Consider the following 111,782-nt stretch of genomic DNA (forward strand, 5'->3'; position numbering starts at 1 on the left):
GTATCCAGCAAGGCATGAATCTCGGCCAGTCGGAACTGTTCCTGACGGCGGTGGTATTCGGGCATCTCAAGCCCGCCTTTGGCTGGATCGCCGGGCTTGCCCAGATAGGCGGCGACAGGTGTCAGGTTCTCGAATGAGATGTTTGAGCCGATATAGATCGAATCCGACAAAAGCAGGTCGCGCAGAAACGGCACCTTCATCGCCTCGGCCTTGGCATTGTCGGTGATGTATTCGCCCATGTAGCGCGTGCCGATCCTGTAATCGATCGAGTAATGGAACCAATCGCCCGAATCCCGCAGGATGTTCGACACATAGGTTTTGCCCAGGCCCGACATGCCGAAAAACAGCACTTTCTTCCGCGCAGCGCTGCGCCAATCCTTTGCCGAGCCGTAGATCATGTTCCGCTGTCCCTTAGTTTTGCCTTTGCTAGAACGGGCAGGGGACCGCGTCAATCGCGCTTGCCCGAGCGGTTCAGGATTACCAGCCCAAAGGCAAGGATTGCAAAACCGACATAGGCATTGGGCGGCAGCGCTTCGTCCCTTAGCCCCGCGCCAAGGACAATGGCGACGGGCGGGATGACCAAAGTGACCAGCATCAGGTTGCCGCTGCCAGCCATTGCCAGCACCCGGTAATACAGAAGATAGGCCCCCGCCGTTGCAATGATGGCATAGTATCCAATGGCCGCCCATGTTGCCGCCGGAAGGCGCAGGGTTGGCACGCCATCAACCATCAGCGTGATCGGCAGGATCAAGAGCGTCGCGCCGGTCAGCATACCCGCCGCTGCGACGACAGGGGACATGCCGGACAGGTGTTTTCGGCCCCACACGCTGGCGAAGGCATAAGACACCGTTCCCGCCAAAACGGCGAGCTGAGCCAGGCTTTGCAGGTTGAAACCTGCAAAGTTGCCAAGGCCAATGGCGACCGAGACGCCCGCAAACCCAAGAACGACTCCAGTCAGGCGCGATTTTGTCAGCCGTTCATCCACGAAGAATAAGGCCGCAACCAGCACGCCAAAGATCGCCGTTGCCGCATTCAAAATAGCCACAAGCCCGGTGTCGATGTGCAACTGTCCCCACGCCATCAGCGAGAAGGGAACGGCATTGTTCAAAAGACCCATGATCAAGAAGGCCAGCCAGGTTCGTGGGTCCCTGGGCAGCTCAAGGCGCTTGATCCAAACGACCAGCCACAGCGCGGCCATGGCCCAGAACGTGCGGTGCAGGACCGAGGTCATCACCGGTATCGTATCCAGAGCTATGCGAATCGACACAAAGGACGCGCCCCAGATCAGGCCAAGCAGCAACAGTTCGGCCCAGGCGCGGGATGAGAGATGTTTCTGAGGCTCCATAGCGCCAACCTGTCACCACGCGAACGCCGAAGCGACCCGAAACATGCGACAAAAAAAAGACCCCACCGGATTGGCGGGGCCTTGTGTTTGTTTGATTGGTTAGATCAGTCCAGCGCGTAGGTGATCTGGAAACCAACGCTCCATGCGCTGTTGCCCGAGAAGTCGCCACGGGCACCTGGGCCTGCGCCGTCTGCAATTGCATCACCAATGTCGGTATAGCGAACACCGCCCGAAATTTTAGCTTTTTCCAGCGAGTAAGTCCCGCCAAGGCCGATGCTCCAGAAGCCGTCGGTTGGTGCCAGGTTAGACACAGGGATGCCTTCGTCCGTTTCGTAGCCCAGTGTTACTGCACCCGCAAATTCGTCCGTAAACTGGTAGCCCAGACCAAGCGAATACGTAAACGTCGAGTTGTCGTAATCCACGAGCGGATTCAGCGGATAGTTTGGTGGCGAAAAGTTCAGCTGAGGCCAGTCAACCCAGCGGATCGATCCGAAAAGCAGGGTTTTCGGAGCAACGCCGGTCTGAAAGTCCAGATTGACCGATTGCGGTGTTTCGATCTCGGTTCCCGAACTGATCGGGCCGGTAGAATCAAGTGTCTCAGTCTGCGAGAGGTTATGGCTGATCTTGGAGTTGTAGGTCAGCGAAACACGCGCTGCAATTTCAGGTTTTTCCCACGCCACACCGACGACATAGCCGAACGAAATGTCCGCGTCCGTGTTGACTTCGTACCCCTGCACAACCGGTACACTTACTGCAGCGGTAACCCGCTGCGCGCGAACGCCGCCGATTGCGCTGAAACCGTTGTCAAATTTGTAACGCAACAGCGCGGTGATAGCATCCGTTTCAGCGGTTGCATTCAGAGTATCCTGGCGACCGGCGGGATTCGGGTTGATCGACAGCGGGTAGTCGTCGGCATATTCCAGATCTGCCCCAAACGGCTGATCATACATGATCGCAAAGTCCAACTGCTCGGTCAGCGAAGTCTTGTAACCCAGATGCGGTGTGAAAAAAGAGTTTGCAACATCGCCTGAGTCGACCGGCTCACCAGCATTTGGGCCAAACAAAGCGGGCATCGTCCCGGTGACGCTTGGATCGGTATACCCAAGACGGAATTGAACAACCGATCCCTCCTCAAAGATCAGGTTGATGCCTTGCCCGCTTCGATCCAGGCCACCTGCATGACCAACTGTCGCCCCAAAGCAAAGCGCACATGTCGTCAGTAGCGCTTTTTTCATTTTGAACCTCCCTTTACAGTCCCTCGCAGGTGCTTTCGGCTACGCGTTGAGTGTGAGATGCGCACCAACCTGCAAAAATGTGCCCGATACTTTCTTTCCGGTTAGTTTAAGGTCAAGTCGTGACCGTGCGTTACTAGTTACGACTAGAGTCGCGGACTGTTGCCAAACTGTTACGATTCTCGGACCACACGTTCAGGAAAATCCCCGAGAAGATCACGGCGGCCCCCAGCATTGTCCAATGATCGATGGGCTCGTTGTAAAGAAGCATTCCGACAACGGCGATTGTGGGGAGACGTGCGAAGTCAAAGGGGATGACCACAGTGGCCGGAGCGATGGCTAACGCGTTGGTAATACAGAAATGTGCCAGCAACCCGGCCAACCCGACCAACAGCAAGTAGGGTGCGGTTTGCAGGGTGGGAAGGGCGATCTGACCGTCCAGACCTGCGGCCGCAGCCCCCAGAACGGCCTGCATAACGGCAAGCCAGAACATGATGCATCCGATGCTTGCAAACCGCGTCAGCTTTTTGGTGGTTATCGTTGTAAACGCGAAGAAAATCGCCGAGGCGGCAGCCATCATCAAGCCGGGGCTTAGCGGGGCGGTGCCGGGACGCGTTACGATGAGGATACCTGCAAAACCGATCAGGGCCGCAGTGACCTTGAGTGTTGTCAGACGCTCATTCAAAAACAACGGCGATAGCAGGATGACCCACAGCGGCTGCGTGAACTCCAGCGCGAAGACCTGTGCCAAAGGAATCACCCCGACCGCGTAGAACCACAGATTCTGTCCGGTGAAATGCAGCGCGTTCCGGATCGCATGAAGGCTCAGGCGTTCGGTGGTGACCTGATGCCACCCGCGAATTGCGCTTAGCACAGTCGCGACGACAATGATGCCCACGATGCTGCGATACATCATGATTTCGAACGTGTCGTGATGCAGGCTCAGTTCGCGCCCGGCGACAGCCATCGAGGAAAACGACAGGATCGCGCCGATCATCCAGAAACCGGCCTTGAAGACCTGGACCGATCCTTTCTCCACCCCGCATCCTCCGCGCTTTGTTCCTGTGTCTTACAGGGCTTAAACGGATTCGGGCGGATCGGGCACCCTGAATCCGGTTTTGACGGATCTGCGCTGAATCGCGCAATGGGTCACGCCTGAGTTCAGCAGGGTCCTAAGAACCTAAGGTCGGCGCAGAAGCAGCGCCAGTAAACAAAAAAGCCGGGATGGTGATCACCAATCCCGGCTTTTGCGATGCTTTATCATTCCCACTCGATCGTTCCGGGGGGTTTTGATGTGATGTCATAGGTGCAGCGATTGATGCCCTTGACCTCGTTGATGATTCGCGTGGCGGTTTCGCCCAGGAATTCGTGGCTGAACGGATAGTAATCGGCGGTCATACCATCGACCGAGGTCACAGCGCGCAAGGCACAGGCATAGTCATAGGTGCGGCCATCACCCATCACGCCAACGGTGCGCACGGGCAGAATGGCAACGAAGGCCTGCCAGATGTCGTCGTAAAGACCGTGTTTGCGGATCTGGTCGATGTAGATGGCATCGGCCTCGCGCAGAATCTCCAGCTTTTCGCGGGTGATCTCGCCCGGGCAGCGGATGGCCAGCCCCGGTCCGGGGAAGGGGTGGCGACCGATGAAGCTGGCTGGCAGGCCCAGTTCGCGGCCCAGTGCCCGGACTTCGTCCTTGAACAATTCGCGCAGGGGTTCGACCAGTTTCAGGCCCATCTTTTCTGGCAGGCCGCCGACATTGTGGTGCGACTTGATCGTCACCGATGGCCCGCCCGAGAACGAGACGGATTCGATCACGTCGGGATACAGTGTCCCTTGCGCCAGGAACTCGGCCCCATCGATGGTGTCGGCGTGTTTCTGGAACACGTCGATGAACAGTTTGCCGATGATCTTGCGTTTGGTTTCCGGGTCGCTCTGACCGTCCAACTCGCCAAGGAACAGCTCGCTTTCATCCGCGTGGATCAGCTGAATGTTGTAGTTGTCGCGGAACATGCCCACGACCTCGGCGGCTTCGTTCTTGCGCAGCAGGCCGTGATCGACAAAGACACAGGTCAGCTGGTCGCCGATAGCCTCGTGGATCAGGATCGCCGCGACCGAGCTATCCACTCCGCCGGACAGACCGCAGATGACCTTTTTGTCGCCAACCTGTTCACGGATCTTGCGGATCATCTCTTCGCGATAGGCACCCATGGTCCAATCGCCCTTGAACCCGGCCAGCTTGACGAAGTTTTCGTACAGCTTTGCGCCTTTGGGCGTGTGGTGCACCTCGGGGTGGAATTGCACCGCATAGAAGTGGCGCGCGGGGTCTGCCGTGATTGCGTAGGGCGCGTTGGGCGAGGTGCCGTAGACCTCAAAACCCGGGGCGATTTCGCTGACATGGTCGCCGTGGCTCATCCAGACCTGTTCGTCGCCGTCAGCGAACCAGCCGTCCAGAATGTCCAGCTGTTCCTTCGGGGTGACAAAGGCGCGACCGAACTCGGCAGTGCCATGGCCGCTTTCGACCTTGCCGCCAAGCTGGTGCATCATCACCTGCTGACCGTAGCAAATACCAAGGATCGGCACGCCATAGTCGAAAATCTCTTGCGGGGCGCGGGGCGAGCCATCGCGCGTGACGCTGTCCGGGCCGCCCGAAAAGATCACGGCGCGCGGCGCCATCTGGCGCACCACATCCATCGTGATATTTTGGTAGGGGTGGATTTCGCAATAGACGTTCAGTTCACGCAGGCGACGGGCAATCAGCTGCGTCACCTGGCTGCCGAAGTCGATGATCAGAAGGCGGTCATGGGTGTCTTGGGTCATATCCGCGCCTTAGGCCAAGCGCACCTGTTTCGCAAGAGCAACCTCTGATTCTCAAAGGGGGTCAGCGATTCAAAAAAAAAGGAATTGTAAAAGTTTTGTAACGAAAATATGACAACTCGGCTGGGTCGATGTATATACAAATAGAACAAGGGACCGAAATTGCCGATTTCCATCGAGATTGCCGCACTGAATCTGGCTTTGGCGCTGTTTTGCGGCGCGCTAATCGGGTCCGAGCGTCAGGTCCGCCAAAGAATGGCCGGGCTGCGGACAAATGCGCTGGTCGCGCTGAGTGCCGCTGCGTTTGTTGTATTCTCGGCGCTGTTTCCGGATGAGGTGAGCCCGACGCGCGTTGCGGCGCAGGTCGTTTCGGGAATCGGCTTTCTGGGGGCCGGTATCATTTTCCGGCACGGATTCACCATTCATGGCCTGAATACGGCTGCTACCCTGTGGTGCTCGGCTGCCGTCGGAATGATGGCGGGGGCAGGGGCCTGGGTGTTTGCCGTCATGATGACGGGTTTCGTGATTTTTGTAAATCTCGGGCTCAGGCCGTTGGTGAAATGGCTCAAGCGCACCACACGTGCCGGGGTGCCGCTGACGCAAGAGTTCAAGATCCTTCTTCAATGCTCGGAAGAAGCGCAGGCAGATGCGCGTGTCGCTGTTCTCAAGGCGTTGGCGCAAAACGATGTTCGAATCGTTGGCTTTGAAAAGGGCGATGCGGTGGAAGGCAAACGAACAATCGCTGTTCTGGTCTCGATGGAAGATCACCCCGAGGAACTGCAGCACAAGGTTGTCGCTCCTCTGATGCTTGAGCCGAGCATCGACAGCATTGAATGGGATATGGTTTCCGAAGCGTAACGCCGCGGTGCAGATCTACGCCAACGTGAAGCGCAATGTCGCTTTTCCCCCCAGAGCGCCGTAAACCATATGCTCGATGACGCTCAATCCTGTAACTAAACGGTCAATCTAACCATTCAGACGGGATTTTCTCATGGCAGAGGCAAACACCCGGCGCAGGGCGAGAGGCGGCGGTGGCGCTGCCCGCCGGGCCGAGCGCACCGCGGTTCGCATCGAAACTGCAAAGTATATCGAACGCAATATTCCGAATTTCGAAGTTCTCAACGAAGAAGCGTTGGAGATCATCGAATACAACGCGGAAACAGTGCTGGAAGAGATCGGCGTCAACTTCGTCGACAACCCGGCGGCGCTGGAACGCTGGCGCGATGCGGGCGCGGATATCGATGGTGAGCGTGTGCGCATCCCACGCGGTCTAGCGCGAGAGTTGATCAAGACCGCCCCCAGCCAATTCACGCAACACGCCCGCGACCCCGAGAAATCGGTCGAAATTGGCGGCCGCAATCTGGTGCTTGCCCCGGTCTATGGCCCGCCATTCGTGCGTGACGCGCAGGGCGGTCGCCGTTATGCGACCATGGATGACTTCAACAAATTCGTGAAACTGGCCTATATGTCCAAGTGGCTGCACCACTCGGGCGGGACAGTGTGCGAACCGACCGATATTCCGGTGAACAAGCGTCACCTGGATATGCTCTTGGCGCATATGACCCTGTCGGACAAACCCTTTATGGGATCCGTGACCGACCCCAGTCGCGCGCAGGATTCGGTTGAGATGTGCGAGATCCTGTTCGGCAAAGAGTTCGTGCAGGAAAACACGGTGATGACCTCGCTGACCAACATCAACTCGCCGATGACCTTCGACGATGTGATGATGGGGTCCCTGGAGGTCTATGCACGCAACAATCAGGCCTGCATCATCTCTCCGTTCATCGTCGGCGGCGCGATGGCTCCGGTGTCGGTCGCCGGGACGCTGACGCAGGTTCTGGCCGAGGTTCTGGCCGGTGTCGCCTATAGCCAGATTATTCGCCCCGGCGCACCTGCGATTTTCGGCGCGATGGTGACCTCGATCGACATGAACTCGGGTGCGCCGACATTCGGAACGCCCGAGGCTTCGCACATCACCTATGGCGCGGGCCAGTTGGCGCGGCGTCTGAACCTGCCTTACCGTTCGGCCGGCTCGTTCTGCGGGTCGAAACTGCCGGACGCGCAGGCGGCGTATGAAACAGCCAACTCGTTGAACATGGGTCTGCTGTCGGGTGTGAACTTCATGCTGCATGCCTGCGGCTGGCTTGAAGGCGGTCTGGTCGCTGATTTCGAGAAATTCGTCATGGATGCCGATCAACTGGGCATTCTGCACGGCTTGGCCAAAGGCGTGACCTATGACGAAAACGCGCTGGCCATGGACGCGATCCGCGAAGTCGGGCCGGGCGGTCACTATCTGGGTTGCGCGCATACGCAGGCCAATTTCAAGGACGCGTTCTGGAAAACCGAAATGCTGGACTACAAGCCGTTCGAGACCTGGCAGGAAGAAGGCGCCCGCGATACGCGCGCCCTGGCAACTGCGCGGGTCGAGCATCTGCTGGCAAACTATCAGCAGCCGCAGATGGACCCGGACAAAGCCGCCGCGCTTGAGGCTTATGTAGCGGAAAAGAAAGCCTCTATGCCGGACGCTTTCATCTGATCAAGTAGTGTACGAGGCGCGGCTGGCCTGATACAGCTGCGCCTCGCCCAACAGGGCAATCAGAAGATCCAGATGCCGGACCAGAGAATAGGCAGCATCTTCTTCTTTTCGTTGCTCATTTACCTCTCTCTCAAGCTCTAGCAACCGCATCAGGGCCGCGCCTGTGCCGGGCAGCGAACCATATCCCAGAATGCGTTGCAGGTGCCGGTCCCGATTGTAATCCTGCGCCCCGTGTTTGGCCGCCCGTGCCAGCAGTCGGGGGCGGCGAAGCGTTGTGATCATGGTCATCAGGTCCTGCATGTTCGTGTTCCCTTGTACGAGCTTTGACGGCCTGTTTGTCACACAACCTAAGCGGGTGTTGCCTTAGTTCGGCTCCCCCCGAACGATGGTTTCACGACTGTTTATCTTTTTGAATCAAATCTGGTTCCAGGCCGTTGGGGTTAACGAACGAGTAACGAAAGCACCTCTAGTTAGATTTGGTTAACTCAAATTCCGAGGGCGAAAAGTGGCAGTCTGTTTTGTCGACGAGGGCAAATGAATATGGAAAACAACGTGGCTTTCACCATCCCGGCATGGGTGCCCGAAGGGGCGCAAAGATACCTTGCTCATACCGAGACCGGCCGATCGATACGGGATATCGCGCGATCGGCAGGGTGCCATGCGTCGACCATTCTTCGGCAGATCAGACGCATTGAAATGCGCCGTGACGATCCGCTTGTGGATGCAGCCCTGCAATCGCTGGCCGAAACCCATTTTTCGATTTCCGAAAACCACCGTGCCCTGCAGGACGACGGGGAAGAGGACGTTTTCGATCAGGAAGCCATGCGCGTTCTGCGCCGTTTGTGCGAAACCGGGTCGGTGCTTGCCGTGGCCGAAGATATGGACAAGGCAGTTGTGGTTCGGGATACGGGCGAGGCCGGTGCGACCCGAACCGCCGTGGTCGAGTGCAGGATTGCACAGGCGCTGGCCTTGCAGGACTGGATCACCTGCGACAATCCCGGGCGGATTTCGCGTTACCGGATATCGGCATCAGGTCGCACCGCGCTGAGCCGTCTTGTGGCTGAGGCCGAGAACAAAGCCCGCGCGCGCAATGAATTTGGTATGGCCGAGGCGCAAACACCGTTTCAGGCCAAAGCCGCCTCGGACCAGGGCGAACGGGCGCGGCGCATCCGCTATAGCGCTGCAGAAAGCCCGCTGATCGCGCTGGCGCGGCGTCGGGATCGGGACGGTAAACCCTTTCTGGACGAGACCCTTGTCAGTGCAGGAGAGCGCCTGCGCGAAGATTTTGAACTGGCGCAGATCGGCCCTCAGGTGGCGCAGAATTGGGACCGGTTTCTGACAAGCGGTGGCCGGGGCAGTTTTGGCAGCGAGTCGCATGGCGGACGCGGGTCCTCTGATGCGCGCGACCGGGTGGCGCGGGCCTTGTCTGATCTGGGCCCGGGTCTCAGCGATGTTGCCTTGCGGTGTTGCTGCTATCTGGAAGGGCTGGAATTGGCGGAAAAGCGCATGGGATGGTCGGCGCGGTCCGGTAAAATCGTCCTGCGCATCGCTTTGCAGCGCCTGAAACGCCACTATGAAGATCAGGCTGAACGGGATCGGATGATCGGTTAGAAGCCATACATAACCCTTGCAGATCACTTGGGTAGTGATAAGCAGGGGTTATGAATTTCACACTCAGACAGCTACAGTATTTTCAGGCCGTGGCCGAGCAGCGCAACTTTGGGCGCGCGGCGCAGGTCTGTAACGTATCGCAGCCCGCTTTGTCCGTTCAGATCAAAGCGCTTGAGGAAACCATGGGCGGGGTGCTGTTCGAACGGCAGGCGCGCGATATTCTTCTGACACCGCTTGGCCGGGATGTTCTGGACCGCGCGCGGTTGATCCTTGGTGCCGCAGACCGTTTGGATCAGTTTGCGCGCGACCATTCAGGCGGGCATCGGTCGCTGTCTATCGGGATCATCCCGACCATTGCGCCGTATCTGCTGCCCGGCGTTCTGGCCGGGTTAAGGGCGGGCGATGTCTCGCTGCGGGTGCAGATCCGCGAGGCCAGAACCGAACACCTACTGACCCTGCTGCGTACCGGAGAGATTGACGCCGCTGTTCTGGCCCTGCCTGTCGCGGGGTCGGAGTTCAGGGAGACGCCCTTGTTTAAGGATCAGTTCCTGTTGGCAGGCAGCGCCGCGCGGTTGGAAAAAGTATCCGCAACCCCGGACATGCTGCGCCCGCTGGACCTGCAATCTGCGCAATTGATGCTGTTGGAAGACGGTCATTGCCTGACGGATCAGGCGCTTGAGGTATGTGGTCAGGATCGGGGCAGCGGCCAGATCAACATGGGCGCATCCTCGCTGGCGACCCTGTCGCGGTTGGTGGCCGAAGGGTTTGGCCTGACCCTGATCCCGGAACTTGCCGCACGGGCCGAGGGTGAAGCGGTTCCCGGCCTGAAACTGCTCCGCTTTGGCGCGCCACAACCGGCCCGTACTGTGGGTCTGGTCCGCCGCGCGTCCAGCGGGGATGAAGACTGGTCTGACCGGCTGGCCGAGGTTATCCGCGAGGTCGGAGAATCCATCGTGTCCGCCACCCGAAACTGAAAAGGCCCGCCGAAGGGGCGGGCCAATCCGATAAAGACGGATCGTGCCTCAGGCCAGTTCAGGCTCGGCCGCCTGTTGCAGGTGCTGCATCAGGTTTTCCGGCGAGGACACGCCATAGGGATCTTCAGGGCAGTTATCCATCAGGCCGGGCTCTTCGAACCATGCCTCGACCACGCCGTCATTGATGATCGCAGCATAGCGCCACGAGCGCATTCCAAAGCCCAGATTGTCCTTGTCGACCAGCATGCCCATCTTGCGGGTGAACTCGCCGGATCCGTCGGGGATGACCTTGACGTTTTTCAGGCCCTGATCCTGCGCCCATTTGTTCATGACAAAGCTGTCATTGACCGACATGCAGTAAATCTCGTCCACGCCCTTGGCGACGAAATCTGCGTGACCTTTTTCGAAACCGGGCAGTTGATAGGTCGAGCAGGTCGGCGTGAACGCGCCAGGAAGCGAGAACAGGATGACCCGCTTGCCCGCAAAGTAATCTGCGGTTGTCATGTCCTGCCAGCGATAGGGGTTGGGGCCTTCGACAGCCTCGTCGCGGACGCGGGTGTGGAAGGTAACCTGCGGCAGTTTGGTTCCGGTTTTCACGTTCAAGCTCCTGTGATTCACATGTGATCCGGGCGTGATTTAAAACAGGTCTAAACTGCCTTCAATCCAAGAAATGCTGCGGGCGCAAAGCGTCGCGTTTGGGTTTGTCTATTGAAATGTATGGCAAAGATGTAGTTTAAGGTTAAACTAAATTGCACTATTGGGATGGCTTGCATGGCGGCTATGCGTCGCTGGCGTAACACCTATGACTGCTTTATGTTATGAGAACAGAAAGTTGACCCAAAGTCAGGAAAACAGCCCGTGCGAGATCTGAAAATCCCCGAGCAACGTCACCCCGAAAAGGCGCATCGCCCGGACAATGCACAGCCCAAGAAACCGAAATGGATCCGGGTCAAGGCCCCCGGTGGGAAAGGCTATGCCGACACCCATAAGATAATGCGTGAAAACAATCTGGTCACCGTCTGCGAAGAGGCCGGGTGCCCGAATGTAGGCGAATGCTGGAGCCAGGGCCACGCCACCATGATGATCATGGGCGAGATCTGTACGCGCGGCTGCACCTTCTGCAACATCGCCACCGGGCGCCCCGATGCGCTGGACGTGTTCGAGCCCGGCCGCGTGGCACATGCGGTTGAAAAACTGGGTCTGAACCACGTGGTGATTACCTCGGTGGATCGCGATGACCTGACCGATGGCGGGGCCGAGCATTTTGCGCAGACCATCCGCGCGGTCCGTCATCGCTCGCCCAAAACGACGATTGAGATTCTGACGCCGGATTTCCTGAAATGCGCGCCCGAAGTGCTCGAAACCGTGGTCGAAGCGAAACCGGACGTGTTCAACCACAATCTTGAGACCGTACCGGGCCTTTATCCCGAGGTCCGCCCCGGCGCACGGTATTTCCACTCGCTGCGCCTGTTGCAGCGCGTGAAAGAACTGGACCCGTCGATCTTCACCAAATCCGGCATCATGGTGGGTCTGGGTGAAGATAAACAATCGGTCGGTCAGGTGATGGACGACATGCGCGCAGCCGATATCGATTTCCTGACCATCGGGCAGTATCTGCAACCGACGCCCAAGCACCACGCGGTAGATCGGTTTGTCACGCCTGAAGAGTTCGAGTCGTACGAAAAAGCGGCCTATGGCAAAGGGTTCCTGATGGTCTCGGCCACGCCGCTGACCCGGTCGTCCTATCACGCAGGCGATGATTTCGCCCGCCTGCGCGCCGCCCGGCAAGAGAAGCTGGGGCAGGCGTGACACCTGACACGCTGGCGCGGCTGATCCGGCTGCGCCACGACTTGCACAAACAGCCCGAACTGTCCGGAGCCGAGCACGAGACCGCCGCCCGGATTGCGGATGAGTTGCGCGGCATCGGCGCGGATAGCGTATTGACCGGGCTTGGTGGGCACGGCGTCGCCGCTGTGTTCGACGGCGGTCGGGACGGGCCATGCGTTGGTATTCGGTGTGAGCTGGATGGGTTGCCGATTCAGGAACTCTCGGATGTGCCTTACGTCTCGCAGAGACCGGGCCGGGGGCATCTGTGCGGGCATGACGGCCATATGTCGATGGTGTTGGGCGTGGCGCTGGCGTTGCAGGAACAGCGCCCCGAACGCGGTCGCGTTGTTCTGATCTTCCAGCCTGCCGAAGAAACCGGGCAGGGGGCCGAAGCCTTCCGGGTTGATCCGCAATTTGCTGAAATCGCGCCTGATTTCGTGTTTTCGCTGCATAATCTTCCGGGTTTGCAGCTTGGCGCGGTCGAGCTGTGTAAAGGCCCCGCCAATTGCGCGTCACGCGGGATGCGTATTGCGCTGACCGGCAAAACTTCGCACGCAGCGGCGCCTCAGGACGGCGTATCTCCGGCCGGCGCATTGGCGGCTTTGATCCCGGCTTTGACAGCGCTTGGTGGCGGTGGCGTGCTGAACGCGGATTACGCGCTGACCACGATCACCCATGCCAGCTTGGGAGAGCAAACATTCGGCGTCGCCCCCGGACAGGCCGAGCTTTGGGTAACGCTGCGAACGGTATCCGACGACCGGATGTCCAAACTGATTGCGGATGTCGAGACCCTGGTGCAGCAGGTCTCGCAGTCCGATGGGCTGGGTGCCACGATAACTTACGAAGACGTTTTCGACGCCTGCACCAATCATTCGGATGCGGTAGAGATTTTGGCCCAAGCCTGCGCCGCCCAAAACGTTGCGTGCAAACGGACCAACACACCGCAACGGTTTTCCGAGGATTTCGGCCAATTCAGCAAAGGCGCGAAGACCGCGATGTTCTGGCTTGGGGCCGGGCGCGATCATCCGCAGTTGCACAACCCGGATTACGATTTTCCCGATGTGTTGATCCCGATCGGAACCGGAATCTTTCTGAATGCGGTCCGTCAGGTTTTGGGTTAAGCCAGCCGCTTACGTGTCTTCGGTAAAGCGCACCTTGCCAATAAAGGGCAAATTGCGATTGCGCTGTGCGTAATCAATTCCGTAACCGACAACAAACTCATCCGGGATCTCAAACCCGATCCAGTCCGAGCGGAAATCAACCTCGCGTCGGCTGGGTTTGTCCAGCAGGGCGATGGATTTCAAACGCTTCGGATTGCGGCTGTGCAGCAGGTTGGTGACGTGGTTCAGCGTGTGACCGGTGTCGACAATATCCTCGACCACCAGCACGTCGCGCCCTTCAATTGCGCCGCGCAAGTCTTTGAGAATGCGCACTTCCCGGCTACTTTCCATCGAATCGCCGTAAGACGACGCCTCAAGAAAATCGACCTCGATGGGCAGGTCCAGCTCGCGCACCAGATCGGCGATGAAGACGAAACTGCCTCGCAACAGGCCCACCACAACCAGCTTGTCGGTATTGCCGAACTCCTCGGAAATCTTGCGGCAAAGCTCCTCAATCCGCGCCGCGATGGCCTTGGCCGAGATCATCTCATCTATCACATAAGCGCGGTCAGTCATCGCAGCCCCCTTGATCTTTGGCGCGCAACATACGACATGACGCGCCATTGTCACCTTTAAATGCCTGAATGCCATGCCCATCCACTCGGAAACCCGCCACCTGCCATACACCGCCCAGCAGATGTATGATCTGGTCGCGGATGTGGCGAAATACCCGCAGTTTCTGCCCTGGTGCGCAGCGGCCCGTATCCGCAAGACCTATGCGGCAGGCGAGGCCGAGGTGATGGAGGCCGATCTGGTCATCTCATTCAAAGTGTTTCGCGAACGGTTCGGCAGCCGGGTGACGCTGTTCGCGGATCAGAAGAAGATCGACACCGAATATCTGGACGGTCCGTTCAAATACATGAAATCCGACTGGCAGTTCGAAGACGCGCCGGACGGGGGCTGCAACGTGTCGTTCCATGTGGATTTCGAATTCAAGAACGCCATCCTGCAGGGCATCATTGGCGTGGTCTTCAACGAGGCCATGCAGCGCATCGTTCGCGCGTTTGAGGCTCGTGCCGCCGAGCTTTACAGCTAAGGCTTTACCAACGAACGGCGCACGTTAGACTGCGCCTCATGTCAGATTTCACATCAGCATTGGCGGCTTTTGCCGCGGGCCCGATCTCGACCACTGCGCAGGCACGGATTGTCACGTCGCTATCTGTTCTGGATTGGGTCGCCGTTGGCCGCGCCGGGGCGGATGAACCAGTATCCAATACCGTTCGGGATATGGTGCTAGAGGAGGGGGGCACCGCCCAGGCGCATATATTCGGCGGGGCGCGCGCGCCCCTTCGCGCGGCGGCTCTGGTCAATGGTACGGTGTCCCATGCCTTGGATTATGACGACACCCATTTCGCCCATATCGGCCACCCTTCGGTCGCGGTTCTGCCTGCAGCGCTGGCGGTGTCGGAATGGGATGATCGTATTCTTGTGGACTTCCTCGAAGCGGCCCTGATCGGGATGGAGGTCTCGATCCGCATCGGCCTGTGGCTGGGGCGCGGCCACTATCAGGCCGGGTTTCACCAAACGGCAACGGCCGGGGCCTTTGGGGCGGCGGTGGCGGTGGGGCGTCTGTTACAGTTCGACGCCGATCAGATGCGTCAGGTGCTGGGCCTGACGGCGACCCGTTCGGCGGGTCTGAAGGCTCAGTTCGGCACGATGGGCAAGCCTTACAACGCGGGTTTGGCAGCCTCGAATGGGGTTGAGGCGGCGCTGCTGGTCAAGCGCGGATTTGAACCCAACGCGGACGCGCTGGAAGGGCCCTATGGCTTTGGCGCGACGCATCAGGGGGCTGCGGATGCTGCGGCCGCTCTGGATGGGTTGGGCGACGAATGGCTGTTCGAATCCGTCAGCCACAAGTTCCACGCCTGCTGCCATGGGTTGCACGCGGCGCTAGAGGCGGCGCTTTCTTTGGATATCGCCGAACCCGAAGTGGCCGAGATCAAGGTAATAACCCACCCGCGCTGGATGAGCGTGTGTAACCAGATATCTCCGACCACCGGATTGGGCGCGAAATTCTCGTATCGCACGGTGATTGCAATGCAGGCGTTGGGATATGACACCGCGTTACCGGGCAGCTACTCTGAGAAGGTCTGTGCCGACCCGCGCATCCGGTCGCTGCAAGATCGTATCACTGTCGAAGCGGATGACTCCCTTTCCGAAACTGAGGCTCGCCTGACCTTGCTGCGGCGCGACGGGGCGCGGCGCGAGGCAACCTATGACCTCATGACCCCAATGTCTCTGTCCGACCGGGAAGACCGGGTACGTGCCAAAGCCTCGAAACTGATCGGAGGGATTGAGGCGGACGCGATCTGGTCGATGCTGCGCACCGGTGGTCGCGCCCGCGATCTGGCTGCAAAACTGGCGGGTTAGTCCACGCGCCAGTGCAGGGGAAAACCGGGGTCGAACACGGTTACCGGGCCATCTCCGGTTTCGATCTTGTCGGGGTATTCGACCGGTTCGCCTTTGGTCAGCGTGATCGAACCTTCGTTCACAGGCAGGCCATAGAAGGCAGGCCCGTTCAGGGAAACGAACCCTTCCAGCTTGTCCAACGCCCCTTCGCGGTCGAACATCTCGGCCACCAGCGACATGGTGTTGGTCGCCGTGAAGCACCCCGCGCACCCACAGGCCATTTCCTTGTTGTCATCGGTATGAGGCGCGCTGTCGGTGCCCAGGAAATAGCGTGGATCACCCGAGGTCGCGGCTTTCAGCAGCTCTAACCGATGCTCCTCGCGCTTGGCGACGGGCAGGCAGTAGTAATGCGGTTTGATCCCGCCAACCAGAATGTGGTTGCGGTTGATGATCAGGTGATGCGCCGTGATTGTTGCGCCCAGATCGGTGTCGTTGGCTTTGACGTACTGAACACCGTCACGGGTCGTAATATGCTCCATCACCACCCGCAGGCCCGGCGTGGACTTGCGGATCGGGTCCAGAACGCGGTCGATGAACACCGCCTCGCGGTCGAAAATGTCGATCTCGGCATCTGTCACTTCACCATGCACACACAGGGGCAGGCCAATCTCGGCCATGCGTTCCAGCACAGGGCGCACATTGTCGAAATTCCGCACGCCGGAATGCGAATTCGTCGTGGCCCCCGCCGGATACAACTTGACCGCCTTGACCAGCCCGCTTGCATGGGCAGCGGCCAGATCGTCCGGGTCCGTATCCTCGGTCAGGTACAGGGTCATCAGTGGTTCAAAGGATATCCCCTCGGGCAGCGCGGCCATGATGCGCTCGCGATAGGCGGCGGCATGGGCACCGGTCACCACCGGGGGCACCAGATTGGGCATGATGATCGCACGGCCAAAATGGCGTGCGGTTTCGGGCAGAACGGCCTGCAGCATCGCGCCATCGCGCAGATGCAGGTGCCAGTCGTCGGGGCGGCGGATCGTGATGCTATCGGTCATGACGCACCCGCTAGCACAGACCCCGCCGCCGGAAAAGACCTTGTCAGCGCGCAGGATCGCCGTACCTCTTCCCCCACCGCAGGCTTGACGAAGACCCCGGCCCATGACCTGTTAGGCCGCAAGGAGAACATGCATGACCCAACCAAGTTCCATTGATGCCGTTCAGCAAACACTGGGCGCGCAAGGTTACGTGTGCGGCCGGGCATTGGCGACGGTGGTTTTTCTGGCGCTCAAGCTGGGCCGCCCGCTGTTTCTGGAAGGTGAGGCAGGCGTTGGAAAGACCGAAATCGCAAAGGCACTGGCCGCGGGTTTGGGGCGCCGCCTGATCCGCCTGCAGTGTTATGAAGGGCTGGATGCCTCCTCAGCCGTCTATGAATGGAACTTCCCGGCGCAAATGGTTGCCATCCGCACGGCTGAGGCCGCTGGCGGTGCGGACCGAACAGCCCTGCAAACCGAGCTGTTCTCGGACGATTACCTGATCGAACGCCCTTTGCTGCAAGCCATGCGACCTGATGAGCACGGCGCGCCGGTGCTGCTCATTGACGAACTCGACCGCACCGATGAACCTTTTGAGGCGTTCCTGCTGGAAGCGCTCAGCGATTTTCAGGTCACAATCCCGGAACTCGGCACCGTCCATGCGCCCGAGCCACCCATCGTCATCGTCACCTCGAACCGCACGCGCGAGGTGCATGACGCCCTCAAACGCCGCTGCCTCTACCACTGGGTCGACTACCCCGATTTCAACCGCGAAATCGAAATCCTGCACGCCCGCGCCCCCGAAGCCGCCGAGACACTCAGCCGCGAGGTTGTCGCCTTTGTTCAACGCCTGCGCACAGAAGACCTGTTCAAAAAGCCCGGCGTGGCCGAAACCATCGACTGGGCCAAATGCCTGCTGGCGCTGGACGTTATCAACCTCAGCCCCGAGGTCATCGGCGACACGCTCGGCGCGATCCTGAAATACCAGGACGACATCCAGAAACTGCAAGGCTCTGAAGCCAAACGCATTCTGGATGAGGCAAAAGCCGACCTCGAACCCGCCTGATGCTTCTTCTGTTCAAAAATACCTCGGGGGTATGGGGGCAGAGCCCCCATGAAAGGTAATGGCCGAACACCTTACGCTCGACACCCCCGCAGATCCGAAACTGGCGCAAAACATCACCCATTTCGCCCGCGCGCTGCGCAAGGCGGGACTGCCCATCGGGACAGGTCGGGTGGTGGATGCCATACGCGCCGTGCAGGCGGCGGGTTTCACGCAAAGGCAGGATTTCTACTGGACCCTGCACGCCTGTTTCGTGAACCGACCTGAACATCGCACCGTCTTTGCACAGGTTTTCCGCCTCTACTGGCGCGACCCGCGTTATCTGGAACACATGATGTCCATGATGCTGCCCGCCATTCGGGGCGTGCAGGAAGAACGTAAAGCAGACGCTGCCGAAAAGCGCGCAGCCGAGGCGCTGCTGGACGGGGTTGAACGTGATCTGCCCGAGCCTGCGGAAGATGAAGGCGAGACCGAGCTCGACATTGACGCCTCGCAAACCGCGTCTTCCGAAGAACGCCTGCGCAGTCTGGATTTTGAGCAGATGAGCACGGATGAAATCGCACAGGCCAAACGCCTTCTGGCGCGTCTTACCTTGCCGGTTCATCCGATTGCCAGCAGGCGGGCGCAGGCCAACCCTCTGGGCCACCGCATCGACCGCGCCAAAACCCTGCGCGCAGCCATGCGTCAGGGTGGTGAGATACGGGACATTGCGCTGCAAAAACCTAGGCCACGCTGGCCCAATCTTGTGGTTCTTTGCGACATCTCGGGTTCAATGAGCCAATACAGCCGCCTGATCCTGCATTTCCTGCACACCGTCTCGAACGCCAAGGGCGCCGGATGGGCCAAGGTCCACGCTTTCACCTTCGGCACACGACTGACCAATATTACTCGCCATCTGCATCAACGCGATGTGGATGCCGCTTTGGCCGCTGCTGGGGCCGAGGCGCAGGATTGGGAGGGCGGCACACGGATCGGTGACTGTCTGCACGCGTTCAATCGTGACTGGTCACGACGGGTGATGGGGCAGGGTGCCGTTGTTCTGTTGATCTCGGACGGGCTGGATCGTGGCGACCCGGACGCCTTGGCGAAGGAAACCGAACGTCTGCACCTGTCGGCGCGCCGTCTGATCTGGCTCAATCCGTTGCTGCGATGGGATGGGTTCGCGCCCAAGGCGCAGGGCGTGGCTGCCATGCTGCCGCATGTGGACAGCTTCCGCGCCGGTCACTCGATTGCATCGCTCGAAGATCTCGCGACCGTCATTTCGGAACCACAGGATGTGGGAGAGAAAGCGCGGCTGATCTCCGCGCTTTCCGGCTAAGCGTCAGTCCAGCTGTTTTTCATTGCACTCGCGCGCCATTTCGATGGCTTTGTAAGTGCCGGTCAAATCGACGGTGAATCCAAAGGATTTTTCCGGGAACACGATCATGACCTTCTGTTTGGCCAGATCTTCCGCGAATTGCGGATCGTCCGACAGCACGTAGCCGCCTGAATACCCCTTGGTGATGTTTCCCTTCATCCCTGTGGCCTCACCCAGATACAGGTTGTCGCCCAGAATGATTGCCACCTCTTCCTTCTCACCGCGTTTGATGTCCGTTTCGGCCTTGGTGAAAACGCCGACATAGCCCACGCCGCGATCCTCTGTCAGGCCCATCTGAACCACGTTCTCCGAGTCATCAATCGCCTCGATCAGGCAGGATTTCTTTTCATTGTCGATGAAAACCTTCCAGCCTTCGACCTCGCCATAGCGTTCAAATGTATCAGCCCAGGCTGCGGTTGACGCCAACAGCCCAATGGCTGCGCCGAGTGTAAGAATGCGTTTCAACTCTCTGTCTCCGTTTTGAAAATGGGGGCACGTCCGGGATAGGCCCCGAAGGTAGCTGCAGGCTAAAAGCACGGGCGCAGACAATCAATGCTTTGCTTATGTGAATACGAAGGAACCTTTGCCCCAAAGCGACCTCGTCCTTGAGCGGGGACCGCCCCCACATGCTTTTCTTCCCGCTTTTCCTGACTATGTTGAGTCCGATGACCTCAGGAGGCTTCGATGGAGCGATTCGACAACAGCCCGGAAACCGCTTTGGACTGGCACCGCAAAGGGCGTGGTGCGGCCCTGGCGACGGTGGTCGAGACCTGGGGCAGTGCACCGCGCCGGGTGGGCGCTCAGTTGGTGATTGGCGGTGAGGGGCGGATCGAAGGGTCCGTGTCCGGCGGGTGCGTCGAAGGCGCGGTGATTGTCGAGGCGCTGGAAGCCATTGATGAGGGCGAGGCGCGATTGCTGGAGTTTGGTGTCAGCGACGAAGACGCCTTTGCCGTGGGTCTGGCCTGTGGTGGAACAATTCGGGTTTTGGTTGAACCGGTTGGCCGCGTCCTGCCTGAATCGATGCTGGCCGAACTGGTCGCCGCGCGGGCGGCGCGCGAGCCGCTGGCTTATGAGGTCAATATCAACAGCGGCCACCGCGCCCTGAGGCGCAACAAATACCCCGACCGACTGCGCATGGACCGGTCAGGGTTTGAAGAGGATGGAGAGACCTTTGTCGCCGTCCATAACCCGCCCTTGCGCCTGATCGTCGTCGGTGCGGTTCACATCGCGCAGGCTTTGGTGCCTATGGCGCGGATTGCGGGATATGACCCGGCCATTGTGGACCCGCGCGATGCCTTTGCGTCAGATGCGCGTTTTCCCGGTGAAAAGATTCTCACCGATTGGCCGGACGAAGCCGTTTTGAAACTGGGACTGGACACGCGCACAGCGGTTGTTCTGCTGACCCATGACCCCAAGTTGGACGACCCTGCGCTGCAAGCCGCGTTGGAGGCGGACGTGTTCTACATCGGCGCGCTGGGGTCAAAGCGAACCCATGCCAAACGGGTCGAGCGTATGATAGCTGCCGGGTTTACCGACGCGCAGATCGGCAGAATACACGGGCCAATTGGTCTGGACATCGGGGCCACTGACCCGTCGGAAATTGCCGTTGCGATCCTGGCTCAGATGACGGCTGTTCTGCGAGGCAAGGCATGAAGTTTGGCCCGGTGCCCGTAGCTGATGCAAGCGGGGCGATTCTGGCGCATTCGGTCATGGCGGCGCGTCGCAAACTGCGCAAGGGTCTGAGACTGACCGAAGATCACATCACACAACTGACACAGGCCGGTTTGACCGAAATTGTCGTGGCCCGTCTGGAACCCGGCGACTGTCATGAGGACGAGGCGGCTACGCTGTTGGCCAAGGCTTTGGTACCTGACCTGTCGGCGGCGAACCTGCGCGTGACCGAAGCATTTACGGGGCGCGTCAACCTGCTGGCCAACGGGCCGGGCGTCGTGGCGCTGGACGTGGCCGCGCTGGAGCAATTTAATCAGGTCAACCCAATGATCACCGTCGCCACAGTTCCGCAGCATCAGCAGATGAGCGACGGCGGAATGGTCGCGACGATCAAGGTGATTTCCTACGCCGTGCCCGAGGCGGACGTTCAGCGCGCAGCAAGCCTTGCGCAAAGCTCAGTTCAACTGATTGCGCCGGTTCACAAAACCGCTGGTCTGATCGTGACGGATATTCCCGGTGGACCACCGAACGAAAAAGGCATCGCGGCCATGCGGGGGCGGGTCGAACTGTTGGGGATGGAGTTGTGCGATGTGCAGATCGTCGCGCATGACACCGATCCCCTTGCGAAGGCCATTGCCGGAACGCAGGGCGACGTTCTGATGATTCTGACCGCTTCGGCCACCTCGGATGTGGATGATGTGGCACCTTCGGCTGTGCGCGCGGCAGGTGGGGCGGTCGATCGGTTCGGCATGCCGGTCGATCCCGGTAATCTGCTGTTTCTGGGTGCGATGGGGGATCGGCCCGTGATTGGCCTGCCGGGTTGCGCACGCTCGCCTGCTTTGAACGGCGCGGATTGGGTTCTGTCCCGCGTTGCCTGCGGTGTTGAGACCACAGGCGCGGATATTGCGGCCATGGGTGTGGGCGGATTGCTCAAGGAAATCCCGACACGACCTCAGCCGCGCGCCCAGCGCAGGCCGTGACGCTACGGCATTTTGACCTCTATCCCCGCCACTTTAGGTTATGAGTGTTAAGCGACGCTCGGGGTGTTGAACGCGACAAGATTTTTGTTCTCAAACGAAAATTCCCGTGTTTAACTCGGTCGCAAGGGAGAAAATCAAAACTGGGAGGAACTCATGACACAGGTCTCAATGACCGTGAACGGTAAATCCGTTAGCGGTGACGTCGAAGGCCGGACCCTGCTGTCCAGCTTTCTGCGCGACCACCTGTCGCTGACGGGCACACATGTAGGCTGCGATACGGCCCAATGCGGCGCCTGTGTGGTGCATGTGAATGGTGAGGCGGTCAAATCCTGCAACATGCTGGCGCTTGAGGCTGATGGGGCCGACGTGGGTACCATCGAAGGGCAAGCCAATCCGGACGGGTCGCTGAATGTCATTCAGCAGGCATTTCAGGATCACCACGGGCTGCAATGCGGGTTCTGCACGCCGGGTATGGTGATGAGTGCCGCGGCCCTGCTGAAAGACAATCCGCGCCCGACCGAGGCCGAGATCCGCAAGTATCTGGAAGGCAACCTGTGCCGTTGCACCGGATACCACAATATCGTCAAGGCGATCATGGCCGCTTCGGGTCAGGACGCCGGCAGCATCGCTGCCGAATGATGCCACTGCGGGCGTAAGGGAGACGCCCGTGGGATGACAGAGGATGCATCCGCATCCGTTTATGGGAGGAGAACAAGCAATGCCCAAAGACAGTGGCATCGGAGCCAGTTCCAAGCGCCGCGAGGACGTGCGCTTTCTGACCGGAGCAGGCAATTACACCGACGACATCAACGTACATAACCAGGCCTATGTGCATTTCCTGCGATCCGACATCGCGCATGGGCGGATCAAATCCGTCGATACGTCGGCGGCCGAGGGGATGCCGGGTGTGGTCAAGGTTTTCACCGGCAAGGATTTCGAAGGCGTGGGCGGGATGCCTTGCGGCTGGGAAGTGACCGACAAGCACGGCGCGCCCATGCAGGAACCTCCGCATCCGATTCTGGCCCAGGGCAAGGTGCGCCATGTGGGCGATCCGATTGCCGCCGTTGTGGCCGACAGTTTGGAACAGGCCCGCGACGCCGCCGAGGCGATTGAGGTCGATATCGAAGAACTGCCCGCCGTGATCGACATGAAGGCCGCCGCACAGGATGGCGCGACGCTGGTCCATGACGATCTGAAAAACAACATCTGCTATGACTGGCAGTTGGGTGAGGCCGACGATGCCAAGGTCAATGAGGTGTTTGCCAACGCGGCGCATGTGACCACTCTGGATCTGGTGAACAACCGATTGGTTGCTAACCCGATGGAGCCGCGCGTTGCCGTCGCTGAATACGCTCGGGCGACCGAGGAATATACGCTTTATACCACCTCGCAGAACCCGCATGTGATCCGCCTGCTGATGTGCGCCTTTGTTCTGGGCCTGCCTGAACACAAGGTCCGCGTGGTCGCGCCGGATGTGGGCGGTGGTTTCGGCACCAAGATCTTCCACTATGCGGAAGAGGCATTCGTGACCTTTGCCGCCAAAGCTTGCGGCCGTCCGGTCAAATGGTCGTCCAGCCGGTCCGAGGCGTTCATGTCGGATGCTCATGGTCGCGATCATGTGAGCACCATCGAACTGGCGCTGGATGCCGATAATAACTTCATCGGTTTGCGCACCAATACCTTCGCGAATCTGGGGGCCTATCTGTCGACCTTCTCGAGTTCTGTGCCCACATGGCTGCACGGCACGCTGATGGCGGGCAACTACAAGACGCCGGTCATTCAGGTGAACGTGAAGGCGATGTTCACCAATACGGTTCCGGTGGATGCCTATCGCGGTGCGGGCCGACCCGAGGCGACGTTCCAGTTGGAACGCGTGGTGGACAAGGCCGCGCGCGAATTGGGGGTCGATCCGATTGCGCTGCGCCGCCAGAACTTTGTCACTCAGTTCCCCTATGACACGCCGGTGGCGTTGACCTATGACACCGGCAACTACAACGGGACGATGGACAAGTTGGAGGCCGCCGCCGATCTGGCAGGCTTTGCCGCCCGCCGGTCGGCCAGTGAAGCCAATGGCAAGCTTCGGGGCCTTGGTATCAACTGTTATATTGAGGCGTGCGGGATTGCACCGTCGAACATCGTTGGCATACTGGGCGCGCGCGCGGGCCTTTATGATGCTGCGACGGTGCGGGTGAATGCCACCGGGTCGATCAGCGTCATGGTCGGCGCACATAGCCACGGGCAGGGGCACGAGACCGCCTTTCCGCAGGTAGTGGCCGACATGATCGGCATCGACGAGTCGATGGTCGAAATCGTGCATGGGGATACGTCCAAGATTCCGTTTGGGATGGGGACCTATGGGTCTCGGTCTCTGGCGGTCTGTGGCTCGGCCATGGTGAAAGCGACCGAGAAGGTGATCGAGAAGGCCAAGAAGATCGCCGCCCATCTGCTGGAAGCGTCTGAGGCTGATATTGAGCTGAAGGACGGTCAATTCAGTGTCGCAGGCACCGACAAGTCGGTGGCCTGGGGTGATGTGACCCTGACCGCCTATGTGCCGCATAACTACCCGCTGGAGGTGGAGCCCGGGCTGGAAGAGACTGCGTTCTACGATCCGGCCAACTTCACCTTCCCGGCGGGGGCCTATGCGTGTGAGGTTGAGGTCGATCCTGAAACCGGTCAGGTCAGCATCGAAAAGTTCACCGCTGCGGATGACTTCGGCAACATCATCAATCCGATGATTGTGGATGGTCAGGTTCATGGCGGGATCGGGCAGGGGATCGGTCAGGCCCTGCTAGAGAACTGCGCCTATGACGAAAACGGGCAACTGCTGAGCGCGTCTTTCATGGATTACGCCATGCCCCGCGCCGATGACGTGCCGTTCTATGGCGTGGATCATTCCAGCCAGACGCCGTGCACGCATAACCCACTGGGGGTGAAAGGCTGCGGTGAGGCAGGGGCGATTGGCTCTCCGCCTGCGGTGGTCAATGCGGTGCTGGATGCGCTGAATTCGGGCGGCAAGGCGGTCGATCACATCGACATGCCGGTGAGCCCGTCGCGCGTTTGGGCGGCGATGAACAGCTGAGAGGTTGGGGTGCGAGGGGCCAGCCCCTCGCGCTCCCCGGGATATTTATAGCCAGATGAAGGGCGGATCCGCGCCTTTCGGAAAGGAAGACGAAATGTACAATTTCGAGTTTGAGAAGCCCTCGACCATCGCTGATGCGGTGGCTGCGTTAGGGTCTGAAGATGCGCAGGCGCTGGGGGGTGGGCAGACGCTGATTCCGACCCTCAAACAGCGGTTGGCTGCGCCGTCCAAACTGGTGTCGATGAGCGGGATTGCCGAGATGCAGGGGGTTTGCATCGAGGATGACGGCTCGGTCGCTATTGGCGGGGCGACACCGCATGCGGTGGTGGCGCGCGAGGCTGCGGGAAACTATCCGGCGTTGGCGGCGCTGGCGGGTCAGATCGGTGATCCGGCGGTGCGAAATCGTGGCACGCTTGGAGGATCGATTGCAAATAACGACCCGGCGGCGTGTTATCCGGCTGGTGTATTGGGATCGGGTGCAACGGTTGTGACCAATACGCGCCAGATCGCGGCGGATGATTTCTTTGACGGTATGTTCAGCACGGCGCTGGATGAGGGTGAGATCATCACATCGGTCCGGTTCCCGGTGCCACAGGCGGCGAGTTATCAGAAGTTCCTGCAACCTGCCTCGCGCTTTGCTCTGGTCGGTGTGTTTGTGGCGCGGTTCTCGGATGGTGTCCGTGTTGCCATAACTGGGGCCAGCGAGGATGGTGTGTTCCGGTGGTACGAGGCCGAGGCGGCACTGAACACTGCATTCCGTCCGGATGCGTTGATGGATCTGAAGGTCAATCCGATGAACATGATTGCCGATCTGCATGGCAGCAAGGAATACCGGGCGCATCTGGTTGGGGTGATGACAAAGCGGGCCGTTGAAGCCTGTATGTGAAGCGGGCAGATTTTTCTGGAAAGCCCCGGCCTGTGCGCCGGGGCTTTTTATGTGCTGCGTATTCTGGGCAGTTTCGGGGCCTGCCAATAGGCGCCTGTATCCTCGCGAGCCTTTTCATAGGCTTCGACCCGGCGGCGGGCGTCCTCGCCACCTGCGGCGAAGAGATGGCTGAGAAGGCATTCCAGCACGGCCATGGCCCCGGAAAAGCTGGAGAAATGGTGCATGGACCGCGTGCTGATCTGTAAGCTGACATCGGGTCGCAATCCCGGCGCGATCACGTCGCTGTCCGAGATCAGGATGATCCGGACCCCTTTGTCTGCCGCAAAGCGCATGGTGCGGATGGTTTCTGCCGAATAGGGCCGCACGGTCATGGCCAGCAGGCAATCGTTGCTGTCCGCGTCCAGCAGATCGTCAGTGGCAGAGCCCATGTGCCGTGGCACCAGTTGCAGGCCGGGATGCGCCATGCGGCCCGCGTAGTGGAAATAGTAAGCCAGGGCGTAACTGGCCCGCGTCGCGGTGATGAAACAGCGCTGCGCGTTCAGAATAAGGTTGGTCGCGTCCTTGACGTCTCCGGGGTCCATCAACCGCAGTGATCTTGTAGCCACATTTAACTCGTTGCGGGCGAAATCGGCCTGGGCTGCGCTGAACGGTCCGTCTGCCCCTTGGCGTGACAGCCAGTCCTGATGCAGGCGGTCCTCTCCGTCCGTGACCAGAGCTTGCCGGAACGGGTGGCGGAAGGCGTCGTAGCCGTCAAACCCCATACGCTGGGCAAGGCGCACAAGGACGTTTGAACTGACGCCGATCTTCTCGGCTGTGACGCGGATCGGGTCGAGGCCAAAGTCGCCGGGATGGTCGATCACGTATTTGGCCGCCGCCTGCAATTGCGCCGGCATGTGGTCGATCTCGTGTCTGAGAGCGTTGGTCAATTGGTTGAGGGTGTCGGTCATGGTGTGAAAGAAAACATATGTTTTTAAATTTTCCAATTGAAAACGTCCGGGGCATGGATAGATCGGCTTTGTGTTTAACGGAGCAACCGATGACCGACCTGCCTGACAAACCTTACATCCTCGTCGCACCCAATGGCGCGCGGCGCGGGCATGTGGATCACCCGCACCTGCCAGTTACCCTGAAAGAGACGGTCCAAACCGCGCGGGCGTGTCGTGAGGCTGGGGCAGATGGCTTGCATCTTCATATTCGGGATGCGCACGGGCAACATTCGCTGGATGCAGGGCGGTATCTCGAAGCCGTCGCGGAACTGAAAAAGCAGGTGCCCGATCTTGACATTCAGATCACGACCGAGGCTGCGGGCATTTATGGCGTCGATGCCCAGTATGGGTGTTTGCGACAGGTGCGGCCCGGTTGGGCATCGGTCTCGGTGCGTGAGATCGCGCGGGCGCCCGAGATGGCGGATCGTGTCTATGGGCTGTGTCAAGATCAGGGGACGCGCGTTCAGCATATTCTGTATGATGCTGAGGATGCGGCATTGCTGACCGAATGGCAGCGCGCAGGCATTGTCCGGGACGGGCAGGAGGTTCGCCTTTTGGTGCTGGGACGCTATTCGACCGGTCAGGTGTCGTCGCCCGAGGATCTGGATCAGTTCCCGCAGGATCGCTCACCTTGGATGGTGTGCGCCTTTGGGCCGCGTGAACATGCGTGCTTGCATAATGCCGCGCAGCGCGGCGGAGACCTGCGGGTCGGGTTCGAAAACAGCCTGACGAATTCTGACGGACAGCCATGGGCTGACAATGCGGCGTCGGTTGCGGCGCTGGTGTCTTTGATCAAGGGAGTTTCGAAATGAGCCATGTTTTTCCGCGCCACACCAAGGCTGCTTTGCCTGTCGCCGCCGGGGGCGAGGGGTGTTACCTGATTGATGCCGATGGCAAGCGTTATCTGGATTGTGGCGATGCGGCGGTGTCCTGTCTGGGGCATTCCAATCCTGCCGTTATCGAAGCGGTTCAAAAGCAGGTCGAACAGATCGCTTTTGCTCATAGCGGGTTCATGACCTCGGAACCTGCCGAGGCGCTGGCGGATTTGCTGATCGAGCATGCTCCGGGCGATCTGGATCGGGTGTATTTTGTCTCGGGCGGGTCCGAGGCGACCGAGGCCGCGATCAAGCTGGCGCGGCAGTATTATCTTGAGATCGGCCAGCCCGAGCGCCGCCACGTGATCGCACGGCGACAAAGCTATCACGGCAATACGCTGGGGGCTTTGTCGGCGGGCGGCAATGCCTGGCGGCGCGCGCAATTTGCGCCGATGCTGATCGAAATGACTCATATCGCGCCCTGCTATGAATATGCCGAGAAGCCCGAGGGTGAGAGCAGTTTTGACTACGGCCAACGTGTCGCCAATGAGTTGGAGGCCGAAATTCTGCGGCTTGGTCCTGAAACGGTTATGACATTCATGGCCGAGCCGGTTATCGGGGCGACGCTGGGCGCTGTTCCGGCGGTGGACGGGTATTTCAAGCGGATTCGCGAAATCTGCGATCAGTATGGCGTGCTGTTGATCCTGGATGAAGTCATGTGCGGCATGGGGCGGACCGGGCATCTGTTTGCCTGCGATCATGACGGGATCGCTCCGGATATTCTGTGTATCGCCAAGGGGTTAGGGGCTGGTTATCAACCGATTGGTGCAATGCTGTGCGCGGGCAGGATCTATGAGGCTATTCAGAACGGCTCTGGCTTCTTTCAGCACGGGCATACCTATATCGGCCATCCGGTGGCCACGGCAGCGGCTTTGGCGGTGGTTAGCGAACTGACCGGGCGTGATCTGCCCACGCGCGCCGGTGTGATGGGTGAGAAACTGCAATCGGCGCTGGAAGCTGCCTTTGGCCAGCACCCGAATGTAGGCGATATTCGCGGGCGCGGTTTGTTTCGGGGGATCGAACTGGTTGCTGATCGGGACAGCAAAACCCCGTTCGATCCGGCGCATGGTGTGGCCGGGAAGATCAAGAAGGCGGCAATGGCCGAGGGGCTGATCTGCTACCCGATGTCGGGAACCCGCGACGGCAAGAACGGCGATCACATCCTGCTGGCACCGCCCTTCATCATCGAAGAGGCGCAGATTGACGAGTTGGTTTCAAAACTGGCGAAAGCCATCGACGCGACGCTTCCGGTCTGAAAAAGCGGTCAGAGGGCCGTGTTCTGCATGGCCTTCTGATAATGCGCGTTGAATGCCATGATCGGATGCTCTGACTGGGAAGAGCAGGCATTGTCCACGACCAGTGCACCATGACCAATGGCACCGCTTTCCAATCCGCGCTGTACTGAATCCACAATCGGGCCGTCCTCGGCAAAGGTGGTGGTGCGGTGTTGCAGGATGATCTCGCGCTCGACCGTGTTGGGGGTGGCGTCGGGCAGCCACCAGTCTACCTCGATCTTGGTGGAGTTCACGCTCAGCGGTTTCCAGCGATAGGTGTTCACGATGCCACCGGGATAGACTTGAAGCGCGAACAGGGGAAAGAACCACCAGGTCAAGAATTTGTCCGTGCGCGCAGCGGGGTCCGCCACATACTCATAGGATTTCTGGGAATCCGGCCGGGCCGGGCTGGCGTGGCGAATGCCGTAATCGTGACCGCGCGTCTGGTATTGATCCGGGTCGACAACGCCTGTGGTCAGGGTCTTGTGCACCACAGCGCAGTGGTAGCATTCGTTGAAATTCTCGGCCACGACCTTCCAGTTCGCACTGGCCAAGCGTTCCGTGCGGTCGGCGCGCTGGTAGGTGGGCAGGTTGGGGGCATAGTCCGAAATCTCGCCAAGCGCCTCCTGTGCCAGTTCGGCCATCGGGCGAGCATCCGCATCCAGATTGACCAGGATCAGCCCAAAAAAGACCTCAATCCGCACCGGGCGCAGTTTGTACTGGCTTTTGTCGAACCCGGGAAAGGCAGTGGCATTTGGGGCGGCGCGCAGCTGACCGGTCGTGTCATAGGTCCAGGCGTGATAGGGGCAGGTCATCTTTTTGGCGCAGCCCTTGCCATTCAGCAGCTCATGCCCGCGATGCACGCAGACATTGTAGAAAGCGCGGATTTCACCATCCTGACCCCGGATCACAATCACCGAGATACCGCTGATATCTTCGACAACATAGTCTCCGAGGTCGGGCAGGTCGGTTACATGGCCAACCAGTTGCCACGCGCGTCTGAATATGCGGCTGCGTTCGGTGGCAAACACGGCCTCGTCGCAATAGGCCTGCGACGGAAGCGACTGATAAACGCCGCCGGCAAAAGACATTTCACCCATCGTAGCCTCCCAAGGATCCGTGGCATTCGGATTGATCCAAACCCCGATCCACATCTTTCCGGATTGCGCCAAGGCGGCGTCGAAATCAGAGCGTCTGAAATCGACCTGTTGTCGCTTTCCGGCCTTCAGGATGTGCGGATTATCTCGATGGGATGCAAATCGCGATCAATGACGTTCAGGTGAACGAAAAAACCCTGCCAGATCGTCTCTGACAGGGTTCGAATTGGGATTGCTTGCCGGGATTATTTCTGCGGCAGCGGGCCGATCATCATGATCATCTGACGGCCTTCCATCTTCGGCATGTTCTCGACCTTGCCGATATCCTTGATGTCTTCGGCAACGCGTTCCAGCAGTTCACGCCCCAGGTTCTGGTGCGCCATCTCACGACCGCGGAACCGCAGGGTGACTTTGACCTTGTCGCCCTTTTCCAGAAACTTGAAGACGTTCTTCATCTTGACGTCATAATCATGCGTGTCGGTGTTGGGCCGGAACTTGACCTCTTTCACCTCGATGATCTTTTGTTTCTTGCGGGCCTCGGCTTCGCGCTTTTGCGTTTCGTACTTGTACTTGCCAAAGTCCATAATCTTGCAGACCGGCGGATTCGCGTTGGGCGAGATCTCGACCAGATCGAGGCCGGCATCGGCGGCAAGTTGCATGGCTTTGGCGGGATGAACCACCCCGACATTTTCACCTTCAGCACCAATCAGGCGGATTTCGGGGGCACGGATTTTGTCGTTGACGCGCGGTCCGGTATCTCTCTGCGGCGGCGCGTTGTGGGGTCTGCGAGCTATGGGTTCATTCCTTTGATGATTGCAGAATTTCGAGCCCGGAATTTAGACCGGGCCGGGCAGCGTTTCAAGCAGCATAAACGCCTGTAAGTCGGAAATTCCCGTGAATTATCGCGGGAATCGGCTGGCCGGGTCAGGAAAGGCCCAGCCAGCCGTGTCGATCAGCCGACAAATGCCTTTTCGATCACGAATTCCTTGGGTTCCGAGTTTGCGCCCTCGCGCAGGCCGAACTCTTCCAGGATTTCCTTGATGTCCAGGTTGAAGGCCAGCGAGCCGCAGACCATCGCGCGGTCGGTTTCGGGCTTGATGCCGCCTTCGATGCCCAGATCGGCAAACACGGTGCCGTCTTTCAGCAGTTCCGTAATGCGGCCCATCTTGGGGCTCTCTTCCCGCGTTGTTGTCGGGTAGTAGCGGATCTTGTCGGCAAAGCCTTCGCCCATCAGTTCGGCCAGCAACTCGTCCTGACGAATGCTTTCAATCAGCTGGCGGCCATATTCCAACTCGGCCACTTCGCGGCAGGTGTGGGTGATGATGACCTCATCATAATCCTCATAGGTCTGCGGCTCGCGCAGCAGCGAGGCAAATGGCGCAAAGCCGGTGCCGGTGGCAAAGAACCACAGACGTTTGCCGGGCAGCAGGGCATCATGCACCAGCGTGCCGACGGGCTTGGGCCGCAGGATGATCTGATCGCCGGGTTTGATATGCTGCAGCTTCGAGGTCAGCGGGCCGTCCTGCACCTTGATCGAGTAAAACTCCAGCTCTTCATCCCACGAAGGCGAAGCAATCGAATAGGCGCGCAGCAGAGGTTTCTGACGCCCGGTTTTGGGGTCGGGGTCGCCCATCAGGCCGATCATCACAAACTCGCCCGAGCGGAACCGCAGCGTCGCAGGGCGCGACACTTTGAACGAGAACAGGCTGTCGGTCCAATGCTTCACATCGGTCACAGTCTGCGCGTCGGGCAGTACGGGGGCCTTTACGGCGGTTGCTTCACTCACGGGTTTCATCTCTGTCATCGTTTCACTGCCGGTGAGGTAAACCGACATCTCCGTTTAATCTTTGATCCAAGTCAGGAAAAGGGGACAGTTTGCCCCCTTCCTTCACAAGCTGGCGATGGCGGTCTTAACCGCGCAGGCGGGCCTGGTAGTTGTTCTCTTTCCAGTCGGCGCGGGCCAGCCACTGATCTTCGGGCTGACGGGTCGCCAGGGCGTTGTCGATTTCAACCTCGTCAAACCCGCTGCGGCGGGCCATGGCGTATTGGTCGGCCAGAACGTGCCCCTTGGCGCGCAGACGTCCGGTAAAGCCTTTCAGGCGCAGCACGCGCGCGATGGTGAACCCACGCCCATCCGCCGAGGACGGAAAGTCCACGCGTACCATTTTTGCGCTGCCCAGACGGTCAATCAGCTCATCCGGGTCGGTGTCCGAGGCCACATCCAGCGCCACAACATCATTCGCGGCGTCTTCCAGGGTCACAAAGCCGTCGGTCCAGTCATCGGGGGCGAACCCCTCATCCGTTACGATTACGTTCATGTTTTCTCTCCGGCGCGCACCATCTTGCCATCGACAAAATGGATGCCGCATTCTTCCTTGTTCTGGTCGCGCCAGCGCCCGGCGCGGGGGTCTTCGCCCTCTTTGACCGGCGAGGTGCAGGGCGCACAGCCGATCGATGGGTATCCTTTGGCCACCAGCGGATGCCGGGGCAGGTTGTTTTCTTCCATATAGGCGCGCACATCTTCGGGCGCCCAATGGGCCAGCGGGTTCACCTTGATCCGGCCTGTTCCGTCCTCGACCTCGAAGAAGTCAAGCGCGGCGCGGGTGCCGGACTGGAATCTCTTGCGCCCGGTAATCCAGCCGCAATACCCGGTCAATGCCTGTTGCAGCGGGAAGGTCTTGCGCAGGTTGCAGCACGCATCCGTATCCCGCAGGCGCAGCGCGCCATAGGGGTCTTCCCGCTGAATGTCCTGATCATCCGCGCGGATGATCTGAACGTTTTTCAGGCCCAGGCGCTCGCTGACCTCCTGCTGGTATTCCAGCGTTTCGGTGAACAGCATCTGCGTGTCCACAAACAGCACCGGGGTCATTTTGTCGACCACCGCCGCCATATGCAGCAACACCACCGATTCCGCCCCAAAGCTTGAGACCAAAGCAAGCTCGTCGATCTCTTCGATTGCGCCATGCATAACGTCATGGGCGCTGTGGTGGCGGAACCGGTTGTTCAGCGCGTCAACCTTGTCGGTCAGCTCGCGCCGGTCTGCACCCAGTTCCGTCTGGATAAGGTCAAGCGGCATTCGCCTGAGCCTCGGGGTAGAGGGCCGCCTTGAACGGAGCCATACCGACGCGGCGATATGTTTCCAGGAAGGTTTCTTCGGCGCTCTCACGCTGGTTCAGGTAGGTGTCCACGATACGTTCGACGGCTGGCACGATCTCGTCATAGGCAAAGCCCGGACCAATGCGGTCGCCAACGGCGGCTGTTTCGGTCGCGTCACCACCCAACGTGATCTGGTAGTTTTCGACGCCTGCGCGATCCAGACCCAGAATGCCGATATGGCCTACATGGTGGTGACCACATGCGTTGATGCAGCCTGAGATCTTGATCTTCAGGTGACCGATATCATGCTCCAGCTTCAGCTCGTCAAACCGGGTCGCGATTTCCTGCGCAACCGGGATCGAGCGGGCCGTCGCCAGCGCGCAGTAATCCATGCCGGGGCAGGCGATGATGTCGCTGATCAGGCCGATATTGGCTGTGGCCAGTTCGTGTTCTTTCAGCTTGGCATGGATCGCGGGCAGGTCCGACTTGTGGACATGGGGCAGGATCACGTTCTGCTCATGGCTGATACGCAGCTCGTCATAGGCGAAGGTTTCGGCCAGATCGGCCATTACGCGCATCTGCTCAGCCGTTGCATCACCGGGCGTTGCGCCATGCTTTTTGATCGAGATCGTGACAATCGCGTGGTCCGCGTTCTTGTGCGGTGCGATGTTGGTATCGACCCACGAGCGGAAAACCGGATCGTTGGTATAGGCGCTTTCAAACGACGCAACCGAACCTTCGCGGAAGGCGGGGGCAGCAAAGTGGCCCTTGATTTCTTCCAGCAGCGCCATGTCGGCACCTTTGAACTGCGGGCGAACCTGCAGGAAGCGCTCGTTGACCTTGGCGCGGATGGCGTCGATGCCGTGTTCATGCACGGTGATCTTGATACGCGCCTTGTATTTGTTGTCGCGGCGGCCGATCTGGTTCCACACGGAAACGGTGGCCTCGAGATAGGCCAGCAGGTCGTCAAAGGCGACGAATTCGGACAGTTCCTTGCCGATCATCGGGGTCCGGCCCAGGCCGCCGCCCACGATGACGCGGGCACCCAGAACGCCGTCACGCTCGACCAGTTGCAGGCCGATGTCATGCGCCTTGATCACGGCGCGGTCATTTTCGCTGCCGGTGATGGCGATCTTGAACTTGCGCGGCATGAACTGGAACTCGGGGTGGTCGGTGGACCACTGGCGCAGCAGTTCGGCATAGGGGCGCGGGTCGGCGATCTCGTCCGCGGCGGCACCGGCGAAATGGTCGGCGGTCACGTTGCGGATCGTGTTGCCTGAGGTCTGGATGGCGTGCATCCCAACTTCGGCCAGCGCGTCCAGCATATCCGGCACGTCATTCAGTTTCGGCCAGTTATACTGGATGTTCTGACGGGTGGTGAAATGGCCATAGCCCTTGTCCCACTTCTCGGCCAACAGGGCCAGTTGGCGCATCTGCGCGCTGTTCAGCGTGCCGTAGGGAATGGCGACCCGCAGCATATACGCGTGCAGCTGTAGATACAGGCCGTTCATCAGGCGCAGGGGTTTGAATTCATCTTCGGTCAGCGAGCCGTCAATACGACGCTCGACCTGCGCGCGGAACTGTTTGTTGCGCTCTGCCAGGAATGCTGTGTCGAACTCGGAGTAGCGATACATATCTAGCTGTCCTTAGTTGCAGCCCCGAACTTTGGGGCCTTTGGGGAGAGGAAGAGGGGCCGGAAGTCAGGCCCGGGGCTGCGTTTCAGTTTCCTGCTTGCCATGGGCATAGTTCGAGGGCCCGGTGCGGCGGAACTCCTCGCGGAAATGGGTGGTTTCGGGGCCGTTTGCGCCAGCGGCTGCATCGGCAAGATAGGCACCAACGATCTTGTTGGCCTGTCGGGCGGCGTCCAGCAGACGGACCTGCGCGTGGGCTTCATCAGTGATCAGCTCGGCCTCGGACAGATCGCGCGACCAGCGGTCATCCTCGGTCTGGTAGATCACGTCGCCTTCCAGCAGGTCATTTGCAGTGACAACTTTAGGGGTAAAAGCGCGGGCCATCAGGCAAGCTCCTTATTGAATTCGGTCAGGGCCTCGGCCGCTTGGCGCGGGGCAAGGCCATAGAATGTCAGAACCGGGCCGTCCATTTCGGCGGCGCTCAGGTCGGTGGGCAGTTGATCGAGTGTGCTTGCCACAACGCGCTGATCCGGGCGCGAGGCATTTTCGATCAGTGTTACAGGTGTGGCGCGATCAGCACCGTGCATGATCAGGCGACCCTGGATGAAACGGGCGGATTTCTTGCCCATGTAAATCGCGGCAACCGATCCCTCGCGCGCCAGAGCGGTCCAGTCGTGATCGGCGAAACCCTTCATGTCATGCCCTGTCAGAAACCGGACCGAGGAATTGCGCCCACGCCGGGTCAGGCTTTGACCGATGCCCGCAACGGCTGCAGAGGCCACAGTGATGCCGGGAACGATGCGCCACGAGATACCAGCAGCCTCAACCGCTTCGATTTCCTCGTCCAGCCGCCCAAACACGGTGGGGTCGCCGGATTTCAGACGCACAACGCGGTTGCCTTTCAGGGCATAATCGACCAGCAGTGCGTCAATATCGGCTTGCTTCCATGACGGGCCGAACCCAGCCTTGCCAACATCCACCAGATGCGCGCTTTGCCCGGCAAGGGTCAGGACGTCTTCGCCGATGAGACGGTCATGCAGAACGACATCCGCGCGCTCAAAGGCTTTCAGGGCCTTGAGCGTCAGCAATTCCGGATCACCGGGACCAGCGCCGACAAAGTCGACATGTCCTGTGCGTCCTGTTTCGTTCGTAAGCTGCATCAGATCGTCCAGAGCTTGGTTTGACTTGCCCTACAATATAGGAAATATTCCCACCAAACCGCCATATCGCGGAATAAATAAGAACGTGCGTCTTATTAAGCGACCTGTTTGGGACGAGCGTTTCGAAACTGAAGGAAAAATGGAATGTCGGTGCGGATAGACGATACGGATCGGAAAATTCTGGCTGAGCTGCAGCGCGATGCCAGCCAGTCGCTGGACGAAATAGCAGCCCGGGTCGGCAGTTCCAAGACCCCGGTTTGGAATCGAATCCGCAAGCTCAAAAGCGCCGGAATCATTGGTCAGCAAACGGTATTGCTGGACGCCGAAGCGCTGGGGTTCGAGGCCACTTTTTTTGTTCTGATCCGCACATCCGAGCACGAAGCCGACTGGCAGCGTAAGTTCCTGAAAGCCCTTCGGGATCAACCCGAAGTGCAAGAGGCACACCGACTGGCAGGGGACATCGACTATATTCTGAAAGTACGGGTTAAAAATGCCCGCGCCTATGATCAATTTTACCAGTCTCTGATATCAGAGGTTCGTGTCCACAACGTCACCGCATTGCTGTCAATGGAAGAGATCAAGTCCACGACCATGCTTCCCTTGAACGCCTTGGCCAGCACCTAAGGGGGTTGGGGGCGCTGCCCCCGCCGCCCCTGTCGGGGCGACTCCCCCGGGATATTTCCAGCCAGATGAACAGGGGATCCAGACTTCATCTGGCTAAAAATATCCCCGCCGGAGGCATCGCGCGGAACGCGCGATTTGATTTTAGGCTTCAGGCCAGAACCATTAGGTGTTCAAGGCCGTGAAAATGGTAGCTGTCCGAGTATGTTGGCGGCTCGGTCAGGTGCAGATTGGGGCATCTGTCGAACAGGATGGGCAGAGCGATGCGCATCTCGAGCCGGGCCAGGGGCGCGCCAACGCAAAAGTGCAGGCCGCCGCCAAAGCTTGAGTTTGTTTTGACCGGACGCTTTGGATTGAAGATATGCGGGTCCGGCCATGCCTCGGGGTCCCGGTTGGCGGCACCCAGCAACAGCGCAACCTGATCGCCGCGTTTGAAGGAATGGCCAAAAACCTCAACCTCTTCATAGGCATAGCGGGTGAACATATGCAGGGGCGGATCGAAGCGCAGGATCTCCTCCACAGTGCCATCGATTGCATCCGGCCCGAGGGTACTGCTGCCCAGACCGCATTGAAGAAGGGTTTTTACACCATTCCCAAGTGAGTGGACCGTCGCCTCATGCCCTGCATTGAGCAGTAAGATGCAGGTGGCGATCAGTTCATCGGTTGACAGCCTGTCGCCTTCTTCTTCTGCCGCAATCAGGCGGGTGATCAGGTCGTCACGCGGGTCGGTGCGTCGTTGTTGGATGTAACCGTCTAGAAAGGCGGTGAAATCCTGTGCGGATTGCGCTGCGTTCTGTTCAGTCTCTGACGTGCGGCTTGCCTGATACATCGCGACCATGTCGTGGGACCATCTGAGCAGGTCGGGGGACATGCTTTCGGGCACCCCCAGCAGGCGGCAGATCGTTATGACAGGAACTTGCGTGCAATAGGCATCCAGTAAGTCGAAGGGCCGGTCCGGAAACTGATCAATCAAGTCATGGCACAGGGTTTCGATCGACGGGGCCAAGGCGGCAATGGCGCGCGAGGTGAAGGCCCGTGTGACCAAAGCCCTCAGCCGCGTGTGGCGGGGTGGTTCAGTCTCAAGCAGCGAATGAGCCTCGACCGCCAGCCACGGGGCCAGGTGATCCGGGCCGGGTTTTGCAAGCTCAGCAGGGATTTCGCGACCAAAGCGGCGGTCGCGCAACAGCGCGTGGACCGCCTTGTGCGAAACGGCGGCGACCATGTTGTAGTCGCTCCAATAAACCAGATCTCCATGCGCGCGGGCTGTGTCATAGAACGGATAGGGGTCCTGAACGAAACCCGGATCGGTCGGAGATTGAGAGACGGTCTTCATGCGGCGCAGACTTGCCATCAGGCGGCGTGAATGCAAGACCCTATGTCATGCAAAGGTTTTGGGTCATTTGCGGTTTCCTGATCGCGGTCGGTTTATTGTCGGCAGGTGTCTGGTCCTACGGGTATCGGCAGGCGCTGTCGCAGCTGAGTGAAAAGGCCGAAGCCGATCTGGAGCTTGCCGCCGACCGGCTGAGCACTCAGATGCAGGTCTATCAGGAGCTTGCGGTTCTGATGGCAGGTCACCCGACGCTGGCCGCGCTGGAAACGTCCCAGCAGCAGCAAGAGGCGCGCAAGGTGCTATTGGATGTGGCCGACAAGACAGCTGCGGTCAACATGATGTATCTGGATCGAACTGGCCGCGTTCTGGCCTCGGCCCAGCCAGTTGCGCAACGCAGCATGGCGGGGCATCCCGCGTTTGAGCGTGCATTGCAGGGCGCGATAGGCAGTGCGCATGGTGTCGAAACCGAAAGCGGAAACAGGATCTATTCCTACGCGGCCCCGGCTTTTGGTCCAGCCGGACAGGTCGTAGGGGCCTTGATGGTGTTCGCAGATGTTCAGGATGTCGAACAGACCTGGCGCGGCAGTACCGAAGCGGTTTTCTTTGTTGATCACAACGGCGTCGTCTTTATCTCGAACCGGTCCGATCTGTTGTTCTGGTACCGCGCCGACGGGCAGCGGGGGTTGACGCCGCCCGAGGGCGCGCCAGTCGATTTTGCCTCGTCCTGGGTTGGCGGGCACGAGTTATGGCGGTTGAACTGGGGCCGTTACCTGCCGCAGCACGCGCTGCATCTGACGCTTGATCTGCCGGTGATCGACATGACCGCCGAGGTGCTGGTGGATGTGGCCCCGGCGCGCCGGTTGGCCGGGTTGCAGGCGGCGGCGGTGGCCGCGATCTGTCTGGCCTTTGGCGCCTTGTTGTTTCTGGCCACCGAGCGGCGGCGTACTTTGGCCGAAGCCAATGCCGTGCTTGAAGGCCGCGTGGCAAAGCGAACACGGGATCTGACGACCGCCAACACAGCCCTGCGGCGCGAAGTGGCTGAGCGGCAGGAGGCGGAGGCTGCCTTGAAGCAAGCTCAGGCGGATTTGGTACAGGCTGGTAAGCTGAGCGCATTGGGTCAGATGTCGGCGGGCATCAGTCACGAATTGAACCAGCCCTTGATGGCCATTCAACAGTTCGCCGACAATGGTGCAGCCTTCATGGAGCGGGGGCAGGGTGAAAAGGCCGGAAAAAACCTTGGCCGTATCTCGGAAATGGCCGCGCGCATGGCGCGGATCATCAAGAACCTGAGGGCCTTTGCGCGCAACGAAAGCGAGCCTATGGGCAAGGTCGATCTGGTTCAGGTGATCCAATCGGCGATTGAACTGACAGAGGCAAGATTGCGTGAAGAAGGGGTAACGTTGGACTGGACCCCACCGACCCATCCGGTGAATGCGTGGGGCGGTGAGGTTCGTTTGGCGCAGGTCTTTGTGAACCTGATCAACAACGCCATCGACGCGATGAGCGGGCAGGCAGACAAGCGTATCTTGATCGAGATTGGAACCGGAGATCGCGTTGTTGTGGCGATACGCGACAGCGGGCCGGGTATCGAAGACCCCGACAAATTGTTCGAGCCGTTTTATACCACCAAATCCGTCGGCTCGTCCGAAGGCATGGGGCTGGGCCTGTCGATTTCTTACGGGCTGGTGCAGAGTTTTGGCGGCAATATTCGCGGTGCGAACGCCGAAAACGGCGCGGTATTCACTGTCGAGCTTGAGTATTTCAGAGAGGAAGAGGTTGCATGACACGCAGGGTCCTTCTGGTCGATGACGATGCCGCCGTGCGTGAGGCGCTGGCGCAGACTTTGGAACTGGCCGAATTCACGCCGGTTCCGGCAGGATCCTTTGTTGCGGCAAAGGATCATATCCGGGCGGATTTTCCCGGTGTCATCGTCTCGGACATTCGGATGCCGGGGCGTGACGGTTTTCATCTTCTGACCTATGCGCGCGATGTGGACCCCGAACTGCCGGTGATTCTGTTGACCGGTGAGGGGGATATTCCGATGGCGGTGCAGGCCATGGGGCAGGGGGCGTTTGATTTTCTGGAAAAGCCCTGCGCGGCCTCGGATCTGCTGGTGGTGCTTGAACGCGCTTTTGCGCAGCGGTCGCAGGTCATGGAAAAGCGTGCACTGAAGTCCGAGCTTGAGCGCGGCGATCCCGCAGCGCGTTTGTTGTTCGGCCTGTCACCACAGGCCGAGGCGTTGCGCGAGCGGGTGCGAAACGTTGCCCCAACCGGGGCCGAGGTTTTGGTGACAGGGCCGCCGGGCAGCGGGGTGTCCAAGGTGGCCGAAGTTGTGCATCTGATGTCTCCTGTTGCACAGGGTCCCTTTGTGAAGCGCGCGGGATCCGCGTTGACTGCTGAGGAGCTACTGCAAGGGTGCGAGGATGCCGCCGGCGGGTCCTTGTTTCTGGATGAGATCTCGGCAATGCCGCAGGCCACGCAATATGCGGCTCTGGAACGGATTGAACAGGGTACGGACGCCCGGATTCTTGCGGGAACAACAGCGGATCTGGCCGCGCTGTCGGACGAGGGGCGTTTCAACGCCGATCTGTTCTATCGTCTGGACGTGATGCAGGTGCGCATTCCGTCTCTGGCCGAGCGGCCCGAGGATATCCCGGTCATCTTTCGTCACTATGTGGCGCAAGCCGCTGAACAGGCCGGTATCCCCGAGCCCGAGATCACCTCGGACCATCTGGCGTCGTTGATGGCGCGCGATTGGCCGGGGAATGCACGCTCGTTAATGTCTGCAGCGATGCGGTTTGTGTTGGGGATGCCCGAGGATGTCGCTCAGGCCGCGGAACTTGGGTTGAGCGATCAGATGGCGCGGGTCGAACGGTCGTTGTTGATTGCGGCTTTGGGGCGGCACAATGGCAAAGCCTCGGACGCGGCAAAGGCACTGAAACTGCCGCGCAAGACGTTTTATGACAAGCTGGCGCGGTATCAGATCCGCCCCGAGGATTATCGCAGATAAGCAGACCCTCCCGCCAGCTTTGCCCGCATTTTCATGCGATCAAACCTGTTGGGCCAGGCAGCCCGCTGGCGCGGGCTGCGGTGGGTGTGATGGGTTAAGGGATTGATTCTGGACCGGTGATTCGAAAACCGTGCGGATTTCCGCACATCTTGGTTTTCCGCTGTGCGGATTTCCGCACATCCTTGGCTGGGTGATAAAATACGTACGTGAAAGACATAATTTAAGTAGCTGTTATTATTTTAAAATAGCCGACCCGTCATCTCCGGAATCAAAACGTTGTGCGGTAGGATTTGATTCGCTTCACTGCCCGGCATGCGGTGCCCCTCTGGCATCTGATGGAATGTTTTGAAGTCTGGGAGGAGAACAGATGAGAGTTTTGACAACAGCCGCGACGGCTCTGGCATTGGCGGTAACCGCCTCGGCGGGTATTGCGGCGTGCGACGACGGTGAAATCGTCGTCAAGTTCGCGCATGTGACGAACACCGACAAGCATCCGAAAGGTATCGCTGCCTCGCTGCTGGAACAGCGTGTAAATGACGAGATGAACGGCGTGATGTGTATGGAGGTCTATCCGAACTCGACCCTCTACAATGACGACAAGGTGCTTGAGGCGATGCTGCAAGGCGACGTGCAACTGGCCGCGCCGTCGCTGTCGAAGTTTGAGAAGTTCACCAAACAGTTCCGCCTGTTCGACCTGCCGTTCATGTTCAAGAACATCGATGCCGTGGACGCGTTCCAGGCCTCGGCCGATGGTCAGGCGATGAAGGACAGCATGCAGCGCCGTGGCCTGCAGGGGTTGGCCTTCTGGCACAATGGCATGAAGCAGATGTCGGCGAACAAGCCGCTGGTTGATCCGTCGGATGCGGATGGTCTGAAATTCCGGGTGCAGTCCTCGGACGTGCTGGTTGCGCAGATGGAAGCGATCGGTGGCAGCCCGCAGAAGATGGCGTTCTCGGAAGTCTATGGCGCGCTGCAACAGGGCGTTGTGGACGGGCAGGAAAACACCTGGTCGAACATCTACGGCAAGAAGTTCTTCGAGGTGCAGGACGGCATTACCGAGACCAATCACGGCATCATCGATTATCTGGTCGTGACCTCGGTGGATTGGCTGGACAGCCTGGACCCCGAGGTGCGTGACCAGTTCATGACCATCATGGACGAAGTGACCGAAACCCGGAACAAGGAAGCCTTTGCCGTGAATGAAGCAGCCAAAGCGTCGATCACCGACGCGGGTGGTATCATTCGTGAACTGAACCCCGAACAGCGTCAGGCCTGGGTTGATGCGATGAAGCCCGTCTGGGATCAGTTCGCCGGTGACGTGGGGCAGGACAAGATCGACGCCGCACAGGCCATCAACGCCGGGTTCTGATCCGGTCAGGCCGCGCGTCCGGGGACTGGGGAGTTAACGACGCGCGGCCTTGGCGGGCCGCTTCAAAGGCCCGCCGCAAGTTACTCTCATCACGAAAAATGCGGGGACAGAAAGATGTCTGGTGCGAAATCCGGCCCGGCTGGGCTGGTCGACCATATCGAAGAGACCGTGATTGCATTGCTGCTGGGCCTGATGACGGCCGTGACCTTTGCCAATGTGATCGCCCGGTTCTTTTTTAACTCGAACATTCTTTGGGCGCTGGAACTGACGGTGTTCATGTTCGGCTGGCTTGTGCTGCTGGGCGCGTCATATGCGGTCAAGAAACACGCTCATCTGGGGGTCGATGCGATCCTGAACATGCTGGCCCCCGCGCCGCGTCGGATCCTGGCGCTGATCGCCGTGGCCTGTTGTCTGGTGTTCTCGCTGCTGTTGCTCAAGGGTGCCTATGATTACTGGGCGGTATTTGCTGACCTGCCGCCCACATCGGGTCGCTGGTTCCCGACCGGGTTCAATTTCGACGCCCGCAGCCAGAGTTTCTATGAAGTTGACGATATTCCGATGATCGCACCGCTGCGGTTCCTGGAAGACCTGATCAACTATGGCGAATATTACGAGAAACTGCCCAAGGTCGTTCCGTATTTCATCCTGCCTTTGTCGATGCTGCTGCTGGTGATCCGCTTTGCGCAGGTTGCCCTGCAGATTTGGCGCGGTGAAACGGACCGTCTGGTCGCCAGCCACGAGGTTGAGGACGAGATCGAAGAAGTGCGCGCGCAGCAGGGAGGACATGACTGATGGACGTTGTACTTCTTTTCTCGATGGTCATCGGCCTGCTGCTGATCGGGGTTCCGATTGCGGTGGCGCTTGGCCTCAGTTCGACCCTGTTCCTGCTGATTTATTCCGACAGTTCGCTGGCTTCGGTCGCGGGCACGCTGTTCGAGGCGTTCGAGGGGCACTTTACCCTGCTGGCGATCCCGTTCTTCATTCTGGCCTCGTCCTTCATGACCACGGGTGGGGTGGCACGGAGGATCATCCGGTTCTCGATTGCATGCGTGGGGCATCTGCCCGGTGGTCTGGCGATTGCGGGCGTGTTTGCCTGTATGCTGTTTGCTGCGTTGTCCGGGTCGTCCCCGGCGACCGTTGTGGCCATCGGCTCCATTGTCATCGCCGGGATGCGTCAGGTGGGTTATTCCAAGGAATTCGCCGCCGGTGTGATCTGTAACGCGGGGACGTTGGGCATCCTGATCCCGCCCTCGATCGTGATGGTTGTCTACGCGGCAGCCGTCGAGGTCTCGGTCGGGCGGATGTTTCTGGCGGGTGTCATTCCGGGCCTGATGGCCGGTCTGATGCTGATGATCACCATTTACGTTATGGCCAAGGTCAAGAACCTGCCCAAAGGTGACTGGAAGGGTTGGGGCGAGATTTTCACCTCGGCGCGCGAGGCGGGTTGGGGCCTGTTCCTGATCGTGATCATTCTGGGCGGCATCTATGGCGGTATCTTCACCCCGACCGAGGCCGCAGCGGTGGCCGCTGTTTACGCCTTCCTGATTGCCAGCTTTGTCTACAAGGACATGGGGCCGCTCAGTACGGAAGAGGGGACGGCGAATATTCCGCTGTTCAAGAAACCGCATGCTCTGGTCACCGCGTTCTTTCACCCTGACACCAAGCATACGCTGTTCGAGGCTGGTAAACTGACCGTCACGCTGCTGTTCGTGATCGCCAACGCGCTGATCCTGAAACATGTGCTGACGGACGAGCAGGTCCCGCAACACATTGCCGAGGCGATGTTGTCTGCCGGTCTGGGTCCGGTGACCTTCCTGATCGTGGTGAACGTGATCCTGCTGATCGGTGGTCAGTTCATGGAGCCTTCGGGTCTGCTGGTCATCGTCGCGCCGCTGGTGTTCCCGATTGCGATCGAGCTGGGTATCGACCCGATCCATCTGGGCATCATCATGGTGGTGAACATGGAAATCGGGATGATCACGCCTCCGGTCGGGTTGAACCTGTTCGTGACGTCCGGCGTGGCAGGCATGCCGATGATGAGCGTCGTGCGGGCTGCGTTGCCGTTCCTTGCGGTGCTGTTCGTCTTCCTGATCATGGTGACGTATATCCCGTGGATTTCGACATTCCTGCCGAACTCGGTCATGGGGCCCGAGATCATAACGAACTAGCGAATTTGTGGCCGGGCGGCGCGTGTTGCCCGGCCACACCCTTGAACCCGGGGCGGGGATGCCTATCTCGGGGTCAGAGGACGACCTCCCCATCACGGGCAGATCATGCGGGACGACCCGCGTTGACAAGGGGTCACCTCATGGCATGGATCATGCTTGTTTTTGCCGGAATTCTCGAAATTGTCTGGGCCGGCGCGATGAAGCAATCCGCTGGTTTCACGCGGCTTTTGCCAACCGCGATCATGGGCGTTTCCATGATCGGCTCGTTTGGGTTGCTGTCACTGGCGATGCGGGATCTGCCGCTGAGCACCGCCTATACGATCTGGGTCGGCATAGGCGCGGTTGGTGCGTTTCTGGTGGGCGTCACGGTGCTGGGTGAGGCGCTGACGCCCATGCGCCTTCTGTCAGCGGCGTTGATCATTGCCGGGATCGTGACGATGAAGCTGGCCTGATTGTGCGGCCCCGGCTCAGATGCCTTCCAGCGCCTCGATGATGCCCGAGAAATCCGCAGCTTTCAGGCTGGCCCCGCCGACCAGCGCGCCGTCTACGTTCGAAACACCGAAAATTTCGGCCGCATTGGACGGCTTGACCGAACCGCCATATAGCAACCGGACCGAGCGGCCGACGCCCTCGCCAAACCGGCGTTCCAGACGGGCGCGGATGAAATCGTGGACCTCACCGATTTCTTCCAGCGTCGGAACCTTGCCGGTGCCGATGGCCCAGATCGGTTCGTAAGCGACGATCAGGTTCTCGCCGGTTGACTGGTCCGGGATCGAACCCGACATCTGCCCGCCGATGATGTCCAGCGTGTTGGCGGCCTCGCGCTGTTCAAGGCTTTCGCCGACGCAGATGATGGCTTTCAGCCCTTGATCCATAACCGATCTGGCCTTGGCGCGCACGTCTTCGTTCTGCTCGCCATGATCCACGCGCCGTTCCGAATGGCCCAGAATGACTGCCGTGGCACCGGCGTCTTGCAGCATCTCGGCGCTGACATCACCGGTATGCGCGCCCGAGTGTTCTGCGTGGCAGTCCTGCCCGCCGACCGAGACGCCAGTACCCTCAACCATCTCGGCGGCGCGGTGCAACAGGGTGGCCGGGGGGCAGATCAGAATATCGACCGAAGGCGAGGGGTGCTTGGCCGCAAGTTGCTTTAGCTCGGCAAGCGCTGCGCCGGTTCCGTTCATTTTCCAGTTTCCAGCCGCCAGCTTGCGCCGCATATCGAACTCTCCCTGCGAATTTGGTTGTTTGGGCCATCGGATAGCATCGATGATCGGACCTTACAATTGCGGTTGCAGTTCATATCTGTGACGGGCAGTTTCCGCGCTGAGTCTTCTGAGGATGCCATGATCGACAACCTTGATCTTGAAAAGCTGGACAACCGGGACCCGCAAGAGCTTGCGCGCTTGCGGCAAGCCGTTGGACAGGTTGGGTTTTTGAAGGTGCGCGACACAGGGCTGACGCGGGAACGCATTCAGGACGTGATCGCGGCCTATTACGACTTTTTCCGCTTACCCGAGCAGGATAAACGCGCTGTCGACATGGCTGTGACCGGTTCCAATCGGGGCTGGGGCGCGCCGCAGTCAGAGCAGGTTGATCCGACAGCCAATCCGGATTTCAAGGAAGTGTTCGATTGCGGCTATGAACTGCCGCAGGACAACCCTTACCGCGCCCAGAACCTGAGCGTGTATGCCCCGAACCTGTGGCCCGAGGAACCAGAACACTTTCAAGATACCATTCGCGCGTATTACGCGGATGCCAGCGATGTATCCATGCGGGTGTTGCGAGCGATTGCTGTTGCCTTGGGGCGGGACGCAGGCAGTTTTGATGCGGCCTTCGACACGCCGATGGCACTGCTGCGCGGGAACTACTATCCCCAGCGGCCTGTCTGGGCCGGAGACAAAGACTTCGGCATTGGCGCGCATACCGATTACGGCTGTCTGACCCTTTTGGCCACCGACGGCACGTCCGGATTGGAAGTACGGATGCCCGATGGGGCGTGGGAGAAGGTTCAGGCCGAACCGGGCGTCTTTGTGATCAATTTCGGTGAGATGCTGGAGTTCTGGACCGCAGGCCGCGTCAAGGCGACCGAGCACCGGGTAATAGGCGGGTCCCACGAAAGGACCTCGGTCCCGATGTTCTTCAACCCAACCTACGACACCAATGTCGCCCCACCGGGGTCAGGGCAGTTGATTTCGGCCGGAGATCACCTGACGAAACGTTTCAATGAAACCTATCTGCACCTGAAATCAGCTTAGGGCTGCGATGTAAGGCTTTCGTCAAACTTGATCGACTCGCCACAACCACAGGCATCGACCACGTTGGGGTTTTTGAACTTGAACCCGGATTCCAGCAGCGAGACTTCGTAATCGATCTCGGTTCCGAACAGGAACATTTGCGCCATGGGGGCAATCATCACGCGTGCGCCGTCTTGCTCGACCACCTCGTCATGCGGGTCGGCCTCGTCGACATAGTCCATGGTGTATTCCATGCCTGCACAGCCGCCCTTTTTCACGCCGATACGCAGACCGGTATGACCGCCGGATTTCATCAGGCGGGTGATCTGCTCTGCAGCTTTGGGCGTTATGGTCACGGCCTGTTTGCCGGGAATGCCGAACATCTGTGTCTCCGTCGTCGCGCGTTACCGCTAATTTAGGGGCGTATCCCGGCAGGCTCAAGTCAGTGCGATTGGATGTTGTGAAATTTACCACCGGCTTGCGCGGGTTGCCTTGACGTGACGGATGCGCGTAGCCTGACCCAAGACAGTTTGCCAAAGTCGGCCAGAGATCAGATTACATTTGGGGAGTTATATTGAAATGAATGGGTTACGCGACAAAGCTAATGCAATTTTTTATACTGCTTTGATCGGCACCGCAGCCATGATCACGGCCATTCCCGCTTATTCGGACACAACACTCAAGCGGCATCCGATCAATTGTGCCACAGCCGAAGGGGATCTGCGGGCGATTGCATCGGAAAAGAAACACGCTCAGGACCAGCAATTGGAAAGCGTCGCAGCGATCACTCCGGCAGGTGCATTACTGGGTCTTGTAACCGGGACCGAGAACAAAAGATTGCAAATGCTGTCCGGCGACTACGTCAAAGAGCTGGACCAGCGGGCCGCAGACATCAAAGCGACCTGCGGTCTGAGTTAGGCCCCAGCGCATCCGGAAAAAGAAAAGACCGCTCTCGGGCAAGAGCGGTCCAATTTCCGGGCCGGGGATGGGGGATGGCACAGTCGGTACCGGCCCATGCGCATGACAGAATTAAACCTTGGCGGTTGTCGATGCGCCGTATGTGTCCCGCAGAAATGTGACAGCGGGCCTACAGTTCGGTAACGGATGGATTAACCTTTTGTGACAATGCCTTAAGCGCGATCACATGAACCCGAGTTCAAGCCGGGCTTCGTCCGACATCATCTCCATGCCCCAGGGCGGCTCCCACGTCAGTTCAACGTCCACTTCCTTGATCCCCGGAACCGGTTCGATGGCCTCCATGATCCAGCCGGGCATATCGCCCGCAACCGGGCAGCCGGGCGCGGTCAGCGTCATGATCACCTTGACCGCATTGTCGTCCTTGATGTCGATCGTATAGATCAGGCCGAGGTCATAGATATTGACAGGAATTTCAGGGTCATAAACCGTTCTGCACGCCTCGACCACCTGGTCGTAAAGGGGGTGTTCAATTGTCGAAGGTGCAATCAGCGGTGTGCCTTCTAAGTGTTCGCTCGGGTGCGTCATCTTCGCCTCGGGTCGGTTGCCTGAGTGATTATATAGGGAATGGCTGTGGCAGCGTCCAGTGCTGCAAAGGCCGCCGCGCGACCCTTGACGTTAGTCGTTGATATCATGCTCAAAGGTTTTCACCTGCCCATGCGGGTGCGCAAAGGTTCGGCGCAGGCCCAGCCACGCGATCAGCGACAGCACCGCGAAGATCAGCAGTACAACCGGCAGCGATGGGGCAAGCCCCGGGATGAGCAGCAGCAGCCCGGTCACCGCGGCCCCGATGGCAAAGCCCAGAAAGATAAAGCCAGGCAGAACGATTTCGAGGATGCCGAGCGCCAAAGCGCCCGCCAACCAGATCCACCATGTCAGCCAGAAGGGGTCGGCCATCACTTGCCTCCTTTCAGCATCTTGAACGCATCGCCAAAGGCTTCCAGAGCATTTGCAGGCAAGACAATCGTTTGTTTGCCGGTGCCATTGCCTAGCGCGTTCAGCGATTCCACCTGTTTCAGCGCAACCTGATACTGCGCGGCCTCGATCCCGTTGTCCTGAATGGCCTTGGCGACGACGCCGGTGGCATATGCCTCGGCCTCGGCCTGGATGCGGCGGGCTTTGGCGGTTTGTTCTGCGGCATAAAGCTCGGCATCGGCCTGCAGTTCCACGGCGCGTTTCTGACCTTCGGCTTCGGTCACCTGCGCGCGGCGGGCGCGTTCGGCGTTCAGCTGTTGCAACATCGCGTCGCGGGTGGCCTGATCCAGGTTCACGTCCAGAATCTCGGCCCGGGTCACTTCGATACCCCAGTCATCCACGGCGGTTTCGACGCTTTCCTGAATCTGAGCGATCAGCTGGGCGCGGTTCGACTGGACCTCATCCAGGTCCATTTTACCGATCTCGGCGCGGACGATACCGGCAACGGTCGTGGCAATCGCGCCGTCCACGTCACGGATACGGTAAACGGTCTTTTCAGGTTCAAGAATGCGGTAAAAGACCGAGGTATCGATCTGCACCAGCACGTTGTCCTTGGTGATCGCGTCTTGTGTCGCATTGGGCAGCTGGCGTTCCAGAATGGATATCTTGTGGCGTGCAACATCTAGAAACGGAACGATAAAGTTAATGCCCGGTCCAAGCACCGAGTGCAGGCGTCCGAACCGTTCAACCACGTATTTTTCGGATTGGGGAACGATCTTGATGCCTTTGAGCGTAACGATGACCACCAGAATGGCAGCCAAAAAGTAAATGATATTCGACGAAAGCAATCCAATGATCTGCTCTTCTGTCATAACTGTCCTCTTTTATTGTGTACATTAGTATACATTTGGGGATTGAGTCGCCCGATTTCAACTCTGGTATGGCGTGAATGCAGGCGGTTGCAAATAGCGGTATGGCCCATTCGGACGGTTGCAAGCGGTGACAGTGATCGCTTTGCATCTGTGCCTGATTGCGCTATCGGAGCGGGATGAAACTGATTATCGACACAGACCCCGGTATCGACGATGCCATGGCCATCGCCTACGCCGCTGCCGTGCCCGAGATTGATTTGATCGGGCTGACCACTGTTTTTGGCAACACGCATGTCCACCAGTCCAGCCGAAACGCTCGGTTTCTGGTCGACAAGCTGGGTTTGGGCATTCCGGTCGCCCAAGGCGCGCCGTTTGCCCACGGGCAGGACAGCCACAGCCCGTCTGAGCATGTGCATGGTCCCGAGGGTTTTGGCGATTTGACCGATATTCCCGAGATCGGGCAGAACCACGACTTGTCTGCGGCCGAATTTCTGGCAGACATGGCACGTCAACATAGGGGTGAACTGGTCGTCTGCGCCGTTGGTCCACTGACCAACATCGCCGACGCCATGAAGCTGGATGCCGAGTTCGCGCAGAACCTTAAACGGTTGGTCATCATGGGCGGTGCTGTCTATTGCCCCGGCAATATCACCGAACATGCCGAGGCGAATATCTACCACGACGCCAAGGCAGCCGATGCGGTGTTCGCCGCGCCGCCAGAGACAGTGGTCGTAGGTTTGGATGTCACGCTGAAAACCCTGTACGAAACCGCAGATTTCGAGGCGCTGGCAGATCAGTCACCCAATATGGGCGCATTCCTGCGCGATATTTCGCGGTTTTATCTGAAGTTCTACAAGGATATCGGCGGGTTGGAAGGCTGCGGCCTGCACGATTCGACCGCAGTGATCGCCTGCACCCATGATCATATGTTCGAGATCGTTCAGACCGGATTGCACGTCACCACTGAAGGCGCTGCACTTGGGGCCACGGTGCCACATGACGGTCGCCCAAAGGTCTCGGTCTGTCGGGATGTGGACGGGGCAGGGGTGGTGGATCTGTTTACGGCCCGCGTCGCCTCGTTGCCCTGACGGGTTGCAAAGCACCGGTGGATCGGGCAAAGCCTGCCCGGTTCCGCGATCAGAGACAATGATATGACCCAGCAGTTTTCTTTTGAGCTGAAAGCCACCGATGGCAAGGCCCGTACCGGCGTGATCAACACGCCAAGGGGCGAGGTGCGCACGCCGGCCTTCATGCCGGTCGGCACCGCGGCGACCGTCAAGGCGATGATGCCGGAAAGCGTGCGTGCAACCGGGGCGGATATTCTGCTGGGCAACACCTATCACCTGATGCTGCGTCCCACGGCCGAGCGGATTGACCGTCTGGGGGGCCTGCACAAATTCATGAATTGGGAGCGGCCCATTCTGACGGATTCAGGCGGGTTTCAGGTCATGTCTCTGGCCGGGTTGCGCAAGCTGACCGAAAAGGGCGTGACCTTCAAATCCCATATCGACGGTTCGAAACACGAGTTGACGCCCGAAAGATCGATGGAAATCCAGCGCCTGCTTGGCTCGAACATTGTGATGTGTTTCGACGAATGCCCCTCGCTGCCCGCCGACCGGGAGCGGATTGCCGAGTCGATGCGCCTGTCGGTGCGGTGGGCCGAGCGGTCGCGCGATGCGTTCGGGGATCGTCCGGGTCACGCGCTGTTCGGGATCATGCAGGGCGGTTTGGAGCAGGATCTGCGGGAAGAAAGCGCCGAGGCGCTGAAAGCCATCGGTTTCGAAGGTTACGCCATTGGCGGTCTGGCCGTGGGTGAAGGGCAGGAGGCGATGTTTGACTGCCTCGACTACGCCCCCGATTTCCTGCCCGCAGACAAGCCACGCTATCTGATGGGTGTGGGCAAGCCGGATGACATCGTCGGCGCCGTTGCGCGCGGTGTGGACATGATGGATTGTGTCCTGCCGTCTCGCTCTGGCCGTACCGGACAGGTTTTCACCCGTCGTGGCGTGGTGAACATCAAAAACGCGCGGCATGCGGACGACCCGCGACCACTGGATCAGGAATGCTCGTGCCCGGCCTGCGCGAATTATTCCCGCGCCTATCTGCATCATGTGTTCCGGTCGAACGAAATGATCTCGGGCATGTTGTTGACCTGGCACAACCTGCATTATTTCCAGGAGATCATGCAGGGCATGCGGGATGCCATCTCGGCCGGAAGCTTCGATGCGTGGCAGGCCGATTTCCATGCAACGCGCGCGCAGGGCGATATCGAGCCGCAATAGCCGTCCCGTTCGGGTGACAAATGCGTGGTTTTCAGGTAGTCTGAGGCCACTTCAAGCAATGCTATTTTTAGTTCGTGACCCGGAGAGTTTTTATGTTTCGCCTTTTTCTCGGCGCAGCAATTTTCTGCGCGACACCTGCCATTTCAGATGTCTGGACCTTTGAAACCCCTTCCGAAAATATTCAGTGTTCGGTGGGCGAAGGCGCTGAGTCTTCTGATATCCAATGCACGATAATCGAAAAGTCTGGCCAGCCCGCGTTGCCGCGGCCTTCCGACTGCCAATCCGACTGGGGCCATGATTTCCTGATGTTCGATACCGGCCCCGTGGAAATGCTGTGCCAGCCGTTGAATCGAAACCGCGGTGGGTTTAACCGTGCGGAATATGGTGTCACGGGCCAGTTTGGTGGGTTTACCTGTAGCTCCTCGCGGAAAGGTCTGGAATGTCGCAATCAGGACGGCCACGGGTTTTTCCTGTCCCGCGCCGTGCAGCGCGTGTTCTGATCTTTTGCCTGCGTATTTCTCACGCAGGGTGTGTTAATTTCGGTGGATATGTTTCCGGGACGCCTTGCAGTCCGGAAAACCTCGGGTCATGCTGCGCCAGAGACATGATGGTGAGGTTGAAATAGGGCGGTGACAGCCCCACCTTTAACCATCCAAGACAGGAGACGGCCAAGCGTTGCCTCAAGCAGGGACCAGAGCCGTCTTGCCAACGATAAGGATAGAGCATGCAAGAGCCTCTGAATTCCTCATACCCCGTCCTGCCGCTGCGCGACATTGTGGTGTTCCCGCATATGATCGTGCCGCTGTTCGTGGGCCGAGACAAATCGGTCCGCGCGCTGGAAGAGGTGATGCAGGATGATAAGCAAATTCTGTTGTCCAGCCAGATCGACCCCGGTGTTGACGATCCGGAAGTGGACGGCATCTATCAGGCTGGTGTTCTGGCCAACGTCCTGCAACTGCTGAAACTGCCCGACGGCACCGTCAAGGTGCTGGTCGAAGGACAGGCGCGTGTGCAGATCACTGAATTCCTTGAAAACGATCAGTTTTTCGAGGCCCGTGCCGAGTATCTGACCGAAATCCCGGGCGATGTGACCACCACACAGGCGCTGCTGCGTACTGTGGCGGATGAGTTCGAGCGCTATGCAAAAGTGCGCAAGAACATCCCAGAAGAGGCCCTGACCGCAGTCGGTGAAACCACCGAGCCTGCCAAGCTGGCCGATCTGGTGTCGGGTCATCTGGGTATTGAGGTTGAGCAAAAGCAGGAACTGCTTGAGACGCTCAGCGTCAGTGAGCGGCTTGAGAAAGTCTATGGCCTGATGCAGGGTGAAATGTCGGTTCTGCAGGTCGAGAAAAAGATCAAGACCCGTGTCAAATCTCAGATGGAGAAGACGCAGCGCGAGTATTACCTGAATGAGCAGATGAAGGCCATTCAGAAGGAACTCGGCGATGGTGAGGACGGTTCGAACGAAGTCGCCGAGCTGGAAGCCAAGATCAACGAGACCAAGCTGTCGAAGGAGGCCCGCGAAAAGGCTGAAGGCGAGCTGAAGAAGCTGCGTAACATGAGCCCGATGTCGGCCGAAGCCACCGTCGTGCGCAACTATTTGGACTGGATTCTTTCGCTGCCGTGGGGCACCAAATCCCGCGTCAAAAAGGACTTGGGCCGCGCGCAGGACATTCTGGACGCTGATCACTATGGGCTTGAGAAAGTCAAAGAGCGGATCGTCGAATATCTGGCGGTTCAGCAGCGTTCGAAAAAGCTGAAAGGCCCGATCCTGTGCCTTGTTGGCCCTCCCGGTGTGGGTAAAACCTCGCTGGGTAAATCGGTTGCAAAAGCCACGGGGCGCGAGTTTATCCGCATCTCGCTGGGTGGTGTGCGCGACGAATCCGAGATCAGGGGCCACCGTCGCACCTATATCGGCTCAATGCCCGGCAAGATCATTCAGGCGCTGAAAAAGGCGAAAACCACGAACCCGCTTATCCTGCTCGATGAAATCGACAAGATGGGGCAGGACTTCCGTGGCGACCCGGCCTCGGCGATGCTGGAAGTGCTGGATCCGGAACAGAACAGCACGTTCATGGACCACTACCTTGAGGTCGAATATGACCTGTCCAACGTGATGTTCCTGACAACCTCGAACAGCTACAACATGCCGGGGCCTCTGCTGGATCGGATGGAAATCATCCCGCTGGCCGGTTACACCGAAGAGGAAAAGAGTGAGATCGCCAAGCAGCACTTGATCAGCAAGCAGGTCAAGAACCACGGTCTGAAAGCCAAAGAGTTCGAACTGACCGATGAGGCGCTGCAAAAGATCATCCGCACCTATACCCGCGAGGCGGGCGTGCGGAACCTTGAACGTGAAATCGCCAAGGTTGCGCGGAAATCGCTGACCAAGATCATCAAGAAAGAGGCCGAGACCGTGACGGTGACGCCGGACAATCTGGATGATTTCTTGGGTGTGCCGAAGTTCCGCTATGGCCTGGCCGAGCAGGACGACCAGATCGGCGTCGTGACCGGTCTGGCCTGGACGTCCGTGGGCGGTGATCTGCTGCATATCGAGGCGCTGAAACTGCCCGGCAAGGGTCGGATGAAGACCACCGGTAAGCTGGGCGATGTGATGAAGGAATCCATCGACGCGGCCTCGTCCTATGTGCGGTCGATCTCACCGAAGATCGGGGTGAAGCCGCCGCAGTTCGACAAGCTGGACATTCACGTCCACGTGCCGGATGGGGCAACGCCCAAGGACGGCCCCTCGGCGGGTCTGGCGATGGTGACCTCGATTGTCTCGGTCCTGACCGGCATTCCAGTGCGCAAGGACATTGCCATGACGGGCGAGGTTTCGTTGCGCGGCAATGCGATGCCCATCGGTGGTTTGAAAGAGAAACTGCTGGCGGCGCTGCGCGGTGGCATCAAGACGGTTCTGATCCCGGAAGAAAACGAAAAGGATCTGGCCGAGATTCCGGACAATGTGAAAGAAGGGCTGGAAATCACTCCCGTCAAACATGTCTCGGAAGTATTGAAACAAGCACTGGTGCGCGAGCCAGAGCCCATCGAATGGGACGAGGCCGCCGAGGAAGCTGCTGCCGCTGCGACAAAGGCTGCGGAAAACGCAGGCCCATCAGCGACGGCGCATTAAGCGTGCGGAAAAGATTGAAAAGGCGGGGCCGGACCCCGCCTTTTTTCGTTTCAGAACCCAATAATCGGTTTTTTGGGGTCCAGTATCTCTTCTTCCGCAATGTATTGTTGAAACTTTTCATCCCGTAGGGCGGACCGAACGGCGAGGGCGAAAACTACCGCCGAGAACAGGGTGCAGAGTACAATGTCCCACCCGAACGGAATTTGCTTCAGCGCGCCGTCACCGAACTGACCGAGGTATGAGATCAGGCCGATGCCCGCCAGATAGGGCACCAGCCACAGCGCCTCGGTCACGTCCATCTCATCCAGCCGACCCCAGAACCGGACTAAAAGCAGGACCATCCCTGCCATCAGCGCGATGCCCAGCCGCCATACGGTGTCCCAGCCGCTCCAATAGACGACCAGAGTTGCAACGGCGAAGGCGGTGACGGCCACCAGTTTGACGGCGGGGATGCGGATGGATCTGGGGTGGTCGGGCATCAAGCGGCGCAGGCAGACAACGGCGATTGGCCCCACCGCAAAGGACAAGACAATTGCGGCCCCGTTCAGGGCGATGACTGTGGTAAAGGGCACCGTCAGCAGAAACACAATGCCGATCACAAAGTTCAAGGCCAGCGCCCAAAGCGGCACGCCAAACGTGGACAGAATCGTCAAGCGCTGCGGCAGGAACCCGTTCTTCGACAGGGCGAGCGCGATGCGGGCATTCGACCCGGTGGCCACAAGCCCGTTACCGAAGGGGCCAATGACCGATCCCACATTCAGCAGGCTGAGAAACCAGACCATACCAACGGACATGATGACCGCATCCAGCGGGCCTTCGCCGCCAAAGGTCAGGTTGCTCCACCCGTTTTTCAGCATGTCGGCGTCAAGCGCGCCGATGAATGCGACTTGCAGGCCCAGATAGATGGCGGCGCACAGAATGATCGACAGGATCAGCGCGGCGGGAATATCGAATTTCGGGTTCCGAACCTCTCCGGCCATGTCGACCACGTGGCGGAAACCGATGAACGAAAAGATCACCCCTCCGGTCGATACAGCGGCCATGATGCCTTGCAGACCGTAAGGTGCGAATCCGTCGGGGTGCGAGAAATTCTGCGTGTCAAACCGGCTGGCAATCAGAAGCACCGACAGCACAATCGGAATTGCAACCTTGGCCCATGTCAGCGCGGCGTTGACCTGGGTGAAGAACTTGACGCCCAAGGCGTTGATGGCCACGAACAGCAGCATGAAGAACAGGGCCACTGCAATACCCGCGCCGGTCAGATCTCCGGTCGCTGCGGTGTGGAGCCACGGGGCGTAGGGGGCCAGGTATTTCAACATTGCCTCGACTTCGATCGGGGCCGTGGTGTTGTAGCCGATCCAGGCCGTCCAGCCCATCGCCATCGACACGATGTTGCCGTGCGAGAACTGTGGTACGCGGGCGATGCCGCCGGGGATCGGTAGCATGGCCGAAATCTCGGCGAATGTAATGGCAAGGATGAACATCGCTACCGCGCCAATGATCCATGACAGGATCGCAGCAGGGCCTGCGTGTTGCACCGCCAGCAACGGCCCAAACAGCCATCCTGACCCGATGATTCCGCCGACTGAAATGAAGGTCAGACCCACAAGGCCAATATCCCGCTTCAGTTTGGCCATGCGTATCCTCTTGTTCACGCGCCGTTAATTCAGCGATTGTGAAAAGGATACGCAGTTACAACGCCCGGTGGCAAGCTGGGTGGAGTCACACGATTGGAAAGGGGAATGGTGGGTGATAAGAGATTTGAACTCCTGACATCTTCGATGTGAACGAAGCGCTCTACCACTGAGCTAATCACCCATAGGGCGGCCTCTTACCGCAGGTCTTGGTGCTCTGCAAGGGCGGGAAGATCAGTTTTCCCGGCTAACATGCGCAAAACGGAAGGCCCCGGAAAACCGGGGCCCTGGTGTTTTACAGACCGGGCAGGCCAGGCAGTTTGGCCAGAACGCCGCGACGGCCAAATGTCGTGCCGCGATCGTTGCCAAAGTTCACACGAACGCCGACGCCCACATAGGCCTCGTTCGAGCTGCCGGAAACCAGCGGGGATGAGATATGTGCGACGCCGATATTGCCATAAACTTCGGCGTTGTCAGCGGCGGCATAGGTGGCGCCGATTGCAAACAGGTTGTAATCCAACGCACCGACAAAGTTGTCGACAATGTCCCAGCTTGCGGTGAAGTCCCAGCGGTCACTCAGTTCGGTTTTGGCCGAAACTCCGAAGACTGTTCCGTCCAGACCAGAGACGTTGCTCAGTTCCTGGCGACCGATATAACCTTCGATCTCTGCCGGGCCTGCGTCGAAGCCACCCTCGATTCCGAAATAGTCGAAATCAGCATCTTCCAACTTTTCCTGACCGTAGAACGCACCAAACGACGCGTTGCCGCTGGTGTGCAAGTTGGCATGCAGTGTCCAGTTCGTTGCGGTTTCGCCGAGGTCCTGAAAACGATAGCCGCCCAGATCCAACTGGGCGCTGAACGCGCGGGTGAAGGCCAGTTCAGCAGCTCCGTTCAGGTTGTAGACGTCACCAAAATCGGTGTCGGTGAAGGTTGAATACCCCAGATCAAGATAACCGCCTGTAAGTTCGACAGCCTGCGCCGCGCCGGTCGACAGGGTTGCTGACAGGGCGCTGTAGATAAAGAGTTTTTTCAAGATTATGCTCCGATCTTTTTTTGTTGGCCGGGCCCCGGAATGTGGCCCTTTTTGCGCGCGCAGCATTAGGTTGATTCTGCTTTGCGGTGTATTGATTCACTTGAATTAACTGGTGCTGTTGCCGGGGTGTCACATTGAGGGTGAAGCATGCTGTTTCTGTGCGGAAATCCACGGACAACCGCGTGCCATTTGACCGTATCCAGAAAACTGACGCCGCCGCCCGGACAGCGGCATGCGTAAAATTCTGGAATTCGGAAAAAACTTCAAAACGCCGCTTGACGATGCCGGGGCGGGGCCATAATACACCCCAACGTTCAGAGCGAACGTGCAGCGGGCGGTTGTAGCTCAGTTGGTTAGAGTACCGGCCTGTCACGCCGGGGGTCGCGGGTTCGAGCCCCGTCAACCGCGCCATCGCTGCAATCCTTGGTCCAGGATAAAGGCCATGAAAATAGATGCGCGGTTGTAGCTCAGTTGGTTAGAGTACCGGCCTGTCACGCCGGGGGTCGCGGGTTCGAGCCCCGTCAACCGCGCCATTTTCTCCTTTAGTTTACACCTCAGACCATCAGCGATTGCCCTGCAAGGCCCAACTGCGTCGCGCCTTGTCAGTAGGTGTCGGCAATAATTGGTTCGTTCACACTTTGTTCTAACTTTTCTGTTGGAGACTCAGCGCCGCTCGCCTATTTCTAGGACACTTGTCTGGTTGGGGGCCTGAATGGCTGAGCTGAAGAACATCGAAGTGCGCGGCGCGCGCGAGCATAACCTGAAAGGGATCGACGTCGATATTCCACGGGATCAGCTGGTGGTGATCACCGGTCTGTCCGGCTCGGGCAAATCCTCGCTGGCGTTTGACACGATCTATGCCGAAGGTCAGCGCCGCTATGTCGAAAGCCTGTCGGCCTATGCGCGTCAGTTCCTGGACATGATGGAAAAGCCTGATGTGGACCATATCAGCGGTCTGTCCCCGGCGATTTCCATCGAACAAAAAACGACGTCGAAAAACCCACGTTCCACCGTGGGTACTGTGACTGAGATCTACGACTATATGCGTTTGCTCTTTGCGCGCGCAGGAACGCCTTACAGCCCTGCGACCGGTTTGCCGATCGAAGCGCAGCAGGTGCAGGACATGGTCGATCGGATCATGATGATGGAGGAGGGGACGCGCGGCTACCTGCTGGCCCCTATCGTGCGCGACCGGAAGGGTGAATATAAGAAAGAGTTTCTGGAACTGCGCAAACAGGGCTTTCAACGTGTGAAAGTTGACGGCGAATTCTACGAGTTGGATGAGCCTCCGACGCTGGACAAGAAATTCCGTCACGACATCGACGTTGTGGTCGACCGTCTGGTTGTGCGCGAAGGGATGGAAACCCGGCTGGCCGACAGCCTGCGCACGGCCTTGGATTTGGCGGATGGGATCGCGATTCTGGAAACCGCCCCGCGCGAAGGTGACCCGGAACGCATTACGTTCAGTGAGAATTTTGCTTGCCCGGTCAGCGGCTTCACCATTCCCGAAATTGAACCACGCCTGTTCTCGTTCAACGCCCCTTTCGGGGCATGCCCGGATTGTGACGGTTTGGGGGTCGAGCTGTTCTTTGACGAACGCCTCGTCGTGCCGGATCAGACATTGAAGCTGTACGATGGTGCCTTGGCCCCATGGCGCAAAGGGAAGTCCCCGTATTTCCTGCAAACCATCGAGGCCATCGCGCGGCATTATGAGTTCGACAAGAACACGCCGTGGAAGGATTTGCCCGCCAAGGTGCAGCAGGTCTTCCTGCGCGGCTCGGGCGATGAGGAAATCCAGTTCCGCTATGACGAAGGCGGGCGGGTCTATCAGGTCACGCGCAGTTTTGAGGGCGTGATACCGAACATGGAACGCCGCTATCGCGAGACCGACAGCGCGTGGATTCGCGAGGAATTCGAACGGTATCAAAACAACCGCCCCTGCGGCACCTGCGAAGGCTACCGCCTGCGCCCCGAGGCGTTGGCGGTAAAGATCGCGGGCCTGCATGTGGGTCAGGTGGTCGAGATGTCGATCCGCGAGGCGCTGGCTTGGGTTGAGGATGCGCCGAACCATCTGAGCGTGCAGAAGAACGAGATCGCGCGCGCCATCCTCAAGGAAATCCGCGAACGCCTTGGATTCCTGAATAACGTTGGTTTGGAATACCTTACGCTGTCACGTTCAAGTGGCACACTGTCCGGAGGGGAAAGCCAGCGTATCCGCTTGGCCAGCCAGATCGGCTCGGGCCTGACGGGTGTTCTGTATGTACTGGACGAGCCATCCATCGGCCTGCACCAGCGCGACAATGACCGACTGCTGGGTACACTGAAGAACCTGCGGGATCAGGGGAACACGGTCATCGTCGTAGAACATGACGAAGAAGCCATTCGCGAGGCGGACTATGTGTTCGACATTGGCCCCGGCGCGGGTGTGCATGGCGGGCAGGTGGTCAGTAAAGGAACGCCAGCGGAAATCACGGCTGACGCCGCTTCGATCACGGGTCAATATCTGGCCGGCACGCGAGAGATTTCGGTGCCGACCGAACGGCGCAAAGGTAACAAAAAGAAGGTTTCGGTTGTCAAAGCGACGGGAAACAACCTGAAGAACGTCACCGCCGATTTTCCACTGGGTAAATTCGTCTGCGTGACCGGCGTGTCCGGGGGCGGCAAATCCACGCTGACCATCGAGACGCTGTTCAAAACCGCCTCGATGCGTCTGAATGGCGCGCGTCAGACACCCGCGCCATGTGAGACCATCAAGGGGCTGGAATTTCTGGACAAGGTTATCGACATTGACCAACGGCCCATCGGGCGGACTCCGCGTTCGAATCCAGCGACTTACACGGGGGCCTTCACCCCGATCCGCGACTGGTTCGCTGGCCTGCCCGAGGCAAAGGCGCGCGGGTACAAGCCCGGGCGGTTCAGCTTCAACGTCAAAGGTGGCCGTTGCGAGGCGTGTCAGGGTGACGGTGTCATCAAGATCGAGATGCACTTCCTTCCCGACGTTTACGTGACCTGCGAGACCTGCAAGGGTGCGCGCTACAACCGCGAGACGCTGGAGATCAAGTTCAAGGGCAAATCCATCGCCGACGTGCTGGACATGACGGTGGAGGACGCGCAGGAGTTCTTCAAAGCCGTGCCGTCGATCCGCGACAAGATGGATGCGCTGGCGCGTGTGGGGCTGGGCTATATCAAGGTCGGTCAACAGGCCACGACCCTGTCAGGGGGCGAGGCGCAGCGGGTTAAGCTGTCGAAAGAGCTCAGCAAACGTTCCACCGGGCGCACCTTGTATATTCTGGATGAACCGACCACGGGTCTGCATTTCGAAGATGTGCGCAAGCTGTTGGAAGTGCTGCATGAATTGGTCGATCAGGGAAATACGGTTGTTGTAATCGAACACAATCTGGACGTGGTGAAAACCGCCGACCATATCATCGATATCGGCCCCGAAGGCGGTGACGGTGGTGGTGAGATTGTCGCGACCGGCACCCCGGAAGAGGTGGCCGAGGTCGAGCGCAGCCACACCGGGCGGTATCTGAAACAGATGCTTGATGCAAAGGCGGTTGCCGCCGAGTAGCCCGCTCACGCATACTGCCAGGAATACGTCTATTGGGGACGGCGCCTGGCAAATCGGCGGTGTCGGTGCGTCCAACGCGAACGGAGGTCGCATGGCCGATCCAGATCCGACCGTGTTCACCTCGGCATCCTTACCCGGCTCAATTGCACAGCGGCTGAGGCATTTGCAGGATCTGCCGGATGGTTTGGTCGAGCATCGGCAGGGCCAAATCGGTCAGGTGGTCGTTGCAAAGAGCGGGAGCGAGCTGTTTCTGGTGTTTTGCCCCAGCGGAGTTCCTCTGACCAACGACGCGCTCAGCGGAGTCATGTCGCGCATTGATCTGACAAACCCGCTGACTCTGACCGGTGGTTATACGCAGGCGATGCTGTTGTGCCTTGCTTTCGTGCCTCGGCCCGAGCGCGTCTATGTCATGGGCGGTGGCGGTGGGCGGGTGCCCACGGTTCTTCATGCGCTGCTCGATGATGTCATGATCACCGGCTCGGAGATTGATCGGGAAGTTCTTGACCTGTCATACCGGTATTTCGGTCTGAAAGACGGTCCGCGCCTGCGGATTTCCTGCGCCGACGGCAGCTTGCATTTGGCCGAACAGTTGGACGCGCAATTCGACCACATCTATCTGGATTGCTTCGCGGCGGACGGGCGTGTGCCGCAGTCCTTGTCCACGCCCGCGTTCTTTGAAATGTGCGCAAGCAAGCTAAGGCCCCGGGGCGTGGTCTGCATGAATCTCGTGGACAGCGACCCTCGGCTGTCTGAGCAGAAAGCGGACTTTCAGGCGGTTTTTGCAGATGCCTGCATGGTTGAAGTCGAGGGCACGCATGTTCTGTTCGGATGCAAAGAGGCGTGTGCCGATCCGGACAGTGTTTCGGCATCCGCGCGCGCGCTGCAAACGCGGATGCCGTTTGGGTTTGATTTGTCCGAATACGCAGATCGGCTTTGTATCTTATCCCAAGACGAAAGTTAGATCAGCCGCGACCGCGTTTCTCGAATCGAGGCAGCATGGCACTGAAATCCATACCATTCCCGTCTTCACCTTCGACGAATTGTTCATACAACGCCGTTGCGGCTTGCCCCATCGGAGTGTCCGCATCGGCGCTTTCGGCGGCTTGCTGGCTGAGGCGCAGGTCTTTCAGCATCAGCTCGGCGGCAAAACCGGGTTGGTAGCCGTTATCCGCAGGGCTGGTTGGGCCAACGCCGGGGGCGGGGCAATAGGCGTTCATGGTCCAGCTATAGCCGGAGGACGTGCTGACGACGTCGAACATTTTTTGACGGTCCAGCCCCAGCTTGTCAGCCAATGCAAAGGCTTCGCAAGTAGCGATCATGGTGACGCCGAGGATCATGTTGTTGCAGATCTTGGCCGCTTGACCGGCCCCGGCTTCGCCGCAGTGCACGGCCTTTTGCCCCATGATCTCGAACAGGGGGGCAGCTTTGGCAAAGGCGTCTTCGGATCCACCGGCCATGAAGGTCAGCGTGCCTGCCGAGGCGCCTCCGATCCCGCCCGAAACAGGAGCATCGACTGAGAGCAGCCCGGCTGCACTGGCCTGATCGGCGACCGCGCGAGCGCTGTCGACATCGACGGTTGAACAGTCGATCAGAGCGGCACCGGATTGCATATGGGGGATGATCTGATCGGCGACGGCGCGCAGGATGGCTCCGTTCGGCAGCATGGTGATGACGGCGTCCGCGTCCGCTACGGCCTCGGCAGCTGTCTCAACATTGGTGACACCGTCCACGCTGACCCCTGCGGTATCAAAACCGCGCACCGTGTGACCGGCTTTGGCCAGATTGGCGGCCATGGGCGCACCCATATTGCCCAGCCCGATGAACCCGATTTGCATGTCTTACTCCTCCTCGAATGTCAGGGCGTCCTTGCCCAGCGGCTGCAACATCTTCGACACCGCCACCGCTGGCACGGTCATATCCGCATATTGCCAACGGGGGTTGCGGTCTTTGTCGATGATCTGCGCCCGGATACCTTCCAGAAAATCACCATGTTGCATGGCGCGGAAGGTGAAACGGTATTCCATTTCCAGCGCCCGACGCATGGTTAGCGAGGCCCCGCGCAGGCGGTGCAGCATTTCCACCGTGCAGGCCACAGACAGCGGCGCGTTCCGTTCCAGCTTGGCCAGCGCCTTCACCGCGAATTCGGAACCACTGCTCCGCAGATTGGTGAGAATATCGCCGAGTGTCTCACCATCGAAGGTGCGGTCAATTTCGGGTTGCAGACCGGCAAGTTCGCCGTTGGGCGGCGTGGCGGCATGTTCGCCAATCAGATCGGCGTTGCCGGACGCCTCTAGCATTTCGATCAGATCAGCCCACTGATCCTGCGGGATGAAATGATCGGCGAACCCGGCAAGGATCGCATCAGCGGGGCCCATGCGGTGCCCGGTGGTGCCCAGAAACTCACCCAATCGACCGGGAGCCAGCGCCAACATCAGCGTGCCGCCGACATCGGGAACCAGCCCGATGGAGCATTCGGGCATCGCGATCTGAGAGGTTTCGCCAACAACCCGGTGGCTGCCGTGGCAGCCGATTCCGACGCCGCCGCCCATGGTGAAGCCTTGCAGGAAGCTGATGATAGGTTTGGGGTATTCGAAGATCAGGGCGTTCAGCCGGTATTCGTCGCGCCAGAATGTCTGACCATAGGCGAAGTCGCCCTGGATCCCGGTCTGGTAAAGTTCGGCAATGTCCCCTCCGGCGCAAAAGGCCTTGTCGCCTTCGGCGTCGAAGATGATCAGATCGACCGCATCATCCTCGCGCCAGTTGCGCAGGGCTGTGTCGATGGCCATGCACATATCATAGGTCAGCGCATTCAGCGCCTTGGGTCGGGTCAGGGTGATGCGCCCAGCGCGGCCGGTTGTGCGGATGTCGATGTCAGACATGTAACCTTTAGCCTTGTGCAATCATCTGGCGCGCGACGATCACGCGCATGATCTCGTTCGTGCCTTCCAATATCTGATGCACCCGCAGATCACGCACAAGCTTTTCGATGCCGTAATCGGCCAGATAGCCGTAGCCGCCGTGCAGTTGCAGGCACTGATCGACGACCTTCGATCCGGTCTCGGTCACGAATTTCTTGGCCATGGCGCAGAATTTGGTCGCATCCGGAGCGCCTTGATCCAGTTTCCAGGCCGCTTGGCGCAGAAAAGTGCGGGCGGCCTGCAGCTCGATCTCCATATCCGCCAGGCGGAATTGCAGGGCCTGGAACTGGTCGATGGATTGGCCAAAGGCTTTGCGTTCGGACATGTATTGCAGGGTCATGTCCAGCCCGGCCTGTGCCGCGCCCAAGGAACAAGAGGCGATGTTCAGACGCCCGCCATCCAAACCCTTCATGGCGTATTTGAACCCGTCGCCTTCAACGCCGACCAGATTGCCGGATGGAATTTTGCAGTCGTCGAACTGGACCTGCGCGGTGGGTTGGCTTTTCCAGCCCATCTTTTGTTCCAACGCACCAAAGCTGAGGCCGGGTGTTCCGTCTTCAACATAGACGGTCGAAATACCCTTTGGGCCGTCCTGACCGGTACGCACCATGCAAACATAGGCGTCCGAATATCCTCCGCCGGAAATAAAGGCCTTTGACCCGTTCAGCGTGTACCCTTCATTCGTGCGTTCGGCGCGGGTTTTCAGCGCGGCCGCGTCCGAGCCTGAGCCCGGTTCGGTCAGACAGTAGCTGAGCACTGTGTTCAGGCTCAGCACGCTTGGCATAACTTGGGATTTAAGGTCGTCGCTGGCGAAGCTGTCCAGCATCTTGGCGCACATGTTGTGGATCGACAGAAACGCCGCGACCGAGGGGCAGGCCATCGACAAGGCCTCGAAAACCAGTGTCGCGTCCAACCGGGTCAGGCCCGACCCGCCGCTGTCCTCGGACACGTATAGCGCACCGAATCCAAGTTCCCCGATTTTGGGCCACAAGTCCTTTGGAATGGTGCCGTCGCTTTCCCATTGGCGCGCGAATGGGGCGATGTTTTCCTGCCCAAACGCATATGCCATATCGAAGATGGCTGTCTGTTCCTCGGTCAGCCCGAAATCCATGGCGTACCCTCCCGCAGGTAAAGAATTGAACGCTTGTTTATTTCGCAATCGTTACAGAAATTTTGCAAGATCAGCAATCGTTCGCGGGCTGCGCGGCGACTACGCGCCGCAGGGTCACAGATCGGCGTGAAACTCTTCGATCAAATGGCGAACGACCGCCTGACCGGGGTCCTCGCCTTTGGCAACAGCTTCGGCATGCGCGCGCCGTTGACGTGTGGCCGAGGTCCCGTTTTCGGCAATCTGCCGCAATCGCGCGAGTTCGGTCATGGTGCCCAGCGCCTCGGCATCTTCGGCCAGCATGCCCATAAGTTCGCCCATAAGTTCGGCCATCGGTTTGATCGAGCGATCCCCGAAATCGATCAGCCCTTCGCCAACCCCATAGCGCTGCGCGCGCCACCGGTTTTCACTGATCAGGAACCGATCATACTGACGCCACCGCAGGTTTCGCGCCTTTAGGCGGCACAGCATTCGGGTCAGGGCCTGCACCAGGGCCGCCAGCGACAGCGTATGTTCCAGCCGGGGTTGCACATCCATGATGCGGGTTTCCAGCGTCGGAAACCGGTGCGAGGGGCGCAGGTCCCACCAGATTTTTGAGGTATCCTCGATCACGCCCAATTCGACCAGAACGCCGGTGGTGCGCTCGTATTCGGACCAGCTGTTATAGTCAGGCGGCAGCCCAGTGCGCGGCAGGTTGTCGAAGACGGTCAGGCGGTAGGAGGACAGGCCCGTATCCTCTCCGTTCCAGAAGGGCGAGGATGTGGACAGCGCCAGAAGGTGAGGCAGAAAGTAGCAGAGCTGGGGCATCAGGTCAGCCCGCAGCGCCGGATCCTCGACCCCTGCATGAACGTGCATTCCGCAGATCAGCATCCGTCGCGCAACACCACCCAATGCATGTTGCAGGGCATCGTAGCGTTCCTTCCGGGTGTGGTGCTGATCCTTCCAATTGGCGAACGGGTGGCAGGATACCGCAATCGGGCTGAGGTTATATGCGGCGGCGTGTTTCGACACACAAGATCGCAGCCGTTTCAGATCCTCACGCGCGCCTTTGATCGTGGTATGAGGGCGCGTGCCGACCTCGATCTGGCATTGCAGGAATTCGGGACTGACTTGACCTTCGAAATCGGCCTGGCAGGCTTCCATCAGGGCGGCGGGGGCTTCGGTCAGTTGCAGGCTGTCGCGGTCAACCAGCAGATACTCTTCTTCAATGCCCAGCGTGAAATCCTGCTGCATACGCGGACCTCCCTTTGTTTTACGACCTCAGTGAATACGGAAATCGGCGTTTTGCCAAGGGTTTGCCGTTCTGCCGCTTGCGAAGGCCCATGCCGGAAAGGTATGGAAATGCAGAAAGCCACCGAACCGGAGCGACGCGCGTGAAACTCAGAAAATTCCCGAAGATCAACGAAGCGCTTGATGAGTTGGGGGTGAAACTGATCGACAAGGCCGCCGAACAGGACGAACGCGCACGGCTTGAAGCGTTCGAGCGGGCAGGGGGGCTGACCAAACCGGCATACACTCTGTCACCGGGGATGGAGGGGTTCGATATCGAGCCGCTGAAACAGGAGTTTGCGGAACACCGCGACGCCTTGGCCGCTCTGAAAGACCCCACGCGCAATCAGACCGGTTATCGCCTCGGCAATGGCTACTATGACAGCCCTGACGCGGATGCGCTGTACCTGATGATCCGAAGGTTTCAGCCAAGACAGGTTATCGAGGTCGGCTGCGGAAATTCGACCCGCGTCACACGTCAGGCGATCATCGATGGTGGGTTGGAAACCAAGATCACGGCCATCGACCCGTATCCCCGGGCGGATATTGCGCATGTGGTGGACGCGTTCGAACAGAAACGGCTGGAAGATGTGGACCCCGCGCTGTTCGACCAATTGGAGGCCGGCGATGTCCTGTTCATCGATTCCAGCCATGTTGTTCGGATGTCGAACGATGTCGCGCACCTGTTCTGCCGCATCATTCCCAGCCTGAAACCGGGTGTTGTCATCCACGTGCATGATGTTTTTTTGCCCTATGAATATCCCAAGCGGTTCTTCTATGACTGCCCCGGCTGGGGGGAACAGTACATGTTGCACGCTTTGCTGCAATCTGGCGCGTTTTCAATGCTTTGGCCGGGATACTACCTGCAACAGGAGCGTCCGGATGCCGTCGAAGCCTTGCCCTTTTTGAAAGAGGGTCGCGCCCAGAGTATCTGGGTTCAGATCAAGGAACAGTGATCTCAAAGTGATCCGGTGTGACAAAAGGCCCGTACCCCTTTCCATAACAAGCTGGAGAGGAGAAGACAGCCATGTTTCGTCGCACGTTTATGGGCGCTGCCGCCGCACTCGCATTTGCCATGCCGCTCAAGGCCCAGGCTGCTGACATTGTCGATACCGCAGTATCTGCCGGATCGTTCACCACCCTGGTCGCAGCCGTTCAGGCGGCCGGTCTGGTCGATACGCTGAAGGGCAATGGCCCGTTCACCGTGTTTGCGCCGACGGATGAGGCGTTTGCAGCATTGCCCGAGGGGACTGTCGAAAGCCTCTTGCTGCCCGAGAACAAGGATCAGCTGGTTGAGATTCTGACCTATCACGTGGTTCCGGCCAAGGTGATGTCGGGCGATATCGCTGGCAAGCGCGCGAAGGTTCTGACCGTGCAGGGCGACCGTCTGAGCGTGAATGCGCGCAACGGCGTGAAGGTCAACGCTGCCGAAGTTGTTCAGGCCGATATCGAGGCCAGCAATGGTGTGATCCATGTGGTCGACGCGGTGATCCTGCCGGAATAAGCGCCACGACCGCAGAAAACAAAAGCCCCGGTCCTATTGGCCGGGGCTTTCGTGTAACTGATGATCAGATCAGACCAGACGCACCTGCGTGCCGATCTGGACCAGCGGATACAGCTCTTCCACATGCTGGTTATACAGTCCGATGCAACCGGATGAGCTCTGACGACCGATTTTGCGCGTATCATGGGTGCCGTGCACCAGATAGGCGGGCCAGTCCAGATACATGGCGCGGGTGCCCAACGGGTTGCCTGGATCGCCGCCATCCATTCGAACGGGCAGCGAAGGATCGCGTTCCCGCATTGACGCGGTCGGTGTCCAGCTTGGGTTTTCGGCCTTGCGCACAACTTTGGTGTAACCGCGCTTGGTCAGTTCTTCGCTCATCGGTACAGAACTTGGGTACAGCTTATAGGTCCCGTCCGGGCCCCAATAATGCACGGCGCGACTGGTGATGTCGGCCAGCAGGCAGCCCGAGCCAAGCTCGTCAAAGTGATCCTGCCAGTTCTGCTGAGAGAACGAGGATACATTGCGGCGCACCGGCAACTGTGTGCTGATCGCGTCTTCGGTCTGCGGGAAGGCATCCGTGCTTTGCGCGCGTACAAGCGCGGGCGTTGCCAGAACGGACGCGACCCCCAAAAGGGCCGAGCGGCGGGTCATGCGGGAATTGGACAAAACGGCCTCCGATATTTTTGAACTGCTCGATCAAAAAATTTGAGAGTAAATTATTTGTGCGGGATGCGAATTTCCAGCCTGTGAAACCTGAATTTATCGTGAAGGCGCAGGTTTTCAGGGGTATTGGCGAGTCTTTGCCACAAAAACCCGGCCAAATGGGCCGGGCTTGAGGGTTTTAGGGCTCAGATCAGTCCATGGCTTTGAAGTTGAACTCGCCACCTTCCTTGATGCCCGACGGCCAGCGGGCCGTCACGGTCTTGGTGCGCGTGTAGAACTTGAAGCTGTCCGGTCCGTGCTGGTTCAGGTCCCCGAACATGGATTTCTTCCAGCCGCCAAAGGTGTGGTAGGCCAGCGGCACCGGGATGGGAACGTTGATGCCGATCATGCCGATGTTGACCCGGTTGGCAAAGTCACGCGCTGTGTCCCCGTCGCGGGTGAAGATCGCGGTGCCATTTCCATATTCGTGGTCCATCGCCAGCTTTAACGCCTCTTCATACGACTCTGCGCGCACGGTCGACAGTACGGGGCCAAAGATCTCTTGTTTGTAGATGTCCATATCGGGTGTCACATGGTCGAACAGGTGCGGCCCGACAAAGAAGCCGTCCTCATACCCCTGAAGGCTGAAATCGCGGTTGTCCACGACCAGCTTTGCGCCCTGTTCCACGCCTGAGTTGATCAGGCCCAGAATACGTTCCTTTGACGCGGCGGTCACGACCGGACCCATGTCAACGTCATCGCCTGCGGTGTAGGGGCCGACCTTCAGCTTTTCGACGCGCGGCACAAGCTTTTCGATCAGCGCGTCGGCGGTGTCCTGACCTACCGGAACCGCAACCGAAACGGCCATGCACCGTTCGCCCGCCGCGCCAAATCCGGCACCGACCAAGGCGTCGGCAGCCTGATCCAGATCCGCATCGGGCATCACGATCATATGGTTCTTGGCACCACCAAAGCACTGCGCGCGCTTCCCGTTCGCGGTGGCGCGGGAATAGATATACTGCGCGATCGGGGTCGAGCCCACAAATGACACTCCCTGAATGATCTCACTATCAAGGATGGTATCGACCGCCTCCTTGTCGCCATTGACGACCTGGAAGACGCCTTTCGGCAGACCTGCCTCGACGAACAGTTCCGCCAGCATCAGGGGAACCGACGGGTCACGTTCAGACGGCTTCAGAACCACGGCGTTCCCGCAGGCAAGCGCCGGACCGACATGCCACAAGGGCATCATGGCGGGAAAGTTGAAGGGCATGATCGAGCCCACAACGCCCAGCGGCTGACGCATCGAATACATGTCGATGCCGGGGCCTGCGCTGTCGGTGAACTCTCCTTTCAGCATTTGCGGCGCGCCGATGCAGTATTCGATCACTTCCAATCCACGCTGCAGATCCCCCTTGGCATCCGGGATGGTCTTGCCGTGCTCGCGGCTGAGCGCCTCGGCCAGCTTGTCCATGTCGCGGTTCATCAGATGCACCATCGCCATCATCACGCGCGCCCGCTTTTGCGGGTTGGTCGCGCCCCATGCGGGTTGCGCAATCGCGGCTTGTTCAATGGCGGCCGTCGTTTCAGCGGCGCCGGCCATCGGGCATTTGTATTGCACTTCGCCCGTTGCAGGGTTGAAGACGTCGTCAAACCGGCCTGACGTGCCGGCCACTTGCGCGCCATTCAGGAAATGAGTCAGGTCTTGCATTGATATCTCCTCCGAACGTTTGGGCGCAGGATAGGCTTGCAAAAATCACCCGAACAGAGGAAATGTTCGAAAAATACGCGCTGGGAAAAGCACGGAAGGCAAAGCATGGACCCAAATTGGGACGATATGAGGGTTTTCCTGGCCGTCGCGCGCGAGGAAAGCCTGTCTTCAGCGGGTCGTATCCTGAAAATCGATCCGGCCACGGTCGGTCGGCGCATTGCCCGGCTCGAGGCCACTTTGGACGCGCCGTTATTTACCAAATCGCAGCAGGGGTACATCCTGACGCGGGCAGGTCAACGCTTGCTGGATCACGGTCTGCAAGCCGAAGAGGCGATGCGTGCCGCCGCCGGTGCGGTGGTTGGCTCGACCAAATCGCTTAGCGGTCAGATCCGGATCGGGGCGCCGGATGGGTCGGCCAACTATCTGTTGCCGCAAGTCTGCGCCAAGATCAGCGATGCCAACCCGGATCTGGACATTCAGATCCTCGCCTTGCCCCGGATCATCAACCTGTCCCGGCGCGAGGCCGATATGGCCGTTACCGTAAGTGCTCCGACGGCGGGAAAATTGCTGGTCAAGAAAATCAGCGACTATCGCCTGCACATGGTCGCCGCGCAGGATTATCTGGATCGTCATGATCCGATCCGCAAGGTTGGCGATCTGAAAGGGCACCGTCTGATCGGGTATATCCCGGACATGATTTTTGACCGGGAACTGGATTATCTGAATGACATCGGCGTTGACCGTGTCGCGCTTGCATCGAATTCGGTCTCGGTTCAGTTGCGGCAGGTGTCGTTGGGTACCGGGGTCTGTGTCGCGCATGATTTCACCCTGCCGTTCCATCCGAACCTGAGGAAAATCCTGACGGACCAAGTACATTTGACCCGCAGTTTCTATCTGGTCCGGCATCAGGGCGATCAGCGCAATGAACGCCTGAACCGCTTTGCCGAGGCGCTGACGCAGGGCATCCGTGAAGAAGTGACGCGGCTGGAAGCCGCCGCCGAAGCTTGACAGGTTGTCCTAATCGCGCAACGCTTTGGAATAAGTTTATTATTCCGGAGGTGTTCTTAATGCTCGTTCAGGCCATTCTGAAGTCCAAGGCCGCAGAAGGCGTGGTCACGGTTCAACCTTCAGCGACGGTCTCTGAGGCGTCAAAAATCCTGGCGGAGAAACGGATCGGGACCGTTGTCGTATCCGAAGACGGTGGGCAGACGGCGGTGGGCATTCTGTCCGAACGCGATATCGTCCGCGAACTGGCTGCCAGCGGCAGCGGGTGCCTGAATCAGCCGGTGAGCTCCTACATGACCGCAGACCTGGTTACGACCACGCGGCAGGCAACGGTGCAGGACATCATGTCACGCATGACCGAAGGGCGCTTTCGCCACATGCCGGTCGTTGAAGAAGGCAAGCTGGTCGGCATTGTTACCCTTGGCGATGTCGTCAAGGCGCAACTGGCGGAACTGGCGATGGAAAAGGACGCCCTTCAGGGCATGATCATGGGCCATTGACTTGGTCGGGGGCGTTTCCACCCCTTGCACCTGCGTCAAAGTTATGTTTGCTAGCGCAGAAATAATGTTGCGCAGGAGATCCTGATGCGGGTTGGATTGTATCCGGGAACCTTTGACCCGATTACCCTGGGTCATATTGATATCATCCGTCGGGCCTCTGCGCTGGTGGACAAGCTGGTGATCGGCGTTGCGATCAACCGCGACAAAGGGCCGTTGTTCTCACTGGAAGAACGTGTCGCCATGATCGAGGCGGAATGCGCGCATCTGACCGAACAGACCGGCACCGAGATCGTTGCTCATCCCTTTGAAAATCTGCTGATCGATTGCGCCCGCGATGTGGGCGCCCAGATCATCGTGCGCGGTCTGCGGGCTGTGGCCGACTTTGAGTATGAATTCCAGATGGTCGGCATGAACCGTGCCCTCGACGATTCAATCGAGACCGTGTTTCTGATGGCCGAGGCGCGGCACCAGGCCATCGCCTCGAAACTGGTCAAAGAAATCGCGCGGCTAAACGGGGATGTGTCGAAATTCGTCACACCCAGCGTCCACGCGGCCTTGCGCGACCGCTTAGGCTAGGGCACCCATCGCGGCGGCTGTGTCCAGCATCCGGTTCGAGAAACCCCATTCATTGTCATACCACGCCAGCACCCGCACAAGGGTGCCGTCGGTGACCTTGGTTTCGGCCAGCGACACGGTCGAGCTGTGGGAATCATGATTGAAATCGACCGAGATCAAGGGCCGGTTTTCCGCAGCCAGTACGCCGGGAATTTTCGCAGCAGCATCGACGAACAGCGCGTTGACCTCATCCTCGGTCGTCGGGCGCGATACCTCAGCCACCAGATCGACAACCGAGACGTTGGGGGTAGGAACCCGGATCGCCTGACCGGTCAGCTTTCCGGCAAGTTGCGGCAGCACAAGCCCGACCGCAGCAGCCGCGCCGGTGGTTGTCGGGATCATCGACAAGGCGGCAGCGCGCGACAGGTAAGGGTCTTTGCCCGCCGTATCATGCACCGGCTGGCTGGCCGTATAGGCGTGAACGGTGGTCATGTTACCATGCACAATGCCAAGCCCCGCATCCAGCGCCGCGGCAACAGGTGACAAGCAGTTGGTGGTGCAGGACGCGTTCGAGACGATGATGTCGTCTGCGGTCAGTTCGCTGTCGTTGACACCGAAGACCACGGTTTTGACCCCACCATCGCCACGCGCGGGGGCCGAGATCAGCACTTTCTTCGATCCGTTCTTCAGATGACGCTCAGCGGCTTCACGCGTCCGGAAGACGCCGGTGCATTCCAGCACGACATCGACGTCCGACCAATCCAGCGCTTCGGGATCGCGTTCACTGGTCAGACGGATGGGGCCCGCGCCGACGTCAAGACCTGCGTCGCTTAGGGTGACTGTGTTGGGGTAACGGCCATGCACGCTGTCAAATTCGAACAGATGCGCGTTCATTTCGGGTTTCGCCAGATCGTTGATCGCCACGATCTGCACATCCGTGCGGCCCGATTCCATGACCGCCCGTAGCACTCCGCGCCCGATCCGTCCAAAGCCGTTGATTGCCAGTTTGAGTGTCATGTCGCGCTCCGTTTCATTCGTCAGAGAGTCCCGAATTGGGCTTGGTTAGCGCTAACAATTCCAGATTGGCGCGAATGTCAAGAAAAACCTCCGTCAGCGCCAGAAAGCGACCCAGTCCAGGAAGGCGTAAAGCTTCTTGCTGAGGAACACCAAATGCTCGGGTCCGAACAGCGCATAGTCCAGCACGATCGCGCCGAGGATAAGCAATCCGAGCCAGATGGCGAGTTGATTTGTCATTCTGTCCCCGAACGAAAACACCCGCCCAGATAACCTGAGCGGGTGCAAAGCTACAAGCGAAGTCCGAAGGGTCAGTTAAGACGACCCATTGCAACGGCAACGTCTGCCATGCGGACCGAAAAGCCCCATTCGTTGTCATACCAGGCCAGCACGCGGACCATGCGGTTGTCGACAACACGGGTCTGGTCGGGTGCGAAGATCGAGCTTTCTTCGGTGTGGTTGAAGTCGGTCGAGACCAGCGGCGCGGGCTCGTACCCCAGAACGCGCCGCATCGGGCCTTTGGCGGCTTCTTCGACGATGGCGTTGACCTCTTCGACGGTCACATCGCGCGAGGCGCGGAAGCTCAGATCAACGGCCGAGACATTCGGTGTCGGCACGCGGATGGCCGAGCCGTCCAGACGACCCTTGAGGTTGGGCAGCACTTCACCCAGCGCTGCGGCGGCACCGGTCGAGGTTGGAATCATCGACATCGCGGCAGCGCGGGCGCGATACAGATCGCTATGGCGGCGGTCCAGGGTCGGCTGGTCGCCGGTATAGGCGTGGATCGTGGTCATGATGCCATGTTCGATGCCGACACCTTCATCCAGAACCTTGGCAAGCGGGGCAAGGCAGTTCGTGGTGCACGAGCCGTTCGACACCATGTTGTCATTCGCGGTCAGGGTGTTGTGGTTGACACCAAACACGATGGTCTTGTCGACATTCTTGCCCGGTGCGGACAGCAGAACCTTGCCGGCGCCACGCTCAAGGTGCGTTTTCGCCTTGATGCCGTCATTGAACTTGCCGGTGCATTCCAGAACGACATCGCAGCCTTCCCAGTCCAGCTCGTTCATGTCGTAGGTCGAGAACATCTGCATCGGGCCGCGACCCAGATCCATGGTGTTTCCGTCAATCGATACATCGCGCGGGAAACGGCCATGAATGCTGTCATACTTCAACAGATGCGCCGAAGTCTCCAGCGGGCCGGTTGCGTTGACCTTGATCACTTCGATGTCGTTGCGGCCAGAGGCGGCGATATGCGACAGGGTACAGCGGCCAATGCGGCCAAAACCATTGATGCCGACCTTAATGGTCATGAGATGTCTCCAGATGCGCTTGCGTTGCTGGCCATATAGCGGCGAAATTGGAATCTCAAAAGGGCAAAAGCGGCATATTTTTAAGGTGTTAGCGCAAACCTCACGCGATTGCGCTAACGCTTGCGCTAGCTGTGAGATCGGGTAGGGTCGCGGTGCGACAGGTGACAGGAAAGGATGCGCAATGAGCGGTCTGTTGGCCCTTTTGGACGACGTGGCGGGGATTGCCAAGGTGGCTGCGGCCTCGGTCGATGATGTGGTAGCAGCGGCCGGTAAGGCCGGGGCCAAGACGGCGGGCGTGATCATCGACGACGCGGCGGTGACGCCGAAATACGTTCAGGGTTTCGCACCTGCGCGCGAGTTGCCGATCATCTGGCGCATTGCACGCGGGTCGTTCTTCAACAAGCTTATCCTGCTTTTGCCAGTCGCGCTGTTGTTGGCGAATTTCGCGCCGTGGCTGATCACTCCGCTACTGATGCTTGGCGGGTCTTATTTATGTTTCGAAGGGGCCGAGAAGATCTTTCACGCCCTGTTCCCTCATGGCAGCCACGCCATCGAAGAAGACATGAGCGTGCGCGATCCCGGCCACCTTGAAGAACAAAAGGTCAAGGGCGCGATCAAGACCGACTTTATCCTGTCGGCTGAGATCATGACGATTGCACTGGCGGCGATTGAGGCCCCGAATATCTGGATGCAGGCGGCGACTCTGGCAGTAGTGGGCATCGGCGTGACCGTGGCCGTTTACGGATCGGTCGCATTGATCGTGAAGATGGACGATGTCGGGCTGTTTCTGGCGCAGAACGCGCCAACGCCGATTGGGCGTGGGACAGGCCGGGGTCTGGTCAAGGCCATGCCGGTGGTCATGAAAATTCTGTCCATCGTCGGCACGGCGGCGATGTTGTGGGTCGGCGGATCGATTGTCATCCACGGGATGGAGGTTCTGGGCTTTGGCTGGCTTGGTCATCATATTCACGATTGGGCTTATGCGCTTGGTCATATGGCATCCGGCCAGTGGGTCGGTGTGATTGAGTGGGTGTCCAAAGCCACGATGGACGGCGTGTTCGGTCTGGCCTGGGGCTTTGTTCTGATTCCGGTCGCGACCAAGGTCGTCGGTCCGATGATGGGCGCTTTCAGCGGATCAGCCGAGAAGCACTGAAACAGAATCCGAATGTGACGTTGGGTTGTGATGGTGATGTGTTGTCAGGCGGCTAGTGTCGGGTAAGACACAGTAGAATTGGTACCCTCATGCCCAATCAGTCTTTGATCGATGTTCTTGAGGCGCGGGTCGCCAAAGACAACGGCCTGAGTTTCCCTGTGCCCCAGAACTGGATGCAGGGCCGCACGACCTTTGGCGGGTTTTCCTCGGCCCTGATGCTGTCAACTGTCCACGCACATCATAAGGGCCTGCCGCCTTTGCGATCCGCTCTGATCAATTTCACAGCCCCGATTGGCGCTGCGCCCACGATCAGTACCGAGGTTTTGCGCCAGGGCCGCAATGTGACAATCATCAGCGCCCGCGCCGAGATTGAAGGGCAGGTGGCGGCAACCGCCACTTTCTCGTTCGGTCATGCGCAGGACAGCCATGTTGCATTTGACCACCCCGCAAAACCCGCCCCGGACCCCGAAGCCTGTGATCCCTATTTCCCGCCGGGCTTGCCGCGTCCGCCAATTCCGTTCCTTGAGAATTTCGATGTCAAACGGGTGGAAGGCTCTTTGCCGTTTTCGGGTGCGGAAAACGGGTACTTGCGTTTATGGGCGCGGCACCGTGACCCGCGAATGTGGGATCGGATGGAAGGGCTGATCTCGGTCGCGGATCTGCCACCGCCTGCGATCTATCCGACCTTGAAGAAACCCGGCCCGAATTCATCAATGAACTGGATTTTCAACGTGTTGTCCGAGGATGTTCACACTCGCGATGGCTGGTGGCTGCTGGAACATCAACTGACGGCAGGGCGCGACGGTTATAGCTCGCAGGTCATGCGGGTGTGGAATACCGACGGCGATCTGATCGTGGACGGGATGCAGTCGGTTATCATCTTCGTCTGACAAAAAAGCCCCGGCGCTGGCCGGGGCTTTTGGGTTGAGCGCTTGGGTTTAGCCCAGCAATTCCTTGACCTTGGCGACGGTCGCTTCGGCGGTGATGCCGAAATGCTTGTAAAGCTCACCCGCAGGGGCCGATGCGCCAAAGCTAGACATGCCGATGAAGCCCGCTTTGGCTTCGCGGCCACGCTCGCCCAGCAGCCAGCGATCCCAGCCACCGGCGCGAACGGCGGCCTCGATCCCGACGCGCACGGCACCGGCGGGCAGAACGCGCTTGCGATAGGCTTCGTCCTGCTGCGCGAACAGCTCCATGCAGGGCATCGAGACGACGCGGGTGCCGATGCCTTCGGCTTCGAGCATCGCTTTGACGTCCATCGCCAGCGAAACCTCGGACCCGGTGGCAATCAGGATGGCCTGACGTTTGCCTTCGGCCTCGGCCAGAACATAAGCGCCTTGCGCCGTCAGGTTCTTGGTCTTGTGATCCTTGCGCACGGTCGGTACGCCCTGACGGGTCAGTGACAGGACCGAGGGGCTGTCCTTGAAGGTCAGCGCCAGTTCCCATGCCTCAGCCGTTTCAACTGTATCGGCGGGGCGGAACACATAGGTGTTCGGCGTCGCGCGCGAGATTGCCAGATGCTCGACCGGCTGGTGGGTCGGGCCGTCTTCGCCCAGACCGATCGAGTCATGGGTCATCACAAAAACCGACGGGATCTTCATCAGTGCCGCCAGACGCATGGACGGGCGGGCATAGTCGGTAAACGCCATAAACGTACCGCCATAGGGGCGGATGCCGCCATGCAGCGCCATGCCGTTCATCGCGGCGGCCATACCGTGTTCACGGATACCGTAATGGATGTAACGACCCTTACGGTTTTCCGGCAGGAACACACCCATATCGGCTGATTTAGTGTTGTTCGAACCGGTCAGGTCAGCCGAGCCGCCAACGGTTTCGGTCATGATCGGGTTCACGACGTTCAGAACCTTTTCAGACGAGGCGCGGGTGGCCAGCTTGGGCTGATCTTCCGACACCTGCTTTTTGAACGCACGGATTGCGCTGGCCAGTTTCTTGGGGGCCTCAAACGCGTAGGCACGGTTGAATTCGGCCTGTTTGCGTTCGGACAGTTGCGCAAAACGTTCTTCCCATGCGGCACGTTCAGCAGCACCGCGCGAGCCGATGGCCTCCCAAGCGGATTTGACATTCGCGGGGATTTCGAACGCATCATGCGGCCAGCCATAGCCGTCTTTGGCGGCTTTCAACTGATCCTGATCGGTCAGCGCGCCGTGGCCTTTCGACGTGTCCTGCGCCGCGTGACCCAGCGCGATATGGCTTTCACATGCGATCATGGTCGGCTTGCTGGATTTCTTCGCGTCCACGATAGCGGCATCGATGGCCTTGGGGTCGTGGCCGTCGATCTCGATCACATGCCAGCCCGAGGCTGCGAAACGGCGCACCTGATCGGTGCGGTCTGCAATGTCGACGGTGCCGTCGATGGTGATGTTGTTGTTGTCCCAGAAGACGATCAGCTTGCTGAGTTCGTGACGGCCCGCCAGGGTGATCGCCTCTTGGCTGACACCCTCCATCAGGCAACCGTCGCCTGCGATCACGTAAGTATAGTGATCGACAACCTTCTTGCCGTAATGGGCGCGCTGAATTTCCTCGGCCATGGCAAAGCCAACCGCGTTCGAAATACCCTGACCCAGCGGGCCGGTGGTGGTTTCAACGCCATCGATCAGGAAGTTTTCCGGGTGACCGGCGGTTTTCGCGCCCAGCTGCCGGAAATTCTTGATCTCGTCCAGTGTGACGTCGGCATGACCCGTAAGATACAGCAGCGAATAGACCAGCATCGAGCCATGGCCTGCCGATAGGATGAACCGATCACGGTCGGGCCAGCTGGGGTTTGCGGCGTCGAATTTCAGGTGCTTTTCGAACAGCACGGTCGCAACATCGGCCATGCCCATCGGCATGCCGGAATGGCCGGAATTGGCGGCGGCGACGGCGTCCAGGGTCAGGGTGCGGATGGCCGCAGCTTTGTCCCAGTGTTCGGGGTTGGCATTGCGCAGCGCAGTCAGGTCCACGGGCGTTGTTCCTTTGGATTTGAAGCAGATTGCGCGCTCAATAGCATCCACCCCTCAAAGTGCAAGCAGAACCGCGTGTCACAAAGACCAGGCGCTTCAAGAGAGCAGTCCAAGTTGTTGAAACCAAACAGTGGGTATTTCCCGCCGCATTCCGCTAAACTACTTGCAGGCGGGGATGACGTTGATTCGGGTCACCCTGCAACAGAACGAACCTTGATAAAGAGGTGACAGGGGCATGAGCCAGATCGAGGAATTACAGCATCGCATTATTGCAGCGATGGAGCGCATTGGCGCGGGCGTCGACGCCTTGCAGGACGCAGCCCCCGGCAGTGGCGACGCGGATGAAGGGTTGAAGGCCGAGCTTGAGGATGAACGCGTCGCGAACGCTCAGCTACAGGAACGGCTGAAGTCCCTGAAAGAACGGCATGAACAGGAAGTCGACGGGCTGCGCGCGGAATTGGATCAGGCCCGCGGGGCCTCGGGCGATGGGTCCGAAACCGAGACACTGCGCGAACAACTGGCCGAGGCGACTGCAAAGCTGGCATCGGTCGAAGCGGCCCGTGCGGAATTGGCCGACGCCAAGGCCGCGTTGGAAAACTCGGAAGAACTGGACACACTGAAGGCCGAGAATGAACAGCTGAAAGCCGAGCTTGAGGAGCTTGATGATACCGCGCCCTTGCAGGCCGAGTTGGAACAGCTTCAGGCGCTTGTGGCGCAGGCCAAGCAGATTGAGGCGGAAAACAGCCGGTTGCGGGCGGAACTTGCCGATACGGAACGTGTTGGCGACCTGAGCGCCGAGCTTGAGATGTTGCGCGCCGAACGGGCCAGCCATGGGGCAGCGATGTCTCGGCTGGATGATGATCTGCAACGGATGCGCAAAGCCAACGAACAACTTCGCGGCTCGGTAGATGAGTTGCGGGCCGCAGCGGAACAAGGCGTGACAGATGCCGAACTTCTGAACCGGGCGACGATCGCGGAATTGGAGGCGACGCGCGCAGCGCAGGCAACCGATGCGGCTGAGGCCCACGCGGTTCTGGCGCGGCTGGAGCCGTTGCTGAACCAGGCGAAACTTGCGGAAGGTGAGGTGGAATAATGCCCGAGGTTACCATTCATATCGGCGGGCGCGGATTCGATGTGTCCTGTCAGGACGGGGAAGAGGTGTTTCTGCAATCCGCCGCAAAGATGCTGGATGATGAGGCTCAGGTCCTGTCGGATCAGATCGGCCGGATGCCGGAATCCCGGATGCTGTTGATGGCGGGTCTGATGCTGGCCGACAAAACGGCTGCGACCGAGGATAAGGTCAAGGCGCTGGAAGCCAAACTGGCCGAGGCCGAAACCGAGCTGAACACCCTGCGCAACGCCCCTGCGCCCGAGCCGGAACGGGTCGAGGTTGCGGTGGTTCCGCCTTCGGTGACCGATACGCTGGCCGAATTGGCGGCACGGGCCGAAGCCATTGCCTCGGTCGTTGAGGAGAAGAAATCCCAATGAACAAGCTATGTGTTCTGGCCGGTGGCGCACTGGTCGCGATGTCTGCTTCGGCAGCGTTGGCCGAGATCGACATTCTGTCTGTGACCTTCGCCTGCGAAAACGGTGTGCCGCTGCCGGTCACCTATTTCAACGCTGCTGACGGGACGGGTGCGGCGGCGACTATTGTGGACAACACCCTTGTTGCGTTGCGTCAGGTCGAAAGCGGTTCGGGCATCCGCTACGAATCCGTCGACACGGAAGGCACCTATGTTCTGCGCTCGAAAGGGTGGGACGCGTCCATCAGCTATCTGGCGGCAAGCGATGCCGCCAGCGAGCAGGTGATCTATCAGAATTGCTCCAGCCGCTAAGGCTGGATCACGCGTTTGCTTCGCGGATTTTGTCTGCGGCTTCCTTGTTGTAGCCAACGCCGTTTTCGTCAAACAACGTGTCCAGTTCACCCGACAAGGTCATCTCGGTTACGATGTCGCAGCCGCCGACAAACTCACCTTTGACATATAGCTGCGGCACGGTCGGCCAGTCCGAGTAGTCCTTGATGCCCTGACGCACCGCGTCATCGGCCAGAACGTTCACGTCCGCATAATCGACGCCCATATAGTTCAGAACACCAGCCACACGGGATGAGAAGCCACATTGCGGCATCTCTTTGGTGCCTTTCATATACAGCACCACGTCATTGGCTTTGACGGTCTCATCGATCTGGGTTTTCACATCGGTCATTTCGCGTTTCCTTGTGGTCTTCCCCTTTAGGGAATGCAATGGGATCTCTGTTTTCTGCGGAAAACCAAGAGCTATTCTGGGACTTTCGTGGTCAACGCCAGCGCGTGCAATTCTCCGTCCGGGCCGTCCATCTTGCCTTTCAAGGCAGCATAAACGGCGCGTTGCTGCTGAACGCGGTTCTTACCGCGAAAGCTTTCGTCCACGACCATGGCGGACATATGCACGCCATCGCTGCCGCCAACCTGAATTTCCGCGTTCGGAAAGCTCTCGCGCAGCAGGGTTTCAATTTCGTGGGCGCTCATCGGCATGTAGGTTTACTCCTGAAAGTCTTTCCCAAGATGTAGAGCGATGGGGCGGGGCGTGCAAGATGGCACGCGCGGACAAAACCGGCAAATCCTGCGCCCGGTTGCGCGCGCAGGATGTCCGTATTTGGGACGAGAAGAAGCCTGTAGGTCAGGCAACTGCCGCCGCAAAGCTGGTGCGGAACGTGTCTTGCAAATCCGCCAGCGATGCCTCGGACGCGCCGATCTTGACGCTGTCGCCGGTGAAACGACCGACCGAGACCAGCGGTACGCCGGCCTGACCGGCGGCGATCATCAGCGCCTCGGCCTGATCGAAGTTGCAGGCGACCAGATAGCGGGCCTGATCCTCGCCGAACAGGAACTCGGTCGGGGCTTCGTCGAGTTGGACGCCCACGCCAGCGGCCTCGGCCAGTTCGAACGCGGCCAGCGCCAGGCCGCCATCGCCCAGATCGGTGCAGGCCTTGATCATCTCGCGGTTGGCGCGGATGAAATCGCCGTTGCGCTTTTCTGCGTCCAGATCCACATGCGGGGCGTCGCCGTCTTCACGGTTGAACACTTCGGCCAGCAGGGCGGATTGGCCGAGATGGCCATTGGTCTCGCCGATGATCAGGGCAACATGGCCCTCGCGAACCTCATTGCCGATAATTTCATCGGAATGGTTCAGCAGACCCACGGCACCAATGGTCGGGGTGGGCAGGATCGCCTGACCGTCGGTCTCGTTATAAAGCGAGACATTGCCCGACACGATGGGCATGTCCAGTGCGCCGACGGCGGCACCGATGCCCTGAATGGCACCAACGAACTGACCCATGATCTCGGGCTTTTCGGGGTTGCCGAAGTTCAGGTTGTCGGTGGTGGCCAGCGGTTTGGCCCCGACGGCAGTCAGGTTGCGATAGGCTTCGGCCACCGCCTGTTTGCCGCCTTCGACCGGGTTGGCACGCACGTAGCGCGGCGTCACGTCGCTGGTGAAGGCCAGCACCTTGTCAGTGCCGTGGACGCGGACCATGCCTGCGCCCAGGCCGGGTGTGCGGGCGCTGTCGGCCATGACCATGGTGTCGTATTGTTCATAAACCCATTGCTTGCCCGCGTAGTTGGGCGAGGCGAGCAGGGCGCGCAGACCGTCAATGGGATCGATCTGCGGTACATCCTCCAGCGGTGCGGCCTCGGGGGTCGGCACCCATGGGCGGTCGTATTCCGGCGCGGTCGAGGAGAGTTTCGACAGGACCAGATCTGCTTTGACCTCACCATTATGCATGATCAGAAAGCGGTCTTCGGCGATGGTTTCGCCAACGATGGCAAAATCCAGATCCCATTTCTCGAACACGGCGCGGGCCTCGGCCTCAAGCTCTGGCTTGAGAACCATCAGCATGCGTTCCTGAGATTCCGACAGCATCATCTCATATGCGGTCATGTTCTCTTCGCGCTGGGGGACGTTTTCCAGATCCAGACGCACGCCCAGACCGCCCTTGTCGCCCATTTCCACGGCAGAACAGGTCAGACCCGCCGCGCCCATGTCCTGGATCGAGATCACGGCACCGGTCTGCATCAGCTCCAGCGTCGCCTCCATCAGGCGCTTTTCGGTGAAGGGGTCGCCGACCTGAACGGTGGGGCGTTTTTCTTCGATAGTGTCGTCGAATTCGGCCGAGGCCATGGTCGCGCCGCCGACGCCGTCACGGCCGGTTTTAGCACCCAGATAGACGACCGGCATCCCGACGCCCGATGCGGCCGAGTAGAAAATCTTGTTGCTGTCGGCCAGACCGGCGGCAAATGCGTTCACCAGGCAGTTGCCGTTATAGGCGGGATGGAACCGCACCTCGCCGCCGACGCAGGGAACGCCGAAACAGTTGCCGTAGCCGCCGATGCCTTCGACCACGCCGTTCACCAACTGGCGGGTCTTGTGGTGGCCGGGCTCACCAAACGACAGCGCGTTCATCGAGGCGATGGGACGCGCGCCCATGGTAAAGACGTCACGCAGGATGCCGCCCACGCCGGTCGCCGCGCCCTGATAGGGTTCGATATACGAGGGGTGGTTGTGGCTTTCCATCTTGAAGACCACGGCTTGTCCGTCGCCGATATCGACCACACCCGCGTTTTCACCCGGACCGCAGATCACCTGAGGGCCAGAGGTCGGCAGGGTGCGCAGCCATTTCTTGGAGGATTTGTAGGAACAGTGCTCGTTCCACATGGCCGAGAAGATGCCCAATTCGGTAAAGGTCGGTTCACGCCCGATGATCTCGAGGATCATGTCGTATTCCTCGGGCTTGAGCCCGTGTGCGGCAATCAGATCGGGTGTGATAGCGGGCTCTTGCATCGTCTGTCCTGTGTCCAAGTGGGCCGAGATTGCGCGCCTTTTAGGGCAAGGGGCGGCCTGTGGAAAGGGCCAAGTCAGCGCAGGGCGGTTATGGCAAAGAAAAACGGAACCGACGGTAGGGGCGGTTCCGTGTTCTTTCCTTGCAATTCAGCGGCCAGCCATCAACAGAATGAGGGCTGGCTGCGTATCGTTACGCGGGGTTTTGCGCCTTGTTGGCGGCATCCGCCGCTGCTGCACCTACGGCTGCCTTTTGTTCATCCGTCAGGTTCTCGGCCTCATCCAGACCCGGGATCGCAACACGCACTTCGCGGCGGGCAAAGTCGATGCCGTTTTCCTTGAACGACGCCTTGACCCGATTGAAGATTTCCTTGCGCAGGGTGAATTGTTTGCCCGGCTTGGCCATGAACTTGCCGCGGATGATCATGCCGACATCGTCAAAGTCGAACACACCCTGCGACTTGAAGGGCTGCAGGAAGCCATCCTTGTGAGTCTCGTCCTCCATCATCTCGGCACCGATCTTCTTGAAGATCTTCTTGACCTTGTTGGGGTCGGTGTCGAAAGGCACGGTGAATTTCAGCTTCATGATGACCCAGTCGCGGCTGTAATTGGTCAGCTTCTGAATCTCACCGTAAGGAATGGTGTGCACCGGCCCGCGATGGTGGCGCAGTTGCATCGACCGGATCGAGATCTTCTCGACCGTGCCGGTGGTGCCGCCCACATCGACATATTCGCCCACGCGGAAGGCATCGTCGATCAGGAAGAAGATCCCGCCCACAATGTCCGAGACCAGTTTTTGCGCGCCGAAACCGATGGCCAGACCAAGGATACCGGCACCCGCCAGCAACGGCGTGATATCGAGACCCAAGGCCCCCAGCGCCAGCAGAAGGAAGATCACCGCAATCGCGACCTGAGCCGTGACGCGCAGCAGCGGCAGAACCGTCGCCAGACGCGATCCGCCCGAACCGCCGCCTTCGCCAGCCTCTTCATCGGGGCTTTGATCGGCGGTCATCTCTTTCGCCAGGCGACGGTTGATCCAAAGCGAGACGACCTCGTTCAGGATGTAGCCGACCGCGATGATGATGAAGAACTGGATCAGCCGGCTGCCTTCTTCCTGCGCGCCGCCTGCGATTTCCTGCAGGTTCAGGTTCCAGGCTTTGGCGATCATCAGGATCACCAGGATACCGGCCAGAACGCGACCGATGCGGATATAGCTGCGTTTGGTTGATCTGTAGGCCTGCTCGGCCACCGGGCCTTCGCCCAGCATTGGCGGTTGCAGGTGACGCACCAGACCCCGGATCAACGTATCCAGCGCAGGCGCGATCAGCAGCCAGAACATCGTGGCGAAATGCGCGCCCTGAACCAGAAGCGCAAGTGAAGACGGATCGCGCTGAGCCACCAGAAATTCGACCAATAGCCAGATCGCCGCAGAGACACCGATCGCGAAGTAGGGATAGTAATGCGCCACTTCCTCGTCGAATTTTGTGTGGTCCGGGTCGGTGCCCAGCATCATCTGCGACAGCCCCTCACGCGCTTTCCACGCGATGACGCCGATATAGATGTGAATCCCCGCGTTCAGCCAGAAACCAATGCGCGTCTCGCCGCTGGTGATCCCGTTCAGACGGTTGAAGTGCAACAGGAATAGCGTGAAGCCGATCAGGATCAGCAGACCAATCAGGTTACGATGCAGATATTTCGCCCAGTGATCGTCAATATTGACCAAACGGTAATGCGGTTTTTTGGGTGCCAGAATGAAACGCGAAGCGGCTGCACCCAGTCGCGGAACCCAGATCAGATAGAACACGAAAGGCGCGGCATAGGTGATTTGTTCTGCAGACAAAAGGCCGCGACCGACCGCGCGGATCACGACATAGAACACCACAAGCCCGGCGATTTCGCGGCAGAAACGACCAAACAGGTAGCGGACAGCGCCCCATAGATCGCCTTCTTCTTCAACCTCAGCCTGTACATGCCAACGACGCGTCAGCAGCTCAAACAGCTTTTCCGCGATGAAGCCCACGACCAGAACACTCAGGACCAACCCCATAAGTGTAAGCGCTCCGCTGGCTCCAAAAGTTCCCGTGAAATTCGAAACCGCCTCGACCTGGGCATGGAAGATGTTCGGCACAGTCATGATGACCTGCGTCCACGACGTCACCATTTCGGTCCAGATTTCGTTGAGTTCCGTGATCGGATCATCAACTTCTTCCGCCTCTGCCGCGTTTTTCTCGGCAACGGCATCCAGACGCTCCAACAGGATCGACCTGACCTGATCGTCCGACATGCGGGCCACCAGACCATCTACCTGTTCCGGGGTCAGGTCCTCGGGGATGGTCACTGTGGCAGGTGCGTCCGATGACGACGTTGTGGCGATTTGCGCATGCAATGGCGCAGTCATAAGCACAAATGACAAAAGCGCCGCCAAAAGGCGTAGGGGGTGGAACATTGATTTGTCCTCGATCGCGAAAAATTTAGTTGTTTTTCGGGATCATAGGCACAAGACGTCAGATTTCCCAGCAGTTTCACCGCCCTGACAACCCGTGAAACCAAAAAAAAGGCCGAGCACTAAGCTCGGCCATAGTCCAACAGGGAGGTATGAAGATGATGAGCGTTTCAGCATCACCGCCTTCGAGTGCTCATTTAGGGATCAGTTTGTTAACGTTCAAGGAGATTCAGGCTGTGCATTTGGCAACCCTGATATGCCCTGCGCGCATATCTATAGTTTACCCAATTTCTTCAACTGCTTGCGTTGTTCAATGATTTCGGCCTGAACAAAATCGCGGAACGCTGCAACGCGTTTGGAGTGCCGCAATTCCTCGGGGTAGGCCAGATAAACCGGAACATCGGCAGTTTCGATATCGGAAAGGACCGGGACCAGATGCGGGAAATCCTGCGTGACATAGTCTGGCAGAACGCCAATGCCCAGATTGTGCAGCACGGCCTGCAGGACGCCGAAGTAGTTGTTCACCGTCAGCAGCGATCCCGGATTATAGGTCATCAAATGGCGCACCATTGACGCGCTTGCCCCGACCTGAGGCGCTGCGGGCGTTTGGCAGATCAGGCGATGATCCTTGATCTCGTCCAGCGACTTCAGGTTGCCCCCATGCGTTTCGATGTATTCCTGTGTGGCATACAGCGTCATCTGTACGGTCATCAGCCGCTTGCGCACCAGATCGGCCTGGCTGGGTTCCTTCATGCGGATGGCAACGTCGGCCTCACGCATGGGCAGGTCCAGAACGCGTTCTTCCAGCATCAAGTCGATGTTCAGATCGGGGTATTGCTCGTAGAGCTTTGGCAGGCGCGGGGCCAGCCACAGGGTACCAAAGCCGAAGGTCGTGGTAACACGCAGGACGCCGAACACCTCATCCTCGCTGTCGCGGATGCGGGCGGCGGCAGCGTCGAGGCGTTTGGACATGGCCGAGGTCGCATCGAACAGCAACTCACCCTGTTCGGTCAGGATCAGGCCACGGGCGTGACGGTGAAACAGGGTCGCGTCGAGTGATTCTTCCAGCGCGCGGATCTGACGGCTCACGGCGGATTGAGACAAATTGAGCTTGTCCCCCGCATGGGTCAGGCTGCCTGCATCTGCAACCGCGTGAAATATCCTAAGCTTATCCCAATCCATCGCCGCAACTTTCGTTATCCTCGGGAAGGCCTATATGAAATAGGTAACAAGTTCCACAAACAAACGGTGAAATCGTTAGGTTTCAGTGGATAAACTCTATACAGGTCAGTATTTGTGACCTAATATGCGAGAATATGAAGCACACTGATCTGACGAGGGGAGACGTCTGATGAGTCAGCCACAAATATCGCTGAACGACCGGTTCGATCTTGAGAAATCGCCTGTTCTTTTGAACGGAACGCAGGCGCTGGTGCGGCTGATGCTGATGCAGCGCGCGCGCGACCAGCAGGCCGGGCTGAATACGGCGGGACTGGTGACCGGATATCGCGGTTCGCCGCTTGGCGCGGTCGATCAGCAGATGATGCGGGCGCAGCGGTATCTTGCCGAAAGTGACGTTACCTTTCAGTACGGTCTGAACGAAGATCTGGCCGCCACCGCGTTATGGGGCAGCCAGCAGGCAGGATTGCGCGGCGATGGGCGCTATGATGGTGTGTTCGGTCTTTGGTACGGCAAAGGGCCGGGTGTCGACCGGTCGGGCGATGTGATGCGTCACGCCAATATGGCGGGAACGGCACAGCATGGCGGCGTGCTGATGGCGATGGGGGATGACCACACGGGCGAAAGCTCGACCGTTTTGCACCAATCCGAGTGGTCTTTGGTCGATATGTATATGCCGGTGGTCAGCCCGGCGGGCGTGCAGGAGATATTGGACTACGGCATCTACGGCTTTGCACTCAGCCGGTTTGCCGGTGTCTGGGTTGGCTTGAAAACGATGAAGGACACGATCGAGGTGACCTCGGTCGTGGATGGCAGGCCGGACCGGGTGGGTCTGGTAATGCCCGAGTTCGACATGCCCGAGGGCGGACTGAACATCCGACTGGGCGACACGCCGCATCTGCAAGAGGCGCGGATCATCGACTATAAACGTTTCGCGGCCGAGACGTTTTCTCATGCCAACAAGCTGGATAAACGGGTCTGGGGCAAGCCGGGGGCCAAGATCGGGTTTGTGGCGGCTGGCAAGAACTGGCTGGATCTGGCCCACGCGCTGTCGCTGCTGAACATTGATGAGGCCGAGGCCGAGCGCCTGGGTATCACCACCTACAAGATCGGGCAGACCTTCCCGCTGGATATGGCCGGGTTCCATGACTGGGCAGAAGGGCTGGACCTGATTGTTATCGTTGAAGAAAAGCGCAAACTGATCGAGGTGCAGGTCAAGGAAGCCATCTTTGACGACCGCCGGGGTCGCCGCGTTTACGGTTGGTACAAGGGCGGGGCCGGGGCCTTGCACCGCGAGGAACTTTTCCCCACGCGCGGCGCGCTGGACCCGATCATGATTGCCGAGAAACTGGGTGAGATCCTGATCGAAGAAGGCCGCGATACCGATGGCGTTCGCGCCGGTCTGGGTAAACTGTCCGAGGCGCGTCGGGCCGACAACGCCCAGGAAATCGCGACGCGTCTGCCGTATTTCTGTTCGGGCTGTCCGCATAACAGCTCGACCAAAGTGCCCGAGGGCAGCCGGGCTTATGCCGGGATCGGTTGCCATTACATGGTCCAGTGGATGGATCGGGAAACGACTGGGTTCACTCAGATGGGCGGAGAGGGCGCGAACTGGATCGGGGAGGCTCCGTTTTCGACCACCAATCACGTGTTCCAGAACCTTGGCGACGGAACCTATAACCACTCGGGCGTGCAGGCGATCCGGGCCGCTTTGTCGGCGGGCACGAACATCACTTTCAAAATCCTGTTCAACGACGCGGTTGCAATGACCGGTGGACAGGGAAACGAAGGCGATCTGACCGCCGAACGGATCGTGGCTGAGGTCAAGGCCATGGGCGTCCAACACGTAGCGCTGGTCTACGACGAGAAAGAAGACGTGAACCTTGGCGCCTTGCCCTCCGGCGTCGAAATCTACGAACGTGCCGAACTGATGCAAGTGCAGGATCGGTTCCGCGAGATCGAGGGTGTCTCGGTCATCGTCTATGTCCAGACCTGCGCTGCTGAAAAACGCCGCCGCCGCAAGCGGAGCGAATTCCCGGACCCCGATAAGCGTGTGTTCATCAACACGGATGTCTGCGAAGGTTGCGGCGATTGCGGCGTGCAATCGAACTGCGTCTCGATCGTGCCGAAGGAGACCGAGTTGGGCCGCAAGCGGGCGATTGATCAATCAAGCTGTAACAAGGATTTTTCCTGCCTGAACGGGATCTGCCCGTCCTTTGTCACCCTGGAAGGGGCTAAAATTCGGAAAGAGGCGACGAAACAGCTTGATCTGCCCGATCTGCCACTGCCGGAGCTACCGCAGATCAAGGGCACGCATAACGTGGTCATCACCGGGGTTGGTGGCACGGGCGTCGTGACCCTTGGTGCTATTCTGGCGCAGGCCGCGCAGATAGATGGCAAGGGCGCGGGCATGATGGAGATGGCGGGTCTGGCGCAAAAAGGCGGCGCGGTTCACATCCACTGCCGTCTGGCCAACAAGCCGGAAGACATCAGCGCCATTCGCGTGGCCACCGGTGAGGCGCACGCGCTGATTGGTGGCGATTTGGTGGTGTCAGCCGGGGCCAAGACGCTGGGCCTGACACGGGCCGGACAGACAGGTGCCGTGGTCAACAGCCACGAAACCGTAACCGGCGACTTCACCCGCGACACCGAATTCCGCATCCCGGCCGATCAGTTGGAACTGGCCTTGCAGGCGCGGCTGAAAGACGATGTCACGCTATTTGATGCCACCGAGTTGGCAAAGGTGGTGATGGGCGATTCGATCTATTCCAACATGATGGTCTTTGGTGCGGCCTGGCAGCGCGGCGTCCTGCCGGTTACCTACGAGGCCATAATGGGTGCCATCGAACTCAACGGCACAGCGGTTGAGCGCAATAAACGCGCCTTTGATGTAGGCCGCTGGGCTGTTCTGCACCCGGACGAGGTGCAGGCGATGTTGTCGCCCTCGGTCACCGAGTTGCCGAAATCTCTGGACCAGATGATTGAGTTCCGGGCGCAGCACCTGACCAACTACCAATCCAAGCGGTTGGCCAAACGTTACCGCAAGCTGGTGGATGGGATCGAGGATGCCAAGATCCAGGAATCGGTGGCCAAGGGATACCACAAACTTCTGTCCTACAAGGATGAATACGAGGTTGCCCGGTTGTTGCTCAGCAGCCGCGACAAAGCGGCGGCGGAGTTTGATGGCGACTTCAAGATGACCTTCCATCTTGCCCCGCCGATCTTTGGCGGAGCAGGCGGTAACGGCAGACCGCGCAAACGCGCCTTTGGTGAATGGATGCTGGGGCCGCTTAAGCTTATGGCGAAGATGAAGGTGCTGCGGGGAACGCCTGTGGACATTTTCGGATACTCGGCCGAGCGCAAAATGGAACGCGCTTTGATCCGGCAGTATGAAAAAGACATGAAGCAGGTCCTGCCTTTGGTGTCTCAGGACACGCAAGACGCCATTGCCGCCCTGGCGCGTCTACCGCTGGAAATCCGTGGTTTCGGCCCGGTCTTGCTGGAAAACGAGGCCAAAGCCGCGAAACGGCGTGAAGAGTTGCTGGCCACCATCCACAGCGGCGGGCCCGAGCTGCGCGCTGCGGCGGAATGAGGCGTCACAAACCTGTCACGATAGCTAGGCAAAATTGCGCCTCAAACATATAATACAGGCGAACAACCGGAGTCCGTAAATGCCCTCGCGCCGTCATGTCGTTCGTGACATTTCCTACGCCCATTCCGCCGAAACCAAAGGCGGTCGGATGGTTATCAAGCTTATGGAGAATACAACGGGCCGAATGCGCCTGATCAAGCGTGCGGATGGGTATGAAAAAGACGTGGCCAAAGGGCGCGACTTCTGGGCCGTCATGGTCGAACGATATGGGCTGACGCTGGACGTTGAAGGCGGGTCTTTGTCGAATATCCCCAAGGACGGGCCTTTGATCCTGATTGCCAACCACCCCTATGGCATTCTGGATGGTCTGATGATGGGGCACATGCTGTCCGAGACGCGCGGCGATTTCCGCATTCTGGCCCATAGGGTGTTCCGCAAGGCCGAGGAATTGAACCGGATCATCCTGCCGATTTCGTTTGATGAGACGAAAGAGGCGATGAAGCTGAACCTGGAAACCCGCAAAACCGCGCTGAACTATCTGGGGGATGGCGGGGCGATTGGGATTTTCCCGGGCGGTACGGTCAGCACGGCGGTCAACCCGTTTGCCTATCCGATGGATCCGGGTTGGCGTGGGTTCACGGCCCGAATGGTGGCAAAATCGAACGCGACCGTGGTGCCGGTGTTTTTCGACGGGCACACCTCTCGCCTGTTCCAGATCGCCAGCCATCTGCACAACACGTTGCGCATGGGACTGCTGATCAAAGAATTCAAGAAACGCGTCGATACCCCGGTCAAAGTGGTGATTGGCGAGCCCATCGGGCGCGATGTTCTGGACCCGTTGGGCAAGGATACGCGCAAGATGATGGATTTCCTGCGCAAAGCCACGTATGAGCTGTCTCCGAAGCCGCTGAAGTCTTATGACTACGGCTATGAATTCGAGGAACGGCATCGCGCCTGAAGGGGCAAATGGCAGTAGGCATCTTTGATTCCGGTTTGGGCGGTCTGACCGTCCTGAACGCCGCGCAGAAACACCTGCCGGACGTTGATTTCCTGTATTTTGCGGACAGTGCACATGCGCCTTACGGTGTGCGCGACGCGGAAGATATCTATCAGCTAACCCGCAAGGCGGTGCACGATCTGTGGGATCGCGGCTGCAATCTGGTGATTCTGGCCTGCAATACCGCCAGCGCCGCTGCGCTGCGGCGGATGCAGGAAGCGGGTGTGCCCGAGGGTAAGCGGGTTCTGGGCGTTTTCGTTCCTCTGATCGAAGCTCTGACTGAACGGCAGTGGGGCGATAACTCACCCCCGCGCGAGGTTGCCGTGAAGCACGTTGCCCTGTTTGCCACACCTGCAACCGTCTCCAGCCGGGCCTTTCAGCGGGAACTGGCGTTCCGCGCGATTGGCGTCGATGTCGAGGCGCAGGCCTGCGGTGGTGTGGTCGATGCAATTGAAGATGGCGACATGATTCTGGCCGAGGCATTGGTACGCAGCCATGTGGATGCGTTGAAACGGAAAATGCCCGACCCTCAGGCCGCGATTCTGGGCTGCACCCATTACCCGTTGATGGCCGAGACTTTTCAGGCCGCGTTGGGCCCGGATGTTCAGGTTTTCAGCCAGGGCGATCTGGTTGCCGCAAGTCTGGCGGACTACCTGCAACGCCACCCCAACATGCTGGGCGACGGCACGAGCGGATTCCTGACCACCGGCAAGCCGGGTTTTGTCAGTGATCGGGCGACACAATTCCTCCGACGACAAATCTCGTTCGAGGCGGCCTGATTTAGGTCAAGGACGCGCCCCTTCCAATTTTCTAAATCCAAGACCGTCACATCGGCGGTCATGAAATGTGACACATGGAAAGAAGAGGTCTGACATGACCCACAAAATCGCAATTCTGGGCGCTTCCGGTTATACCGGCGCCGAATTGGTGCGGCTGATCGCCGAGCACCCGAACATGGAGATCGTCGCGCTGGCGGCCGAGCGTAAGGCAGGCATGAGCATGGCGCAGGTCTTCCCGCATCTGCGCCATATGGACCTGCCGGATCTGTGCAAGATTTCGGAAATCGACTTCTCTCAGATCGATCTGTGTTTCTGCGCTTTGCCACACAAAACCAGTCAGGATGTGATCCGCGATCTGCCGAAGACCCTGAAAATCATCGACCTGTCCGCAGATTTCCGGCTGCGGGACGCGGATGAGTACGAAAAATGGTACGGCAATCCGCACAGTGCGTTGGAGCAGCAGGAAGAGGCTGTCTATGGCCTGACCGAGTTCTACCGCGACGAGATCCGCACCGCTCGGCTGGTGGCTGGTACAGGCTGCAACGCGGCGACGGGGCAGTATGTGCTGCGGCCGTTGATCTCGGCTGGTGTGATCGATCTGGACGATATCGTGCTGGACCTGAAATGCGCAGTCTCGGGTGCGGGGCGGTCTTTGAAAGAGAATCTGCTGCACGCCGAGTTGAGCGAGGGGTATAACGCCTATGCCATCGGTGGTACGCACCGGCATCTGGGTGAGTTTGATCAGGAATTCTCGAAACTCGCCGGGCGCACGGTCCATGTGCAATTCACCCCCCATCTGATCCCGGCGAACCGGGGGATTCTGGCGACGACCTATGTAAAGGGCGACCCGCAGAGCATCTATGAGACGCTGGCCAAGGCCTATGAAGGCGAGCCGTTCATTCAGATGCTGCCAATGGGCGAAGCCCCGTCGACCCACCATGTGCGGGGCTCGAACTTCTGCCATATCGGTGTGGTGGCTGACCGGATCGAACGGCGCGCGATAGTGGTCGCTGCGCTGGATAACCTGACAAAAGGTAGCAGTGGCCAAGCCTTGCAGAACGCCAACCTGATGTTAGGTGAGGATGAAACCCGGGGGCTGATGATGGCCCCTCTATTCCCGTGAGGACGGTATGAAAACGCTCAAGAAACGTCGTCGAGTTCAGGTCATTCTGGTGGCCGTTGTCGCCCTTGTGGCGTCGACGGCGTTGATTGGGTACGCAATGCGCGACGGCATCAACTTTTTCCGCTCGCCCAGTCAGGTAATCGCGGAACCGCCCGCACCGACCGAGGTGTTTCGTATCGGTGGCCTGGTCGAGGAAGGCTCGATCATTCGCGGGCAGGGCGAGACTGTGCGTTTTGTTGTGACCGATGGCGGCGAAAGCGTGCAGGTGGCGTTTACCGGTGTTCTGCCGGATCTGTTTTCTGAAAATCAGGGCATGGTGGGGACCGGAAGTTACGTGAACGGTGTCTTTGAAGCCACTGAAATACTTGCGAAACACGATGAGACTTATATGCCGAAGGAAGTGATGGATGCTTTGAAAGAACAAGGCGTCTACAAGGGGCCTGAGGAAAGCTGAACGCAGCTGCGCTGCGTGCCTCCGGCGGAGGTATTTTTGAACAGAAGAAGCAGGGGCGTTGCGCGTATCAGGCGGCAGCGCCCTGTTTCGTTTGGGGATGTAAACTGTCTTGCGTGACCGTTTTGCCCGGCAGATTGGTCAGGGGAAGATATGCAGACGGTTCGACAGATAGCGGCAGAGATCGTAGCGCGGGAAGGCGGATTTGTGGACGACCCGGACGATCCGGGCGGGGCCACGAAGTTTGGCGTCACCATTCACACCATGCGCAGGCTTGGGTTGGATTTGAACGGCGATGGGCAGGTCGACACCGCTGATGTCCGGGTGCTGAGCCGTGGGCAGGCGGTCGATATTTTCGTGCGGCACTATTTTGAGAAGCCACGCATTGCCGCTTTGCCCGATATTCTGCACGCGACGGTGTTTGACATGTATGTCAACGCGGGTGCGCAGGCGGTTCGAATCCTTCAGCGGTTATTGCGCGAGATGGGCTTTGATGTGGCGGTTGATGGGGTCATTGGGCCGCAGACGGAACGCGCCTGTGAAGAGGCGTTGCGCCCTGACGCTGTTGCCCTTCGGGATGCATATGGCGTGGCGCGCCGAAACTATTATTTCCGGTTGGCGGATCGACGCCCCGCAACGCGAAAATACGCCCGCAGCCGTGCCGGTGGGAAAGGCGGATGGATCAGGCGGGCCGAGGAGTTCATTTCGCCCAAATACCACATGGGCGACGTTGAGTTTCAAAGGAGAGTTGCGGTATGGGGTTGATTACGGGGTTATTGGGTTTTCTGTTCGGCGGCGGGCGCAACGTGGTGCGTGAAACTGCGGAAATATTCAGAGAAAACTCCGAAGAAGGGGCCAGGCGGGCGCTGGCCGTGCAAGGGCAGGCGATGGCGCAATTCCGGGCCGAGTTTCAGTTGCCGCGCAAAGGTGCGTTTGATCGGTTTATGGACGGGCTGAACCGCGTACCGCGCCCGGCGCTGGCGTTGGGAACGCTGGGCCTGTTTGCGGCGGCGATGATCGACCCATTGTGGTTTGCCGCGCGGATGCAGGGGATCGCACTGGTGCCTGAACCTTTGTGGTGGTTGCTGGGTGTCATCGTGTCGTTCTATTTCGGTGCGCGGCATCAGGCCAAGGCGCAGGATCTGCAGCGTGAGATATCTCAGACCATGTTGCGGGCCCCGCAGGTCATGGACAATCTGCGCGCGCTGAGGGAGTTGCGCAGTGACAGCCCGGGCGTTGCCGATACCGGCCCGGATGCCGGGTTGCAGCTTGAGGTGATGCGCTCCGATCCCAATCCTGCATTGGTCGATTGGAAACGGTTGCGCTGCGCCTGAACCGCGACACTATGTGCGCCTGAAATGGGCGAAAGTGATTGGCGATCAGGAAGCCCGCGGAGTATATCCATGGGCATGATTACAGAGCTTGGTCACTTCGCCCTAATTCTAGCCTTTCTGATCGCCATCGTGCAAAGCGTGGTGCCCCTTGTCGGCGCTGCCAAGCGGTGGACCGGGTGGATGATATTTGCGGAACCTGCCGCGATTTCACAGTTCCTGCTGACCGCATTTTCATTTGGGGCCTTGGTCTGGGCGTTCACAAGCTCGGATTTCTCGCTGCGGATCGTGGTTGAAAACAGTCACTCTGCGAAACCGATGATCTACAAGATCAGCGGGACATGGGGGAACCACGAAGGGTCGATGCTGCTATGGGTGCTGATCGTGACTCTGTTTGGTGCCATGGCAGCGGTGTTTGGGGGTGGCTTGCCGCCGACGTTGAAGGCACGGGTGCTGGCTGTGCAATCGGCCGTGGCGGTGGCGTTTTTTGCCTTTATCCTGTTCACTTCGAACCCGTTCGACCGGCTTGCCGTTGCGCCCTTTGATGGGCGCGACCTGAACCCGCTGCTGCAGGACCCCGGTTTGGCGTTTCACCCGCCGTTTCTGTACCTCGGCTATGTGGGCCTTAGCATGGCCTTCAGCTTTGCCGTCGCCGCGCTGATCGAGGGGCGGGTTGATGCGGCCTGGGGGCGGTGGGTACGTCCGTGGACTCTGGCGGCCTGGGTCTTTTTGACCATCGGTATCGCGCTGGGATCGTGGTGGGCGTATTACGAGCTTGGCTGGGGTGGGTTCTGGTTCTGGGACCCGGTCGAGAATGCCTCGTTCATGCCGTGGTTGCTGGCGGCGGCGCTGTTGCATTCGGCCATTGTGGTTGAAAAGCGCGAAGCGTTAAAAAGCTGGACCATCTTGCTGGCGATCATCGCCTTTGGGTTCTCGCTGATCGGGACGTTCATTGTCCGCTCGGGCCTACTGACCTCGGTGCACGCCTTTGCAACGGATCCCGAGCGCGGCGTGTTCATCCTGATGATCCTTGTTTTCTTCATCGGCGGCGCACTGACCCTGTTTGCGGCGCGCGCGCAGGCGATGGAGGCTAAGGGCGTCTTTGGTGTTGTCAGCCGTGAAAGCGCGCTGGTGGTGAATAACGTTCTTCTGGCCGTCAGCTGCTTTGTCGTATTCGCCGGGACCATGTGGCCGATGGTGGCCGAGATGATGTTTGACCGGAAACTCTCGGTCGGGCCGCCGTTTTTCAATGTCGCCTTCACGCCGTTCATGGTGCTGCTGGGTCTCGTTCTGCCCATTGGTGCGATGCTTCCTTGGAAACGGGGCAAGCTGGGCAAGACGGCATGGTCTCTGCGCTATGCCTTTCTGCTGGCCGTGGCCTTGGGGCTGTTGGTTTGGGCAATGCAGACCGGGCGCAGCGCGCTGGGTCCGGTGGGGCTGTTCCTTGGGGCCTGGATCACGCTCGGCGCGATTATTGATCTGTGGAGCCGTACGGGCCGAAAAGGAAATCTGAAACGGCTGTTTCGCCTGCCGGGGGCCGATTGGGGCAAGGCCGTGGCCCATACCGGGCTGGGCGTCACCATCTTCGCCATCGCCGGTCTGACCGCGTGGGAGGTTGAGGATATTCGGGTCGCCCAACCCGGTCAGCCGTTCGAGGTGGGGCAGTTTACCCTGACGCTGGAAGACGTGCGACGCGTGCAGGGACCGAACTATTTTTCGACCACGGCCGATGTTCTGGTTGAATCCGGCGATCGGGTGATTGGCACTTTGCACCCAGAGAAACGAGACTATCCGGTGGCGCGCATGCCCACCACCGAGGCGGCGATTGACTACCGGGTTCTGCGTGATCTTTATGTGGTGATTGGCGATCAACAGGCCGATGGGGGCTGGGTGATGCGGACCTATGTCAAACCTTTTGCCAACTGGATCTGGGCGGGATGTATCCTGATGGCGCTGGGTGGTGTTCTCAGCCTGTGTGACCGTCGTTTCCGGGTTGCTGCTGGCGCGCGCAAGACCCCCTCGGCCGGAGTACCTGCGGAATGAAGCGCCTGATCTTGATCCTGATGCTGCTGGCGACGCCCGGATTTGCCGTGCAGCCTGACGAGGTTCTGGACGATCCGGTTCTGGAACAGCGCGCGCGTGACCTTAGCACGGGGTTGCGCTGTCTGGTGTGCCGAAATGAAAGCATCGATGAAAGCAACGCGGACCTCGCCCGCGATTTGCGCCTGTTGCTGCGGGAACGGCTGGTCGCGGGGGATACAGACGAGCAGGCGATTTCCTTTATCGTCGATCGCTATGGCGAATATGTGTTGCTGAAACCGAAAGTTACGGGATCCAACCTGATGCTGTGGCTGGCCGGTCCGCTGATGCTGCTGGTTGCGGCTGGCATGGGGTGGAACTTTGTTCGAAACCGTTCCAAAGTTCAGGCGGCGGGCGAGACGGATACGCTCAGCGACGAAGAAAAGGAACGGCTGCGTCAGATTCTGGAAGATTGACGCGCGGTTCCACTTCCCCTTGTCCTGCGAATACGTCAGGGTTCGCTGAAACTGTCGCCAGGGGAGGCTTTGCATGGATTATGAAACGATCCTGTTGGACATCACGGACGGGCTTGCCGTTCTGACATTCAACCGTCCGGACAAGATGAACGCTCTGACCACGCAGATGCGCGCGGAAATCACCCATGCCATGAAACACGCCGCTCGCCACGCGCGCTGTGTCGTGCTGACCGGGGCCGGTGGGGCGTTTTGCTCGGGGCAGGATCTGGGCGATGCGTCATCGACCGGGAAGATCGATCTCGAACGGTCCCTGCGTGATGAGTATCAGCCGATGCTTGAAACCATCCATGACTGCCCGGTTCCGACCATCGCCGCCGTGAACGGCCCGGCTGCCGGGGCGGGGGCGAATCTGGCGCTGTGTGCCGATGTGGTGATCGCAACCGAAAGTGCGTATTTCCTGCAGGCTTTTGCCCTGATCGGACTGTTGCCGGATGCGGGCGGAACCTGGTTCATGCCGCGTCAGATGGGGCTGGCCAAGGCGATGGGGGCGTCGCTGTTTGCCGAGAAAATCGGCGCCCGTCAGGCGGATGACTGGGGTTTGATCTGGGAAGCGGTCGCGGATGAGGATTTTGCCGCGCATTGGCGCAAGCGGGCCACCTATCTGGCCAACGGCCCGACCGCAGGCTTTGCAGCGATGAAACAGGCCCTGCGCGGAACATACGAAAACACGCTGACGCAGCAGTTGACGACCGAGGCGCATTTGCAGGGCGAATGCGGACGTTCGCGTGACTTTGCCGAAGGTGTTGTGGCCTTTCTGGAAAAGCGCCCCGCAAAGTTCGAGGGGCGCTGATCGCAATCAGGCGCGGCGGCGACGGCGCGTGCGCCGTTCCGGCGCTGCCGCATCCTCGCCCGTGCCGTCCGAGGCCGACGTGAACGGCCCCAACGCGTCGGTGATCTGATCCAGCGTTGGACGATCCGTGCGCGGCGTGGTGTCCAAAGCGCGGCGCATCTTTTCCAGATGCGCGGGCATGGTACCACAGCAGCCACCGATGATGGTGGCCCCGGCATCGCGGGCCATCACGGCGTACTGCGCCATCAGATCAGGCGTACCGTCATAGTGGATGTGACCATCCACATATTTCGGAATACCTGCATTGCCTTTGGAAATCAGCGGGCGTTCGGTACCCTGAGCCGCAAAGCCCAGAACCGTACGCAGAATGTCCGATGCGCCTGTGCCGCAATTCGCGCCAAAGGCCACTGGTGGGTTGGGCAGGGTCTCGACCAACAGGGCCAGATCGGAAGAGGTCACGCCCATCATGGTGCGCCCGGCGGTGTCAAAGCTCATGGTGCCACACCAGGGCATGTCGGCCAGTGCAAACGCCTCGGCAGCGGCGCGGAATTCCTCGGGCGCGCTGATGGTTTCCAACCACAAGACGTCAGCGCCACCTTCTTTCAGCGCCTCGGCCTGTTCGTGAAACATCTCGACCGCTTCGGCATGGGACAGGCTGCCGACAGGCTCCATGATCTCACCGGTCGGGCCGACGGACCCGGCCACGATCACCGTGCGCCCGGCCTTGTCCGCCACTTCACGGCCCAGTTCGGCCCCAATGCGGTTCAGCTCACCCACGCGATTCTGTGCGTCGTGCAGTTTCAGCCGTGCGGCTGTGCCACCAAAGGTGTTGGTCAGAAACAGATCGCTGCCCGCATCGACCGAACCCTGATACAGCGCCCTGATCTTGTCCGGCGCGTCAACGTTCCAAAGCTCGGGCGCATCGCCGGATTGTAGGCCCATATTGAACAGATTGGTGCCGGTCGCGCCGTCTGCCAGAATGGCATCGGCGGTGTTCAGAAGTTCAGTCAGCGCGTTTGTCATTGGGGTATTCCGAAGCAAGGCGTAATGCGCCTGTAAGAAAAAAGAGACGCCCCATGTCTCATGACAGGGGCGTCAAATCAAATTCATATTACTCATGAAGATCATGAGCAATTCTGGGAGAAGGGTCAGATATCGGCTTCGGCCATGACCTGTTCTTTGGCCTCAACCAGCAGCTCTGCCATTTTGGACCGGATCTTGGCTTCATCCGCCAGATCGCCCAGATAGCCTTTGACCGCGTTGATCACGTCATCTTCGCTGACATTCTGCAGGTCCGTGTGCACCAGTTCCTGCCCATATTTGCGCGCCTGTTCAACAGTCTCGCCCTTCAGGGTCGAGGCCCAGACCGCCATAAACCGGTTGCGGCGCATCCGGGCGATGAACTGCATCTTTTCGTCATGTGCAAATTTCGATTCAAACGCAGCTTCACGCTCGTCAAAAGTGGTCATGGGACAGGGGCCTCTTGGGTTAGGATGTCTGCATTGATGATATGACCATACGGGACCATCGGTGCAAGGTATTTGCGCTGTGTCAAAGTCTCGCTGGTCTGTAAACTTGCGGGAAGAGGGGGCTTGGACTATGAGGACGCCAACGTGAGGGGACTCGATCCCTCTGATCAGTCTGGAAAGGTCGCTTATGGCGCGTCGCAAGAAAATCTACGAAGGCAAAGCCAAGATTCTGTATGAAGGCCCCGAGCCGGGCACGATTGTGCAGTATTTCAAGGATGACGCCACCGCGTTCAATGCGGAAAAGAAGGACGTGATCGATGGCAAGGGCGTGTTGAACAACCGCCTTTCCGAGTTCTTCATGAACGGTCTGAACCAGATCGGCGTGCCCACGCATTTCATCCGCCGCCTGAACATGCGCGAGCAACTGGTGCGCAATTGCGAGATTGTGCCCCTGGAAGTGATCGTGCGGAACTATGCCGCAGGGACGATGTCCAAACGTCTGGGCATTGCCGAAGGCACGCAGCTGCCGCGCCCGATTGTCGAGTATTGCTACAAGGATGACTCGCTGGGCGATCCGCTGGTCACCGAGGAACATATCGCTGCCTTCGGCTGGGCCAGCCAGCAGGATATGGACGATATTCTAAGCCTTGCGCTGCGCGTTAATGATTTCATGAGCGGCCTGATGCTGGCTGTCGGAATTCGCCTGATCGACTTCAAGATCGAAATCGGGCGCGTTTTCGATGGCGATTACCAGCGTTTGATCGTGGCCGATGAAATCAGCCCCGATAGCTGCCGGTTGTGGGATATTGAAACCGGTCAGAAGCTGGACAAGGACGTGTTCCGCCGTGATTTGGGCAATCTGACCGATGCTTATTCCGAGGTCGCGCGCCGTCTGGGTGTGCTGCCGAAAAGCAACGTGACCAAGCCAACGTTGATCAACTGATCCCTTTGGCTGATGAAACAAAGCGCCGCCGCGAAACCGGTGGCGCTTTTTTGTTGGGATTGAAAGCCCGTCCAGTGTGACCGCCCTTTGGGGATTCAGGGCCGCCGAATTGCCTGGCTTTGTCGCACAAGCCCGTCGGTGGCGGCGAGAAAACGACCTGCGTCAAACTGCGGTGCAAACAGGGTTGTCCCAAGGCCGCAACCACGCTATCCCCCGCGCAACGAAATGGGCCCTGACGCGCGGCCCGCAGGTGGAGTTGCGAAAATGAAAGCACGGGTGCATGTGATGCTCAAGAACGGGGTGCTGGACCCGCAGGGCGAGGCTGTGCGGCACGCATTGGGCGCCATGGGCTTTGATCAGGTCGAAGGTGTGCGCCAAGGCAAGGTGATCGACCTTGAGCTGGCAGACGGCGCGACCGAGGCTGACGTGACCGAGATGTGCGAGAAGCTGTTGGCCAATACGGTCATCGAACGCTACGAGATCGAACTGGTCTGATATTACCCGCAAAGGAGGGTCTGCCATGCGTGCTGCCGTCATCGTATTCCCCGGCTCGAACTGCGACCGGGACCTTGCCGTGGCTTTCGAACAGGCCGGTTTTCAGGTCGATATGGTCTGGCACAAGGACGCGGCATTGCCGGACGGGATCGACATCGTCGGCGTTCCGGGCGGCTTTTCCTATGGCGACTACCTGCGGTGCGGCGCGATTGCGGCCCAATCGCCGATCTGCAAGGCGGTGGTCGAACATACCGAGCGTGGCGGCTATGCCGTGGGTATCTGCAACGGCTTTCAGATCCTGACCGAGACCGGTATCCTGCCGGGCGCGCTGTTGCGTAATGCGGGGCTGAAATACATCTGCAGAACCGTCGGCCTGAAGGTCGAAACCAGCAACAGCGCCTTTACCGAAGGCTACAATGCTGGCGATGCGATCGGCATTCCGATTGCGCATCACGACGGCAACTATTTCGCGGATGATGCCACATTGTCCACGCTGCGCGATCAGGACCGGATAGCGTTCACCTATACCGAGAACCCGAACGGCTCGGTCGGGGATATTGCTGGTATTCTGTCGGAAAACCGTCGTGTTCTCGGGATGATGCCGCACCCGGAACGGGCCGCGGATGAAGGTCACGGCGGCACCGATGGTACGGCATTGTTCCGCGCATTGTCGGGTGTGCTCGCTCCGGCGTGACTTGAGGTTGGGCCCTAGCGCGCGTACCTTCTGGGGATGAGTACCGAGGTTCGCACAGGCTGGTCCAAACTGGCACGACCCTTTCGCGGGGCACCTCTGGGGTGGCGGCTGCGTCTGGCCATCATCCTGCTGCTTTTGGTCACGGTAGCAACGGTCTGGATCACCAACCGTCTGCTGACCGACCGCTTCACCGAAGACACCCGCAACAGCGCCGAACTGCGGCTGGCGCTGGATTCCGGCAACTTGCTGAGCGAGTTGCGCCGCAACGCCATTGTACCGCAATTGTTGTCGCGCGACCCGACGCTGATCTCGGCGTTGCAATCCAGTGATTATACGCTGTCCACCCAACGCCTGATTTCATTCGTCGAGGAAATCGGTGCCGCGTCGCTGATGCTGCTGGATGGAGACGGGCGCACGGTTGCCGCCACCGACCGAAACCGGCTGGGTGAGGCGCATCGCAACGCGCCTTATTTCGTGGATGCAATCCGGGCCAATTCGACCTTGTTTTCGGTCATACCAAGGGAATCCGGCGGCTACAGCTTTGTCTATTCGCGCCGAATTCAAGGTGCGGCCGAAATCCTCGGCGTGATCGTGGTCGAGGTCGATTTGCAGAAATTCGAGCGGGCCTGGGCCGGGATTTCGCACGCCGTTCTTGTGACCGACAGCACCGGCAACATCATCCTGTCCACCGAGCCGCAATGGCGGGGTCTGGATGAGACGTCGGCGATGCTGCGCCAGCCGCCTCAGGGCGCAATTCAACGTGCGATCCGGGCCACGACCGATTGGACGGCGCTGCCGCCCGACGCGTACCTGCAGGGTGAGGCGGTGATGCGAATGGAAAAACGCATCCCGTTCCGCGGCTGGCAGATGACCTCGTTCACCTCTTATGAGTCGGTGCGCGAGCGGGTGAACAGCGTGCTTGCGCTGGAAATCATGGGATTTGCGATTCTTCTGGCGCTGACCTTCTATGCGCTCAGCCGTCGGGCCACGTTGCGGATGGCCCTGTTCCAGCGCGAGTCGGCAGAGCTTCGCGCATTGAACACAAGGCTACAGCGGGAAATCGCTGAGCGGGAAAGGGTTGAAAAGACGCTGGATTTGGCCGAGCAGACCCTTGCCCAAAGCTCGAAACTGGCGGCGTTGGGCGAGATGTCTGCGGCGGTGAGCCACGAGCTCAATCAACCGCTGGCCGCGATGAAAACCTATCTGGCTGGCGCGCGTCTGCTGCTGCGCCGCAACCGCCCCGAAGAAGCGTTGGCCAGCTTTGGCCGCATCGATGGGCTGATCGAGCGCATGGGCGCAATCACGCGGCAGTTGAAATCCTACGCCCGCAAAGGGGCGGACGCGTTTTCACCTGTAAATCTTGGTGAAGCACTGGCCTCGTCCCTGTCGATGATGGAACCGCAACTGCGCCAACGACATGTGAAGATCACTCAGATCCTGCCGGAAGAACCTGTGGTGGTGATGGGTGACCGGATGCGGATCGAGCAGGTGATGGTCAACCTCTTGCGCAACGCGCTGGACGCCACCAAATCGGTGGCAGAGCCGGATGTGGAAATCATCCTGGCAGCGGGTGACATGGCGGTGCTGACCGTGCGCGACAACGGCTACGGGATCGAGGATATCGAGAACCTGTTCGAGCCGTTCTACACCACCAAGCAGCCCGGCGATGGCGTCGGACTGGGGCTTGCCATCTCGTCCGGGATCGTGAACGACCATGGTGGACGGCTAACCGCGCGCAACGGACAACACGGCGGCGCGGTGTTCGAGATGCAATTGCCGATACTGGGAAGCGACGGCCTTGAGGCCGCAGAATAAAAGGGAAGACTATGGCACAGGCCATGAAGATCGCCATTGTGGATGATGAACAGGACATGCGCCAGTCGATCAGCCAATGGCTGGCATTGTCCGGATATGACACCGAAACCTTTGCCAGCGCCGAGGATGCGTTGAAGGTGCTGGGGCCGGACTATCCGGGCATTGTGATCTCGGACATCAAGATGCCCGGGATGGATGGTATTCAGCTTTTGAAAAAGCTGATGGGGGCGGACAGCACTCTGCCGGTGATCATGATTACCGGTCACGGCGATGTACCCATGGCGGTTGAAGCGATGCGGGTTGGGGCGTTCGATTTCCTTGAAAAACCGTTCAATCCGGATCGCATGTCGGAACTGGCCAAACGCGCCAGCAATGCGCGGCGTCTGACGCTGGACAACCGGGCGCTGCGGCGCGAGCTGTCGGGCGGCACCCAAATCATGAACAAACTGATCGGGGCCAGCCCGGTTATGGAACGCCTGCGCGAGGATATTCTGGATCTGGGTCAGGCGGACGGTCACGTTTTGATCGACGGCGAGACCGGAACGGGTAAGACGCTGGTGGCCCATGCCCTGCACGCGGTTGGGAGCCGGGCGGGTAAAAAGTTCGTTCTGGTGTCCTGCGCGGCACTGGAAGAAGAGGCTTTGTCCAAGCGCCTGTTTGGCCCCATGATGCCCGAAGACGCTCAACTGCCTGCGATTGAGGAAGCCCGTGGTGGGACGCTGGTACTGGAGGATGTGGAGGCCCTAAGTGACACGCTGCAAGCGCGGTTGCTGAGCGTGATGAACGAACAGGGCACCCCGGCGGAAACACGCATCGTTGCGATTTCGAACCTGCAAGAGGCCGGAAAGACCAGCGAAGACGTGCTGCGCCCGGACCTGTTCTATCGGCTTGCCGCGTTGCGGATCACCATGCCGCCGCTGCGTCAGCGAGGTGAAGACATTCTGACCCTTTTCACCCGCCTCAGCGAGCAATTTGCCGAGGAATATGGCTGTGATGCGCCGCAGGTCAGCGCTCAGGAAGCGGCGCAGCTGTTGCAGGCCCCGTGGCCGGGCAATGTGCGTCAGTTGATCAACATCGCCGAACGGGCCGTGCTACAATCGCGGCGCGGGTCGGGGACGATTGCGTCCCTGCTGATGTCGGATCACGAGGAAATGCAGCCGGTGATGACCACCGAAGGCAAGCCGCTGAAAGAATACGTCGAGGCGTTCGAGCGGATGTTGATCGACAACACGATGCGGCGACATAAAGGTTCTATTGCCTCGGTCATGGATGAGCTGTGCCTGCCGCGCCGGACGTTGAACGAGAAGATGGCCAAATACGGGCTTCAACGGTCGGATTATTTGTGAGGCCGGGGAGGGGGGCCAGCCCCCCTCTTGAGCCATAGGCTCAATTCACCCCCCCGAGGTATTTTTGAACAGAAGAAGATGGGCGCGGCGCGTTTGAGATGGAAGGGATGCAGTTTGCCCATTGTGTTTTCCACAGGACTGCTTTTATTGTGTCCGGACGGGCCGGGCCATTTTTGCGCCTTTAAGCCCCGAATCTTTGAGTTTCGCTGCGTCGCAGCAGGTGATCTTTGGTTTTCACCGCGAGGCAGACCGATTGTGCCCCGATCCATGGGGCAGTTGAGTACCTGAGCCCGATGCGTCGGGTGAAAGGAATAAATGGGCAGGCAGCGATCCTAATCGCGCCTGTCGGAGAAGAACCGCGATGACGCGCGCGCAACGTTTGAGAGACCGGGCAGGGGGCCAAAGCGCCAGACCCTGCCGCGCGCCGTCTGATATCGCCCTGACAAGACACCTCCCCAAAAGCGCCTGTCCGCCTGGACGGGTCAGGACAACGCGTTTGGCGCGGTGCACCAAGGACACATGGCTAAGAAAATGCTTATCGATGCCACCCACGCGGAGGAAACCCGCGTCGTGGTGGTCGACGGAAACAAGGTCGAGGAGTTCGATTTTGAGTCCGAAAACAAACGCCAGCTTGCTGGCAACATCTATCTTGCAAAAGTAACCCGGGTCGAGCCGTCGCTGCAGGCGGCCTTTGTGGATTATGGCGGGAACCGGCATGGGTTCCTGGCGTTTTCCGAGATTCATCCCGATTACTACCAGATCCCCGTCGCCGACCGTGAGGCGCTGATGGAAGAAGAACGCGCTTATGCCGAGGCCATGAAGGCCCGGGATGAGGCGGAAGAGGCCAAGCCGAAAAAACGCCGGTCGCGGTCGCGGACCAAGGCGGCGGATGTGAAATCCGATGATGCGGTCGAGTCGATTGAAGTGTCGTCCGAACCGAGCGGCATGGAAACCATCGATCTTGAAGACGGGGAAGAGGCGGAACTGGCGGTGCCCGAGGGGACCTCACCGGTTGATTTGGTTGCAGACACTCCGGTGGAAGAGCCGGCGGATGAGGAAACGCCTGCAGAAGACGCGGCGGATGTAGCGGTCGAGGCCGGTGAGCAGGCCGCGGAAGAAACTGACTCTGCGGCTGAGACGCAAGCAGAGGGTGAGGCCGATGCAGAGGTGGACGCCTCGGCAGAGGACGCTGCGGACTCGTCGGACGAGGTGAGCGAGCCAGAGCAGGCTGAAGAAGAAGCCAAGGCCGATGCCGAAGGTGAGAACCCCGAAGACGGTAACGCACCATCGGATGCAACTGCCAAGGATGCTTCGATTGAATCGGTTGCGGATGAAGATGACAGCGAGGATATTCGCCCTCCGCGCAAGCCGCGGCCGCGTCGCTACAAGATTCAGGAAGTCATCAAGGTGCGCCAGGTTCTGCTGGTGCAGGTCGTCAAGGAAGAACGCGGCAACAAGGGTGCTGCGCTGACCACATATCTGTCGCTGGCCGGGCGCTACTGCGTTCTGATGCCAAACACCGCGCGCGGTGGCGGGATCAGCCGTAAGATTACCAATGCCCCCGACCGCAAGAAGCTGAAAGAGATTGCAGCCGAGATCGACGTACCGACCGGCGCGGGCCTGATCATCCGGACCGCCGGGGCCAAACGCACCAAATCCGAGATCAAGCGCGACTATGAATATTTGCAGCGTCTGTGGGAGCAGATCCGCGAGCTGACGTTGGAATCCATCGCGCCCGCGAAAATCTACGAGGAAGGCGATCTGATCAAACGGTCGATCCGCGACCTCTATAACCGCGATATCGATGAGGTTCTGGTTGAAGGCGAGGGCGGCTATCGCATCGCCAAGGACTTTATGAAGATGATCATGCCGTCGCACGCCAAGAACGTGAAACGGTATGAGGACGCGCTGCCGCTGTTCGCGCGCTATCAGGTGGAAAGCTATCTGGCGGGGATGTTCAACCCGACTGTGCAGCTGAAATCCGGTGGCTATATCGTGATCGGCGTGACCGAGGCGCTGGTGGCGATCGACGTGAACTCGGGCCGGGCCACCAAGGAAGGCTCGATCGAGGAAACGGCGCTCAAGACCAACCTTGAGGCGGCTGAGGAAGTGGCGCGGCAGTTGCGTCTGCGTGACCTTGCCGGACTGATCGTCATCGACTTTATCGATATGGACGAGCGCAAGAACAACACCGCTGTTGAGAAGCGCCTGAAAGACAAGCTGAAAACCGACCGTGCGCGCATTCAGGTTGGCCGCATCTCGGGCTTTGGCCTGCTAGAGATGAGCCGCCAGCGCCTGCGCCCCGGTATGCTGGAAGCGACCACGCAGCCGTGCCCGGCCTGTCATGGCACCGGCCTGATCCGCTCGGACGACAATATGGCGCTGTCGATCCTGCGTCAGATCGAAGAGGAAGGCACCCGCCGCCGCTCGCGCGAGGTGTTGGTGCGTTGCCCGGTGAGCATTGCAAACTTCCTGATGAACCAGAAGCGCGAGCATATCGCTCAGATCGAGGCGCGCTATGGTCTGTCGGTACGGGTCGAAGGTGATCTGCATCTGGTCAGCCCTGATTTCTCGATGGAGAAATTCAAGACCGCCAGCCGGATCGTGCCCGAGGCGACCGCGCCTGTTGTGTCTGCGGATGCCTCGCTGATGGATCTGGTCGATGCGACCGATGAGGATGAGGCTGAAGAGGAAACCGTTCAGGCCGAGGAAGAGACCAAGCCCAAGCGCAAGCGTCGCCGTCGCCGTCGGAAGAAGGGTGGCAATGCGGCTGAACAGCAAGACGCCGGGGCGGATTCTGATGCCGTGAGCGAAGAGGCCGGTTCTGACGAGGATGGCTCTGACGATGCAAAGCCCCAAGAGGGTGCCGACGCGTTCGAAGATGAGGACAAGCCCGCGAAGCCAAAACGCCGCCGTGCACCGCGTCGTAAGAAGAAGGATGCGGAACCGGTTGCGGCCGAAACTGAGGCAGAAACCGGTGACCCGGAAACGGCGGAAACGCAGGTGACTGAGGAAGCCCAAGCTGAGCCTGTTGCGGAACCCGAGGCCGAAGAGCCTGTTGCAGAACCCGAAGCCGAAGACGTTGCCGCAGAAGCCGAAGCCCCTGCAGTGTCTGAGCCCGAAGAGGTTCAGGCTGAGGCTGTTGAAGTCGCTGAGTCGGTGGAAGAGCCAATCGAAGCCGCAGACGCTCAGGAAGACCCTGCTGAGGCGGAAGAGGTTACAGCCGAACCTGTCGTCGAAGACACGCCTGCCGAACCGGTAGCAGAAGAAACCGCAGCCGAACCGGTCTTGGAAACGGTGGCGGAAGAGCCCGAAAAGCCCAGCGAACCGCCAAAACCCAAACGGCGCGGATGGTGGTCCTTGGGCCAGTAAACAAAAGAAAGGCGGGCCAGGTGCCCGCCTTTTTCTTTGGCTCGATCCGATCAGGCTGATTTTTGGATCAGATAGACCTGATGGCCATTCTCTTCTTCCTGCGACAGCAAGTTATGGCCGCTTTCCATGCAGAAATGTGGAACATCGACGATTGCGGCTGGGTCATCCGCCAGCACACGCAAAAGCCCCCCAGCAGGCAGGGATTTCAGCCGCTTTCGGGCCTTCAGAACGGGCAGGGGGCACAAAAGCCCTAGCGCGTCGAGTATCTCGGGTTCGTCAGTCATGTTGATTGAGATATTTCCAACAGGCGACGCTGTCCAGCATGCAACATACGACCACGAGGATGTGACTGAATGGCCCCGTGACGAAATCCACCTGATACCATATGTGCTTAGTCATGTTCGGAATTGATATCATCGACGCGGGGCTGCTGCCCGCCATGTTCATCGCCATGATCGGTGGGTTGATCAGTTTTCTGTCGCCCTGCGTTCTGCCGATTGTGCCGCCCTATCTGGCATATATGAGCGGCGTGACCATCAATGAGATGCAGGATGAGGCACGCGCGCGGCGCAAGGCGACCCTGTCGGCGCTGTTCTTTGTTCTGGGCCTGTCGACCGTCTTTCTGCTGCTGGGCTTTACCGCCTCGGCGTTTGGGGCGTTTGTGCTGAAGAATCAGGTGCTGTTTGCAAAGCTCTCGGGCGCGGTGGTTATTGTCTTTGGTCTGCACTTTCTGAACGTTTTCCGCATTCCGCTGCTGGACCGCGAGGCGCGGGTTGAAACCGGTGATTCCGGAGGCTCGGTGTTCGGCGCTTATATCCTTGGTCTGGCCTTTGCCTTTGGCTGGACGCCCTGCATCGGCCCGCAGTTGGGAGCCATCCTGTCCCTGGCGGCGTCAGAGGCATCGGTTGCGCGCGGCACGTTGTTGCTGGGTGTTTATGCTGCGGGTCTGGGCATTCCGTTCCTGCTGGCGGCGATGTTCCTGAACCGCTCGATGAGTGTGATGAACCGGATCAAGCCCTACATGGGCACGATTGAGAAGGTGATGGGCGGTCTACTGCTGTTCGTTGGGATCATGCTGATCACCGGCCTTTTCACCGAATTCAGCTGGTGGCTGCTGGAAACCTTCCCGGCACTGGCGGTTCTGGGCTGATCCTCCTTACCTTGGCCGCAATGCTGCGTTAACCTGCGCAGCAGAAGGTAAGGCCATGAGCAGTCACACAAATCAGCCTCAGGTGAGTAAACGCCGGGTGTTCTACATCCCTGGCTACGACCCGATTCCGGCGCGCCGGTACCGTGAGCTGTATCGGACCGAGTCGCAGGCGCAGGCCGAAATTTCGGGCTATAAGATTGCTATGTCTCCCAAACCTGTCGAAGGACCATTTGGCTGGCACGTGACATCGGCTCAGGATGGCATGGAGGTCCAGACGGACATAGACGTTCTGGTCTGGTCCGACATCGTGCGCGACAGCATGTCCGGGTCGATTTTGGCGACCTATCTTCAACTCGGGCGCACGGCGTGGACTTATATCTCAACCGGCACGCTGAAACGGCTCAGTCAGTTGCGGAAAGGGCCGGTGATCGCGGCGCTGTATCCGGTTGGCATGCTCTTACTGCAATTGGCGGCTGCGATGATCGTCGTGGCGGTTGCGGTGGCTACTCTGGGTTTGTGGGGTCTGTTGCCCTCATTGGCTTTAGCTTACCTGCTGCTTCAATGGTTTCGAAAGATCGATAACCGGTTGTTCGCCTACTACCTCATGCACGATTACGCCTATTCAGCGCAGCTGAACGGGGAAACTCCCGCCGGGCTGCAGGATCGTTTGGATGAGTTTGTGCACCTGATTGATGCCGCGTTTGACACGGACGTGGACGAGGTTCTGGTCGTCGGCCACAGCTCTGGCGCGCATCTGGGCGTGTCCATTCTGGCCGATTTGATCCGCGCGCGCGGCGATCTGCCGAACCGCCCGGTTCTGTCCTTTTTGACCCTCGGGCAGGTGGTTCCGATGGTCTCGTTTCTGCCCAAGGCCACAAAACTGCGCGGTGATCTGCGGTTTATGTCGTCGCAAAAGGCCGTGACCTGGGTCGATGTTTCGGCGCCGGGCGATGGGTGTTCCTTTGCCCTTTGCGATCCGGTTGCGGTTAGCGGGGTGGCCGGGCCGGACAAGATCTGGCCGCTGGTCCTGTCTGCGGCGTTCACTCAGACGCTGTCGCCTGAACGCTGGCGAGAATTGCGGTGGAAATTCTTCCGGCTGCATTTTCAATACCTTTGCGCTTTTGACCAACCCGGAACTTATGACTACTTCCGCATCACGGCAGGCCCCCAAACACTGGGCGCACGGTTCAAGGGGCGAACCCCGTCCAAAACCCGTATCGAGACCGCGGTTTCGAAACATACGAGTGTCGACGCATGACCCCGCCCAAACCGCGCTCTCGTCCTGATCGTGTTTCGCTGTGGCGCTTTCTCAAACTGTTCCGCCGCGATCTGCTGTCCGCGCAGCCCGAGCGGTTGTACCGCGCCTGGATGGCCGAGTTTCGAACGCCTTTCTTCCGGTCCTACATGATCAACCAGCCGGACCTGGTTGAAACCGTTTTGAAAAAGCGCCCCGACGACTTTCCTAAATCCGGCCGTATCAGTGAGGGGCTGCGCCCATTGTTGGGCAATTCGGTCTTCCTGACCAATGGCGAGGTCTGGAAACGCCAGCGCCGCATCATCGACCCTGCTTTCGAGGGCGGACGTCTGAAAGACACGTTTCCCGC

The 111,782-nt window shown here is 59.4% G+C and carries 106 protein-coding genes and 3 tRNA genes (2 of these 109 running past the window's edge); 63 read left to right on the plus strand and 46 right to left on the minus strand.

Going from position 1 to position 111,782, the window contains the following annotated elements:
• From ACR0KX_RS06560 to guaA, 5 genes are all read right to left on the minus strand, one after another.
• Positions 1-398 carry the start of an ATPase gene (locus ACR0KX_RS06560; RefSeq protein WP_480625943.1) on the minus strand. Its footprint begins 475 nt before the window's first position, so only the first 398 of its 873 coding nucleotides appear in the window; its start codon is at positions 396-398; the stop codon falls past the left edge of the window.
• 50 nt (positions 399-448) lie between these two features.
• A complete protein-coding gene (locus ACR0KX_RS06565; protein ID WP_480708115.1) occupies positions 449-1,345 on the minus strand; it encodes a DMT family transporter in 897 nt (298 codons plus the stop codon).
• A 104-nt stretch (positions 1,346-1,449) separates the two neighbouring features.
• Positions 1,450-2,580, minus strand: a complete 1,131-nt coding sequence (locus ACR0KX_RS06570) for an outer membrane protein transport protein (RefSeq protein WP_170621718.1) — start codon at positions 2,578-2,580, stop codon at positions 1,450-1,452.
• A 133-nt stretch (positions 2,581-2,713) separates the two neighbouring features.
• The gene (locus ACR0KX_RS06575) at positions 2,714-3,574 is read right to left on the minus strand and encodes a DMT family transporter (RefSeq protein WP_170519742.1); all 861 of its coding nucleotides are present in this window, start codon (positions 3,572-3,574) and stop codon (positions 2,714-2,716) included.
• Positions 3,575-3,837: 263 nt separating this feature from the next.
• Positions 3,838-5,397, minus strand: a complete 1,560-nt coding sequence (guaA, locus tag ACR0KX_RS06580) for a glutamine-hydrolyzing GMP synthase (RefSeq protein WP_170621719.1) — start codon at positions 5,395-5,397, stop codon at positions 3,838-3,840.
• Positions 5,398-5,556: 159 nt separating this feature from the next.
• On the opposite strand from guaA, the gene ACR0KX_RS06585 reads away from it, so the two are divergent.
• Complete coding sequence (locus ACR0KX_RS06585; RefSeq protein WP_480708117.1) at positions 5,557-6,252, plus strand: MgtC/SapB family protein; 696 nt, start codon at positions 5,557-5,559, stop codon at positions 6,250-6,252.
• A gap of 133 nt (positions 6,253-6,385) precedes the next feature.
• Positions 6,386-7,930, plus strand: a complete 1,545-nt coding sequence (locus ACR0KX_RS06590) for a trimethylamine methyltransferase family protein (RefSeq protein ID WP_170518230.1) — start codon at positions 6,386-6,388, stop codon at positions 7,928-7,930.
• Here ACR0KX_RS06590 and ACR0KX_RS06595 read toward each other — a convergent pair whose 3' ends face one another.
• Complete coding sequence (locus ACR0KX_RS06595; protein WP_170518233.1) at positions 7,931-8,230, minus strand: DUF6477 family protein; 300 nt, start codon at positions 8,228-8,230, stop codon at positions 7,931-7,933.
• Between the two features lie 240 nt (positions 8,231-8,470).
• Here ACR0KX_RS06595 and ACR0KX_RS06600 point away from each other — a divergent pair, with 240 nt between their 5' ends.
• Positions 8,471-9,541, plus strand: a complete 1,071-nt coding sequence (locus tag ACR0KX_RS06600) for a DUF6456 domain-containing protein (protein WP_170622284.1) — start codon at positions 8,471-8,473, stop codon at positions 9,539-9,541.
• 50 nt (positions 9,542-9,591) lie between these two features.
• Entirely contained in the window at positions 9,592-10,515 is a 924-nt protein-coding gene (locus ACR0KX_RS06605) for a LysR substrate-binding domain-containing protein (RefSeq protein ID WP_170621720.1), read from the plus strand.
• Between the two features lie 48 nt (positions 10,516-10,563).
• Here the strand turns inward: ACR0KX_RS06605 and ACR0KX_RS06610 are convergent, their stop codons facing one another.
• Complete coding sequence (locus ACR0KX_RS06610; protein ID WP_170451137.1) at positions 10,564-11,112, minus strand: peroxiredoxin; 549 nt, start codon at positions 11,110-11,112, stop codon at positions 10,564-10,566.
• A 261-nt stretch (positions 11,113-11,373) separates the two neighbouring features.
• On the opposite strand from ACR0KX_RS06610, the gene lipA reads away from it, so the two are divergent.
• Both lipA and ACR0KX_RS06620 read left to right on the plus strand, forming a co-directional pair.
• Complete coding sequence (gene lipA / locus ACR0KX_RS06615) at positions 11,374-12,324, plus strand: lipoyl synthase (protein WP_170518239.1); 951 nt, start codon at positions 11,374-11,376, stop codon at positions 12,322-12,324.
• A complete protein-coding gene (locus ACR0KX_RS06620) occupies positions 12,321-13,463 on the plus strand; it encodes an amidohydrolase (protein ID WP_170621721.1) in 1,143 nt (380 codons plus the stop codon). Before lipA ends, ACR0KX_RS06620 begins: the two co-directional genes overlap by 4 nt.
• A 9-nt stretch (positions 13,464-13,472) precedes the next feature.
• On the opposite strand, the gene hpt is transcribed toward ACR0KX_RS06620, so the two are convergent.
• A complete protein-coding gene (gene hpt / locus ACR0KX_RS06625) occupies positions 13,473-14,018 on the minus strand; it encodes a hypoxanthine phosphoribosyltransferase (RefSeq protein WP_170451130.1) in 546 nt (181 codons plus the stop codon).
• Between the two features lie 73 nt (positions 14,019-14,091).
• On the opposite strand from hpt, the gene ACR0KX_RS06630 reads away from it, so the two are divergent.
• Together ACR0KX_RS06630 and ACR0KX_RS06635 are read left to right on the plus strand one after the other, a co-directional pair.
• Complete coding sequence (locus ACR0KX_RS06630) at positions 14,092-14,538, plus strand: type II toxin-antitoxin system RatA family toxin (protein ID WP_170451128.1); 447 nt, start codon at positions 14,092-14,094, stop codon at positions 14,536-14,538.
• A 38-nt stretch (positions 14,539-14,576) separates the two neighbouring features.
• Positions 14,577-15,872: an MmgE/PrpD family protein gene (locus ACR0KX_RS06635; RefSeq protein ID WP_170621722.1), complete on the plus strand. Its 1,296-nt coding sequence runs from the start codon at positions 14,577-14,579 to the stop codon at positions 15,870-15,872.
• On the opposite strand, the gene pyrC is transcribed toward ACR0KX_RS06635, so the two are convergent.
• Entirely contained in the window at positions 15,869-16,906 is a 1,038-nt protein-coding gene (gene pyrC / locus ACR0KX_RS06640; protein WP_170451124.1) for a dihydroorotase, read from the minus strand. The genes ACR0KX_RS06635 and pyrC overlap by 4 nt on opposite strands.
• 133 nt (positions 16,907-17,039) lie before the next feature.
• Here pyrC and ACR0KX_RS06645 point away from each other — a divergent pair, with 133 nt between their 5' ends.
• Both ACR0KX_RS06645 and ACR0KX_RS06650 read left to right on the plus strand, forming a co-directional pair.
• Entirely contained in the window at positions 17,040-17,948 is a 909-nt protein-coding gene (locus ACR0KX_RS06645; protein WP_170621723.1) for an AAA family ATPase, read from the plus strand.
• Positions 17,949-18,006: 58 nt separating this feature from the next.
• Entirely contained in the window at positions 18,007-19,263 is a 1,257-nt protein-coding gene (locus ACR0KX_RS06650; protein WP_170621724.1) for a vWA domain-containing protein, read from the plus strand.
• 3 nt (positions 19,264-19,266) lie between these two features.
• Here the strand turns inward: ACR0KX_RS06650 and ACR0KX_RS06655 are convergent, their stop codons facing one another.
• Positions 19,267-19,767, minus strand: a complete 501-nt coding sequence (locus tag ACR0KX_RS06655) for a hypothetical protein (protein ID WP_170621725.1) — start codon at positions 19,765-19,767, stop codon at positions 19,267-19,269.
• Between the two features lie 219 nt (positions 19,768-19,986).
• Between ACR0KX_RS06655 and ACR0KX_RS06660 the strand changes: the two genes are divergently transcribed.
• The 5 genes from ACR0KX_RS06660 (at position 19,987) to ACR0KX_RS06680 (ending at position 25,918) form a co-directional block, all read left to right on the plus strand.
• Entirely contained in the window at positions 19,987-20,955 is a 969-nt protein-coding gene (locus ACR0KX_RS06660; RefSeq protein WP_170621726.1) for an XdhC family protein, read from the plus strand.
• Entirely contained in the window at positions 20,952-21,953 is a 1,002-nt protein-coding gene (locus ACR0KX_RS06665) for a molybdopterin-binding protein (protein ID WP_170621727.1), read from the plus strand. Before ACR0KX_RS06660 ends, ACR0KX_RS06665 begins: the two co-directional genes overlap by 4 nt.
• Before the next feature lie 153 nt (positions 21,954-22,106).
• Positions 22,107-22,592: a (2Fe-2S)-binding protein gene (locus ACR0KX_RS06670; RefSeq protein ID WP_480708120.1), complete on the plus strand. Its 486-nt coding sequence runs from the start codon at positions 22,107-22,109 to the stop codon at positions 22,590-22,592.
• A gap of 79 nt (positions 22,593-22,671) precedes the next feature.
• Positions 22,672-25,032 carry a xanthine dehydrogenase family protein molybdopterin-binding subunit gene (locus tag ACR0KX_RS06675; RefSeq protein ID WP_170621729.1) on the plus strand — a complete coding sequence of 787 codons (2,361 nt, stop codon included), beginning with the start codon at positions 22,672-22,674 and terminating at the stop codon, positions 25,030-25,032.
• Between the two features lie 94 nt (positions 25,033-25,126).
• On the plus strand, positions 25,127-25,918 hold the full coding sequence (locus ACR0KX_RS06680; RefSeq protein ID WP_170450992.1) for an FAD binding domain-containing protein: 792 nt from the start codon (positions 25,127-25,129) through the stop codon (positions 25,916-25,918).
• Between the two features lie 47 nt (positions 25,919-25,965).
• On the opposite strand, the gene ACR0KX_RS06685 is transcribed toward ACR0KX_RS06680, so the two are convergent.
• Positions 25,966-26,865 (minus strand): MurR/RpiR family transcriptional regulator, encoded by a 900-nt coding sequence (locus tag ACR0KX_RS06685; RefSeq protein WP_170621730.1) that lies wholly within the window; start codon positions 26,863-26,865, stop codon positions 25,966-25,968.
• A gap of 89 nt (positions 26,866-26,954) precedes the next feature.
• Between ACR0KX_RS06685 and ACR0KX_RS06690 the strand changes: the two genes are divergently transcribed.
• Both ACR0KX_RS06690 and ACR0KX_RS06695 read left to right on the plus strand, forming a co-directional pair.
• Positions 26,955-27,716, plus strand: coding sequence for a beta-keto acid cleavage family enzyme (locus tag ACR0KX_RS06690; protein ID WP_480708122.1), 762 nt, complete (start codon positions 26,955-26,957; stop codon positions 27,714-27,716).
• A complete protein-coding gene (locus ACR0KX_RS06695; protein ID WP_480708124.1) occupies positions 27,713-29,035 on the plus strand; it encodes an aspartate aminotransferase family protein in 1,323 nt (440 codons plus the stop codon). The genes ACR0KX_RS06690 and ACR0KX_RS06695 overlap by 4 nt, the downstream gene beginning before the upstream one ends.
• 8 nt (positions 29,036-29,043) lie before the next feature.
• On the opposite strand, the gene ACR0KX_RS06700 is transcribed toward ACR0KX_RS06695, so the two are convergent.
• From ACR0KX_RS06700 to cobA, 8 genes are all read right to left on the minus strand, one after another.
• A complete protein-coding gene (locus ACR0KX_RS06700) occupies positions 29,044-30,207 on the minus strand; it encodes an aromatic ring-hydroxylating oxygenase subunit alpha (protein ID WP_480708126.1) in 1,164 nt (387 codons plus the stop codon).
• A gap of 188 nt (positions 30,208-30,395) precedes the next feature.
• The gene (gene infC / locus ACR0KX_RS06705; RefSeq protein WP_480626269.1) at positions 30,396-30,986 is read right to left on the minus strand and encodes a translation initiation factor IF-3; all 591 of its coding nucleotides are present in this window, start codon (positions 30,984-30,986) and stop codon (positions 30,396-30,398) included.
• Positions 30,987-31,102: 116 nt separating this feature from the next.
• Positions 31,103-31,954 (minus strand): ferredoxin--NADP reductase, encoded by an 852-nt coding sequence (locus ACR0KX_RS06710; protein ID WP_170450982.1) that lies wholly within the window; start codon positions 31,952-31,954, stop codon positions 31,103-31,105.
• 106 nt (positions 31,955-32,060) lie between these two features.
• Positions 32,061-32,468 carry a DUF934 domain-containing protein gene (locus ACR0KX_RS06715; RefSeq protein WP_170450979.1) on the minus strand — a complete coding sequence of 136 codons (408 nt, stop codon included), beginning with the start codon at positions 32,466-32,468 and terminating at the stop codon, positions 32,061-32,063.
• A complete protein-coding gene (locus tag ACR0KX_RS06720) occupies positions 32,465-33,226 on the minus strand; it encodes a phosphoadenylyl-sulfate reductase (protein WP_170621734.1) in 762 nt (253 codons plus the stop codon). The genes ACR0KX_RS06715 and ACR0KX_RS06720 overlap by 4 nt, the downstream gene beginning before the upstream one ends.
• On the minus strand, positions 33,216-34,880 hold the full coding sequence (locus tag ACR0KX_RS06725) for a nitrite/sulfite reductase (protein ID WP_480708128.1): 1,665 nt from the start codon (positions 34,878-34,880) through the stop codon (positions 33,216-33,218). Before ACR0KX_RS06725 ends, ACR0KX_RS06720 begins: the two co-directional genes overlap by 11 nt.
• 66 nt (positions 34,881-34,946) lie before the next feature.
• Entirely contained in the window at positions 34,947-35,261 is a 315-nt protein-coding gene (locus tag ACR0KX_RS06730; protein WP_170621736.1) for a DUF2849 domain-containing protein, read from the minus strand.
• Positions 35,261-36,037, minus strand: a complete 777-nt coding sequence (cobA, locus tag ACR0KX_RS06735; RefSeq protein WP_480708130.1) for a uroporphyrinogen-III C-methyltransferase — start codon at positions 36,035-36,037, stop codon at positions 35,261-35,263. The genes ACR0KX_RS06730 and cobA overlap by 1 nt, the downstream gene beginning before the upstream one ends.
• A gap of 144 nt (positions 36,038-36,181) precedes the next feature.
• Between cobA and ACR0KX_RS06740 the strand changes: the two genes are divergently transcribed.
• Positions 36,182-36,661: an Lrp/AsnC family transcriptional regulator gene (locus tag ACR0KX_RS06740; protein WP_170518306.1), complete on the plus strand. Its 480-nt coding sequence runs from the start codon at positions 36,182-36,184 to the stop codon at positions 36,659-36,661.
• A 148-nt stretch (positions 36,662-36,809) separates the two neighbouring features.
• Here the strand turns inward: ACR0KX_RS06740 and ACR0KX_RS06745 are convergent, their stop codons facing one another.
• On the minus strand, positions 36,810-37,991 hold the full coding sequence (locus tag ACR0KX_RS06745) for a cytochrome P450 (protein WP_170453043.1): 1,182 nt from the start codon (positions 37,989-37,991) through the stop codon (positions 36,810-36,812).
• 47 nt (positions 37,992-38,038) lie between these two features.
• On the opposite strand from ACR0KX_RS06745, the gene ACR0KX_RS06750 reads away from it, so the two are divergent.
• The 6 genes from ACR0KX_RS06750 to ACR0KX_RS06775 all read left to right on the plus strand — a co-directional run bounded on the left by ACR0KX_RS06750 (position 38,039) and on the right by ACR0KX_RS06775 (position 44,987).
• Positions 38,039-39,772 (plus strand): ATP-binding protein, encoded by a 1,734-nt coding sequence (locus tag ACR0KX_RS06750; protein ID WP_170621738.1) that lies wholly within the window; start codon positions 38,039-38,041, stop codon positions 39,770-39,772.
• On the plus strand, positions 39,769-40,998 hold the full coding sequence (locus ACR0KX_RS06755; RefSeq protein WP_170518314.1) for a sigma-54-dependent transcriptional regulator: 1,230 nt from the start codon (positions 39,769-39,771) through the stop codon (positions 40,996-40,998). The genes ACR0KX_RS06750 and ACR0KX_RS06755 overlap by 4 nt, the downstream gene beginning before the upstream one ends.
• A gap of 367 nt (positions 40,999-41,365) precedes the next feature.
• Entirely contained in the window at positions 41,366-42,367 is a 1,002-nt protein-coding gene (locus ACR0KX_RS06760) for a DctP family TRAP transporter solute-binding subunit (protein ID WP_170621739.1), read from the plus strand.
• Positions 42,368-42,481: 114 nt separating this feature from the next.
• Positions 42,482-43,159: a TRAP transporter small permease gene (locus tag ACR0KX_RS06765; protein WP_170450960.1), complete on the plus strand. Its 678-nt coding sequence runs from the start codon at positions 42,482-42,484 to the stop codon at positions 43,157-43,159.
• Positions 43,159-44,535 carry a TRAP transporter large permease gene (locus ACR0KX_RS06770; protein ID WP_170450958.1) on the plus strand — a complete coding sequence of 459 codons (1,377 nt, stop codon included), beginning with the start codon at positions 43,159-43,161 and terminating at the stop codon, positions 44,533-44,535. Before ACR0KX_RS06765 ends, ACR0KX_RS06770 begins: the two co-directional genes overlap by 1 nt.
• A gap of 140 nt (positions 44,536-44,675) precedes the next feature.
• Entirely contained in the window at positions 44,676-44,987 is a 312-nt protein-coding gene (locus ACR0KX_RS06775) for a DMT family transporter (protein WP_170621740.1), read from the plus strand.
• A gap of 15 nt (positions 44,988-45,002) precedes the next feature.
• Here ACR0KX_RS06775 and tpiA read toward each other — a convergent pair whose 3' ends face one another.
• Positions 45,003-45,752 carry a triose-phosphate isomerase gene (gene tpiA, locus ACR0KX_RS06780; RefSeq protein ID WP_170621741.1) on the minus strand — a complete coding sequence of 250 codons (750 nt, stop codon included), beginning with the start codon at positions 45,750-45,752 and terminating at the stop codon, positions 45,003-45,005.
• A 126-nt stretch (positions 45,753-45,878) separates the two neighbouring features.
• On the opposite strand from tpiA, the gene ACR0KX_RS06785 reads away from it, so the two are divergent.
• Complete coding sequence (locus tag ACR0KX_RS06785; RefSeq protein WP_170621742.1) at positions 45,879-46,790, plus strand: isopenicillin N synthase family oxygenase; 912 nt, start codon at positions 45,879-45,881, stop codon at positions 46,788-46,790.
• Here ACR0KX_RS06785 and ACR0KX_RS06790 read toward each other — a convergent pair.
• Complete coding sequence (locus ACR0KX_RS06790) at positions 46,787-47,152, minus strand: HesB/IscA family protein (protein ID WP_170518332.1); 366 nt, start codon at positions 47,150-47,152, stop codon at positions 46,787-46,789. The two genes, ACR0KX_RS06785 and ACR0KX_RS06790, sit on opposite strands and share 4 nt — an antisense overlap.
• A 259-nt stretch (positions 47,153-47,411) precedes the next feature.
• Between ACR0KX_RS06790 and ACR0KX_RS06795 the strand changes: the two genes are divergently transcribed.
• Positions 47,412-47,687: a hypothetical protein gene (locus ACR0KX_RS06795; RefSeq protein ID WP_480625964.1), complete on the plus strand. Its 276-nt coding sequence runs from the start codon at positions 47,412-47,414 to the stop codon at positions 47,685-47,687.
• Positions 47,688-47,909: 222 nt separating this feature from the next.
• Here ACR0KX_RS06795 and ACR0KX_RS06800 read toward each other — a convergent pair whose 3' ends face one another.
• From ACR0KX_RS06800 to ACR0KX_RS06810, 3 genes are all read right to left on the minus strand, one after another.
• Positions 47,910-48,272 (minus strand): SUF system Fe-S cluster assembly protein, encoded by a 363-nt coding sequence (locus ACR0KX_RS06800; protein ID WP_170450947.1) that lies wholly within the window; start codon positions 48,270-48,272, stop codon positions 47,910-47,912.
• Positions 48,273-48,362: 90 nt separating this feature from the next.
• Entirely contained in the window at positions 48,363-48,641 is a 279-nt protein-coding gene (locus ACR0KX_RS06805; RefSeq protein WP_170450945.1) for an NfeD family protein, read from the minus strand.
• Positions 48,641-49,531 carry an SPFH domain-containing protein gene (locus ACR0KX_RS06810; protein ID WP_170450943.1) on the minus strand — a complete coding sequence of 297 codons (891 nt, stop codon included), beginning with the start codon at positions 49,529-49,531 and terminating at the stop codon, positions 48,641-48,643. Before ACR0KX_RS06810 ends, ACR0KX_RS06805 begins: the two co-directional genes overlap by 1 nt.
• Before the next feature lie 176 nt (positions 49,532-49,707).
• Here ACR0KX_RS06810 and ACR0KX_RS06815 point away from each other — a divergent pair, with 176 nt between their 5' ends.
• The 4 genes from ACR0KX_RS06815 (at position 49,708) to lon (ending at position 54,946) form a co-directional block, all read left to right on the plus strand.
• Positions 49,708-50,619, plus strand: a complete 912-nt coding sequence (locus ACR0KX_RS06815; RefSeq protein WP_170621743.1) for a nucleoside hydrolase — start codon at positions 49,708-49,710, stop codon at positions 50,617-50,619.
• Positions 50,620-50,682: 63 nt separating this feature from the next.
• Positions 50,683-51,813 (plus strand): tRNA guanosine(34) transglycosylase Tgt, encoded by a 1,131-nt coding sequence (gene tgt / locus ACR0KX_RS06820; RefSeq protein WP_480708135.1) that lies wholly within the window; start codon positions 50,683-50,685, stop codon positions 51,811-51,813.
• A 92-nt stretch (positions 51,814-51,905) separates the two neighbouring features.
• On the plus strand, positions 51,906-52,313 hold the full coding sequence (locus tag ACR0KX_RS06825; RefSeq protein WP_170519751.1) for a DUF6636 domain-containing protein: 408 nt from the start codon (positions 51,906-51,908) through the stop codon (positions 52,311-52,313).
• Positions 52,314-52,537: 224 nt separating this feature from the next.
• Positions 52,538-54,946 (plus strand): endopeptidase La, encoded by a 2,409-nt coding sequence (gene lon, locus ACR0KX_RS06830; RefSeq protein ID WP_480708137.1) that lies wholly within the window; start codon positions 52,538-52,540, stop codon positions 54,944-54,946.
• 50 nt (positions 54,947-54,996) lie between these two features.
• Here the strand turns inward: lon and ACR0KX_RS06835 are convergent, their stop codons facing one another.
• From ACR0KX_RS06835 to ACR0KX_RS06845, 3 genes are all read right to left on the minus strand, one after another.
• Positions 54,997-56,583 (minus strand): APC family permease, encoded by a 1,587-nt coding sequence (locus tag ACR0KX_RS06835; protein WP_480708139.1) that lies wholly within the window; start codon positions 56,581-56,583, stop codon positions 54,997-54,999.
• Between the two features lie 106 nt (positions 56,584-56,689).
• Positions 56,690-56,764: transfer RNA gene (locus tag ACR0KX_RS06840), tRNA-Val, on the minus strand.
• Between the two features lie 111 nt (positions 56,765-56,875).
• On the minus strand, positions 56,876-57,613 hold the full coding sequence (locus tag ACR0KX_RS06845; protein ID WP_170621746.1) for a porin: 738 nt from the start codon (positions 57,611-57,613) through the stop codon (positions 56,876-56,878).
• Positions 57,614-57,947: 334 nt separating this feature from the next.
• On the opposite strand from ACR0KX_RS06845, the gene ACR0KX_RS06850 reads away from it, so the two are divergent.
• The 4 genes from ACR0KX_RS06850 to ACR0KX_RS06865 all read left to right on the plus strand — a co-directional run bounded on the left by ACR0KX_RS06850 (position 57,948) and on the right by ACR0KX_RS06865 (position 62,145).
• Positions 57,948-58,024 (plus strand) — tRNA-Asp (locus ACR0KX_RS06850).
• A gap of 45 nt (positions 58,025-58,069) precedes the next feature.
• A tRNA-Asp gene (locus ACR0KX_RS06855) sits at positions 58,070-58,146 on the plus strand.
• 179 nt (positions 58,147-58,325) lie between these two features.
• Positions 58,326-61,184, plus strand: coding sequence for an excinuclease ABC subunit UvrA (uvrA, locus tag ACR0KX_RS06860; RefSeq protein WP_170621747.1), 2,859 nt, complete (start codon positions 58,326-58,328; stop codon positions 61,182-61,184).
• 91 nt (positions 61,185-61,275) lie between these two features.
• Positions 61,276-62,145, plus strand: coding sequence for a fused MFS/spermidine synthase (locus ACR0KX_RS06865; RefSeq protein ID WP_170621748.1), 870 nt, complete (start codon positions 61,276-61,278; stop codon positions 62,143-62,145).
• Between the two features lies 1 nt (position 62,146).
• Here the strand turns inward: ACR0KX_RS06865 and mmsB are convergent, their stop codons facing one another.
• The 4 genes from mmsB to ACR0KX_RS06885 form a co-directional block, all read right to left on the minus strand.
• The gene (gene mmsB, locus ACR0KX_RS06870) at positions 62,147-63,019 is read right to left on the minus strand and encodes a 3-hydroxyisobutyrate dehydrogenase (RefSeq protein WP_170450924.1); all 873 of its coding nucleotides are present in this window, start codon (positions 63,017-63,019) and stop codon (positions 62,147-62,149) included.
• 3 nt (positions 63,020-63,022) lie between these two features.
• Positions 63,023-64,063 (minus strand): enoyl-CoA hydratase/isomerase family protein, encoded by a 1,041-nt coding sequence (locus ACR0KX_RS06875; protein ID WP_480708141.1) that lies wholly within the window; start codon positions 64,061-64,063, stop codon positions 63,023-63,025.
• Between the two features lie 7 nt (positions 64,064-64,070).
• Positions 64,071-65,213 carry an acyl-CoA dehydrogenase family protein gene (locus ACR0KX_RS06880; RefSeq protein WP_170450920.1) on the minus strand — a complete coding sequence of 381 codons (1,143 nt, stop codon included), beginning with the start codon at positions 65,211-65,213 and terminating at the stop codon, positions 64,071-64,073.
• Between the two features lie 114 nt (positions 65,214-65,327).
• On the minus strand, positions 65,328-66,443 hold the full coding sequence (locus ACR0KX_RS06885; RefSeq protein ID WP_170621749.1) for a carboxylate-amine ligase: 1,116 nt from the start codon (positions 66,441-66,443) through the stop codon (positions 65,328-65,330).
• Between the two features lie 140 nt (positions 66,444-66,583).
• Between ACR0KX_RS06885 and ACR0KX_RS06890 the strand changes: the two genes are divergently transcribed.
• Together ACR0KX_RS06890 and ACR0KX_RS06895 are read left to right on the plus strand one after the other, a co-directional pair.
• Positions 66,584-67,435, plus strand: coding sequence for a class I SAM-dependent methyltransferase (locus ACR0KX_RS06890; RefSeq protein WP_170621750.1), 852 nt, complete (start codon positions 66,584-66,586; stop codon positions 67,433-67,435).
• Between the two features lie 71 nt (positions 67,436-67,506).
• Positions 67,507-67,983 (plus strand): fasciclin domain-containing protein, encoded by a 477-nt coding sequence (locus ACR0KX_RS06895; protein WP_170621751.1) that lies wholly within the window; start codon positions 67,507-67,509, stop codon positions 67,981-67,983.
• Between the two features lie 69 nt (positions 67,984-68,052).
• Here the strand turns inward: ACR0KX_RS06895 and ACR0KX_RS06900 are convergent, their stop codons facing one another.
• Both ACR0KX_RS06900 and ACR0KX_RS06905 read right to left on the minus strand, forming a co-directional pair.
• A complete protein-coding gene (locus ACR0KX_RS06900; protein WP_170453041.1) occupies positions 68,053-68,637 on the minus strand; it encodes a L,D-transpeptidase in 585 nt (194 codons plus the stop codon).
• A 202-nt stretch (positions 68,638-68,839) separates the two neighbouring features.
• Positions 68,840-70,339 (minus strand): CoA-acylating methylmalonate-semialdehyde dehydrogenase, encoded by a 1,500-nt coding sequence (locus ACR0KX_RS06905; protein WP_170621752.1) that lies wholly within the window; start codon positions 70,337-70,339, stop codon positions 68,840-68,842.
• A 105-nt stretch (positions 70,340-70,444) separates the two neighbouring features.
• On the opposite strand from ACR0KX_RS06905, the gene ACR0KX_RS06910 reads away from it, so the two are divergent.
• The 3 genes from ACR0KX_RS06910 (at position 70,445) to coaD (ending at position 72,420) form a co-directional block, all read left to right on the plus strand.
• Positions 70,445-71,347 carry a LysR family transcriptional regulator gene (locus ACR0KX_RS06910; RefSeq protein ID WP_170621753.1) on the plus strand — a complete coding sequence of 301 codons (903 nt, stop codon included), beginning with the start codon at positions 70,445-70,447 and terminating at the stop codon, positions 71,345-71,347.
• 59 nt (positions 71,348-71,406) lie between these two features.
• Positions 71,407-71,844 (plus strand): CBS domain-containing protein, encoded by a 438-nt coding sequence (locus tag ACR0KX_RS06915; RefSeq protein WP_170621754.1) that lies wholly within the window; start codon positions 71,407-71,409, stop codon positions 71,842-71,844.
• A gap of 84 nt (positions 71,845-71,928) precedes the next feature.
• The gene (coaD, locus tag ACR0KX_RS06920) at positions 71,929-72,420 is read left to right on the plus strand and encodes a pantetheine-phosphate adenylyltransferase (protein WP_170450906.1); all 492 of its coding nucleotides are present in this window, start codon (positions 71,929-71,931) and stop codon (positions 72,418-72,420) included.
• On the opposite strand, the gene gap (ACR0KX_RS06925) is transcribed toward coaD, so the two are convergent.
• The 3 genes from gap (ACR0KX_RS06925) to gap (ACR0KX_RS06935) form a co-directional block, all read right to left on the minus strand.
• Complete coding sequence (gap, locus tag ACR0KX_RS06925) at positions 72,412-73,416, minus strand: type I glyceraldehyde-3-phosphate dehydrogenase (protein ID WP_170450904.1); 1,005 nt, start codon at positions 73,414-73,416, stop codon at positions 72,412-72,414. The two genes, coaD and gap (ACR0KX_RS06925), sit on opposite strands and share 9 nt — an antisense overlap.
• Before the next feature lie 93 nt (positions 73,417-73,509).
• A complete protein-coding gene (locus ACR0KX_RS06930) occupies positions 73,510-73,653 on the minus strand; it encodes a hypothetical protein (RefSeq protein WP_170450902.1) in 144 nt (47 codons plus the stop codon).
• A gap of 71 nt (positions 73,654-73,724) precedes the next feature.
• Positions 73,725-74,726, minus strand: coding sequence for a type I glyceraldehyde-3-phosphate dehydrogenase (gap, locus tag ACR0KX_RS06935; protein WP_170621755.1), 1,002 nt, complete (start codon positions 74,724-74,726; stop codon positions 73,725-73,727).
• A gap of 181 nt (positions 74,727-74,907) precedes the next feature.
• Here gap (ACR0KX_RS06935) and ACR0KX_RS06940 point away from each other — a divergent pair, with 181 nt between their 5' ends.
• Both ACR0KX_RS06940 and ACR0KX_RS06945 read left to right on the plus strand, forming a co-directional pair.
• On the plus strand, positions 74,908-75,879 hold the full coding sequence (locus ACR0KX_RS06940) for a DUF808 domain-containing protein (RefSeq protein ID WP_170450898.1): 972 nt from the start codon (positions 74,908-74,910) through the stop codon (positions 75,877-75,879).
• Positions 75,880-75,968: 89 nt separating this feature from the next.
• Positions 75,969-76,769, plus strand: a complete 801-nt coding sequence (locus ACR0KX_RS06945) for a thioesterase family protein (RefSeq protein WP_170621756.1) — start codon at positions 75,969-75,971, stop codon at positions 76,767-76,769.
• 48 nt (positions 76,770-76,817) lie between these two features.
• Here ACR0KX_RS06945 and tkt read toward each other — a convergent pair whose 3' ends face one another.
• On the minus strand, positions 76,818-78,839 hold the full coding sequence (gene tkt / locus ACR0KX_RS06950) for a transketolase (RefSeq protein WP_170450894.1): 2,022 nt from the start codon (positions 78,837-78,839) through the stop codon (positions 76,818-76,820).
• 235 nt (positions 78,840-79,074) lie between these two features.
• On the opposite strand from tkt, the gene ACR0KX_RS06955 reads away from it, so the two are divergent.
• From ACR0KX_RS06955 to ACR0KX_RS06965, 3 genes are read left to right on the plus strand one after another with little or no spacing between them, the layout of a single operon-like run.
• Positions 79,075-79,932: a coiled-coil domain-containing protein gene (locus tag ACR0KX_RS06955; protein WP_170621758.1), complete on the plus strand. Its 858-nt coding sequence runs from the start codon at positions 79,075-79,077 to the stop codon at positions 79,930-79,932.
• Positions 79,932-80,327 (plus strand): cell division protein ZapA, encoded by a 396-nt coding sequence (locus tag ACR0KX_RS06960; RefSeq protein WP_170621759.1) that lies wholly within the window; start codon positions 79,932-79,934, stop codon positions 80,325-80,327. The genes ACR0KX_RS06955 and ACR0KX_RS06960 overlap by 1 nt, the downstream gene beginning before the upstream one ends.
• A complete protein-coding gene (locus ACR0KX_RS06965; protein WP_170621760.1) occupies positions 80,324-80,674 on the plus strand; it encodes an MliC family protein in 351 nt (116 codons plus the stop codon). The genes ACR0KX_RS06960 and ACR0KX_RS06965 overlap by 4 nt, the downstream gene beginning before the upstream one ends.
• 7 nt (positions 80,675-80,681) lie before the next feature.
• On the opposite strand, the gene grxD is transcribed toward ACR0KX_RS06965, so the two are convergent.
• The 5 genes from grxD to ACR0KX_RS06990 form a co-directional block, all read right to left on the minus strand.
• Entirely contained in the window at positions 80,682-81,044 is a 363-nt protein-coding gene (grxD, locus tag ACR0KX_RS06970; protein ID WP_170450887.1) for a Grx4 family monothiol glutaredoxin, read from the minus strand.
• 71 nt (positions 81,045-81,115) lie between these two features.
• Positions 81,116-81,352: a BolA/IbaG family iron-sulfur metabolism protein gene (locus tag ACR0KX_RS06975; protein ID WP_039530494.1), complete on the minus strand. Its 237-nt coding sequence runs from the start codon at positions 81,350-81,352 to the stop codon at positions 81,116-81,118.
• 145 nt (positions 81,353-81,497) lie between these two features.
• Positions 81,498-83,657 carry a phosphoribosylformylglycinamidine synthase subunit PurL gene (gene purL / locus ACR0KX_RS06980; RefSeq protein WP_480708146.1) on the minus strand — a complete coding sequence of 720 codons (2,160 nt, stop codon included), beginning with the start codon at positions 83,655-83,657 and terminating at the stop codon, positions 81,498-81,500.
• A gap of 190 nt (positions 83,658-83,847) precedes the next feature.
• Complete coding sequence (locus ACR0KX_RS06985; RefSeq protein WP_170450883.1) at positions 83,848-86,100, minus strand: mechanosensitive ion channel family protein; 2,253 nt, start codon at positions 86,098-86,100, stop codon at positions 83,848-83,850.
• 270 nt (positions 86,101-86,370) lie between these two features.
• Complete coding sequence (locus ACR0KX_RS06990; protein ID WP_170450880.1) at positions 86,371-87,279, minus strand: LysR family transcriptional regulator; 909 nt, start codon at positions 87,277-87,279, stop codon at positions 86,371-86,373.
• 169 nt (positions 87,280-87,448) lie between these two features.
• Here ACR0KX_RS06990 and ACR0KX_RS06995 point away from each other — a divergent pair, with 169 nt between their 5' ends.
• From ACR0KX_RS06995 to ACR0KX_RS07040, 10 genes are all read left to right on the plus strand, one after another.
• Positions 87,449-90,868 carry an indolepyruvate ferredoxin oxidoreductase family protein gene (locus ACR0KX_RS06995; protein WP_480708148.1) on the plus strand — a complete coding sequence of 1,140 codons (3,420 nt, stop codon included), beginning with the start codon at positions 87,449-87,451 and terminating at the stop codon, positions 90,866-90,868.
• Positions 90,869-90,947: 79 nt separating this feature from the next.
• A complete protein-coding gene (locus ACR0KX_RS07000; protein WP_170621763.1) occupies positions 90,948-91,826 on the plus strand; it encodes a lysophospholipid acyltransferase family protein in 879 nt (292 codons plus the stop codon).
• Positions 91,827-91,834: 8 nt separating this feature from the next.
• Positions 91,835-92,644, plus strand: coding sequence for an aspartate/glutamate racemase family protein (locus ACR0KX_RS07005; protein WP_170450874.1), 810 nt, complete (start codon positions 91,835-91,837; stop codon positions 92,642-92,644).
• 94 nt (positions 92,645-92,738) lie between these two features.
• Positions 92,739-93,767: an N-acetyl-gamma-glutamyl-phosphate reductase gene (gene argC, locus ACR0KX_RS07010; RefSeq protein ID WP_170734687.1), complete on the plus strand. Its 1,029-nt coding sequence runs from the start codon at positions 92,739-92,741 to the stop codon at positions 93,765-93,767.
• 7 nt (positions 93,768-93,774) lie between these two features.
• Positions 93,775-94,221: a cytochrome c maturation protein CcmE gene (gene ccmE / locus ACR0KX_RS07015; protein ID WP_480708151.1), complete on the plus strand. Its 447-nt coding sequence runs from the start codon at positions 93,775-93,777 to the stop codon at positions 94,219-94,221.
• A 150-nt stretch (positions 94,222-94,371) separates the two neighbouring features.
• On the plus strand, positions 94,372-94,983 hold the full coding sequence (locus tag ACR0KX_RS07020; RefSeq protein ID WP_170450868.1) for a holin-associated N-acetylmuramidase: 612 nt from the start codon (positions 94,372-94,374) through the stop codon (positions 94,981-94,983).
• Complete coding sequence (locus tag ACR0KX_RS07025; RefSeq protein ID WP_480708154.1) at positions 94,974-95,552, plus strand: holin family protein; 579 nt, start codon at positions 94,974-94,976, stop codon at positions 95,550-95,552. Before ACR0KX_RS07020 ends, ACR0KX_RS07025 begins: the two co-directional genes overlap by 10 nt.
• A 75-nt stretch (positions 95,553-95,627) precedes the next feature.
• Positions 95,628-97,592, plus strand: a complete 1,965-nt coding sequence (locus ACR0KX_RS07030) for a heme lyase CcmF/NrfE family subunit (protein ID WP_170622285.1) — start codon at positions 95,628-95,630, stop codon at positions 97,590-97,592.
• Positions 97,589-98,044, plus strand: coding sequence for a cytochrome c-type biogenesis protein (locus ACR0KX_RS07035; RefSeq protein ID WP_170450864.1), 456 nt, complete (start codon positions 97,589-97,591; stop codon positions 98,042-98,044). Before ACR0KX_RS07030 ends, ACR0KX_RS07035 begins: the two co-directional genes overlap by 4 nt.
• Positions 98,045-98,117: 73 nt before the next feature.
• Entirely contained in the window at positions 98,118-98,894 is a 777-nt protein-coding gene (locus tag ACR0KX_RS07040) for an enoyl-CoA hydratase-related protein (RefSeq protein ID WP_170450861.1), read from the plus strand.
• Between the two features lie 6 nt (positions 98,895-98,900).
• Here the strand turns inward: ACR0KX_RS07040 and bmt are convergent, their stop codons facing one another.
• Positions 98,901-99,917: a betaine--homocysteine S-methyltransferase gene (gene bmt, locus ACR0KX_RS07045; protein ID WP_170621765.1), complete on the minus strand. Its 1,017-nt coding sequence runs from the start codon at positions 99,915-99,917 to the stop codon at positions 98,901-98,903.
• A gap of 125 nt (positions 99,918-100,042) precedes the next feature.
• On the minus strand, positions 100,043-100,363 hold the full coding sequence (locus ACR0KX_RS07050) for a DUF1476 domain-containing protein (protein ID WP_170518424.1): 321 nt from the start codon (positions 100,361-100,363) through the stop codon (positions 100,043-100,045).
• Positions 100,364-100,550: 187 nt separating this feature from the next.
• On the opposite strand from ACR0KX_RS07050, the gene purC reads away from it, so the two are divergent.
• The 6 genes from purC (at position 100,551) to ACR0KX_RS07080 (ending at position 109,028) form a co-directional block, all read left to right on the plus strand.
• Positions 100,551-101,306, plus strand: a complete 756-nt coding sequence (gene purC / locus ACR0KX_RS07055) for a phosphoribosylaminoimidazolesuccinocarboxamide synthase (protein ID WP_170450855.1) — start codon at positions 100,551-100,553, stop codon at positions 101,304-101,306.
• A gap of 264 nt (positions 101,307-101,570) precedes the next feature.
• Positions 101,571-101,801, plus strand: coding sequence for a phosphoribosylformylglycinamidine synthase subunit PurS (gene purS, locus ACR0KX_RS07060; RefSeq protein WP_117872765.1), 231 nt, complete (start codon positions 101,571-101,573; stop codon positions 101,799-101,801).
• A 25-nt stretch (positions 101,802-101,826) separates the two neighbouring features.
• A complete protein-coding gene (purQ, locus tag ACR0KX_RS07065) occupies positions 101,827-102,495 on the plus strand; it encodes a phosphoribosylformylglycinamidine synthase subunit PurQ (protein ID WP_170621766.1) in 669 nt (222 codons plus the stop codon).
• Between the two features lie 36 nt (positions 102,496-102,531).
• Complete coding sequence (locus tag ACR0KX_RS07070; protein WP_170518427.1) at positions 102,532-104,310, plus strand: ATP-binding protein; 1,779 nt, start codon at positions 102,532-102,534, stop codon at positions 104,308-104,310.
• 11 nt (positions 104,311-104,321) lie between these two features.
• The gene (locus tag ACR0KX_RS07075) at positions 104,322-105,656 is read left to right on the plus strand and encodes a sigma-54-dependent transcriptional regulator (RefSeq protein ID WP_170450850.1); all 1,335 of its coding nucleotides are present in this window, start codon (positions 104,322-104,324) and stop codon (positions 105,654-105,656) included.
• A gap of 519 nt (positions 105,657-106,175) precedes the next feature.
• A complete protein-coding gene (locus ACR0KX_RS07080) occupies positions 106,176-109,028 on the plus strand; it encodes an Rne/Rng family ribonuclease (RefSeq protein ID WP_480708157.1) in 2,853 nt (950 codons plus the stop codon).
• Between the two features lie 50 nt (positions 109,029-109,078).
• Here the strand turns inward: ACR0KX_RS07080 and ACR0KX_RS07085 are convergent, their stop codons facing one another.
• The gene (locus ACR0KX_RS07085; RefSeq protein WP_170450846.1) at positions 109,079-109,312 is read right to left on the minus strand and encodes a sulfurtransferase TusA family protein; all 234 of its coding nucleotides are present in this window, start codon (positions 109,310-109,312) and stop codon (positions 109,079-109,081) included.
• 113 nt (positions 109,313-109,425) lie between these two features.
• Between ACR0KX_RS07085 and ACR0KX_RS07090 the strand changes: the two genes are divergently transcribed.
• The 3 genes in view from ACR0KX_RS07090 to ACR0KX_RS07100 are tightly spaced (at most 55 nt apart) and all read left to right on the plus strand, a layout consistent with a single transcriptional unit that may run on beyond the window.
• A complete protein-coding gene (locus tag ACR0KX_RS07090) occupies positions 109,426-110,178 on the plus strand; it encodes a cytochrome c biogenesis protein CcdA (RefSeq protein WP_170450844.1) in 753 nt (250 codons plus the stop codon).
• A gap of 55 nt (positions 110,179-110,233) precedes the next feature.
• Positions 110,234-111,436, plus strand: coding sequence for a hypothetical protein (locus tag ACR0KX_RS07095; RefSeq protein WP_170621768.1), 1,203 nt, complete (start codon positions 110,234-110,236; stop codon positions 111,434-111,436).
• A protein-coding gene (locus ACR0KX_RS07100; protein ID WP_170621769.1) for a cytochrome P450 crosses the window boundary here: on the plus strand, positions 111,433-111,782 show its 5' portion. Its footprint extends 1,000 nt past the window's final position; 350 of the gene's 1,350 nt are visible here — the first part of the coding sequence; the start codon lies at positions 111,433-111,435; its stop codon lies off the right edge, out of view. Before ACR0KX_RS07095 ends, ACR0KX_RS07100 begins: the two co-directional genes overlap by 4 nt.

This window comes from Ruegeria sp. BG5 (genome assembly GCF_056538425.1).

Excerpts from the sequence above, each read along its gene's own strand:
- ACR0KX_RS06960 (WP_170621759.1), top strand. The coding sequence starts at position 79,932 with ATGCCCGAGGTTACCATTCATATCGGCGGGCGCGGATTCGATGTGTCC.
- purQ (WP_170621766.1), top strand. The coding sequence starts at position 101,827 with ATGCGTGCTGCCGTCATCGTATTCCCCGGCTCGAACTGCGACCGGGAC.
- ACR0KX_RS06630 (WP_170451128.1), top strand. The coding sequence starts at position 14,092 with ATGCCCATCCACTCGGAAACCCGCCACCTGCCATACACCGCCCAGCAG.
- ACR0KX_RS06650 (WP_170621724.1), top strand. The coding sequence starts at position 18,007 with ATGGCCGAACACCTTACGCTCGACACCCCCGCAGATCCGAAACTGGCG.
- ACR0KX_RS06940 (WP_170450898.1), top strand. The coding sequence starts at position 74,908 with ATGAGCGGTCTGTTGGCCCTTTTGGACGACGTGGCGGGGATTGCCAAG.
- ACR0KX_RS06795 (WP_480625964.1), top strand. The coding sequence starts at position 47,412 with ATGATCACGGCCATTCCCGCTTATTCGGACACAACACTCAAGCGGCAT.
- ACR0KX_RS07030 (WP_170622285.1), top strand. The coding sequence starts at position 95,628 with ATGATTACAGAGCTTGGTCACTTCGCCCTAATTCTAGCCTTTCTGATC.
- lon (WP_480708137.1), top strand. The coding sequence starts at position 52,538 with ATGCAAGAGCCTCTGAATTCCTCATACCCCGTCCTGCCGCTGCGCGAC.
- ACR0KX_RS06990 (WP_170450880.1), bottom strand. The coding sequence starts at position 87,279 with ATGGATTGGGATAAGCTTAGGATATTTCACGCGGTTGCAGATGCAGGC.
- ACR0KX_RS06605 (WP_170621720.1), top strand. The coding sequence starts at position 9,592 with ATGAATTTCACACTCAGACAGCTACAGTATTTTCAGGCCGTGGCCGAG.
- ACR0KX_RS06725 (WP_480708128.1), bottom strand. The coding sequence starts at position 34,880 with ATGTATCGCTACTCCGAGTTCGACACAGCATTCCTGGCAGAGCGCAAC.
- ACR0KX_RS06965 (WP_170621760.1), top strand. The coding sequence starts at position 80,324 with ATGAACAAGCTATGTGTTCTGGCCGGTGGCGCACTGGTCGCGATGTCT.
- ccmE (WP_480708151.1), top strand. The coding sequence starts at position 93,775 with ATGAAAACGCTCAAGAAACGTCGTCGAGTTCAGGTCATTCTGGTGGCC.
- purS (WP_117872765.1), top strand. The coding sequence starts at position 101,571 with ATGAAAGCACGGGTGCATGTGATGCTCAAGAACGGGGTGCTGGACCCG.
- tpiA (WP_170621741.1), bottom strand. The coding sequence starts at position 45,752 with ATGCGGCGCAAGCTGGCGGCTGGAAACTGGAAAATGAACGGAACCGGC.
- ACR0KX_RS07025 (WP_480708154.1), top strand. The coding sequence starts at position 94,974 with ATGGGGTTGATTACGGGGTTATTGGGTTTTCTGTTCGGCGGCGGGCGC.
- ACR0KX_RS06670 (WP_480708120.1), top strand. The coding sequence starts at position 22,107 with ATGACACAGGTCTCAATGACCGTGAACGGTAAATCCGTTAGCGGTGAC.
- ACR0KX_RS06570 (WP_170621718.1), bottom strand. The coding sequence starts at position 2,580 with ATGAAAAAAGCGCTACTGACGACATGTGCGCTTTGCTTTGGGGCGACA.
- ACR0KX_RS06600 (WP_170622284.1), top strand. The coding sequence starts at position 8,471 with ATGGAAAACAACGTGGCTTTCACCATCCCGGCATGGGTGCCCGAAGGG.
- ACR0KX_RS06895 (WP_170621751.1), top strand. The coding sequence starts at position 67,507 with ATGTTTCGTCGCACGTTTATGGGCGCTGCCGCCGCACTCGCATTTGCC.
- cobA (WP_480708130.1), bottom strand. The coding sequence starts at position 36,037 with ATGCAGCTTACGAACGAAACAGGACGCACAGGACATGTCGACTTTGTC.
- ACR0KX_RS06790 (WP_170518332.1), bottom strand. The coding sequence starts at position 47,152 with ATGTTCGGCATTCCCGGCAAACAGGCCGTGACCATAACGCCCAAAGCT.
- ACR0KX_RS07035 (WP_170450864.1), top strand. The coding sequence starts at position 97,589 with ATGAAGCGCCTGATCTTGATCCTGATGCTGCTGGCGACGCCCGGATTT.
- ACR0KX_RS06765 (WP_170450960.1), top strand. The coding sequence starts at position 42,482 with ATGTCTGGTGCGAAATCCGGCCCGGCTGGGCTGGTCGACCATATCGAA.
- ACR0KX_RS07020 (WP_170450868.1), top strand. The coding sequence starts at position 94,372 with ATGCAGACGGTTCGACAGATAGCGGCAGAGATCGTAGCGCGGGAAGGC.
- hpt (WP_170451130.1), bottom strand. The coding sequence starts at position 14,018 with ATGACTGACCGCGCTTATGTGATAGATGAGATGATCTCGGCCAAGGCC.
- mmsB (WP_170450924.1), bottom strand. The coding sequence starts at position 63,019 with ATGCAAATCGGGTTCATCGGGCTGGGCAATATGGGTGCGCCCATGGCC.
- ACR0KX_RS06760 (WP_170621739.1), top strand. The coding sequence starts at position 41,366 with ATGAGAGTTTTGACAACAGCCGCGACGGCTCTGGCATTGGCGGTAACC.
- ACR0KX_RS06575 (WP_170519742.1), bottom strand. The coding sequence starts at position 3,574 with ATGATCGGCGCGATCCTGTCGTTTTCCTCGATGGCTGTCGCCGGGCGC.
- ACR0KX_RS07005 (WP_170450874.1), top strand. The coding sequence starts at position 91,835 with ATGGCAGTAGGCATCTTTGATTCCGGTTTGGGCGGTCTGACCGTCCTG.
- purL (WP_480708146.1), bottom strand. The coding sequence starts at position 83,657 with ATGCAAGAGCCCGCTATCACACCCGATCTGATTGCCGCACACGGGCTC.
- guaA (WP_170621719.1), bottom strand. The coding sequence starts at position 5,397 with ATGACCCAAGACACCCATGACCGCCTTCTGATCATCGACTTCGGCAGC.
- ACR0KX_RS06975 (WP_039530494.1), bottom strand. The coding sequence starts at position 81,352 with ATGCCGATGAGCGCCCACGAAATTGAAACCCTGCTGCGCGAGAGCTTT.
- ACR0KX_RS06815 (WP_170621743.1), top strand. The coding sequence starts at position 49,708 with ATGAAACTGATTATCGACACAGACCCCGGTATCGACGATGCCATGGCC.
- ACR0KX_RS06910 (WP_170621753.1), top strand. The coding sequence starts at position 70,445 with ATGGACCCAAATTGGGACGATATGAGGGTTTTCCTGGCCGTCGCGCGC.
- ACR0KX_RS06810 (WP_170450943.1), bottom strand. The coding sequence starts at position 49,531 with ATGACAGAAGAGCAGATCATTGGATTGCTTTCGTCGAATATCATTTAC.
- ACR0KX_RS06700 (WP_480708126.1), bottom strand. The coding sequence starts at position 30,207 with ATGTGGATCGGGGTTTGGATCAATCCGAATGCCACGGATCCTTGGGAG.
- tgt (WP_480708135.1), top strand. The coding sequence starts at position 50,683 with ATGACCCAGCAGTTTTCTTTTGAGCTGAAAGCCACCGATGGCAAGGCC.
- ACR0KX_RS06695 (WP_480708124.1), top strand. The coding sequence starts at position 27,713 with ATGAGCCATGTTTTTCCGCGCCACACCAAGGCTGCTTTGCCTGTCGCC.
- ACR0KX_RS06675 (WP_170621729.1), top strand. The coding sequence starts at position 22,672 with ATGCCCAAAGACAGTGGCATCGGAGCCAGTTCCAAGCGCCGCGAGGAC.
- ACR0KX_RS06730 (WP_170621736.1), bottom strand. The coding sequence starts at position 35,261 with ATGGCCCGCGCTTTTACCCCTAAAGTTGTCACTGCAAATGACCTGCTG.
- ACR0KX_RS06880 (WP_170450920.1), bottom strand. The coding sequence starts at position 65,213 with ATGGATTTCGGGCTGACCGAGGAACAGACAGCCATCTTCGATATGGCA.
- ACR0KX_RS06905 (WP_170621752.1), bottom strand. The coding sequence starts at position 70,339 with ATGCAAGACCTGACTCATTTCCTGAATGGCGCGCAAGTGGCCGGCACG.
- ACR0KX_RS06565 (WP_480708115.1), bottom strand. The coding sequence starts at position 1,345 with ATGGAGCCTCAGAAACATCTCTCATCCCGCGCCTGGGCCGAACTGTTG.
- uvrA (WP_170621747.1), top strand. The coding sequence starts at position 58,326 with ATGGCTGAGCTGAAGAACATCGAAGTGCGCGGCGCGCGCGAGCATAAC.
- ACR0KX_RS06825 (WP_170519751.1), top strand. The coding sequence starts at position 51,906 with ATGTTTCGCCTTTTTCTCGGCGCAGCAATTTTCTGCGCGACACCTGCC.
- purC (WP_170450855.1), top strand. The coding sequence starts at position 100,551 with ATGGCGCGTCGCAAGAAAATCTACGAAGGCAAAGCCAAGATTCTGTAT.
- coaD (WP_170450906.1), top strand. The coding sequence starts at position 71,929 with ATGCGGGTTGGATTGTATCCGGGAACCTTTGACCCGATTACCCTGGGT.
- grxD (WP_170450887.1), bottom strand. The coding sequence starts at position 81,044 with ATGACCGATGTGAAAACCCAGATCGATGAGACCGTCAAAGCCAATGAC.
- ACR0KX_RS06785 (WP_170621742.1), top strand. The coding sequence starts at position 45,879 with ATGATCGACAACCTTGATCTTGAAAAGCTGGACAACCGGGACCCGCAA.
- ACR0KX_RS06930 (WP_170450902.1), bottom strand. The coding sequence starts at position 73,653 with ATGACAAATCAACTCGCCATCTGGCTCGGATTGCTTATCCTCGGCGCG.
- argC (WP_170734687.1), top strand. The coding sequence starts at position 92,739 with ATGACCCACAAAATCGCAATTCTGGGCGCTTCCGGTTATACCGGCGCC.
- ACR0KX_RS06865 (WP_170621748.1), top strand. The coding sequence starts at position 61,276 with ATGGCCGATCCAGATCCGACCGTGTTCACCTCGGCATCCTTACCCGGC.
- ACR0KX_RS06835 (WP_480708139.1), bottom strand. The coding sequence starts at position 56,583 with ATGGCCAAACTGAAGCGGGATATTGGCCTTGTGGGTCTGACCTTCATT.
- pyrC (WP_170451124.1), bottom strand. The coding sequence starts at position 16,906 with ATGACCGATAGCATCACGATCCGCCGCCCCGACGACTGGCACCTGCAT.
- ACR0KX_RS06715 (WP_170450979.1), bottom strand. The coding sequence starts at position 32,468 with ATGAACGTAATCGTAACGGATGAGGGGTTCGCCCCCGATGACTGGACC.
- ACR0KX_RS06915 (WP_170621754.1), top strand. The coding sequence starts at position 71,407 with ATGCTCGTTCAGGCCATTCTGAAGTCCAAGGCCGCAGAAGGCGTGGTC.
- ACR0KX_RS07040 (WP_170450861.1), top strand. The coding sequence starts at position 98,118 with ATGGATTATGAAACGATCCTGTTGGACATCACGGACGGGCTTGCCGTT.
- ACR0KX_RS07095 (WP_170621768.1), top strand. The coding sequence starts at position 110,234 with ATGAGCAGTCACACAAATCAGCCTCAGGTGAGTAAACGCCGGGTGTTC.
- ACR0KX_RS07070 (WP_170518427.1), top strand. The coding sequence starts at position 102,532 with ATGAGTACCGAGGTTCGCACAGGCTGGTCCAAACTGGCACGACCCTTT.
- ACR0KX_RS06710 (WP_170450982.1), bottom strand. The coding sequence starts at position 31,954 with ATGACAGAGATGAAACCCGTGAGTGAAGCAACCGCCGTAAAGGCCCCC.
- ACR0KX_RS06740 (WP_170518306.1), top strand. The coding sequence starts at position 36,182 with ATGTCGGTGCGGATAGACGATACGGATCGGAAAATTCTGGCTGAGCTG.
- ACR0KX_RS06985 (WP_170450883.1), bottom strand. The coding sequence starts at position 86,100 with ATGTTCCACCCCCTACGCCTTTTGGCGGCGCTTTTGTCATTTGTGCTT.
- ACR0KX_RS06955 (WP_170621758.1), top strand. The coding sequence starts at position 79,075 with ATGAGCCAGATCGAGGAATTACAGCATCGCATTATTGCAGCGATGGAG.
- ACR0KX_RS06805 (WP_170450945.1), bottom strand. The coding sequence starts at position 48,641 with ATGGCCGACCCCTTCTGGCTGACATGGTGGATCTGGTTGGCGGGCGCT.
- ACR0KX_RS06800 (WP_170450947.1), bottom strand. The coding sequence starts at position 48,272 with ATGACGCACCCGAGCGAACACTTAGAAGGCACACCGCTGATTGCACCT.
- ACR0KX_RS06720 (WP_170621734.1), bottom strand. The coding sequence starts at position 33,226 with ATGCCGCTTGACCTTATCCAGACGGAACTGGGTGCAGACCGGCGCGAG.
- ACR0KX_RS06690 (WP_480708122.1), top strand. The coding sequence starts at position 26,955 with ATGACCGACCTGCCTGACAAACCTTACATCCTCGTCGCACCCAATGGC.
- ACR0KX_RS06885 (WP_170621749.1), bottom strand. The coding sequence starts at position 66,443 with ATGCAGCAGGATTTCACGCTGGGCATTGAAGAAGAGTATCTGCTGGTT.
- gap (WP_170450904.1), bottom strand. The coding sequence starts at position 73,416 with ATGACACTCAAACTGGCAATCAACGGCTTTGGACGGATCGGGCGCGGA.
- ACR0KX_RS06995 (WP_480708148.1), top strand. The coding sequence starts at position 87,449 with ATGAGTCAGCCACAAATATCGCTGAACGACCGGTTCGATCTTGAGAAA.
- ACR0KX_RS06590 (WP_170518230.1), top strand. The coding sequence starts at position 6,386 with ATGGCAGAGGCAAACACCCGGCGCAGGGCGAGAGGCGGCGGTGGCGCT.
- ACR0KX_RS06875 (WP_480708141.1), bottom strand. The coding sequence starts at position 64,063 with ATGTCTGACATCGACATCCGCACAACCGGCCGCGCTGGGCGCATCACC.
- ACR0KX_RS06900 (WP_170453041.1), bottom strand. The coding sequence starts at position 68,637 with ATGACCCGCCGCTCGGCCCTTTTGGGGGTCGCGTCCGTTCTGGCAACG.
- ACR0KX_RS06665 (WP_170621727.1), top strand. The coding sequence starts at position 20,952 with ATGAAGTTTGGCCCGGTGCCCGTAGCTGATGCAAGCGGGGCGATTCTG.
- ACR0KX_RS06645 (WP_170621723.1), top strand. The coding sequence starts at position 17,040 with ATGACCCAACCAAGTTCCATTGATGCCGTTCAGCAAACACTGGGCGCG.
- ACR0KX_RS07085 (WP_170450846.1), bottom strand. The coding sequence starts at position 109,312 with ATGACTGACGAACCCGAGATACTCGACGCGCTAGGGCTTTTGTGCCCC.
- ACR0KX_RS06685 (WP_170621730.1), bottom strand. The coding sequence starts at position 26,865 with ATGACCGACACCCTCAACCAATTGACCAACGCTCTCAGACACGAGATC.
- ACR0KX_RS07050 (WP_170518424.1), bottom strand. The coding sequence starts at position 100,363 with ATGACCACTTTTGACGAGCGTGAAGCTGCGTTTGAATCGAAATTTGCA.
- ACR0KX_RS06595 (WP_170518233.1), bottom strand. The coding sequence starts at position 8,230 with ATGCAGGACCTGATGACCATGATCACAACGCTTCGCCGCCCCCGACTG.
- ACR0KX_RS07080 (WP_480708157.1), top strand. The coding sequence starts at position 106,176 with ATGGCTAAGAAAATGCTTATCGATGCCACCCACGCGGAGGAAACCCGC.
- ACR0KX_RS06945 (WP_170621756.1), top strand. The coding sequence starts at position 75,969 with ATGCCCAATCAGTCTTTGATCGATGTTCTTGAGGCGCGGGTCGCCAAA.
- ACR0KX_RS07090 (WP_170450844.1), top strand. The coding sequence starts at position 109,426 with ATGTTCGGAATTGATATCATCGACGCGGGGCTGCTGCCCGCCATGTTC.
- ACR0KX_RS07000 (WP_170621763.1), top strand. The coding sequence starts at position 90,948 with ATGCCCTCGCGCCGTCATGTCGTTCGTGACATTTCCTACGCCCATTCC.
- ACR0KX_RS06680 (WP_170450992.1), top strand. The coding sequence starts at position 25,127 with ATGTACAATTTCGAGTTTGAGAAGCCCTCGACCATCGCTGATGCGGTG.
- gap (WP_170621755.1), bottom strand. The coding sequence starts at position 74,726 with ATGACCATTAAGGTCGGCATCAATGGTTTTGGCCGCATTGGCCGCTGT.
- ACR0KX_RS06660 (WP_170621726.1), top strand. The coding sequence starts at position 19,987 with ATGGAGCGATTCGACAACAGCCCGGAAACCGCTTTGGACTGGCACCGC.
- ACR0KX_RS06755 (WP_170518314.1), top strand. The coding sequence starts at position 39,769 with ATGACACGCAGGGTCCTTCTGGTCGATGACGATGCCGCCGTGCGTGAG.
- ACR0KX_RS07075 (WP_170450850.1), top strand. The coding sequence starts at position 104,322 with ATGGCACAGGCCATGAAGATCGCCATTGTGGATGATGAACAGGACATG.
- ACR0KX_RS06635 (WP_170621722.1), top strand. The coding sequence starts at position 14,577 with ATGTCAGATTTCACATCAGCATTGGCGGCTTTTGCCGCGGGCCCGATC.
- bmt (WP_170621765.1), bottom strand. The coding sequence starts at position 99,917 with ATGACAAACGCGCTGACTGAACTTCTGAACACCGCCGATGCCATTCTG.
- ACR0KX_RS06745 (WP_170453043.1), bottom strand. The coding sequence starts at position 37,991 with ATGAAGACCGTCTCTCAATCTCCGACCGATCCGGGTTTCGTTCAGGAC.
- ACR0KX_RS06770 (WP_170450958.1), top strand. The coding sequence starts at position 43,159 with ATGGACGTTGTACTTCTTTTCTCGATGGTCATCGGCCTGCTGCTGATC.
- ACR0KX_RS06750 (WP_170621738.1), top strand. The coding sequence starts at position 38,039 with ATGCAAAGGTTTTGGGTCATTTGCGGTTTCCTGATCGCGGTCGGTTTA.
- ACR0KX_RS06775 (WP_170621740.1), top strand. The coding sequence starts at position 44,676 with ATGGCATGGATCATGCTTGTTTTTGCCGGAATTCTCGAAATTGTCTGG.